General features: G+C 64.4%; 113 protein-coding genes, 2 tRNA genes, 1 other RNA gene and 2 pseudogenes (2 of these 118 only partly in view). 56 read left to right on the plus strand and 62 right to left on the minus strand.

From position 1 onward, the window contains the following. Positions 1-554: the end of a phenylacetaldehyde dehydrogenase StyD gene (gene styD, locus RY1_RS06640; RefSeq protein ID WP_072802764.1), read on the plus strand. It extends 919 nt beyond the left edge of the window; 554 of the gene's 1,473 nt are visible here — the last part of the coding sequence; the start codon falls outside the window, past its left edge; the stop codon is at positions 552-554. A gap of 197 nt (positions 555-751) precedes the next feature. On the opposite strand, the gene RY1_RS06645 is transcribed toward styD, so the two are convergent. The 10 genes from RY1_RS06645 to RY1_RS06690 all read right to left on the minus strand — a co-directional run bounded on the left by RY1_RS06645 (position 752) and on the right by RY1_RS06690 (position 9,286). Beyond that, a complete protein-coding gene (locus RY1_RS06645) occupies positions 752-1,657 on the minus strand; it encodes an AraC-like ligand-binding domain-containing protein (protein WP_072802765.1) in 906 nt (301 codons plus the stop codon). A 10-nt stretch (positions 1,658-1,667) separates the two neighbouring features. Further along, positions 1,668-2,975 (minus strand): phenylacetate--CoA ligase PaaK, encoded by a 1,308-nt coding sequence (gene paaK / locus RY1_RS06650; protein WP_072802766.1) that lies wholly within the window; start codon positions 2,973-2,975, stop codon positions 1,668-1,670. 15 nt (positions 2,976-2,990) lie between these two features. Continuing rightward, complete coding sequence (gene paaE, locus RY1_RS06655) at positions 2,991-4,085, minus strand: 1,2-phenylacetyl-CoA epoxidase subunit PaaE (RefSeq protein ID WP_072802767.1); 1,095 nt, start codon at positions 4,083-4,085, stop codon at positions 2,991-2,993. Then, on the minus strand, positions 4,085-4,546 hold the full coding sequence (gene paaD, locus RY1_RS06660; RefSeq protein WP_072803050.1) for a 1,2-phenylacetyl-CoA epoxidase subunit PaaD: 462 nt from the start codon (positions 4,544-4,546) through the stop codon (positions 4,085-4,087). Before paaD ends, paaE begins: the two co-directional genes overlap by 1 nt. Positions 4,547-4,587: 41 nt before the next feature. After that, positions 4,588-5,520 (minus strand): 1,2-phenylacetyl-CoA epoxidase subunit PaaC, encoded by a 933-nt coding sequence (paaC, locus tag RY1_RS06665; protein ID WP_072802768.1) that lies wholly within the window; start codon positions 5,518-5,520, stop codon positions 4,588-4,590. An 8-nt stretch (positions 5,521-5,528) separates the two neighbouring features. After that, positions 5,529-5,891: a 1,2-phenylacetyl-CoA epoxidase subunit PaaB gene (paaB, locus tag RY1_RS06670; protein ID WP_072802769.1), complete on the minus strand. Its 363-nt coding sequence runs from the start codon at positions 5,889-5,891 to the stop codon at positions 5,529-5,531. Continuing rightward, the gene (paaA, locus tag RY1_RS06675) at positions 5,888-6,847 is read right to left on the minus strand and encodes a 1,2-phenylacetyl-CoA epoxidase subunit PaaA (protein ID WP_072802770.1); all 960 of its coding nucleotides are present in this window, start codon (positions 6,845-6,847) and stop codon (positions 5,888-5,890) included. Before paaA ends, paaB begins: the two co-directional genes overlap by 4 nt. Before the next feature lie 77 nt (positions 6,848-6,924). Beyond that, on the minus strand, positions 6,925-7,701 hold the full coding sequence (locus tag RY1_RS06680; RefSeq protein ID WP_072802771.1) for an enoyl-CoA hydratase-related protein: 777 nt from the start codon (positions 7,699-7,701) through the stop codon (positions 6,925-6,927). Then, positions 7,698-8,549, minus strand: a complete 852-nt coding sequence (locus RY1_RS06685; protein ID WP_139279760.1) for a 3-hydroxyacyl-CoA dehydrogenase family protein — start codon at positions 8,547-8,549, stop codon at positions 7,698-7,700. The genes RY1_RS06680 and RY1_RS06685 overlap by 4 nt, the downstream gene beginning before the upstream one ends. A gap of 17 nt (positions 8,550-8,566) precedes the next feature. Beyond that, the gene (locus RY1_RS06690; RefSeq protein WP_072802772.1) at positions 8,567-9,286 is read right to left on the minus strand and encodes an enoyl-CoA hydratase/isomerase family protein; all 720 of its coding nucleotides are present in this window, start codon (positions 9,284-9,286) and stop codon (positions 8,567-8,569) included. Between the two features lie 200 nt (positions 9,287-9,486). Here RY1_RS06690 and RY1_RS06695 point away from each other — a divergent pair, with 200 nt between their 5' ends. From RY1_RS06695 to paaI, 4 genes are all read left to right on the plus strand, one after another. Then, a complete protein-coding gene (locus RY1_RS06695; protein WP_072803052.1) occupies positions 9,487-10,095 on the plus strand; it encodes a TetR/AcrR family transcriptional regulator in 609 nt (202 codons plus the stop codon). A gap of 76 nt (positions 10,096-10,171) precedes the next feature. Beyond that, positions 10,172-12,199, plus strand: a complete 2,028-nt coding sequence (gene paaZ, locus RY1_RS06700) for a phenylacetic acid degradation bifunctional protein PaaZ (protein WP_072802773.1) — start codon at positions 10,172-10,174, stop codon at positions 12,197-12,199. Continuing rightward, entirely contained in the window at positions 12,196-12,525 is a 330-nt protein-coding gene (locus RY1_RS06705; protein WP_072802774.1) for an EthD family reductase, read from the plus strand. The genes paaZ and RY1_RS06705 overlap by 4 nt, the downstream gene beginning before the upstream one ends. Position 12,526: 1 nt before the next feature. Then, a complete protein-coding gene (paaI, locus tag RY1_RS06710; RefSeq protein WP_072802775.1) occupies positions 12,527-12,895 on the plus strand; it encodes a hydroxyphenylacetyl-CoA thioesterase PaaI in 369 nt (122 codons plus the stop codon). 9 nt (positions 12,896-12,904) lie between these two features. Here paaI and lpdA read toward each other — a convergent pair whose 3' ends face one another. Genes lpdA through RY1_RS06730 form a run of 4 tightly spaced genes read right to left on the minus strand, consistent with a single transcriptional unit; the run spans position 12,905 to position 17,736 of the window. Further along, complete coding sequence (gene lpdA / locus RY1_RS06715) at positions 12,905-14,272, minus strand: dihydrolipoyl dehydrogenase (RefSeq protein ID WP_072802776.1); 1,368 nt, start codon at positions 14,270-14,272, stop codon at positions 12,905-12,907. Beyond that, complete coding sequence (locus RY1_RS06720) at positions 14,269-15,609, minus strand: dihydrolipoamide acetyltransferase family protein (RefSeq protein ID WP_072802777.1); 1,341 nt, start codon at positions 15,607-15,609, stop codon at positions 14,269-14,271. Before RY1_RS06720 ends, lpdA begins: the two co-directional genes overlap by 4 nt. Then, a complete protein-coding gene (locus RY1_RS06725; protein WP_072802778.1) occupies positions 15,606-16,610 on the minus strand; it encodes an alpha-ketoacid dehydrogenase subunit beta in 1,005 nt (334 codons plus the stop codon). The genes RY1_RS06720 and RY1_RS06725 overlap by 4 nt, the downstream gene beginning before the upstream one ends. 1 nt (position 16,611) lies before the next feature. After that, complete coding sequence (locus RY1_RS06730; RefSeq protein WP_072802779.1) at positions 16,612-17,736, minus strand: thiamine pyrophosphate-dependent enzyme; 1,125 nt, start codon at positions 17,734-17,736, stop codon at positions 16,612-16,614. A gap of 158 nt (positions 17,737-17,894) precedes the next feature. Here RY1_RS06730 and RY1_RS06735 point away from each other — a divergent pair, with 158 nt between their 5' ends. Beyond that, positions 17,895-18,380 (plus strand): Lrp/AsnC family transcriptional regulator, encoded by a 486-nt coding sequence (locus tag RY1_RS06735; RefSeq protein ID WP_072802780.1) that lies wholly within the window; start codon positions 17,895-17,897, stop codon positions 18,378-18,380. A 22-nt stretch (positions 18,381-18,402) separates the two neighbouring features. Here RY1_RS06735 and hppD read toward each other — a convergent pair. Beyond that, positions 18,403-19,595, minus strand: a pseudogene (gene hppD, locus RY1_RS06740) (4-hydroxyphenylpyruvate dioxygenase). 163 nt (positions 19,596-19,758) lie between these two features. Between hppD and RY1_RS06745 the strand changes: the two are divergent. Continuing rightward, positions 19,759-20,286, plus strand: a complete 528-nt coding sequence (locus tag RY1_RS06745) for an Lrp/AsnC family transcriptional regulator (RefSeq protein WP_072803053.1) — start codon at positions 19,759-19,761, stop codon at positions 20,284-20,286. 271 nt (positions 20,287-20,557) lie between these two features. After that, on the plus strand, positions 20,558-21,112 hold the full coding sequence (locus RY1_RS06750; protein WP_072802781.1) for a gamma carbonic anhydrase family protein: 555 nt from the start codon (positions 20,558-20,560) through the stop codon (positions 21,110-21,112). Between the two features lie 10 nt (positions 21,113-21,122). Here the strand turns inward: RY1_RS06750 and RY1_RS30830 are convergent, their stop codons facing one another. From RY1_RS30830 to RY1_RS06770, 5 genes are all read right to left on the minus strand, one after another. Then, on the minus strand, positions 21,123-21,254 hold the full coding sequence (locus RY1_RS30830) for a hypothetical protein (protein ID WP_281249957.1): 132 nt from the start codon (positions 21,252-21,254) through the stop codon (positions 21,123-21,125). Positions 21,255-21,319: 65 nt separating this feature from the next. Next, on the minus strand, positions 21,320-22,726 hold the full coding sequence (locus RY1_RS06755) for an amino acid permease (protein WP_072802782.1): 1,407 nt from the start codon (positions 22,724-22,726) through the stop codon (positions 21,320-21,322). Beyond that, positions 22,723-23,658, minus strand: a complete 936-nt coding sequence (locus RY1_RS06760; RefSeq protein ID WP_072802783.1) for a universal stress protein — start codon at positions 23,656-23,658, stop codon at positions 22,723-22,725. Before RY1_RS06760 ends, RY1_RS06755 begins: the two co-directional genes overlap by 4 nt. A 70-nt stretch (positions 23,659-23,728) precedes the next feature. Further along, positions 23,729-24,415 carry a cutinase family protein gene (locus RY1_RS06765; RefSeq protein WP_072802784.1) on the minus strand — a complete coding sequence of 229 codons (687 nt, stop codon included), beginning with the start codon at positions 24,413-24,415 and terminating at the stop codon, positions 23,729-23,731. A 113-nt stretch (positions 24,416-24,528) separates the two neighbouring features. Next, positions 24,529-25,293 carry an IclR family transcriptional regulator gene (locus tag RY1_RS06770; protein ID WP_072802785.1) on the minus strand — a complete coding sequence of 255 codons (765 nt, stop codon included), beginning with the start codon at positions 25,291-25,293 and terminating at the stop codon, positions 24,529-24,531. A 165-nt stretch (positions 25,294-25,458) separates the two neighbouring features. Here RY1_RS06770 and RY1_RS06775 point away from each other — a divergent pair, with 165 nt between their 5' ends. From RY1_RS06775 to RY1_RS06790, 4 genes are read left to right on the plus strand one after another with little or no spacing between them, the layout of a single operon-like run. Next, a complete protein-coding gene (locus RY1_RS06775; protein ID WP_174565347.1) occupies positions 25,459-26,220 on the plus strand; it encodes a CoA transferase subunit A in 762 nt (253 codons plus the stop codon). Then, positions 26,217-26,846, plus strand: a complete 630-nt coding sequence (locus RY1_RS06780) for a 3-oxoacid CoA-transferase subunit B (RefSeq protein ID WP_072802787.1) — start codon at positions 26,217-26,219, stop codon at positions 26,844-26,846. Before RY1_RS06775 ends, RY1_RS06780 begins: the two co-directional genes overlap by 4 nt. Positions 26,847-26,891: 45 nt before the next feature. Then, positions 26,892-27,773, plus strand: a complete 882-nt coding sequence (locus RY1_RS06785) for a dioxygenase family protein (protein ID WP_072802788.1) — start codon at positions 26,892-26,894, stop codon at positions 27,771-27,773. Between the two features lie 13 nt (positions 27,774-27,786). Further along, the gene (locus tag RY1_RS06790; RefSeq protein ID WP_072802789.1) at positions 27,787-29,448 is read left to right on the plus strand and encodes a dihydroxyacetone kinase family protein; all 1,662 of its coding nucleotides are present in this window, start codon (positions 27,787-27,789) and stop codon (positions 29,446-29,448) included. 66 nt (positions 29,449-29,514) lie between these two features. On the opposite strand, the gene msrC is transcribed toward RY1_RS06790, so the two are convergent. The 6 genes from msrC to RY1_RS06820 form a co-directional block, all read right to left on the minus strand. Then, positions 29,515-30,003 (minus strand): free L-methionine (R)-S-oxide reductase MsrC, encoded by a 489-nt coding sequence (gene msrC, locus RY1_RS06795; protein WP_072802790.1) that lies wholly within the window; start codon positions 30,001-30,003, stop codon positions 29,515-29,517. A 10-nt stretch (positions 30,004-30,013) separates the two neighbouring features. Further along, entirely contained in the window at positions 30,014-30,238 is a 225-nt protein-coding gene (locus tag RY1_RS06800; RefSeq protein WP_072802791.1) for a hypothetical protein, read from the minus strand. Positions 30,239-30,249: 11 nt separating this feature from the next. Then, positions 30,250-30,915: a DUF998 domain-containing protein gene (locus tag RY1_RS06805; RefSeq protein ID WP_072802792.1), complete on the minus strand. Its 666-nt coding sequence runs from the start codon at positions 30,913-30,915 to the stop codon at positions 30,250-30,252. 454 nt (positions 30,916-31,369) lie between these two features. Beyond that, the gene (locus tag RY1_RS06810; protein WP_072802793.1) at positions 31,370-31,774 is read right to left on the minus strand and encodes a very short patch repair endonuclease; all 405 of its coding nucleotides are present in this window, start codon (positions 31,772-31,774) and stop codon (positions 31,370-31,372) included. Between the two features lie 81 nt (positions 31,775-31,855). Beyond that, the gene (locus RY1_RS06815) at positions 31,856-32,683 is read right to left on the minus strand and encodes a hypothetical protein (RefSeq protein ID WP_072802794.1); all 828 of its coding nucleotides are present in this window, start codon (positions 32,681-32,683) and stop codon (positions 31,856-31,858) included. Continuing rightward, positions 32,680-33,828 (minus strand): DNA cytosine methyltransferase, encoded by a 1,149-nt coding sequence (locus RY1_RS06820; RefSeq protein ID WP_072802795.1) that lies wholly within the window; start codon positions 33,826-33,828, stop codon positions 32,680-32,682. The genes RY1_RS06815 and RY1_RS06820 overlap by 4 nt, the downstream gene beginning before the upstream one ends. A gap of 237 nt (positions 33,829-34,065) precedes the next feature. On the opposite strand from RY1_RS06820, the gene RY1_RS06825 reads away from it, so the two are divergent. The 3 genes from RY1_RS06825 to RY1_RS06835 all read left to right on the plus strand — a co-directional run bounded on the left by RY1_RS06825 (position 34,066) and on the right by RY1_RS06835 (position 39,975). After that, positions 34,066-35,862: an ABC transporter ATP-binding protein gene (locus tag RY1_RS06825; RefSeq protein ID WP_072802796.1), complete on the plus strand. Its 1,797-nt coding sequence runs from the start codon at positions 34,066-34,068 to the stop codon at positions 35,860-35,862. Beyond that, positions 35,855-37,681, plus strand: coding sequence for an ABC transporter ATP-binding protein (locus RY1_RS06830; protein WP_072802797.1), 1,827 nt, complete (start codon positions 35,855-35,857; stop codon positions 37,679-37,681). The genes RY1_RS06825 and RY1_RS06830 overlap by 8 nt, the downstream gene beginning before the upstream one ends. 176 nt (positions 37,682-37,857) lie before the next feature. After that, positions 37,858-39,975: an MMPL family transporter gene (locus tag RY1_RS06835; RefSeq protein ID WP_245819524.1), complete on the plus strand. Its 2,118-nt coding sequence runs from the start codon at positions 37,858-37,860 to the stop codon at positions 39,973-39,975. An 18-nt stretch (positions 39,976-39,993) separates the two neighbouring features. Here RY1_RS06835 and RY1_RS06840 read toward each other — a convergent pair whose 3' ends face one another. Further along, a complete protein-coding gene (locus RY1_RS06840) occupies positions 39,994-40,365 on the minus strand; it encodes a hypothetical protein (RefSeq protein ID WP_072802799.1) in 372 nt (123 codons plus the stop codon). A gap of 246 nt (positions 40,366-40,611) precedes the next feature. On the opposite strand from RY1_RS06840, the gene RY1_RS06845 reads away from it, so the two are divergent. Then, a complete protein-coding gene (locus tag RY1_RS06845; protein WP_245819542.1) occupies positions 40,612-41,127 on the plus strand; it encodes a putative glycolipid-binding domain-containing protein in 516 nt (171 codons plus the stop codon). Here RY1_RS06845 and RY1_RS06850 read toward each other — a convergent pair. After that, the gene (locus RY1_RS06850; protein ID WP_072802801.1) at positions 41,100-42,071 is read right to left on the minus strand and encodes a prephenate dehydrogenase; all 972 of its coding nucleotides are present in this window, start codon (positions 42,069-42,071) and stop codon (positions 41,100-41,102) included. The genes RY1_RS06845 and RY1_RS06850 overlap by 28 nt on opposite strands. Before the next feature lie 64 nt (positions 42,072-42,135). Here RY1_RS06850 and RY1_RS06855 point away from each other — a divergent pair, with 64 nt between their 5' ends. The 4 genes from RY1_RS06855 (at position 42,136) to RY1_RS06870 (ending at position 43,586) form a co-directional block, all read left to right on the plus strand. Beyond that, positions 42,136-42,699 (plus strand): tRNA adenosine deaminase-associated protein, encoded by a 564-nt coding sequence (locus tag RY1_RS06855; RefSeq protein WP_072802802.1) that lies wholly within the window; start codon positions 42,136-42,138, stop codon positions 42,697-42,699. After that, positions 42,696-43,148, plus strand: a complete 453-nt coding sequence (locus tag RY1_RS06860) for a nucleoside deaminase (RefSeq protein ID WP_072802803.1) — start codon at positions 42,696-42,698, stop codon at positions 43,146-43,148. Before RY1_RS06855 ends, RY1_RS06860 begins: the two co-directional genes overlap by 4 nt. 90 nt (positions 43,149-43,238) lie before the next feature. Further along, the gene (locus tag RY1_RS06865; RefSeq protein ID WP_072802804.1) at positions 43,239-43,436 is read left to right on the plus strand and encodes a CsbD family protein; all 198 of its coding nucleotides are present in this window, start codon (positions 43,239-43,241) and stop codon (positions 43,434-43,436) included. Positions 43,437-43,495: 59 nt separating this feature from the next. Then, positions 43,496-43,586 (plus strand) — tRNA-Ser (locus RY1_RS06870). A 434-nt stretch (positions 43,587-44,020) separates the two neighbouring features. On the opposite strand, the gene RY1_RS06875 is transcribed toward RY1_RS06870, so the two are convergent. Beyond that, positions 44,021-44,701 (minus strand): alpha/beta fold hydrolase, encoded by a 681-nt coding sequence (locus RY1_RS06875; protein WP_139279748.1) that lies wholly within the window; start codon positions 44,699-44,701, stop codon positions 44,021-44,023. Positions 44,702-44,733: 32 nt separating this feature from the next. On the opposite strand from RY1_RS06875, the gene RY1_RS30340 reads away from it, so the two are divergent. Then, positions 44,734-45,051, plus strand: coding sequence for an HTH domain-containing protein (locus RY1_RS30340; protein ID WP_245819526.1), 318 nt, complete (start codon positions 44,734-44,736; stop codon positions 45,049-45,051). Then, the gene (locus tag RY1_RS06885; protein ID WP_072802806.1) at positions 44,963-45,394 is read left to right on the plus strand and encodes an ankyrin repeat domain-containing protein; all 432 of its coding nucleotides are present in this window, start codon (positions 44,963-44,965) and stop codon (positions 45,392-45,394) included. The genes RY1_RS30340 and RY1_RS06885 overlap by 89 nt, the downstream gene beginning before the upstream one ends. A 386-nt stretch (positions 45,395-45,780) precedes the next feature. Here the strand turns inward: RY1_RS06885 and RY1_RS06890 are convergent, their stop codons facing one another. Beyond that, positions 45,781-47,214, minus strand: coding sequence for an MFS transporter (locus tag RY1_RS06890; protein ID WP_072802807.1), 1,434 nt, complete (start codon positions 47,212-47,214; stop codon positions 45,781-45,783). Between the two features lie 194 nt (positions 47,215-47,408). On the opposite strand from RY1_RS06890, the gene RY1_RS06895 reads away from it, so the two are divergent. The 7 genes and pseudogenes from RY1_RS06895 to RY1_RS06920 all read left to right on the plus strand — a co-directional run bounded on the left by RY1_RS06895 (position 47,409) and on the right by RY1_RS06920 (position 50,784). Further along, positions 47,409-47,750 carry a winged helix-turn-helix transcriptional regulator gene (locus RY1_RS06895; protein ID WP_245819527.1) on the plus strand — a complete coding sequence of 114 codons (342 nt, stop codon included), beginning with the start codon at positions 47,409-47,411 and terminating at the stop codon, positions 47,748-47,750. A 148-nt stretch (positions 47,751-47,898) separates the two neighbouring features. After that, positions 47,899-48,072, plus strand: a complete 174-nt coding sequence (locus RY1_RS29905; protein ID WP_156376379.1) for a MerR family transcriptional regulator — start codon at positions 47,899-47,901, stop codon at positions 48,070-48,072. A gap of 73 nt (positions 48,073-48,145) precedes the next feature. Further along, positions 48,146-48,325 (plus strand): annotated as a pseudogene (locus RY1_RS06900) (helix-turn-helix domain-containing protein); the annotation flags it as partial. Positions 48,326-48,365: 40 nt separating this feature from the next. Beyond that, positions 48,366-48,815, plus strand: a complete 450-nt coding sequence (locus RY1_RS06905; protein ID WP_072802810.1) for a GNAT family N-acetyltransferase — start codon at positions 48,366-48,368, stop codon at positions 48,813-48,815. 14 nt (positions 48,816-48,829) lie between these two features. Next, positions 48,830-49,549, plus strand: coding sequence for a siderophore-interacting protein (locus tag RY1_RS06910; protein ID WP_072802811.1), 720 nt, complete (start codon positions 48,830-48,832; stop codon positions 49,547-49,549). A 156-nt stretch (positions 49,550-49,705) separates the two neighbouring features. After that, a complete protein-coding gene (locus RY1_RS06915; protein ID WP_072802812.1) occupies positions 49,706-50,284 on the plus strand; it encodes a TetR/AcrR family transcriptional regulator in 579 nt (192 codons plus the stop codon). An 11-nt stretch (positions 50,285-50,295) separates the two neighbouring features. Beyond that, positions 50,296-50,784 carry an FBP domain-containing protein gene (locus RY1_RS06920; RefSeq protein ID WP_072802813.1) on the plus strand — a complete coding sequence of 163 codons (489 nt, stop codon included), beginning with the start codon at positions 50,296-50,298 and terminating at the stop codon, positions 50,782-50,784. Positions 50,785-50,806: 22 nt separating this feature from the next. Here the strand turns inward: RY1_RS06920 and RY1_RS06925 are convergent, their stop codons facing one another. The 5 genes from RY1_RS06925 to RY1_RS06945 are packed head-to-tail and all read right to left on the minus strand — an operon-like array spanning position 50,807 to position 54,464. Beyond that, on the minus strand, positions 50,807-51,331 hold the full coding sequence (locus tag RY1_RS06925) for a hypothetical protein (RefSeq protein ID WP_072802814.1): 525 nt from the start codon (positions 51,329-51,331) through the stop codon (positions 50,807-50,809). A gap of 29 nt (positions 51,332-51,360) precedes the next feature. Continuing rightward, the gene (locus RY1_RS06930) at positions 51,361-52,296 is read right to left on the minus strand and encodes an alpha/beta hydrolase family protein (RefSeq protein WP_072802815.1); all 936 of its coding nucleotides are present in this window, start codon (positions 52,294-52,296) and stop codon (positions 51,361-51,363) included. Beyond that, positions 52,275-53,285: a PHP domain-containing protein gene (locus tag RY1_RS06935; protein ID WP_072802816.1), complete on the minus strand. Its 1,011-nt coding sequence runs from the start codon at positions 53,283-53,285 to the stop codon at positions 52,275-52,277. Before RY1_RS06935 ends, RY1_RS06930 begins: the two co-directional genes overlap by 22 nt. 4 nt (positions 53,286-53,289) lie before the next feature. After that, complete coding sequence (locus RY1_RS06940) at positions 53,290-53,772, minus strand: RDD family protein (RefSeq protein WP_072802817.1); 483 nt, start codon at positions 53,770-53,772, stop codon at positions 53,290-53,292. Beyond that, a complete protein-coding gene (locus RY1_RS06945; RefSeq protein ID WP_072802818.1) occupies positions 53,769-54,464 on the minus strand; it encodes a hypothetical protein in 696 nt (231 codons plus the stop codon). The genes RY1_RS06940 and RY1_RS06945 overlap by 4 nt, the downstream gene beginning before the upstream one ends. Positions 54,465-54,625: 161 nt before the next feature. Between RY1_RS06945 and RY1_RS06950 the strand changes: the two genes are divergently transcribed. Next, positions 54,626-55,318, plus strand: a complete 693-nt coding sequence (locus RY1_RS06950; protein ID WP_072802819.1) for a YceI family protein — start codon at positions 54,626-54,628, stop codon at positions 55,316-55,318. On the opposite strand, the gene RY1_RS06955 is transcribed toward RY1_RS06950, so the two are convergent. Next, positions 55,299-56,207, minus strand: coding sequence for a sterol desaturase family protein (locus RY1_RS06955; RefSeq protein WP_072802820.1), 909 nt, complete (start codon positions 56,205-56,207; stop codon positions 55,299-55,301). The genes RY1_RS06950 and RY1_RS06955 overlap by 20 nt on opposite strands. Before the next feature lie 159 nt (positions 56,208-56,366). On the opposite strand from RY1_RS06955, the gene RY1_RS06960 reads away from it, so the two are divergent. The 6 genes from RY1_RS06960 (at position 56,367) to tgt (ending at position 64,950) form a co-directional block, all read left to right on the plus strand. Continuing rightward, positions 56,367-56,822 (plus strand): RrF2 family transcriptional regulator, encoded by a 456-nt coding sequence (locus RY1_RS06960; protein WP_072802821.1) that lies wholly within the window; start codon positions 56,367-56,369, stop codon positions 56,820-56,822. 124 nt (positions 56,823-56,946) lie between these two features. Further along, the gene (locus RY1_RS06965) at positions 56,947-57,564 is read left to right on the plus strand and encodes a TetR/AcrR family transcriptional regulator (protein WP_072802822.1); all 618 of its coding nucleotides are present in this window, start codon (positions 56,947-56,949) and stop codon (positions 57,562-57,564) included. An 11-nt stretch (positions 57,565-57,575) separates the two neighbouring features. Next, positions 57,576-59,894, plus strand: a complete 2,319-nt coding sequence (locus tag RY1_RS06970) for an MMPL family transporter (RefSeq protein WP_072802823.1) — start codon at positions 57,576-57,578, stop codon at positions 59,892-59,894. 84 nt (positions 59,895-59,978) lie between these two features. Further along, a complete protein-coding gene (locus tag RY1_RS06975) occupies positions 59,979-61,709 on the plus strand; it encodes an ABC transporter ATP-binding protein (RefSeq protein ID WP_072802824.1) in 1,731 nt (576 codons plus the stop codon). A 74-nt stretch (positions 61,710-61,783) separates the two neighbouring features. Continuing rightward, complete coding sequence (locus RY1_RS06980; protein WP_072803054.1) at positions 61,784-63,685, plus strand: ABC transporter ATP-binding protein; 1,902 nt, start codon at positions 61,784-61,786, stop codon at positions 63,683-63,685. 23 nt (positions 63,686-63,708) lie between these two features. Further along, complete coding sequence (gene tgt, locus RY1_RS06985; protein ID WP_072802825.1) at positions 63,709-64,950, plus strand: tRNA guanosine(34) transglycosylase Tgt; 1,242 nt, start codon at positions 63,709-63,711, stop codon at positions 64,948-64,950. Here tgt and RY1_RS06990 read toward each other — a convergent pair. From RY1_RS06990 to RY1_RS07020, 7 genes are all read right to left on the minus strand, one after another. Further along, complete coding sequence (locus RY1_RS06990; protein ID WP_072803055.1) at positions 64,904-65,647, minus strand: MerR family transcriptional regulator; 744 nt, start codon at positions 65,645-65,647, stop codon at positions 64,904-64,906. The genes tgt and RY1_RS06990 overlap by 47 nt on opposite strands. 33 nt (positions 65,648-65,680) lie before the next feature. Further along, positions 65,681-67,171 (minus strand): flavin-containing monooxygenase, encoded by a 1,491-nt coding sequence (locus tag RY1_RS06995; protein ID WP_072802826.1) that lies wholly within the window; start codon positions 67,169-67,171, stop codon positions 65,681-65,683. Then, complete coding sequence (locus tag RY1_RS07000; RefSeq protein ID WP_072802827.1) at positions 67,168-68,088, minus strand: reductase; 921 nt, start codon at positions 68,086-68,088, stop codon at positions 67,168-67,170. Before RY1_RS07000 ends, RY1_RS06995 begins: the two co-directional genes overlap by 4 nt. 1 nt (position 68,089) lies before the next feature. Next, on the minus strand, positions 68,090-68,905 hold the full coding sequence (locus RY1_RS07005; RefSeq protein ID WP_072802828.1) for an SDR family NAD(P)-dependent oxidoreductase: 816 nt from the start codon (positions 68,903-68,905) through the stop codon (positions 68,090-68,092). 452 nt (positions 68,906-69,357) lie between these two features. Then, positions 69,358-70,098, minus strand: coding sequence for a queuosine precursor transporter (locus RY1_RS07010; protein ID WP_072802829.1), 741 nt, complete (start codon positions 70,096-70,098; stop codon positions 69,358-69,360). Between the two features lie 81 nt (positions 70,099-70,179). Further along, the gene (gene gluQRS / locus RY1_RS07015; protein ID WP_072802830.1) at positions 70,180-71,067 is read right to left on the minus strand and encodes a tRNA glutamyl-Q(34) synthetase GluQRS; all 888 of its coding nucleotides are present in this window, start codon (positions 71,065-71,067) and stop codon (positions 70,180-70,182) included. Positions 71,068-71,141: 74 nt separating this feature from the next. After that, positions 71,142-72,116: a LysR family transcriptional regulator gene (locus tag RY1_RS07020; protein WP_072802831.1), complete on the minus strand. Its 975-nt coding sequence runs from the start codon at positions 72,114-72,116 to the stop codon at positions 71,142-71,144. Positions 72,117-72,197: 81 nt separating this feature from the next. On the opposite strand from RY1_RS07020, the gene RY1_RS07025 reads away from it, so the two are divergent. Next, the gene (locus RY1_RS07025; RefSeq protein ID WP_072802832.1) at positions 72,198-73,610 is read left to right on the plus strand and encodes an MFS transporter; all 1,413 of its coding nucleotides are present in this window, start codon (positions 72,198-72,200) and stop codon (positions 73,608-73,610) included. Further along, on the plus strand, positions 73,607-74,353 hold the full coding sequence (locus RY1_RS07030) for a 3-hydroxybutyrate dehydrogenase (RefSeq protein WP_072802833.1): 747 nt from the start codon (positions 73,607-73,609) through the stop codon (positions 74,351-74,353). The genes RY1_RS07025 and RY1_RS07030 overlap by 4 nt, the downstream gene beginning before the upstream one ends. Positions 74,354-74,369: 16 nt before the next feature. Here the strand turns inward: RY1_RS07030 and RY1_RS07035 are convergent, their stop codons facing one another. Next, positions 74,370-74,945 carry a TIGR03086 family metal-binding protein gene (locus RY1_RS07035; protein WP_072802834.1) on the minus strand — a complete coding sequence of 192 codons (576 nt, stop codon included), beginning with the start codon at positions 74,943-74,945 and terminating at the stop codon, positions 74,370-74,372. A gap of 96 nt (positions 74,946-75,041) precedes the next feature. Between RY1_RS07035 and RY1_RS07040 the strand changes: the two genes are divergently transcribed. Beyond that, positions 75,042-76,808, plus strand: a complete 1,767-nt coding sequence (locus RY1_RS07040) for a hypothetical protein (RefSeq protein ID WP_072802835.1) — start codon at positions 75,042-75,044, stop codon at positions 76,806-76,808. Positions 76,809-76,928: 120 nt separating this feature from the next. Here the strand turns inward: RY1_RS07040 and RY1_RS07045 are convergent. Then, a tRNA-Ser gene (locus tag RY1_RS07045) sits at positions 76,929-77,016 on the minus strand. 200 nt (positions 77,017-77,216) lie between these two features. On the opposite strand from RY1_RS07045, the gene ffs reads away from it, so the two are divergent. Continuing rightward, positions 77,217-77,311: signal recognition particle sRNA small type (gene ffs, locus RY1_RS07050), an RNA gene on the plus strand. 34 nt (positions 77,312-77,345) lie between these two features. Then, positions 77,346-78,632, plus strand: coding sequence for an aspartate aminotransferase type Ic (locus tag RY1_RS07055; protein WP_072802836.1), 1,287 nt, complete (start codon positions 77,346-77,348; stop codon positions 78,630-78,632). 107 nt (positions 78,633-78,739) lie between these two features. Here RY1_RS07055 and RY1_RS07060 read toward each other — a convergent pair whose 3' ends face one another. Beyond that, a complete protein-coding gene (locus RY1_RS07060; RefSeq protein ID WP_072802837.1) occupies positions 78,740-80,263 on the minus strand; it encodes an MFS transporter in 1,524 nt (507 codons plus the stop codon). Positions 80,264-80,371: 108 nt separating this feature from the next. Between RY1_RS07060 and RY1_RS07065 the strand changes: the two genes are divergently transcribed. Together RY1_RS07065 and RY1_RS07070 are read left to right on the plus strand one after the other, a co-directional pair. Further along, complete coding sequence (locus RY1_RS07065) at positions 80,372-81,043, plus strand: TetR/AcrR family transcriptional regulator (protein WP_072802838.1); 672 nt, start codon at positions 80,372-80,374, stop codon at positions 81,041-81,043. 221 nt (positions 81,044-81,264) lie between these two features. Continuing rightward, positions 81,265-82,572, plus strand: coding sequence for a lipase family protein (locus tag RY1_RS07070; protein ID WP_245819528.1), 1,308 nt, complete (start codon positions 81,265-81,267; stop codon positions 82,570-82,572). Positions 82,573-82,603: 31 nt separating this feature from the next. On the opposite strand, the gene RY1_RS07075 is transcribed toward RY1_RS07070, so the two are convergent. After that, entirely contained in the window at positions 82,604-82,933 is a 330-nt protein-coding gene (locus RY1_RS07075) for a YnfA family protein (RefSeq protein ID WP_072802839.1), read from the minus strand. Between the two features lie 172 nt (positions 82,934-83,105). Here RY1_RS07075 and phoU point away from each other — a divergent pair, with 172 nt between their 5' ends. The 5 genes from phoU to RY1_RS07100 all read left to right on the plus strand — a co-directional run bounded on the left by phoU (position 83,106) and on the right by RY1_RS07100 (position 89,646). Beyond that, a complete protein-coding gene (gene phoU / locus RY1_RS07080) occupies positions 83,106-83,759 on the plus strand; it encodes a phosphate signaling complex protein PhoU (protein ID WP_072802840.1) in 654 nt (217 codons plus the stop codon). 54 nt (positions 83,760-83,813) lie between these two features. Next, the gene (locus RY1_RS07085) at positions 83,814-84,617 is read left to right on the plus strand and encodes a transglutaminase-like domain-containing protein (RefSeq protein WP_072802841.1); all 804 of its coding nucleotides are present in this window, start codon (positions 83,814-83,816) and stop codon (positions 84,615-84,617) included. A 23-nt stretch (positions 84,618-84,640) separates the two neighbouring features. Beyond that, on the plus strand, positions 84,641-85,216 hold the full coding sequence (locus RY1_RS07090; RefSeq protein ID WP_072802842.1) for an HhH-GPD-type base excision DNA repair protein: 576 nt from the start codon (positions 84,641-84,643) through the stop codon (positions 85,214-85,216). Continuing rightward, a complete protein-coding gene (locus RY1_RS07095; protein WP_072802843.1) occupies positions 85,213-87,234 on the plus strand; it encodes a helicase-associated domain-containing protein in 2,022 nt (673 codons plus the stop codon). The genes RY1_RS07090 and RY1_RS07095 overlap by 4 nt, the downstream gene beginning before the upstream one ends. Positions 87,235-87,312: 78 nt before the next feature. Next, positions 87,313-89,646, plus strand: coding sequence for a DNA polymerase III subunit gamma and tau (locus RY1_RS07100; protein ID WP_072803057.1), 2,334 nt, complete (start codon positions 87,313-87,315; stop codon positions 89,644-89,646). Between the two features lie 106 nt (positions 89,647-89,752). Here the strand turns inward: RY1_RS07100 and RY1_RS07105 are convergent, their stop codons facing one another. Next, a complete protein-coding gene (locus RY1_RS07105) occupies positions 89,753-89,992 on the minus strand; it encodes a hypothetical protein (protein ID WP_072802844.1) in 240 nt (79 codons plus the stop codon). 238 nt (positions 89,993-90,230) lie between these two features. Here RY1_RS07105 and RY1_RS07110 point away from each other — a divergent pair, with 238 nt between their 5' ends. Together RY1_RS07110 and RY1_RS07115 are read left to right on the plus strand one after the other, a co-directional pair. Beyond that, a complete protein-coding gene (locus RY1_RS07110) occupies positions 90,231-91,442 on the plus strand; it encodes an acetyl-CoA C-acetyltransferase (protein WP_072802845.1) in 1,212 nt (403 codons plus the stop codon). A gap of 10 nt (positions 91,443-91,452) precedes the next feature. Further along, a complete protein-coding gene (locus RY1_RS07115) occupies positions 91,453-93,603 on the plus strand; it encodes a 3-hydroxyacyl-CoA dehydrogenase NAD-binding domain-containing protein (RefSeq protein ID WP_072802846.1) in 2,151 nt (716 codons plus the stop codon). Between the two features lie 11 nt (positions 93,604-93,614). Here RY1_RS07115 and RY1_RS07120 read toward each other — a convergent pair whose 3' ends face one another. From RY1_RS07120 to RY1_RS07145, 7 genes are all read right to left on the minus strand, one after another. Further along, positions 93,615-94,304 carry a GntR family transcriptional regulator gene (locus tag RY1_RS07120; RefSeq protein ID WP_072802847.1) on the minus strand — a complete coding sequence of 230 codons (690 nt, stop codon included), beginning with the start codon at positions 94,302-94,304 and terminating at the stop codon, positions 93,615-93,617. Positions 94,305-94,318: 14 nt separating this feature from the next. After that, the gene (locus RY1_RS07125) at positions 94,319-95,491 is read right to left on the minus strand and encodes a cation:proton antiporter (RefSeq protein ID WP_072802848.1); all 1,173 of its coding nucleotides are present in this window, start codon (positions 95,489-95,491) and stop codon (positions 94,319-94,321) included. Positions 95,492-95,494: 3 nt separating this feature from the next. Further along, positions 95,495-95,977 carry a cation:proton antiporter regulatory subunit gene (locus RY1_RS07130; RefSeq protein WP_072802849.1) on the minus strand — a complete coding sequence of 161 codons (483 nt, stop codon included), beginning with the start codon at positions 95,975-95,977 and terminating at the stop codon, positions 95,495-95,497. Positions 95,978-96,027: 50 nt separating this feature from the next. Further along, positions 96,028-96,342, minus strand: a complete 315-nt coding sequence (gene mihF / locus RY1_RS07135; protein ID WP_026347388.1) for an integration host factor, actinobacterial type — start codon at positions 96,340-96,342, stop codon at positions 96,028-96,030. Positions 96,343-96,573: 231 nt separating this feature from the next. Beyond that, entirely contained in the window at positions 96,574-96,726 is a 153-nt protein-coding gene (locus RY1_RS29910) for a hypothetical protein (protein WP_156376380.1), read from the minus strand. Positions 96,727-97,034: 308 nt separating this feature from the next. After that, positions 97,035-98,615, minus strand: coding sequence for a fatty-acid--CoA ligase FadD5 (gene fadD5 / locus RY1_RS07140; protein WP_072802850.1), 1,581 nt, complete (start codon positions 98,613-98,615; stop codon positions 97,035-97,037). A 104-nt stretch (positions 98,616-98,719) separates the two neighbouring features. After that, positions 98,720-99,529 (minus strand): enoyl-CoA hydratase, encoded by an 810-nt coding sequence (locus RY1_RS07145; protein WP_072802851.1) that lies wholly within the window; start codon positions 99,527-99,529, stop codon positions 98,720-98,722. Positions 99,530-99,703: 174 nt separating this feature from the next. Here RY1_RS07145 and RY1_RS07150 point away from each other — a divergent pair, with 174 nt between their 5' ends. Further along, positions 99,704-100,957, plus strand: coding sequence for a TetR/AcrR family transcriptional regulator (locus tag RY1_RS07150; protein WP_072802852.1), 1,254 nt, complete (start codon positions 99,704-99,706; stop codon positions 100,955-100,957). Positions 100,958-101,133: 176 nt separating this feature from the next. On the opposite strand, the gene RY1_RS07155 is transcribed toward RY1_RS07150, so the two are convergent. Then, entirely contained in the window at positions 101,134-102,105 is a 972-nt protein-coding gene (locus RY1_RS07155) for a DUF808 domain-containing protein (RefSeq protein WP_072802853.1), read from the minus strand. 111 nt (positions 102,106-102,216) lie between these two features. Between RY1_RS07155 and RY1_RS07160 the strand changes: the two genes are divergently transcribed. Then, positions 102,217-103,260: an alpha/beta hydrolase gene (locus tag RY1_RS07160; protein ID WP_084727233.1), complete on the plus strand. Its 1,044-nt coding sequence runs from the start codon at positions 102,217-102,219 to the stop codon at positions 103,258-103,260. On the opposite strand, the gene RY1_RS07165 is transcribed toward RY1_RS07160, so the two are convergent. Together RY1_RS07165 and RY1_RS07170 are read right to left on the minus strand one after the other, a co-directional pair. Continuing rightward, complete coding sequence (locus RY1_RS07165) at positions 103,210-104,151, minus strand: oxygenase MpaB family protein (protein WP_072802854.1); 942 nt, start codon at positions 104,149-104,151, stop codon at positions 103,210-103,212. The two genes, RY1_RS07160 and RY1_RS07165, sit on opposite strands and share 51 nt — an antisense overlap. Positions 104,152-104,155: 4 nt before the next feature. Next, entirely contained in the window at positions 104,156-105,652 is a 1,497-nt protein-coding gene (locus RY1_RS07170) for an aldehyde dehydrogenase family protein (protein WP_072802855.1), read from the minus strand. A gap of 143 nt (positions 105,653-105,795) precedes the next feature. Between RY1_RS07170 and RY1_RS07175 the strand changes: the two genes are divergently transcribed. After that, on the plus strand, positions 105,796-106,938 hold the full coding sequence (locus RY1_RS07175; protein ID WP_072802856.1) for an acyl-CoA dehydrogenase family protein: 1,143 nt from the start codon (positions 105,796-105,798) through the stop codon (positions 106,936-106,938). Beyond that, positions 106,938-107,606: a GntR family transcriptional regulator gene (locus RY1_RS07180; RefSeq protein WP_072802857.1), complete on the plus strand. Its 669-nt coding sequence runs from the start codon at positions 106,938-106,940 to the stop codon at positions 107,604-107,606. Before RY1_RS07175 ends, RY1_RS07180 begins: the two co-directional genes overlap by 1 nt. A gap of 24 nt (positions 107,607-107,630) precedes the next feature. Here RY1_RS07180 and RY1_RS07185 read toward each other — a convergent pair whose 3' ends face one another. The 3 genes from RY1_RS07185 to RY1_RS07195 are packed head-to-tail and all read right to left on the minus strand — an operon-like array spanning position 107,631 to position 110,914. Beyond that, a complete protein-coding gene (locus RY1_RS07185; protein WP_072803059.1) occupies positions 107,631-109,991 on the minus strand; it encodes an FdhF/YdeP family oxidoreductase in 2,361 nt (786 codons plus the stop codon). A 42-nt stretch (positions 109,992-110,033) separates the two neighbouring features. Further along, positions 110,034-110,294 carry an acyl-CoA-binding protein gene (locus tag RY1_RS07190; RefSeq protein ID WP_072802858.1) on the minus strand — a complete coding sequence of 87 codons (261 nt, stop codon included), beginning with the start codon at positions 110,292-110,294 and terminating at the stop codon, positions 110,034-110,036. Between the two features lie 38 nt (positions 110,295-110,332). Continuing rightward, a complete protein-coding gene (locus tag RY1_RS07195; RefSeq protein WP_072802859.1) occupies positions 110,333-110,914 on the minus strand; it encodes a TetR/AcrR family transcriptional regulator in 582 nt (193 codons plus the stop codon). A gap of 65 nt (positions 110,915-110,979) precedes the next feature. Here RY1_RS07195 and RY1_RS07200 point away from each other — a divergent pair, with 65 nt between their 5' ends. Both RY1_RS07200 and RY1_RS07205 read left to right on the plus strand, forming a co-directional pair. Further along, entirely contained in the window at positions 110,980-111,909 is a 930-nt protein-coding gene (locus RY1_RS07200; protein ID WP_072802860.1) for an oxygenase MpaB family protein, read from the plus strand. 46 nt (positions 111,910-111,955) lie between these two features. Then, the gene (locus tag RY1_RS07205; RefSeq protein ID WP_072802861.1) at positions 111,956-112,741 is read left to right on the plus strand and encodes an alpha/beta fold hydrolase; all 786 of its coding nucleotides are present in this window, start codon (positions 111,956-111,958) and stop codon (positions 112,739-112,741) included. A gap of 64 nt (positions 112,742-112,805) precedes the next feature. On the opposite strand, the gene RY1_RS07210 is transcribed toward RY1_RS07205, so the two are convergent. After that, a protein-coding gene (locus RY1_RS07210; protein WP_072802862.1) for a class I SAM-dependent methyltransferase crosses the window boundary here: on the minus strand, positions 112,806-114,016 show its 3' portion. 106 nt of this gene lie beyond the right edge of the window; only the last 1,211 of its 1,317 coding nucleotides appear in the window; the start codon falls outside the window, past its right edge — the gene reads right to left on this strand; it ends in the stop codon at positions 112,806-112,808.

Genomic DNA, 114,016 nt, shown 5'->3' on the forward strand with positions numbered 1-114,016 from the left:
GTTCGCTCTACTCGCAGGTGGTCGACGGCCTGTCCGCTGCAGCGTCGGCGCAGGTGCTCGGAGATCCGTTCGATCCGGCGACCACTATGGGTGCGCTGGTCAACGCCAAGCAGCGCGACTCGGTTCTGGGATACATCCAGGCGGGCCGTGACGGAGGTGCACGTGTCGCTGCGGGCGGCGGAGCTCCGGATCGTGACGGATTCTTCGTGGAGCCTACCATCTTCGCCGATGCGCACAACGACATGAAGATAGCTCAGGAAGAGATCTTCGGTCCCGTCGGGACGGTCATTCCGTTCGATACTCCCGAAGAGGCGATCAGTATCGCCAACGCCACGGATTACGGTCTGGCTGCATCGATCTGGACGCGCGATGTGTCCAGGGCGCACTCACTTGCGGCGCAGGTCCGCTCCGGTGCCGTGTGGGTCAATGGTTGGGCCGCAATCGATCCCGCGCTCCCGTGGGGCGGCATGAAGACAAGCGGTACGGGTCGCGAACTCGGCTGGGCCGGCATCGAGGCCAACACCGAGGAGAAGGTCGTCACGATCGTTCTGTAGTCCCCGCCGCTCCCCGACGCCCCCTCGTTACGCAAACGCACGTGCGTTTGCGTCGCGGGGGGCGGAGATGGCTGGTCGGGCCCCGTTCATACGCAAATGCACGTGCGTTTGCGTGGCGGGGGGCGGAGATGGCTGGTCGGGCCCAGTTCCTACGCAAATGCACGTGCGTTTGCGTGGCGGGGGGTAGGCGGGGGTACTCAGGAAGCGGCGAGTCGGGCACTTCGAGGCGACATTCCGTACGCCTCCTTGAACGCCCGCGAGAAATGGGCCGAGTCGACGAGACCGTAACGAGCACAGATGGTCCCGATGCTCTCGCGTGCCAAGCGTGGATCCTCCAGGTCACGCCGGCAACACTCGAGCCGGCGGGACCTGATCCATGCCGCAACCCCGACGCCCTCGACTTCGAACAACTTCTGCAGGTAAATAGGCGAAATATGCTGTGCTGCAGCGACCATCGAGGTGTTGAGGCCCGGATCGTGCAGAGTGTTCTCGATGAACGACTGCGCCCCTGCCAGAATCACCGCACCGGGGGAGTGGTTCTCGTGCGGTGCGCGCTCGTCCAATGCCGCACTGACGAGATCGAGGACTGCATCCTCGAACATCGGTGATGACGACGACAAGCCGTCGGACAGGCCCTTGCGCAGCCCGGACAGGAATGGGGAGACGAGCGCACCGACCCCGTCGTCGCCCTTGATGCGCAGTGCGGACACCTGCGCCAGGTCGTTCGGCCGGAGCTTGAGCGCCGCACGCGGAAACATGAGGACGAACATGGCGAACTCGCCGTCGAAATGCAGGGCGTACGGTTCGCTGGTGTCGTAAACGGCGAAATCGCCCGGCTCGAGCACCGCCTCGCGTTCACGCTGTACGACGACGCCGCGCCCGCGGAGCTGCACACCGACCTTCACCAGTCCCGGGTCGCTCCGACGGATCACCGCAGGGGTCCTACGGACATCGACGCAATGGCCGGACACCTCGCTGATGTGCAAGGACCCCACCGAGCCGGATCTCAACCCGCCGTCGAAGAAGCTGTCGGGCGCCGAAGAGGAGGCGTCGAGCGGCACGAATGCCGCGGACACCTCCTCACGCCACCGTTCGAACTGCAATCAGCTCACCTCAGGCCTGCGGGCGATTGTCGATCAGGCGTCGAGCTTTGCCGATGGAACGCTCCAGGGCAGCGGGTGCAACGACGTCGACCTGGACACTCACACCGATGCGGTCCTTGACCAGCTTCTTCAGCGTCGCGGCCGCCACCGGATGGACCTCGGAACCAGCGTCCGGACGAGCTTCGACGAGGACCGTCAGCGAATCCATGCGGCCCGCTCGGGCGAGCACGCACTGGAACTGCGGGGCGAGGGCAGGAACCGTCAGGATCAGCTCCTCGATCTGTGTCGGGAACAGGTTGACCCCGCGCAGGATGATCATGTCGTCGGTGCGGCCGGTGACCTTCTGCATTCGGCGCATCGTGCGGGCGGTGCCCGGCAGCAGGCGCGTGAGGTCGCGGGTGCGGTAGCGGATGATCGGCATCGCCTCTTTGGACAGCGACGTGAAGACCAACTCACCCTCCTCACCGTCGGGAAGTACCTCGCCGGTCACCGGGTCGATGACCTCCGGGTAGAAATGATCCTCCCAGATGTGCAGCCCGTCCTTGGTTTCGACGCATTCCATCGCGACGCCCGGTCCCATGACCTCCGACAGCCCGTAGATGTCGACGGCATCCATGTCGAGAGTCTTCTCGATCTCCTTGCGCATCTGCTCGGTCCACGGCTCGGCACCGAAGACTCCGGTCTTCAAAGATGTCTTCGCGGGATCGATGCCCTTCTTGATCATCGCGTCGACAATCGTGAGCATGTACGACGGTGTGACCATGATCGCGTCCGGCTCGAAGTCCTCGATGAGCTGGATCTGACGGTCGGTCATTCCCCCGGACATCGGAATAACTGTGCAGCCCAAACGTTCTGCGCCGTAGTGCGCGCCGAGACCGCCGGTGAACAGGCCGTAGCCGTAGGCGACATGCACCTTGTCCGACGACTTCACGCCGCCGGCGCGCAGGCTACGGGCGATCAGGTCGGCCCAGTTGCTGATGTCGTTCGCCGTGTAGCCGACGACGGTCGGCCTTCCCGTGGTTCCCGACGACGCATGGATGCGCGAGACCTTGTCCTGCGGCACCGCGAACATCCCGAACGGGTAGTTCTCGCGTAGGTCCTTCTTCGCGGTGAACGGGAACTTCGCGAGATCCGACAGATCTGTGAGGTCGGAGGGGTGAACTCCGGCGTCGTCGAACGCTTTTCGGTAGTGCGGCACGTTGTCGTAGGCGTGCTGCAGCGACCACTGGAGCCGTTCGAGCTGGAGCGTGGAGATGCGATCGCGTGAGGCGAATTCGATGTCGGGTGTGTCGGTGGGAGCCGATAGCGTAGTGGTCACGTCTTTCTCCAGGTCTTAGGCGTCGAAGTCGACGGTCACGGTGTCGCTGAGGGGGAATGTCTGGCACGTCAGCACGAAGCCCGCGGCGACCTCGTTGTCCTCGAGTGCGTAGTTGCGACGCATGTCCACATCGCCGCAGGTCACCTTGGCGCGGCAGGTGCCGCACACGCCGCCCTTGCACGCAAAGGGCAGGTCCGAGCGCAGCAGCTCGGCGGAGTCGAGAATCGACTCGTCCTGGGGGAGTGTGCCGGTGACACTGCGGCCGTCGAGGGTGATGGTGACCTCGCTGCTGGGACCGGTGACACCGGGTTCGCGGTGTTTCTCCTGCGGCGGTGGCACGTCGTCGACGTAGAAGAGTTCGGCATGCACGCTGGCTTTGTCGACGCCCAGGTCACCGAGAACTCTTTGCGCATCGGTCACCATTCCGAACGGCCCGCACAGCCAGAAGTGATCGATGTCGGGCGTCGCGACGACGGAGTCGAGTATGTCCCGCAGCCTGGCGGCGTCGAGTCTGCCGCTGAACAGCTCGACCTCACGCGGCTCGCGTGAGAGCACATGGATGACGTCGAATCGGCTGCCGTACTGGTCCTTGAGGTCGGCTATCTCCTCGGCGAACATCACCGTCCGTGTGCGCCGATTGCCGTACAGAAGAACGACTTCCGCGTCAGGGTTGGCGAGGACGGAGGACGCGATCGACAGCATCGGCGTGATACCGGACCCGGCTGCGATCAGGACGTGCCGTCCGCCTGCGTCGGGATCGGCGTGGAAGGTTCCCGACGGCCCCTGGACGTCGATCGTGTCGCCGGCCTTGACATCGTGGACGAGCCACGACGAGAACAGGCCGTCGGTCACCTCGCGGACGCCCACCCGTGGGCGCGTCCCCGCGGGTGCGCAGATGGAGTACGAACGACGATGCTCGACGCCATCCACGGTCCGGCTGAGCATCAGCGATTGTCCTGGGCGGAAGTCGAATTCGCCCCGGAGATCCTCGGGTACGTCGAAGGTGACGGCGACGGCGTCGTCGCAGAGGGATTCGACGTCGGCGACGGTCAGGGTGTGGAAGGGCTTGTTTCTGACGTTGGGCGTCACCGGTTCGGCCGTGACAGTCATCAGATCTCCTTCACATGGTCGAAGGGTTCGAGGCAGTCGTCGCACCGGTACTGCGCCTTGCACAGTGTGGCGCCGAACTCGGACGTCAATCGTGTCTTGGCAGAACCACACTGGGGGCATGTGAGCTGCCTGGGCTTGACCGTCAAAGTCAACGGCACCGGCCCGGCGATACGTGCGGGAGCGGGACCAGGCGTCGAGTAGCCGGTGTCGCGGAGTTTGCGGAGACCTTCCTCGGAGATCCAGTCGGTGCTCCATGCGGGGCTGAGGCTGGTGACGATGTCGATATCGGTGTAGCCGTGATCGCGTAGCGTGTGTTCGATGTCGTCGCGCATCGTCGCCATCGCCGGGCAACCGGAGTACGTCGGGGTGATGGTGACGAGAACGCTGCCGTCTTCGCGGACCACGACCTCCCGCAGCACACCGAGGTCGTCGAGCGTGAGCAGAGGCATCTCGGGGTCCATCACCGACGCGGCGATCTCACGGGCGGACAGTTCGAGTGTTGTCACCAGACTCCCTCCGGATGCGCACGAGCGACGACCTGCATCTCGGCTATCAGTGGGCCGAACAATTCAGTGTGGATGCCGCGCCTGCCGCCACGGCCACCGATGGTGCCGACGGACTTTCCTTCCGGCGCGTGCAATTCTGCCGCGTGCAGGACCTGGGTGAGAACCGAATCGAATTCCTCGCGCACATCTCGTGGATCGACGGCGACGCCGACGCCGGCCAGCGCGATCTCCTCGTCGGTGGGCACGAAGAGTTCGGCGACGTACGGCCAGATCCGGGCAACGGCATCGCTGACCCGACGCGTCGATTCGTCTGTTCCACAGCCGAGCGTCACCACCCATCGTGCCGCGTAGTCGCGGTGGTAGGTCAGTTCTTTGACGCCCTTGTCGGCGACGGCGGCGAGAACGGGGTCGCGTGAGGTTCGCAGGCGCGAGAAGATCGCCAACCGCCAGGTCGAGAAGACCAGCAGGCGCACTTGAGATTTCGCGAAGTCGCCGTTGTCGAGTTCGGTCAAGCGGACGTTGCGGAACTCGGCATCGGATCGGAAGAAGGCAAGGGCGTCGTCGGACGGGACCGGTGACGTATCGGAAATGTACGGAACCACCTGGGAATCGGCTGCTGCCGCCCGCGCCAGCAGTAGCCGCGCTTGACCCAGCAGGTCCAGTCCGATGTTGGCGAGCGCGACTTCTTCTTCGAGTTCCGGTGCGCGCGTGCTCCACTGGGCGAGTCGCTGCGAGCTGATCAGCGCATCGTCGCCGAGCATGAGGCAGTATGCGGCAAGAGCGTGTCCGTCGACGTCATCGGGAACAGTGGTGTCGACGCCTGCAAGTGGGTCGTCGAAACTGGTGCCGAACGCCCACTGCCCGTCGGGAACCAGCCCGTGTGCATCCTCGTCGACCAGGCCATCGTAGGCGTTGTCGTGATCTGTCATAGCAGGCCTCACATGTGGGGAACGTTGTCGGGGATCTCGTAGAACGTCGGGTGCCGGTACACCTTGTCGCCGCTCGGTGCGAAGAACGGATCCTTCTCCGAAGGAGACGACGCGACGATCGAGTTGGACCGCACGACCCAGATGCTGACGCCCTCGTTGCGGCGTGTGTACACATCGCGTGCATGACGAAGAGCCATGTGGTCGTCGGCTGCGTGCAGCGACCCGACGTGCACGTGGTTGAGCCCGCGCTTGCCACGCAGGAACACCTCGTACAGCGGCCAATCCGCCTTGACCTGTGCAGCTTTCGGCTCCACGGGTACGGTGTCGACAGGCACGGCTCCGTGGCCGCCCTCGGCTGTGTATTCCGTCATGACGCGTTCCCTTCCGATGTCCGGCGAGCTGCGAACGCGGTTGCCGCGTCACGGACCCAGGCGCCGTCCTCGTGGGCTGCACGACGGTTCGCGATGCGCTCGATGTTCGAGGCCCCGTTGCCCTTGACCACCTGGATGAACTCGGCCCAGTCGGGCTCTCCGAAATCATGTGAGCCCCGCTCGTCGTTCCACTGCAGATCCGGATCGGGGAACGTCACTCCCAGTGCCTTCGCCTGCGGGATCGACATGTCGACGAAGCGTTGCCGTAATTCGTCGTTGCTGTGGCGCTTGATGCCCCACTTCATGGACTGTTCGCTGTTGGGGGACTCGTCGTCGGGCGGGCCGAACATCATCAAAGCCGGCCACCACCAACGGTTCACGGATTCCTGGACCATCTCGCGTTGCGCGTCGGTGCCGCGCATCATCGTCGCGAGCAACTCGTATCCTTGGCGTTGGTGGAAGGACTCCTCCTTGCACACCCGGATCATCGCGCGTGCATACGGTCCGAACGAGACTCGGCACAGCGGTACCTGATTGCAGATGGCGGCGCCGTCGACGAGCCATCCGATGGTTCCGACGTCCGCATACGTCAACGTCGGGTAGTTGAAGATCGAGGAGTACTTCTGCTTGCCTTCGATGAGCTTGTTCGTCAGGTCGGCGCGATCGGCACCGAGCGTTTCCGCAGCCGAGTACAGGTACAGCCCGTGCCCGGCCTCGTCCTGCACCTTGGCCATCAGGATCGCCTTGCGGCGCAGCGACGGAGCGCGCGTGAGCCAGTTGCCCTCCGGCTGCATACCGATGATCTCCGAGTGTGCGTGCTGGGCGATCTGGCGAATGAGGGTCTTGCGGTAGCCGTCGGGCATCCAGTCGCGGGGTTCGACGCGTTGCTCGTGGGCGATGGTCGCGTCGAAATCTTCCTGTAGTGCGTCGACTTCCAGGGTATTTGACGTGGTCATGAGTCCTACTTTCATTACCGAATGATCGGTCGAAAACTAGTATGCACCGAACCGAAACCCGGCACAAGAGGGGTTCGTCAGCGACCAGTGAAAACAGGCTTGCGTTTCGCGAGGAACGCGTCGACGGCAGCCTTGTGATCCGCGGTCGATCCCAGCGCGGTCTGAGCCTTCGCCTCGCGGTCCAACGCGTCGAACAAACCCGCAGCCGACGCCCCGACCAGCGATTTCACCTGCAGGAATGCCTGAGTTGGTCCGGCGGCGAGCGTTCGCGCGATGGTGAGGGCGGTCTGCTGTATCTCGTCGTCGCCGACCACTCGGTGCACCAGACCCCAATCGAGAGCCTGATCCGCCGTGACTTTGTCACCGAGCAGCATGAGCCCGGTGGCTCTGCTGCTTCCCAAGGCTTCGACCAGGGCGTAGCTCAGCCCGGAGTCGCTCGCCAGACCGATGCCGGTGAACGCCGTCGCGAAGGACGTGGAGGTGCCTGCAACCCTGATGTCTCCTGCCAGCGCGATGCCGAGGCCAGCGCCCACACAGGCTCCGGGGATTGCGACGACGACCGGTGCCTCGAGAGACGCTATCGCCCGAATCAGCGGGTTGTAGTGGGTGCCGACGGTGTCCATGGCAGTCGACGGATCGGCCTCCAGCGCCGCGACGTGCTCACCGAGGTCCTGTCCGACGCAGAAGTTCTTGCCCTCGGCGGTGATCAGTACCGCCCGAACATCCTTCTGCGCAGCCGATTCGACGGCGCTTCGAAACGCCACCTTGGTTGCCACGTCCAGTGCGTTATGTGCCTGCGGACGTGCCAGAGTGATCGTCGCGAGGCCGTCGGATATCTCGAATCGTACCGTCATGTGCTCTCCCAGTCGTGAAATCCCTTGCCTGACTTGCGTCCCAACTCGCCCCGAGCGACCTTGTCGCGCAACAACTGCGGCGGGGTGAAACGATCACCCAGAGTCGACGCGAGATGTTCGGCGATGGCCAATCGGACATCGAGGCCGACGAGATCGGTCGATCGCAGCGGACCCATCGGGTGCTTGTAGCCGAGTTCCATTGCTCGGTCGATGGATTCGGCGTCGGCGACGCCTTCCTCCAGCATCCGGATGGCCTCCAGGCCGAGCATGACGCCGAGACGGCTGGTTGCGAAGCCGGGGGAGTCGTTGACGAGCACCTCGGTCTTGCCCAGTAGACGGACCCAGTTCCGGACCTGCGAGGTGACGGCAGGCGAGGTGGCGGGAGCGCGCACGATCTCCACGAGAGTCGACGCAGGCACCGGGTTGAAGAAGTGCATGCCGATGAAGCGCGACGGATCGCTCAGCGCCGCACCGAGTTCGGCGATCGAGATGGAGCTGGTGTTGGACGCGATCACCGTCGACGCGGACACCGCTGTGTCGATCAGCGCCAGCACCTCGATCTTCAGCGACGGTATCTCCGGCACCGCTTCTACGACGAGATCGAGCCCGGCCGGCAGATCGGCGGGCCCCGCGACGGTGGACACGCGGGCGAGGATCTCAGCCGGTGGTGCAGTCAGCTTGCCGCGTTCGTGTGCTCGATCGAGGCCCGTCGACACGCGAGCGAGGGCTGCTTCCTGGTCTGCGGCTTCGGCAATGACGACGGACGAGCCGAGGGCTGCGAACACCTGCGCGATGCCTGCGCCCATTCGGCCGCCGCCGACGACGCCGACCGTGGACGGAATGCCAATCGTTTCTCGTAGAAATGTCACAGTTTCTCCAGAAATGCCGTCATGCGGCGTTGTTTGTCCTCGGTCTCGAAGAGGACGGCTTGGGCGATGTCGTCGGCCCACGGGTGCGAGCCCGGTGCGTCGAGGATCTTCTTGGTCAGCTTCAACGCGAGGGGTGCCTGGCGGGCGATGCGGTCGGCGAGAGCGTGCGCCGAGGCCAGGGGATCATCGACGACCTCCATGACGAGTCCGGTGCGCAGCGCGGTCTCCGCGTCGAGCGTGCGGCCGCCGAGAAGAACCTGCTTGGCGACGGACACCCCGACCAACTCCGGCAGCCGGTAGCTCGCGCCCGCAGCGGCCATGATTCCGAGCCCGGGCTCGGGGTTACCGAACACGGCAGTCGACGAGCCGATTCGGATATCGCACGCGTACGACAGCTCGGCACCTCCGCCGAGCGCGTATCCCTTGATGGCGGCGATGGTCGGCAACGGCAGAGCCGCGATGCGGTCGAAGAGGTTGCGGTTGATGCCGCGCAGTGCGTCGTCACGGGTTCGCACGCGGAGCTGGTTGATGTCGGCGCCGCCGGCGAAATGCTCGCCCTTGCCGGTGAGTATCAGCAACCGAGGATCCGCTTCGACGATCCCGCACACCTGGTGCAGTTCGGCGATCATCTCCGCGTCGATGGCGTTGCGTTGCGCCTCCCGATCGAGGGTGACGACCACACGGCCGGAGAGTTCCTCTACGGCGATGGTCTTCACAGTGCCTCGATCGACATCGACACGCCCTGCCCGACGCCCACGCACAGCGTCGCCAGTCCGCGTGACACCAGAAGAAATTCGCCCACTGTTTGCTCCTTCGCCGGGTAACCCCTTTCATTAATAACCGAACATTCGGTCGTTGCGCAAGCGTGAGTGCCCACCGTGCTGTGGAATTGCGTCGCGCCTGGGAAGATGAGCGCATGACAACCGCACGTGCCCCACGCAGAACCGGTCTGCCTGGACGGCCGGGATACGACCTCGACTCGTTGCTTGCCGTTGCCGTGAAGGTGTTCAACGACAAGGGTTACGACGGCACGTCGATGGAGGTGCTGGCCAAGCGTCTCGGCATCACGAAGTCCTCGATCTATCACCATGTGGCAGGTAAGTCCGAACTGCTGGAGCTGGCGCTCGCGCGCGCACTCAACGCGCTGTTCGCGGTCACCACCGAGGAGAAGACCACCGAGGGTCGGTACATCGATCGGCTCGAATATCTGGTCCGTCGCAGCGTGGAGATCCTCGTCGCCGAGCTGCCCTACGTCACGCTGTTGCTGCGGGTGCGCGGTAACACCGACGTCGAGCGGCGAGCGCTGACCCGGCGCCGAGAGTTCGACGCGTTCGTCTCCGATCTGGTCGTCGCCGCTGCCGACGAGGGCGATCTGCGCGCCGACATCGATCCGGCGCTGGTCTCGAGGTTGCTGTTCGGCACCGTCAACTCGCTGATCGAGTGGTACCGGCCCCGAACCGGTGGTTCGGCTGTCGACCTCGCCGACGCCGTGGTGGCGCTGACCTTCGACGGTCTGCGGCGGTAGAACCGACTTCCTTGACATCCCGAGGCAACCGCGCGATGGTAATTACCGACCGAACGTACGGTGAGATGGAGATGCTGTGAGCAGACTGTTGGAAAGCTACGCCCAAGGACGATGGCTCGCCGCGAACGACGAGGGAACCCCGTTGCTCAGCGCGATCGACGGCAGCGAAGTCGCCCGGATCTCGTCGACCGGTCTCGACGTCGCAGGCATGATCGACTACGCCCGCACCGTCGGCGGACCAGCACTCGCCGCATCGACGTTCCACGAGCGCGCCGGGCTCCTCAAGCAACTCGGACTGACACTCATGGCGGGCAAGGACGAGTTCTACGAGGTCTCCACGCTGACCGGCGCGACGAAGCGCGATTCGGGCGTCGACATCGACGGCGGGTTCGGCACCGTGCTCAGCTACGCGAGCAAGGCCAGACGCGAACTCCCCAACGACACGGTGTATCTCGACGGCGCGATCGAACAGCTCGGCAAGAGGGGCACCTTCCTCGGCCAGCACATCTACACCTCGCGGCGCGGGGTCGCCGTTCAGATCAACGCGTTCAACTTTCCGGTGTGGGGCTTCCTCGAGAAGCTCGCTCCCGCATTCATCGCGGGCGTCCCGTCGATCGTCAAGCCGGCGAGCCAGTCTGCGTACCTCACGGAACTGGTCTTCCGCCGGATCATCGAAAGCGGCATACTCCCCGAAGGATCGGTCCAACTGCTCTGCGGCAGCGCCCGCGGCATCATCGACCATCTCGGTGGACAGGATTCGGTGGCCTTCACCGGCTCTGCCGATACCGCGGCATCCCTGCGTTCACACCCGAACGTGACCGGAGAAGGTGTGCACTTCACCGCCGAGGCAGATTCGCTCAATGCATCCATCCTCGGTTCCGACGTGACGCGCGAGGATCCCGAGTTCGATCTCTTCGTCAAGGGCGTCTTCACCGAGATGACGGTCAAGGCAGGCCAGAAGTGCACGGCCATCCGACGAGTGCTGGTGCCGGAGTCATCGGTGGACGACGTCGTCGAGGCCTTGACGGCTCGGCTGGAGAAGGTCGTCGTCGGAGATCCCCGCGACGAGGGTGTCACGATGGGCGCGCTCGCCAGCATCGATCAGCGCGACGAGGTTTTCAAATCCATTCGTGGACTGACGAAGTCCGCGTCGGTCGTGTTCGGCGATCCCGACGCCGTCGACCCGCGCCCGGGCGCATTCATGGCTCCGGTGCTGCTGAAAGCGGGAGACAAGACCGCGCCCGAACCGCACGAGATCGAAGCGTTCGGACCCGTCTCGACGGTGATCGGCTACGACGACACCGCCGATCTGCTCGCCCTCGTCGCACGGGGCAAGGGTTCGCTCGTGGCATCGCTGGTGACCAAGGATTCCGCGATCGCACGCGAGATCGTGCTCGGATCGGCGCCGTACCACGGACGCATCCTGGTATTGAACAGCGAAGACGCCCGCGAATCCACCGGCCACGGTTCTCCGCTTCCCGTTCTGGTGCATGGTGGCCCGGGCCGCGCAGGTGGCGGCGAAGAGCTGGGTGGGATGCGCGGGGTACTGCATCACATGCAGCGCACCGCAATTCAGGGAACACCCGATGTCCTCACCGCGGTGGGCAACACATGGGTGACGGGTTCGGCCCGGATCACGGGCGAGAAGCACCCGTTCCGCAAGGACCTGGGCGAGCTGAAGCTCGGCGACACCATCGTCGGCGGACCCCGTCAGGTCACCAGGACAGATATCGACCACTTCGCCGAGTTCACCGGTGACACGTTCTACGCACACACCGATCCGGAAGCGGCAGCAGCCAATCCGCTGTTCGGTGGCATCGTCGCGCACGGATACCTCGTCGTCTCGCTCGCGGCCGGGCTGTTCGTCGACCCCGCGCCGGGCCCGGTACTCGCGAACTTCGGTGTCGACGACCTTCGATTCCTGACACCGGTCAAGGCCGAGGATTCACTGACGGTGACGCTCACCGCCAAGCTCATCACTCCCCGGCAGAGCGCCGACTACGGCGAAGTGCGCTGGGACGCAGTCGTCGTCAACCAAGAAGGCGATCCCGTCGCCACCTACGACGTGCTGACGCTCGTCGCGAAGCCGGAGGAAGCGAAATGACGTTCCGAGTGGCCGTGTGTTACGGCAAGCCCGATGATCAGGCGGCATTCGACGAGTACTACACCTCGGTGCATGTTCCGTTGGCCGCGGTGGTGCCAGGTCTGACCGAGTTCACCTGGGGGAAAGTCACTTCCATGGACGGCTCCGAGCCGCCGTACTACGCAATCGCGAATCTGTACTTCGCCGACGAGGACTCGCTGAAGGCCGGTCTGTCCTCGCCCGAGATGAAGGCCGCGGGCAAGGATCTACGCAACTTCGCCACCGGCGGGGTCACGATGTTCACGCAGGAGGAAGTGCGCGTCGGGGGCAGCGTTGATCGCGCGTGAGATGTTCGAACGGGATGTGGCATCGAAGAATCTCGGGATCGAATTGATCGAGTTGGCCGAGGGATACGCCAAGATGTCGATGACGATCACCGACAGCATGGTCAACGGCCATGCGATCACGCACGGCGGTTACGTCTTCCTTCTCGCGGACACTGCCTTCGCCATGGCGTGCAACAGCGGTGCCGACGCGACCGTCGCTGCGCGCTGCGACATCAGGTTCCTGCGTCCGACCAAGGCAGGCGATGTACTCGTCGCCGAAGCAGTCGAGCGAGCTCGATTCGGCAGGAATGGGATCTACGACGTCTCGGTCGGCTGCGACGGCGCCGCGGTCGCCGAATTCCGCGGAGACAGTCGAACCATCGGTCGATAGCAGGACCAGTCACGAATGGCGATGCAGTGGACTCCCGGACAGCGCCATCATCGCCTCACCGAGAGCTTCGTTCTGGGTGGGGTGAGCGTGCACGAAGGCGCCGATCTCCGACGGTAACGCCTCCCACGCCACCGCGAGTTGCGCTTCACCTATCAGCTCACCGGCTCGATCGCCGACGATGTGAACTCCGACTATCGGGCCGTCGGTACCGGCCCTGATGACCTTGACACCCCCTGCAGTGCCGAGGATTCGGCTCTTTCCGTTCCCTCCCAGGTCGTAGACCAGCGACGTGACGGTTCCGTGTTTCTCCTCGGCGGCGTGCTCGGTGAGGCCGACCGACGCAACCTCGGGGTGCGAATAGGTGACTCGGGGGATCGCGGCCCCGTCGATTCTGATCGGTTGCCGCCCGGCGATGAGCTCGGCGACGAAGATGCCGTGCTGAAAACCTCTGTGTGCCAGCTGATATCCAGCGACGATGTCGCCGACTGCGTATACGCCGGGAACGGTGGTGGTCAGGTTGTCGTCGACTGCCACGAAGCCGCGGTCGGTCGCGACGCCGATCTCGCTCAATCCGAGACCCTCGGTACGAGGACCTCGGCCGGCGGCCACGAGCACGACGTCGGCGACGAGGGTGTCGCCGTTGGACAACGAGACGGTGACATCGGAATCCGACGGAGCGACCGCCTCCACCGTGGTACCGACCCGAATATCGATTCCACGCTTCTTCAGCGCGCGAGTGAGCTGCTTCGACGCCCATTCGTCCTCGCCGGGCACGATGCGATCGAGCGCTTCGACGACGGTGACCTTCGACCCGAACGAGGTCCAGATGCTGGCGAATTCGATTCCGATGACGCCACCACCGAGTACCACCACGGATTCGGGAACACGATCGAGCGTGAGGGCGGTATCGCTGGTGATCACACGATCGGCGATCTCGATGCCAGGGATAGTGCGCGAGTACGAGCCTGTCGCGAGCACGAGCGATCGTCCGGTGAGTGCTCGGCCGTCGACCTCCACCGTCTTCGGGCCCACGAGATGGCCTCGTCCGTGGACGATCTCGATCCCTGGCTGCTTCAGCAGACCCTGCAAGCCTGCGTAGAGCACGTCCACGACGCGTTGCTTGTAGGCCAGCGCCGCCGGGATGTCGACGCCGGAGAACGTTGCACCGACCCCGACGGCACCCGCGCCACGCACGGCGTCGGCGATCTCGGCGGTGTGCAGCAGAGCCTTCGTCGGAATGCAGCCGCGATGAAGGCATGTGCCGCCGAGTTTGTCCTCCTCGACGATCACCACCGACAGCCCCAGTTGCGCGGCCCTGATGGCGCAGGAGTACCCACCGGACCCGCCGCCCAGGATCACGACGTCGACCTCGCTCATCGATTGCCGCCCAGAGCGAGTACCGGGTTCTCGACGTAATCGGCTACGGTGCGCAGGAATCCGCCCGCGACACCGCCGTCGCACACGCGGTGGTCGAACGTAAGAGACAGCGAAGTGACCTTGCGGACCGCGAGTGCACCGCCGACGACCCATGGCCTGTCGATGATGCGGCCGATGCCGAGGATCGCCGCCTCGGGGTGGTTGATGATCGCTGCAGACCCGTCGACTCCGAAGACTCCGTAGTTGTTGAGCGTGAACGTTCCGCCGGTCAGCCGGGCAGGCGGCAGCGAACCGGCCCGGGCCAGTTCGGTGGTTTCGAGCAGTCGTTCCGAGAGCTCACGTAGATCTGCCTTGTTCGCCTGGGCGAGAACAGGAACCATCAGCCCGCGATCGGTCTGCGCCGCGATGCCGAGGTGAACGTCGGTGTAGCGCAGGATCTCGCCCGCTTCCGTGTCGACCGTGCTGTTGAGTTCGGGGAACTTCGCCAGCGCCGTCATGGTGAGGCTTGCCAGTACCGCCAGCAGCGAGACTGTCACCCCGTCGAGCGATGCGTCCAGGTCGCGACGCGCCTGCAGCAGTGCCGTCGCGTCGACGTCGACCCACGTCGTCGCCTCCGGGATCTCGGATCGGCTTCGAGACATCCTGTCGCCGATGAGCTGTCGAATTCCCGTGATCGGGATTCGGGTGACTCCCACTCGTGAGGGCGCCGGCGCGGACAGTGCGCGCTCGACGTCCGCGCGGGTGACGACACCATCGATGCCCTCGGTGGCGATGTCGTCGAGGTCGAGCCCGCCGTCCAGCGCGAGCCTGCGCACGATGGGAGACAACACCTTCGGTTGAGAGTTCTTCGACGGCGTCGATGCAACGGCAGGTGATTCGGGCACTGCAGCCCGACGACGCCTGCGCGTGGCAGGCCCGTGTCCGGTCCCGTAACCGATCAGCACATTTCCCGAACCGGCCTGATCGTCCTGGTCACTCCGCAGGCTCCGCTCCCGCTCTCCCTGGTCACTCCGCAGGCTCCGCTCCCGCTCTCCCTGGTCACTCCGCAGGCTCCGCTCCCGCTCTCCCTGTCGGTACTGCTCGTGGGCGGGGTCACTTCCGCCGTCGATGGTGATCAACGGCGTCCCGACGGCCATGGTCGTGCCCGCAGCGCCGTGCAGCTCGGCGACGACGCCTGCGAACGGACACGGCACCTCGACGGATGCTTTTGCGGTTTCCACCTCGACGACGACCTGGTCGATCGTCACGGTGTCTCCCGGTTTCACCTTCCACTCGACGATGTCGGCCTCGGTGAGTCCCTCGCCGAGGTCGGGAAGCATGAATACCTGCGCGCTCATGCGGACACCGCCTTCGCCGGTACAGGAGTGTCGTTCCACTGCAAGCGGTCGATGGCGTCGAGCACGCGGTCCGGGCTGGGTAGATGGAAGTGCTCGAGTTTCGGTGCGGGGTAGGGGATATCGAGCCCGCTGACGCGTAGTACCGGTGCATGCAGGTAGTGGAAGCAACGCTCCTGGATCCGCGAGGCGATCTCGGCGCCGACGCCGGCAAAGCCCTGCGCCTCCTGCACGACGACGCATCGGCCGGTCTTGCGTACCGACTGTGCCACGGTCTCCTCGTCGAACGGGTTGATCGAGCGCAGGTCGACCACCTCGACGTCTCGGCCGTCCTGGGCTGCGAATTCGGCAGCCTGCACGGCCACCGACACGGACGGGCCGTAGGCGAGCAGGGTGACGTCGGTGCCTGGACGTCGAACGACGGCGGTGCCGATGGGCTCGGTGCGGACCGGATCGATGTCGTCCTTGGAGAAGTAGAGCCGCTTCGGTTCGAGGAAGATCACCGGATCCGGGTCGGCGATGGCGTCGCGCAGCATCGAGTATGCGTCGGCGACCGTCGATGGCGAGATCACCTTCAGGCCAGGGGTGTGTGCGTAGTAGGCCTCGCTGGAATCGCAATGATGCTCCACGCCGCCGATTCCGCCCGCGTACGGAATGCGTATGACCATCGGGGCGCTGAGCGATCCCCGTGTGCGGTTCCGCAGCTTGGCGACGTGCGAGACGATCTGCTCGAATGCCGGGTATGCGAACGCGTCGAACTGCATCTCGACGACGGGCTTGAAGCCGGACATCGCCATGCCGACGGCGAAGCCGACGATCCCGGATTCGGCGAGCGGGGTGTCGAAGCATCGGTCTTCACCGAAGTCCCGCGTCAGACCGTCGGTGACGCGGAAGACTCCGCCGAGTGTCCCGACATCCTCGCCGAACACGACGACTTTGTCGTCGTCGGTGAGAGCGTCGCGCAGAGCGGCGTTGAGGGCCCCTGCCATGGTCAGAACTGTCATGTCAGTTGTCCTCTGTTTCGATAGCGGCAGCGATTTCGGCGGTGACCCGATCGCGTTGTTCGATCAAAGCTGCAGTGGGGGTTTCGTATACGAAACGGAAGAGATCCTGCGGGTCGACGCTCTGCTCGGCGTTCATTCCCGACCGCAGTGCTGCAGCGTCGGCGTCGGCAGCCTCGGTGATCTCGGCCCGCAGCGCATCGGTGACCACTTCGCGCGCGGCGAGGTAGGTGTCCAGGCGCGCGAGAGGATCACGCCCGAGCCACCCTTCGACCTCCGAGGCCTTGCGGTATCGAGTGGCGTCGTCGGCGTTGGTGTGTGCATCCATTCGGTAGGTGTGTGCTTCGACGACGACGGGTCCCTTGCCCGCTCGCACGTACGCGACGGCTTCGTCCATGACGGCCATCATCGCCACCGGGTCGTTGCCGTCGACCTGCTCACTGCCGATGCCGTAGCCGACTCCCTTGTGTGCCAGCGACGGAGCTGCGCTCTGGCGGGCGAGAGGAACGCTGATGGCGAATCCGTTGTTCTGCACGAGAAAGATGACCGGCGCGCGGAAGACGGCGGCGAAGTTCAATGCCTCGTGGAAATCGCCTTCACTCGTGGCGCCGTCGCCGCAGAATGCGAGGGCTATCGTGTTTCGGCCCTGCTTCGACTCGGCGTACGCGAACCCGGTTGCGTGCAGCAATTGTGTTGCCAGAGGGGTGCACTGGGGTGCGACGCGGTACTGCGTCGGGTCGTACCCGCAGTGCCAGTACCCGGCGAGCATGCCCAGCAGTTCGACCTGGTCGATGCCTCGCGCTGCCAGCGACATCGAGTCGCGGTACGTCGGGAACATCCAGTCCGTCTCGTCGAGGCACAGCGCCGCCGCGATCTGGCAGGCCTCCTGACCGCGAGCCGATGGATACACCGCCAGTCGTCCCTGCTTGGTCAATGCCGTTGCCTGCTGGTCGAATCGACGGCCGTGGACCATGGACCGATACATCTGCAACAGCCGCTCGTCGGACGGTTTGGCGTAGCGCGCTGCACTGTCGACGCCGGTGCCGTCGGGTGCGAGGTACTGGACCGGACGGTCGGCAGGCATGAACTGCTGATACTGCGCTGCCGGTGCACTCTCGACTGTCGTCATGGGGCATTCTCCTGAAATCGACTTGTATAGTGATTCTCTCCCTTGGGTGGCATTGTTTCGTCACAGATTTATGATTCGGAGACAGATGGTCGGATTCCTCTGCCATATGTCAGCTAGTGTCCAACGTGGCACGCGTTCGACGAGAGAGTGGTGGACATATGGCAGAGGGCCAGAGCCGGGTAGAACTGGACGACGTCGATCGCCGGATTCTGCGCGAGCTGTCGAGTGATGGACGACTGTCGATGCGGGTGCTCGCCGATCGCGTTCATCTCTCGCGAGCACATGCGTACACACGTGTCGAACGGCTTCGATCCACCGGCGTCATCGAGCGCTTCACCGTGCGGGTCGATCACGCCGCGTCCGGTCTGGGGACCTCGGCGTTCATTGCGCTCTCCATCCGGCAGGACTCGTGGCGGGCAGTGTCCGACGGCCTGAAATCCATGGCGTTCGTCGACCATTTCAGCTTGCTCGGTGGCGATTTCGACGTGTTGGTGCTCGTGCGAACGCCCGACAACGAAACGCTACGGCATGTCGTCCTGGAGGGGCTGCAGGCTGTCGATGGGGTTCGATCCACCCGGACCTGGCTGATCTTCGAGGAGGCGCGCGGCGGACTGGGCAGTGGCATCGCACCGGCCGAAACCTGACCGGCGCTGGAGGTTTCGTCGATCAGAAGTTGCCGCGTGCCGCCTGCTCACGTTCGATGGCTTCGAAGAGCGCCTTGAAGTTCCCGATACCGAATCCGAGGGAACCGTGTCGCTCGATCAGCTCGAAGAAAACCGTGGGCCGGTCGACCAGGGGCTTGGTGAATATCTGCAGTAGATAGCCGTCCTCGTCACGGTCCACCAGGATTCCTCGCTTCTGCAATTCTTCGATCGGTGCCCGAACGTTGCCGATACGCGCGCGCAGTTCCTGGTCCTCGTAATACGAGTCGGGAGTGGCAAGAAACTCGACACCGGCCGCGAGGAGCGCGTCGACAGAGGCGAGGATGTCGTTGGTCGCCAGGGCGAGGTGTTGGGCGCCGGGTCCTCGGTAGAAATCGAGATACTCGTCGATCTGCGAGCGCTTCTTCGCGGCGGCAGGTTCGTTGAGCGGGAACTTCACTCGGTGATTGCCGTTGGAGACCACCTTGCTCATCAGTGCGGAGTAGTCGGTCGCGATGTCGGCTCCGACGAACTCGGCCATGTTGGTGAAACCCATGACCCGCTTGTAGAAGTCGACCCACTCGTCCATCTTCCCGAGCTCGACATTGCCTACCACGTGATCGAGAGCCTGGAAGATCCGCTTCGACGGCGTTGCTCTGGTCGAGGTGCGGGGGATGTACCCGGGCAGATAGATGCCGGTGTAGTTCGACCGATCGACGAGCGTATGGCGTGTGTCGCCGTAGGTCGCGATCGAGGCGATGCGAACGGTGCCCGCCTCGTCGGTGAGATCGTGCGGCTCGACCAGAACGCGCGCGCCCTGTGCCCGCGCGTGTTCGATGCAGCGGTCGACGTCGGGTACCGACAGGGCGATGTCGGTGACGCCGTCGCCGTGGCGGGCATGGTGTGCGCCCAGATCGCTGTCGGGATCGACGGCGCCCTCGATGACGAAACGCACTGCACCGGAGATCAATACGTACGATGATCGCGCTGGCCCGTGGTCGGTCCCGCGTACGCGACCAGTTCCATACCGAACGCGGACTGGAAGAAGTGCGAGGTCTGCACCGCATTGCCGACCGCCCACACGATCGCGTCCCACCCGCTCACGGGAAACGGGTCGCGCCGGTCGTCGTATTCGACGAGGCCGACGAGTTGGCGGAGCTGGTCTGCATCGAGTTCGGCGAGCGTGTCGTCGTTGTTCGGAACGGTGTCGATGGTCATTGATTCACCTTCGCCTGCATGGAGTTGATGTACTGGCTGTACAAGAAGGCAACACCGGTGTGTCGAGGGTGTCAATTGGGTACTGTCGTGATGGAACTACTGACGTGTATTCGGCATGTTTGCGCTGATTTTCTATACATAGTGTTAGGTGGTGGCTGGTTCGATGGACGTTGTACTCGACGAGCTGGATCGAGCGATTCTGGCCGCGCTGCAGGAGAACTCGCGGACGGGGGTGTTGGGGTTGTCCCGGGATCTCGGGGTCGCGCGCGCCACTGTGGCCGCGCGCCTGCACCGTCTGGAAGAGCGCGGCATCGTCATCGGATACGAGGCCCGAATCGGTTTGACGGCTGCGGGATACGGAGTTCAAGCCTTCGTGACATTGGAAATCGCGCAAGGCGCCCTCGATGATGTCGCCGCCGTTCTGGAGGCCATACCGGGTGTACTCGAGGCGTTCGCGACCACCGGCTCGGGCGACGTGCTGTGCCGAGTCGCCGCCGCGTCGCACGACGACCTTCAGCAAACGCTGATAGCGCTCAATCAATCCCGCACGATCGCGCGGTCGACGAGCGTGATCGTGCTCTCGGAGATCGTCGGCTTCCGCACGATGCCCCTTCTCGACGCAGGCGAGTCCCCTCGCACGCCGAAGGCCCCGGCGTACCGAGGCGGCCGAAGCACGGTCGATCCTGGGTAGGCCGGGGCCCGAGCGCTGCCGAAGAGGTCAGGGGACCGAGGGCGCCAACTGGGTCAACAGTGTTCTGCTGCACGCGATCCGGTCCGAGTATCCAGCGCCCGTGTGTCCCCGGCCGGAAGTTCGGATTCATCAGGTGATTATCGCTATGTGATAATTGGATTCCCCTGAACAAGAATGTCGTTAGTGGCATGGATCACGTTCGGCAACCCATCGGGGCCGAAAATGATCGAATTGTCGAGTACCACCCGTATCGAGAAGAAACGAGACTCACGTGACCGAAAGTTCGAACGAGTCGGCGGCGCGACACCCAGGCGTCCTTGCACTGGACGCGGGAACTCCGCGGATCGACAGCGAGGCCTGGGTTGCATTCAACGCGACCGTCGTCGGCCGAGTGAACATCGGACCGTCCGCTGGAATCTGGTACAGCGCAGTGCTTCGCGCGGAATACGAGGACATCACCATCGGCTCGGGGTCGAACCTGCAAGACGGAGTTGTCGCGCACGTCGACCCCGGGTTCCCGTTGACTGTCGGGGAGAACGTCAGTGTCGGGCACAACGCCGTGCTGCACGGCTGCACCATCGGTGACGGATCGCTCGTCGGGATGGGCGCGGTGATCATGAACGGCGCCGTGGTCGGTGAAGGATCGCTCATCGCGGCCGGTGCATTGATCACCGAGAACGCTCAGATTCCTCCGCGATCGCTCGTAGCAGGCGTACCGGGGAAAGTCCGGCGCGAACTCACCGACGACGAGGTGGCACACAACGGCGCCAACGCGGCGGTCTACCGGGAGTTGGCCAAGGCGCACCGCACCGCTCGGCCTGCCTGACCCACCGCGTTCAGCCCGCCAGGGCGGCTTCGGTCTCTTCGGCGGAACTGCGAACGGCGGGACCCCACATCAGACCTGCCGACACCGGCACACGGTCGAGCGGTCCCGCCACGCAGACGGCGGCGAGCACACGCCCCTGCATCCGGACGTCCGCCCGACTCGGCGTCCCGAACCTTTTCCCGGGGTGAATCGATCCGTCGTCGCCGATCAGACCGCGGCGTTGAGCCGCGAATGATGCCGGGAGTAGGTGAAGTACAGAATTGTCGTCAGGACGAGCCACACGGCGAACAGCAACCACGTCTCCCAATGCAACGTCGAGATCAGATACAGGCACGCGAGAATCGACAGAACAGGCAGTACCGGGTACAACGGAACCCTGAACCCGCGTTCGAGATCCGGTTCCCGTCTGCGCAGAATGATCACGCCTGCGGACACGACCGTGAACGCCACGAGGGTGCCCATGCTCACCAGATCGGCGAGAAAGTCCAGCGGCAGCAACCCGGCCATCGTTGCGACGACGATCGCGACGATGATCGTGTTGGGGATGGGGCTCAACGTCTTCGGGCTGACGTCGGAGAAAACAGCGGGAATCATCCCGTCGCGGCTCATCGCGAACAGCACACGCGTCTGCCCGTACAACGTCACGAGAGTGACCGAGAAGATCGAGATCACCGCACCGGCGGACAACACGATCGACGGCCAATCCGCTCCGGTGACGTTCTGCAGAATCTCCGACAATCCCGCTTCCTGGCCTTCGAACTCGGTGTACTTCTGCGCCCCGACAGCGGCGAACGTGACGATCAGATAGATCACCGTGACGACGACGAGTGCGGTGATCAACGCAATGGGCAACGTGCGCTTGGGATTCTCCACTTCCTCGCCCGCGGTGGATACGGCGTCGAGCCCGATGAAGGTGAAGAAGATCATTCCGGAGGCGGCACCGATACCGGCCACACCGAACGGTGCGAACGGCTCGAGATTCGAGATGTCGAAACCGAAGAACGCGATGACCGCGAACATGGCAAGCACGGTGATCTTGGTGACGACCATGATCGCGTTGACGCGTGCCGACTCACTGGTACCCCGAATGAGTAGTAGCGCACAGAGTCCGACGAGAACGATTGCCGGAAGGTTGATTCCGAATCCGAGACCATCACCCGGAGCATGGCTGAGGACGTCGGGAATCTGGAAGCCGAACAGTCGATGCAGTAGGTCGTTGAGGTACTGACTCCACAGGACCGATACCGCTGCCGTCGAGACGCCGTACTCGAGGATCAGGCACGCGCCGACGAGCAACGCGACGAACTCACCCAGGATCGTGTATGCGTAGGTGTACGTCGAACCGGACGCCGGAATGCTCGATGCGAGTTCGGCGTAACACAGTGCCGTCAGGCCCGCGGTGATCGCGGCGATGACGAACGAGAAGATGACGGCCGGTCCGGCCAACGGTACGGCGTTGCTGAAGATGAAGAATATTCCGGTGCCGACGGTGGAGCCGACGCCGATACACGTCAGCTGGAACGTGTTCATGCTTCGCTTCAGTTGCGTTCCGCCATGGTCCGATTCGAGCGCGGCGATATCGCCGATGGGCTTGCGCCGCAGCAGAGTGCTCATTGATCCTCCGAGGTGGGGCCGTGTGGGTGGATGGAACTGCCCCGCGGGACGACGAGCAGCGGCACCTGCGTGTGCCTGATGATCTTCGACGCCGAAGAACCGAGAAACACTCGTGCGATCGGCCCGAGGCGGGAGGAACCGACGACGAGTAGGTCGTCGTCGGCGAGCTCGACGGCCTTCACGGCCTGCTCCCACCCGTTGCCCACCCCGAGGGCGGTGGAGACCGGGACTTCGGGGTGGGTGTCCGAAAGCGATGTTTCGGCGTCGGACAGCAGTTTTCGGGCCTGCTCCATCCAGTGCGCACTGACGACGTCCTCGGCGTCGTACCCGCCGAACGGGGGATACGAGGTGGATGCGCGCGGCGCGAATGCCACCAGGCGCAGCGGTAGCGACCAGTCCGCGGCGAGGGCGGCTGCGGTCGTCAGCGCGTCCTCGGATTGGGCGGTTCCGACGTATGCGCAGTTGATCCGTGCGATGGGTGAAGTCGACTCGCGAGTACCCGTAGGTGCCAGGGCAAGCGGAACGGTCGCGGAATGCAACAGCGAGTCCGTTGTGCTGCCCGGCCCGAAATGTCGGTGCGGGGCATGCTTCGATCCGAGGACGACGATGTCGGCACCGTGCTGCTTGGCGGCTTCGTCGAGGCCGGCGCTCTCGGCTGTGTTGCTGACGTAGAAGGCGTCAGGATCACCCGTCGGGATACCTAGTTTCGCCAGTTCCGTCCGTGCCGACTCGACTGCGGCCACACCACGCTCGGAGAGCCATCGTCGGTATTCGGCGTCGATCTTGGCCATCGACGGGGACGGCCACGACTGGGGAAGCACCGTGCACGCCTGCGTCGTCGTACTACCCGAGGCCGAGAACCTGGCGGCGAGTGCAACCGCGTCGCGGCCGGCGTCGTCGGGCAGCCATCCGACGAGTGCTCTGATCCCCATACAGCCTCCGGTCCCATACCAAGATCAGCTCAGTATGGGACCGGAGGGTCGATTCTGCAGAAGAAGCAAGCTAGTTCTTGGAGGCGAGAACCTTCGACGATGCGAAAGTCACGGCGTCGGGAATCGAGCTGTTGACCACGTAGGAGAGGTGGGCGAGAACGTTCACGCCCGCACCGCACACCGGATCTCCGTCGGTGCAGTACGTCTTGGCGCGGTCTCCGTACAGTGCGCTTTCCTGCTCGATGGTCTGCTTCCGCATACCGAGCGGGTCACCGAATGTGACCACCGCCGCGATCCGCGGTGCCAATGCTTCCGGAACGACCTCGCCGACGCCGAAGTCGGTCGGCACGCCGAGTGCGATGGCGGTTGCCGATGCGCCCTGCGAATACCCGCCGAGTACGAACGTGGTGTCCGAGCAGCGTGCCGAGATCTCGGTGACCACGCGGGTGATGTCGGTGGCGCCGTCCGGCGCGGTCTTCTGACTCCAATTGGCGTCGTAGTCCACCGCGTAGGTGTCGACGGTCTTGCTCGGGAGCGCTGCCTTCAGCTTGGTTGCCAGCGGGTCACCGACGATGCCGAGGCCGGGAACTTCCCCCGAGCCGCGCGCGAACACCAGCTGGACGTCGGGGCACGCTGCGGCGGTGTCCGCCGGGGCTGCTCCCGCGGCCGGCGCGGTCGAGATCAACGACGCTGCGGCAGCGACGAGGAGAGTCCCCCCGATGCCGATGCGTCGGGTGATATCGGTCGAACGTGGCATGGGATTTCCTTACTGTCGGTGGAGCTGCTCGTCCACGATATGGTTCGCCGCCGACGCCGACAATTGTTATCCGGCAGGATATTCGGAACGAAATTGGTGACTGTTACCAACGATCAGCGTTGTGGCCGAAGCAGTCCCGTCAATCGATGTGCCTGCGCCAACAGCAGCGTGCCGAGTTCGTGATGGCGTTCGGGTCGGAATCTGGTTTCGACGCCGGTGAGGCTGAGTGCCCACGCAGGCGCGCCGGATCGGTCGAAGACGGCGGCACCGATGCCCCAGCTGCCTTCGACGAGCAGCGCCGGGTTGACGGCGTATCCCGTTTCCCTGGTGGAGGTGACGCGTTGGGCGATGGCCTCGGGGCTGTGCTGAGGTCCCCAGTCCGGTTGCAGGTCGGTCCTGGCCAGATACTCGTCGATTTCCCGATCGGGTAGATGCGCGAGAATCGCCAGCCCCGCCGAGGCGACGCCGAGGGGAAGCCGAAGACCTTCGTGGAGAACATGCGATCGCAGCGGGAAACTGCCGTCCTCGCGGAGCAGGCACACGGTCTCGTCGCCGCGTCGCGTCGACAGGAACGCGCTCTCACCGCTCTCGCTCGCCAACGCGTGCACGACGCGTCGCGCATGGTCGGTGATGTCGTAACGGCTCGCGGCGGCCGAGCCGAGTAGGTACATCTCGGGTCCGAGTGCCCACCGGCCCGTCGCCGAATCTCGGTCGAGAAAGCCCTCGTCGGCCAGGGAGGTCAACAGCCGATGTGCAGTCGGACGTGCGAGGCCGGTTGCTCGGGCCAGGTCCGTCGTCGACGCTCCTGCCGGCTCTGCCGCTCCCACCGCACGCAGCAGTGCCGTCGACCGTGCGATGACATTGGGTGTGGCAGCCATGGTGGCAGCCTAGCGTTCATCCAGTGAACGCAGGTTCGAGACCTGTTCAATGAGTGACCGGTTTACTGCCGATTCTCGCTGTCCTCTTTTCAGGATCGCCAGCTCAGCGTTCACTGGTCGCAGACATCAGCGCGTCTGCTGAGTGAACACGTGAGGAGTTCTTCTGTGTCAGGAAAGGTGTACGAAACGGCGGCCGACGCCGTGGCCGACATCGGCGACGGAGCGAGCCTGGCGGTCGGCGGCTTCGGGCTGTGCGGCATCCCGGATGCGCTCATCGACGCCATCGCCGCGACGGACGCACGTGAATTGGAAGTGTTCTCCAACAACTGCGGCGTCGACGACCATGGTCTCGGAATCCTGCTGTCGATCGGCCGAATTCGGCGCGTCACGGCGTCGTACGTCGGCGAGAACAAGGAGTTCGCGCGGCAGTATCTGAGCGGCGAACTCGAGGTCGAACTGACCCCGCAGGGCACCCTCGCGGAGCGACTTCGCGCGGGCGGCACCGGAATCCCCGCCTTCTTCACCCCCGCAGGGGTCGGCAGCCCGATCGCCGACGGCGGTATGCCGTGGCGCTACAACACCGACGGCACCGTCGCACTCGAGTCACCGCCGAAGGAAACGCGCGTGTTCGGCAACAAGCGCTACGTCCTGGAGGAATCGATCAACGCGGATTACGCGCTCGTGCACGCCGAGATCGGTGACACCGAAGGCAACCTCGTGTTCGACAAGACGGCGATGAACTTCAACCCGCTCGCTGCGATGGCGGGCAAGATCACCATCGCCCAGGTCGAAAAGCTCGTCGAACCCGGTGAGATCGATCCCGGCAGTGTGCATCTGCCGGGCGTGTTCGTCCAGCGGATCGTCCACACCGGACCGCAGGACAAGAGAATCGAAAAGCGCACTGTCAGTGCAGGAGGTCGGGCATGAGCTGGACACGGGATCAGATGGCCGAGCGCACCGCCGCCGAGATGATCGACGGTGAGTATGTCAACCTCGGAATCGGTTTGCCCACACTGATTCCCGGCTACCTGAGCGCGGACATCAAGGTGGTCCTGCACTCGGAGAACGGCATCCTCGGCACCGGTCCGTACCCCACCGAGGACAAGGTCGACGCCAACCTGATCAATGCCGGAAAGGAGACCGTCACCGTCAATTCCGGTGCAGCGTACTTCGATTCGTCCCTGTCGTTCGGGATGATCCGCGGCGGTCACATCGACACCGCGGTGCTGGGCGGAATGCAGGTCTCGCGTACCGGCGACCTCGCCAACTGGATGGTCCCGGGGAAGATGGTCAAGGGCATGGGCGGGGCGATGGATCTGGTGCACGGAGCCGGGCGCGTCATCGTCGTCATGGAGCACACCGACCGCGACGGTAATCCGAAGATCCTCGACACCTGCACCCTGCCGCTGACCGGCCAAGGCGTCGTGAACCGGATCATCACCGATCTGGCAGTGATCGACGTCGTCGGCGACGGCACGCTTGCTCTCGTGGAACTGGCACCCGACGTCACCCGCGCGCAGGTCGAAGCATCGACAGGGGTGGCGCTGAGCTGAAACAGTGCTAAGGTTGAACCTTCAACTTAGGTAGAAGGATCAACCATGAGCTCTGTGATGAACCCACCGGCGGCCGGTGCCGCGTTCGACGCCTTCCTGCGTGACGTGGCGCCGGCAAGCCGGTCGCAGCGACGGTGGACGCCCGCGGACGGACCGCTGCCCGCGCTGTACATCAGCCACGGCGCACCACCGGTGTTCGACGACGCCCTGTGGATCGACGAGCTGTTCACCTGGTCGCAGACCATGCCGAAGCCCACCGCGATACTGATCGTCAGTGCGCACTGGGAAGAAGCGCCGCTGAGCCTGTCTGCCGCGGCGCCTGGCACGCCGCTCGTATACGACTTCGGCGGATTCGCGCCCCGCTACTTCTCGATGACCTACCCCACGCCCGACGCGCGCGATCTGGCGGCGAAGGTTGCGGCGGTCATGCCTGCGTCCGAGCATCTGCACGAGCACACCTCGCGCGGCCTCGACCACGGCGCATGGGTCCCGCTGAAGATCATGTACCCCTACGCCGACGTCCCGGTGCTGCAACTCAGTCTGCCGACGCACGCCCCCGATCGCCTCCTGGGGATCGGCGCCAGGCTGAAGCAACTGCGCGCCGAGGGTGTCCTCGTCATCGGATCCGGATTCATGACGCACGGGTTGCCGTACCTCTCGCGCGAGAATTTCCTGGCCAACACCGTGCCCACGTGGTCCCGCGATTTCGATCAGTGGTCGGCCGAGGCACTGGCGCGCGGCGATGTCGATGCACTCGCAGGTTTTCGCAGTGACGCGCCGGGAATGCCGTACGCACATCCGACGGTCGAGCACTTCACGCCGCTGTTCGTCACTCTCGGTGCCGCGGCGGATTCGGAACGACCGGTGGACACTGCCATCACGGGATTCCAGTTCGGTTTGGCGAAGAGGTCGTTCTCCGTCGTGTAGCTAGTGTGGGGTCATGTTCGTCAACTCCTCCACCACGTTCGTCGCCGACGCACTTCGCGGTCTCGTTGCCTCCACCGGTGACATTGCGTGGCATGCGGATCCAGGATTCCTGACGCGTCGCGACCCGCTGTCTCCTGGTCGTGTGGCAGTGCTGTCCGGTGGTGGATCGGGCCACGAACCGATGCACGCCGGTTTCATCGGGAAAGGCATGTTGGCCGCGGTCTGCCCGGGCCTGGTGTTCACCTCGCCCAACGCACTCCAGGTTCACGAAGCCTCCAAGGCAATCGGTGTGGGCGGGGGAGTGCTGCACATCGTCAAGAACTACACGGGCGACGTCATGAACTTCGGAATCGCCCGAGAACTGTTGCGAGAAGACGGCATCGAATCCGACTGCGTAGTCGTCGACGACGACGTGGCCACCGAGCGCGCCGATGGCGACGGCCCGGGCAGGCGCGGGACCGCGGCGACCGTCGTCGTGGAAAAGATCTGTGGCGCAGCCGCAGAACGCGGCGACTCACTTGCGGACGTTGCAACTCTCGGCAGGCGGGTCGCAGCGAACTCGCGAAGCATGGCTGTGGCACTACATCCCTGCACGCTCCCGGGATCCGACGAGCCGTCGTTCGACCTTCCGGAAGGTGAGATCGAACTCGGGATCGGTATACACGGCGAGCGCGGAACCTCGCGAGTACCCACGATGGCAGCCCAGGAGATCGTCGCGGCGTTGGCAGGGCCGGTGGTGGATTCGCTCGCGCTCGAACGCGGAGAGTCGGTCATCGCATTCGTCAACGGACTCGGTGCTACGCATCCGATGGAGCTACAGCTGCTGTACGGCGAGCTCGCGGAGTTCTTGTCCGACAAGGGTATCGAGATCGCTCGACCTCTCGTCGGATCGTTGGTGACGGCGCTGAACATGGGTGGCGCCTCCGTCACACTGGTTCGTGTCGACCGCGAGGTGCTGGAGCTGTGGGATGCGCCGACGGATGCACCGGCCTGGCCCAACACGCCGGCGACGAGTGCCGGGTATCTCGGCGCGCGACAAGGATTCGGCCCGGCCTATACCCCGAGCGGACTCGACGACGACAGAAGCGAATTCGTGTCCGCATGGGTCGGAAATTGGGTGCAGCGGGTGCTGGACGAGGAGTCGTCGCTCACCGATCTGGATCGGCGCGCAGGCGACGGCGATTTCGGAACCAACATGGCAGCCGCTCTGCATCAACTCGACCTCGGCAGTGTTCGCGAGAGATACTCGGCGACAACCATCTTCGAGGCCGTCTCCGAGGCCTATCTGGGTCACGCGGGCGGGACGTCCGGGGCTCTGTTCGGGATCTGGTTCCGGCAGTTCTACCGCAACCTCGGTACCGTCGACCTGGCGTCGATCACCGCGGCCGCGCGCAGCGGACTCGACACCATCACCGAACTCGGCGGAGCACGGACCGGAGACAAGACCATGGTCGACGCCATCGCCCCTGCCGTCGAGGCACTCGAAGCCGCGTCCGACCTGGCCGCCGGACTGCGCGCAGCAGCGCAGGCTGCACAGACCGGAGCCGAGTCGACGCAGGAACTGACTGCGAACCGAGGCCGAGCCTCCTATATCGGCGACGCAGCGCGAGGCGTCGTCGACCCGGGTGCGTTGGTGATCGCCTGGTTCTTCCAGGCGGCGTCAGACGCTCGGTGAACCCAGGCGGCGTCAGACGCTCGGAGAACCCAGGCGGCGTCAGACGCTCGGAGAACCCAGGCGGCGTCAGACGCTCGGAGAACCCAGGAAGACACGCGCAACGGCTTCGAGACCGGCCTGGTCGTCGGCGTCGAACCTGCTGGGGACCGGGCTGTCGAGATCGAAGACGCCGATGAGGGTGTCGCCGTCGTACAGGGGCACCACCACCTCCGAACGCGTCGCCGCATCGCAGGCGATGTGCCCCGGGAACTCGTGGACGTCGGCGACACGCTGGGTCTCGCGTGTTGTCGCGGCGGCTCCGCACACCCCCTTGTCCAACGCGATGCGGACGCAGGCCGGCTGTCCCTGGAACGGCCCGACGACCAACTCGGTGCCGTCGAACAGGTAGAAACCGACCCAATTGACCTCGGGCAGCGCGTGGTATACCAGCGCCGAGATATTCGCGGCGTTCGCGATGCGATCCGATTCGCCGTCGACGAGCGCTCTGGCCTGCTGGACCAGCTGCTCGTATTGCTCTGTCTTGGATCCGTCGAGTGCGGTAGCGGTGAACGACATGCGCTCGATTCTATTTCTTCGGCTGCTTTCGTCGACCATTGAGCCGCCCGGCTGCGAAACCGACAGCGAAGAGCACCAGCAGAATCAACCACAGCGGCGAGGTGATGTGCAGCCAGAACAGTTCGATGGTCGTCGAATATCTGTTCTCGGCGATGAAGACTGCCGCCAGGATCACCAGAAGAATGGAGATCCAGTGCGTCTTCAGCAAACCAATGGTTCTGCTACTTCCCGACATACATCGAGAAGCTACCTGCTCGGAGTGCCTTCTCGGCTCGGAAGCGCGAAGCCGAGGACCACCAGAAACAGCGACATCCCGGTCACCTGAATGCGTTGGGCGATGCCGAGCCCGTAGGAGCCGGGCAGGTTGTCCGCGATCATCAACCATGCCGTCGCCACGGACGTGATCACCAACACCACCGTTCCGGCCGTCCGAACCAACGGCAGTATCCCGTACCGGAAAGCCGCAACGGTGAAGGCGATCATCGCGGTGAACACAGCGAATACTGCGATCGTGCTGGTGAGCGCATGAATGTGGTGGAGTTGCGGAAACAGGCCACTCGGCTCGACCGGGCAGCTCGGATCGTTCTCGGCCACACACTCGATCGGCAGCTGCGAGTCCGCGATCGTCGCGGCGCCGAATATCCCGATCGCGATCCAGCCGACGGTCGTCAACGGGCGCCTGGCCAACACCCACAACCCGATCCCCGACGCCGCGATCAGAAGCAGTCCGGTGATCAGATCCGCGGTGCTGAAGAGGTGCTCGTACGGCTGATCGGCGGCATCGAGCTCGCTCAGAAACGAATGCGCCGGATCCAAACCGGTGTCGAGAAAGAACTCCGCCACCCACGCCGAGTACAGAACCCCTGCTACCACCAGTAACACCGTCAACACGGTGACCTTCCGTCGCATCACCTGAGCAACTGTAACGATCCTCGCCTGCGGGGTTCTCCCAGTCCCCGTGGGTGAGCGCGGGGGTGTGACCGAATGTCACCCTCGCTCACTCCGGGGTGACCGAATGTGACATTCGCTCACCCCGGGGTGACCGAATGTCGCCCTCGCTCACTGCAGGGTGACTGAATGTCGCCCTCGCTCACTGCAGGGTGACTGAATGTCGCCCTCGCGCACTGCAGGGTGACTGAATGTCGCCCTCGCTCACTGCAGGGTGACTGAATGTCACCCTCGCGCACTCCGGGGTGACCGAATGTCGCCCTCGCTCACTCTGAGTGACTGAATGTCGCCCTCGCTCACGCCAGGGTGACCGGATGTGACATTCGCTCGCGCCGGGTGGACGAAGGAGGCCCTCGCTCACTCTGAGTGACCGGATGTGACATTCGCTCACGCCAAGGTGACCAAATGTGACATTCGCTCACCCCAGGACCCGGACCACCAGCTCGGCGGCGGCCACGGGATCCTCGTGTTCCCAGATGCGGAGGACGGTCCACCCCTCGGCGGCTAGGAGCCGGTCGGTGTCGCGGTCACGGGCGACGTTGGCGGCCAATTTGTCCGCCCACCACTGGGCGTTGTTGCGGGGCTTGGTGGCGTGGATGGGGCAGCTGTGCCAGAAGCACCCGTCGACGTAGACGGCGACCCGGCGGCGAGGGAACACGACATCTGCCCGACGCCTCATGCCCTTCAGCGGTGCGCGGTCGACGAAATACCGCAATCCGCGGCGGTGGAGTTCGCGTCGCAGCGCGATCTCGGGTTTGGTGTCACGCCGACGCTGCTTGCTCAGCCGCGCCGACGTTGCGGCGTCGGTCAGCGGACGGTTCACACCATCGACAGTAGCCACCGCTTGGATGTCACACCGAAGCTATCTGATCGTATGAATGCACCATTCAAGCGATGAGAACCGCTACCCGTCCTCACTGTCCTCCGGCTCGGACCAGGTGGGAGCAAATTTGTTCCGTCGCTCGACCTCTCCGTGGACGACGCCGACAAAGTCGTCGAACGAGAGTGTCTGCGATTCGGTCGGGCGGCCATTACGAGGGGGCGACTCGTCGACGTCGAAGAAGCGTACTTCGCCGTCCGGGTCGTACAAGCCGATGAAGACCTTCTCGAACAGGTCGTAGCGGGTGTCCTCGGCGCCGAGGTCGACCCACATCTTGCTCGGCCCGCCGACGACGGCCCGTTTCCCGCGGCCCGATCGCTTGGACAGCGTCGTCACGTGATGGGCGAACGAGGACTTGCCGATGTCGCTTGCCTTCGAGGCGTCGCCGTCGTCGCACGTAGAGAACGGCTCGAACATGACGGCGATGAGCACGCTGTAGGGCTGACGTTGGTGCAGCACCATCGCTTCGCCGCGGAGTTCGTGGTCGTTGCGCACGATGTTCTTGGTCCAGCGGCCGTACTTGCCCGTCCTCGGGCTGAAGTCTCGGAAGCTGTAGGTCTTGATGGAGACGCACAGGATCAGCCCGAGCGTCGGATCGAGGGCTTTGACGTCGAGGCGCTTGCGGCCCTTCGCGACGTCGACCTGCGCTTCCTGCCCGACGCCCATCGCGTCGGGCGTGATGTTCGGGTAGTGCGGCCGTAGTGCGTCGGCGACGGTCTGCGCGAGGTGGTTGGACAGGCGCTGGGCGTAGTTCTTCTTGTCGCTGCGATCGGCGTCCGGTGCAGGCTTGTCACCCGCAAGGGTCAGTGGCCGCGCCAGAGCGGGCGGGTCGGGGAACAGGTGCTCGCTCATGCGGCACGCGGATGGGGATGGCCGCCCATCCGGTCGAGGTGGGATTCGACGTCGTCGAGGAAGCCGGGAAGGAAACGCAGGTTGCCCATTCGGGCGCGTTTGAGGAATCCGGCGGTTGCCCGGGCCGACAGCAGCTGCGAATCGTCGAGGAAATCGCTGAGGTTCTCGTAGGGCTCGTGCACCGGCCACGTCGAGCGCTGGACACGGTAGGCCGCGCCGCCGCGCCCCCACGCCGCGGTCGGCCAGGCCTGACCGGCGAGGATCGGGGTGTCCTCGGAGTCGTCGTGCACGTGTGGCCGTTCGATCTGCGACGCGACCCATGACGCCATGCGGACACTGACGGCGTTGCCGACGAGCTTCCACCGGTGGCCTGCGCGCACTCCAGGCAGTGTCAGCGCGGGTGCGGTCCAATCGGGATCGAACCCCTGCAACCGCTCGGCGCCGACGATGCCGGGCGTGACGATCTCACCGGAGGGCAGCCGAACCGCGGGTGGGCTCGCGATGCCGAGAGACGAGCCGCCCTTGAGCGTCGGAACGGCGTTGACCGCCCATCCCAGTCCCCGTGTGCCCTCGGTCCAGTAGAAGCCGCACGGTTGCTCGCCGGGATCTCCGTCGGGCACGGGCCCTTCGTCCTGAGTGAACAGCACCTCGCGCGGATCCTCGGTGCGAGAGGCCAGCATGATGACGCGCTGGCGACGCTGCGGCAGCCCGAACGAGCGAGCATCGACGACGCGGTATGCCCACATGTATCCCAGATCCGACAAGGCATCGGTGATGTGACGCATCGCCGCGCCCCGACCGAGCTGAAGCATGAAGGGCACGTTCTCGATGAGCAGCCAGCGTGGTCCGTTGCGTCGCTTGACGAGCCGAAACACCTCGTCGACGAGGCCGGATCGGGCACCGGTGATGCCCGCCGTGCGACCTGCCTGCGACAGGTCCTGACACGGGAAGCCTGCTGCGACGAGCTCGGTGCCCGACGGAAGCGCGCGCAACTTGGTGACGTCGGTGTGCAACGGCACGTCCGGAAAATGTGCACCGAGCACCGCACCCGCACCCGGGTCGATCTCGCACAGCAACTCCGTCGACCAGCCTTGCTCCGAGAGCCCCAATTCGAGCCCGCCGATCCCGGCGAACAGCCCGACCATCGATCGCGAACTCACGGGCACCCTTCTGTCGAGAACGAACCAAGAACCGAAAACTTCAGAGGGAACGTTACTCGAGAACTCCGACAGGTTCCTCCCACCACACCGCACGCCGCTGTAGTGCCCTCTTGACCTCGAGGTATGTCGAGGTTTCAGGATGGAATTCGTCCGGCGGAAAATGGGTTGGTTCAGGGGCTGTCGGAGTGAAACCATCACTGGACGGCAAGAAGGAGAAAAGAAGTGTCGACGGGTGTGCTCGAATCGCAGGCGACAACGGTGGATCCGGCATCCCCGCAGAGGATCGAGCGCAGTTCGCTTGCCCGGTTCCTGCCGTTCGTGGCGCCGTACCGTTGGTACTTCATCGCCTCGATCGTCGTGTCGTTGATCGCAACGATGACCGGTCTCGTGATTCCGCTTGTCATTCAAGGCGTCATCGACGGCCCCATCACCGACGGCGATGTGGCAGGCGTCTGGTGGCCTGCCGCACTGGTTCTGCTGCTCGGCACGATCGACGCGGCGGGCATCTGGGTTCGCCGCTACCTGGTGTCGGCGCCCTCGAGCCAGTTCGAGATCACGGCCCGCGCACACGTGTTCCAGAAGTTGCAGCGGTTGTCCGTCTCGGCGCACGAGGGATGGGACTCGGGGCAGCTGCTGTCGCGGGCCATCGCCGACCTGTCGTCGCTACGGAGGTTCGTCGCGTTCGTCGGCCCGTTCATCATCATCAACACCGTCACTCTGGTTGTGGGCCTTGGAGTTCTGTTCGTCCAGTCGTGGCAACTCGGGCTGATCATGGCGGTGACGGCGATACCGCTGGTCATCGTCTGCACCCGATTCGAAGGGCTCTATCGCGTCGTCGCGCGTGATGCCCAGGATCAGGCGGGCGATGTCACGACCACCGTGGAGGAGTCGATTCAAGGCATCCGCGTACTGAAGGCTTTCGGCCGCAGTGCGCACCTGGGCAGGCGGTTCGTCCGCGAGGCCGCGCGGCTTCGCGGCACCGAACTCGCCAAGGTGCGCTACCTCGCGATCCTGTGGGCACTCATCGTGGGAATCCCGCCCATCGGTATCGGTTCGATGCTCGCGTTCGGAACCTATTCGATCGTGCAGGGGACCATGACGACGGGCATGCTCGTCGCGGCCATGGCCATCGTGGCGTTCCTGCTGTGGCCGATCGAGTCGTTCGGATTCCTTCTGGCCGAGCTCAACAATGCGCGCACCGCGGCGGATCGTTACTGGGAGATCATGGACACCGCCGAGACGATCCGCGAACCCGTTGCACCCGTGCCGCTTCCGAAGAACGTACGCGGGGTACTCGAATTCCGCGGCGTCGGATTCTCGTTCCCGGACACCGATGCGTCGTCGGCACTGTTGACCGGCGTCGACTTCCGGATCGAACCAGGGGAGACGGTCGCTCTCGTCGGTGTCACGGGTAGCGGTAAGACGGCGCTGACCAATTTGGTCCCGCGGCTGTTCGACGTCACGGAAGGCTCGGTGACGATCGACGGTATCGACGTCAGAACTCTGTCGCTGCTCGATCTGAGATCGATTGTCTCCGTTGCCTTCGAGGATCCGGTGCTGTTCTCGGCCAGTGTGCGCGAGAACATTTCGCTCGGCAGGCCCGACGCGTCCGAGGCCGATGTCGAGGAAGCCCTGGCGATCGCACACGCCCGGGAGTTCGTCGACACGCTCCCGTGGGGCCTCGACACCCGGATCGGGGAGCAGGGTATGAGCCTGTCGGGTGGGCAGCGTCAGCGGCTCGCGCTGGCACGCGCGGTCCTCGGCAAGCCGAGGATTCTGGTGCTCGACGACCCGCTGTCGGCGCTGGACGTCGGCACCGAAGCTCTGGTGCAAGAAGATCTACGACGCGTACTGACGCGGTCGACGACGTTGCTCGTCGCGCATCGACCGTCGACGGCCGCGCTCGCGGATCGAGTGCTTCGTCTCGAGAACGGAAGAATTGTGGAACAGGGGACGCACGAACGACTGCTGGCGACCTCGGCCGAGTACCGCCACGTGATGGGATCGATCGATGGCTGACAACAGCACCGAGCAGAAGAACTGGCGCGGTGTCGGCAACGAGGATTCCGACATCGACTCCGCAGGCAACCTGATCCTGGCCGGTCGATCGAGGCGTCTGTTGATGTCGCTGGTGCGGCCGTACAAGAAGCAGGCGCTACTGGCGCTCGCGATCATCGTCCTCGACAACATCGCGTTCGTGGCCGGACCGTTGTTCATCGCGTACGCGCTCGACGACGGAATATCGGCGGCGACCAACGGTGATTGGGGTCCGCTGGCGTGGACTGTGCTGGGCTACATCGGGTTCGGTGTTCTCGGGGCGATCACCACTTATACGTTCCTGATCGTTTCGGGCAGGTTGAGCCAGGATATTCTGTTCGACCTACGCAGGCGTGTGTTCACGCACGCGCAGCAGTTGAGCTTGTCGTTCCACGAGAAGTACACCTCCGGACGGCTGATATCCCGGCTCACCAGCGACGTCGAGTCGTTGCAGACATTGCTCGAAAGCGCATTGAACGACGCGTTGTCGGCTGTGCTGTCGATCGTGACGATCGCCGTGATCCTGGTGTACCTCGATGTGCCGCTCGCGTTGATCGTTCTGGCGGGATTCGTCCCCCTTGTCCTGGTCACACGGTGGTCGCAGAGGGCGCAACGAACCGGGTACCGACGCACGCGGGTGGCCATCGCGAAGGTCGTCGTCCACTTCGTGGAATCGATGGGCGGAATTCGGGCGGTCCAGGTCTTCCGTCGTGAGAAGAGAAACGATGCGATCCTCGAACTGGAGGACACCGAGTACCGCGATGCGACCACTGCGGCGCTGCGCGGCATGGCGAGCTACACCGGCATCGTTCGGTGGATCGGCAATGTCACGCTGGTGATCATCGTCGTGTTCGGAAGCTACCGGGTGATCAACGGCCACATGGACATCGGTGTTCTGGCGGCGTACGTGCTGTACCTGCGCCGGTTCTACGGACCGCTCGACGAACTGGCGATGGTGTTCAACGCCTACCAGTCGGCGGCTGCCGCGCTCGAGAAGATTTCGGGTGTGCTCGAGGAGGACCCGTCGGTCGAAGCGCCGGAGCATCCGGTCGCGCTGGCAACGGCGCGTGGCGTCGTCGATTTCGACGCCGTGCATTTCGCGTACAACGCCGACCGCGTGGTACTGCCCGAGTTCTCGCTGCACATTCCGGCGGGTCAGATCGTCGCGATGGTCGGCGCTACGGGTGCCGGGAAGTCCACGCTGGCAAAGCTTCTCGCGCGGTTCTACGATCCGACCGAGGGCAGTGTCAGTCTCGACGGCGTCGACTTGCGCAAAATAGGCGACGAGAACATGCGCGAGCACATCGTGATGGTGACACAGGAGTCGTTCCTGTTCTCGGGATCGATCGCGGACAACATCCGCCTCGGCCGTCCTGCGGCGACCGATGACGAGGTCGCCGCGGCAGCAGAAGCCGTCGGACTGACGGAGTTCATCGCGACGCTGCCGGACGGCATCGACACCGATGTGCGCAAGCGCGGTGGACGGCTGAGTTCGGGGCAGCGGCAACTCGTCGCGTTCGCCAGGGTGTTCCTGGCAGCGCCTGCGGTGATCGTGCTCGACGAGGCCACGTCCAGTCTCGACATCCCGAGTGAGCGGCTGGTGCAGCGTGCGCTGGAGACGATCCTGCGAGGCAGGACCGCGCTGATCATCGCGCACCGACTCTCGACGGTCGGGATCGCGGACCGTGTCCTGGTGATGGAGAACGGATCGATCGTGGAGGACGGCACACCGGCCGATCTCATCGCCGGACACGGCCAGTTCGCGGACCTGCACGAGGCGTGGGAAGACAGCCTCGTATAGCGGTGGCTCCCCCCGATTCTGCAGACACGACCGGCTGAGCCGCATTACAGTGGTTTCCGTCGTATGCCACGTTTGTCGGTGCAGGCCAGGGTCTGCGCGCACGAGTCGGCGGCGGTAGTGGGCCGGGGGCCGCCGCGACGCGAGGAACCGGCCGAGTTCTCCAGAAGCGGGGAATCATGTTCGCCTTTCTCGCCCGGACGGTCATCGCCAATCCGTGGAAGGTCATCGTCGCGTGGCTCGTGCTCGCGATCGCGGCGATCCTGCTCTCGCCCAGCCTGAGCAACTACACGACAGGTAATCAGCAGACGTTCCTGCCGAGTTCGTTCGAGTCCTCGCAGGCGCAGGCGGCGGGCAACGAGTACTTTCCGACGCTCGCCGGTGCGACCGGCAGCCTCGTCGTCACGCGTGCGGACGGGACCGCGTTGTCACCGACCGACCAGCAGACCGCGACGACGTTGGCGACGACACTGCAGAACGAGAACATTCCCGGCGTCGTCAGTGTGTCCGCGACACCGCAGTCGCTCTCGCAGGACGGCAAAGCGGTTGCGCTGCAGGTCTCGTTCGCCGGCCAACCCGGTGACGACATCGTGGACTCGGCGATCCCGATCGTCCGGGACGACGCCGAGAGTGCGTTGCAGGGAACCGGTTTGGTCAGTGGGTTGACCGGCAACGCTGCCATCGGCGTCGATACCACCGCCGCGTACGACAGGGCAGACCTGATCATCACGATCGCCACCGTCATCGTGATCCTTGCGCTGCTCGGGCTGATCTTTCGCAGCCCCATCATCGCCGTCATACCGGTTGTGGTCATCGGCGTCGTGTTACTCGTGGTCACCGCGTTGACCGCTGATGTCGCGGCGCTGTTCGGTTTCGAGGTCAGCACCACTCTGGGGTCGATCCTCGTCGTCGTGCTCTTCGGTATCGGCACCGACTACGTGGTGTTCCTGCTGTTTCGGTATCGAGAACGTCTGCGGCACGGTGAATCACCTACCGACGCACTCCATTTCGCGGTGACCGTCGTCGGGAAGGTCGTCGCGTCGTCGGCGTTGACGGTGATCGGTGCCTTCGCCGCGCTGCTCCTCGCCAAACTGGGTTCGCTCAGCACGCTGGCGCCTGGGTTGATCATCGCGGTGGCCGTCATGTTGCTGACCGCGCTGACGCTCGTGCCCGCGCTCTTCACCGTGCTCGGACGCCACCTGTTCTGGCCACTCGGGCCCGGACACGACAGCACGAGAACACCATTCGTCTCCATCGGCCGCGTCATCGCACGACGACCGGGTGTCGTCGCAGGTGTGGTCGGGGTGATTCTCGTCGTACTCGCAGTGTTCTCCTCCGGGTACACCTCGACGTACAACACCCTCGACGAACTACCGGCCAGCACGTCCTCGCAGCAGGCATTCAACACGCTCAACCAATCCTTCCCGGCGGGCGCGCTGAGTCCGACGCAGATCTACGTGACCGGCGAAGGGCCGGTGAACCAGCAGGTGCTCGGCGCCGTGGCCACCGATGTCTCGCAGGTCGACGGGGTGTCCTCGGTGGCGCCGCCGCGTATCAGTCAGGACGGTACCGCCGCCGTCATCACCGTTGTGCTACAGGATGATCCGTACTCCAACGATGCACTCGACCTCGTCGGTGGACCGGTTCGCGACGCGGCCCACAGTGCCGCCGTTCCGGGGACCGAGGTGTTGGTGGGCGGCCAGACCTCGACATTCGTGGACGTCCGTGAACAACTGCGCGCGGACACCAGGCTCGTGTTCCCGGTCGCAGCCGTGATCATCGCGGTGATACTCGCGCTGCTGCTGACCGCGGTCCTTGCCCCGCTGAATCTACTTGTGTGCGTTGCACTCACATTCGCTGCGACGCTCGGCGCCGTGGTACTGGTGTTCCTCCGGCTGCTCGATTACGACGGCATCGACTTCACGATCCCGATCGTGCTGTACCTGTTCGTGGTCGCCATCGGCACCGACTACAACATTCTCATCGCGTCCCGGCTGCGCGAGGAATTCCACAACGGACATCCGCCGCGCAGGGCGGCCGAGGAGGCCGTCGCGAACGACGCTCCCACGGTGGCCGCGTCGGGCGTGATTCTTGCGCTGACGTTCGCGTCGTTGATGCTGACCGGGTTGGCGAACCTCGCCGAACTGGGCTTCGGCGTCGCGATCGGCGTGGCGATAGCGGCCCTGCTGATGGCGCCGCTGCTGGTGCCGAGCCTGTCCGCGCTCGAGGGCCGGGCGTTCTGGTGGCCCATGCGAGCGCGGGCCCCGGTACCCACCGAATCCGTGAGCGCGGAGTAACCGTGCTGTGTCAGCCGCTCACCACGGCGCGATCGGCGGTTTGACCCACATGATCTTCTCCTCGCCGTGCATGGGCGTCGCGGACGGGTGTGCCGGGTTGTTGCGTGCCCACAGATTCTTGACGTCGAGCAGTTCCGCCGTGATGTTCCAGGTCTCCATGGTGCTCGGTGGGGAGATGTCAGCGGCGCGGGCGAGCTTGCGCCGGACGGCGTCGCTCAGGGCGAGCAGTTCGGCGCCGTCGATGCCGCGGTCCCAGACGTAGCGAGCAAGCGCCGTCGCCTTGTCCCGGCGACTCTTCGCGGCCTGATCGGAGTGTGCGAAGTCGAAGTCGCCTGAAGTCACGGTGCCCAACACTAGTAACAGTGAGGAGTGTGGAACAGAGGTGAACATGTAATCGCGGCCACGCCGTCGGCACCCGAAACGCGACGTTTCCACCGATTGCGACGGCCTCGAGCGGCCGGGCGCCCGAGATGCCGAGGCAGAAAAGTCACCACCGCTTGATCTGGCGGGTGCCTCGTCGCTTACCGTAGTCGAGTGACCACTCCAACATCGGGTGTAGAACGCGCTTCCGCCCCAGCGCCGTCGACGCAAGCCTGGCCGGCAATCCTGACGTGGCGATCGCAGGAGGCACCCCGGATGGAATCGGTCCGCGTGCAGCTCAGCGGTAACCGCATCAAGGCGGCAGGCCGGATCATCGGCGGCGCATGCTCGGAACATCCGGCGTTCAGCGCGTCGTACGACCTGGTCACCGACGAGACCGGCGTCACTCGCAGGTTGTCGCTGCGAACCTCGGTCGCCGGCGGCGAAAAGCAAGCTTCCGTCAGCCGCGACGACGAGGGCTACTGGATGATCGAGAACTCCAGCAGTCACCAGCGCTCCACCTACAACGGTGCCCTCGACGTCGATGTGGTGCTCAGCCCGTTCTTCAATACTCTTCCGATCCGCAGGCTCGGGCTCCACACCGATTCCGTGGACCTGCAGGTACCGGTCGTCTACGTCAATCTGCTCGACCTGAGCATCCAAGAAGCGAGCCTGACCTACAGCAGCGGGTCCGACGGCATCCACGTGCTCTCGCCCGTGTCGAGCTCCTCGGTGACGGTCGACTCCGACGGCTTCGTACTCGACTACCCGGGGCTTGCCGAGCGGATCTGACGGACCACGCCACCGAGCCTGCCGGCGGATCGGAACTTCTCCAGCCAGCCGTCGTCTCCTGGTTCGACCCCCGAGATGTCGAACCGCTCGTGCTCCTCGTAGAGGAGTCGCGCGCGGTGACCGGCCGTGACCAGCGTGCGCGTCGACCGCTCGTGGACGAGCTCCTCCCTGGCCCGGGTCAGCACAGCCAAGGCCTCGTCGAGTGCTTCGGTCAGCGCATCCGCATTCCCCTCGCACATCGCGCGCACGAGATCGGGCGACGACGACGCCACCCGTGTGCCGTCTCGGAACGAGCCCGCAGCAAGGCCGAGGGCGAGCGGACTGACCGCGCCGACGCCGGCGAGCGCCTCGGCCAGCAGGTGGGGTAGATGGGAGATGCGGGCAACCGCGCGATCGTGCTCGCCGCTCTCCACCGGTACGACGACGGATCCGCAGTCCAGAGCCAGTGAGGCGACCTGACGCCACACGTCCGGGTCGGCGTCGTCGTCGACACCGACGACCCATACCGCGTCCTGGAAGAGGTCGGGGTCGGCCGAGGACCAACCGGACTGATTCGTCCCTGCCATCGGATGCCCGCCGACGTAGGTCGCCGACAGCCCGTGCCGGGCCACCGCCGCGGCGACCTCCGCCTTCACGCTGACGACGTCGGTGAGTGGATTGTTCGGTGCATGTTCGGCGATGGCGTCCAGGATCGGATCGACGGCGGGCATCGGAACACCGATGACGATGAGGGCGCCCGTTTCCGCGGCGCGGTGGAGTGCGGCGATCAGATCGGTGCCGGTGTCGTACCCGGCCTCGCGCGAGCCGGCGATGGCGTCGGCCGACCTGTTGTATCCCCAGGCGGTCCGACCAGCACGAACAGCCGCGCGGAGCACCGATCCGCCGATCAATCCCAAGCCGAGCACACACACGGGAGCAGTAGTCACGTGACCAGGTTGACACACGAGTAACCGGGCCCGGGCACGGTGGACTTCATTTTGAGGGCTGACGGCGACTACCGTTGCGCGCATGGCTGCACAGCGCGGGAGCAACAACTCCGCACAGGCGAAGAAGTTCGACGCTCCCGATACGAGCGCATTCGACGACCTGGAGGGTTTCGGCGTCGCGGTCGTCCACGAGGACGGCAAGTGGAAGGTGACATCGCTCTCTCCCGAGTCGCTGGGGTCTCTGTCGGCCGCGGAGACCGAACTGCGTGAGATGCGGAGCTCGGGGGCAATTTTCGGGCTGCTCGACGTCGACGACGAGTTCTTCGTGATCCTGAGGCCTGCACCGTCGGGAACCCGGTTGCTCATCTCCGACGCCACCGCCGCGATCGACTACGACATCGCTGCCGAGGTTCTCGAGGCGTTGAACATCGAGATCCCCGATATCGATCCCGACGAGCTCGACGACATCGAACCTTGGGAGGAAGGCGATCTGTCGCTGCTGGCCGATCTGGGACTGCCTGAGCCCGTGCTGGGCATCATCGTCGCCGAGACGGATCTCTACCCCGACGAGCAGCTCGGATCCATCGCGCAACGGCTGGGGTTCCCCGACGAGCTATCGGCCGTTCTGGACAAGCTGCCTCGGTGACCGACGAGGACCTCGTTCGTGCGGCCCTCGCGGCGGCGGGTGAGGCGTCCGAACTCGATGTTCCGGTGGGTGCGGTGGTCTTCGACGCCGACGGCCGAGAGCTGGCACGCGCGGCGAACGCCCGCGAGGCGACCGGCGATCCGACGGCACACGCCGAGGTACTCGCACTGCGTGCCGCCGCTGGCGTCCACGGGGACGGGTGGCGTCTCGAGGGGTGCACGGTTGCGGTGACGCTCGAGCCCTGCACGATGTGCGCGGGTGCCCTGGTGCTGGCGCGGGTGGATCGCATCGTGTTCGGGGCGTGGGAGCCCAAGACGGGTGCGGTGGGTTCACTGTGGGACGTGGTGCGCGATCGTCGGCTGACGCATCGGCCGCACGTGCGCGGCGGGGTCCTCGAAGACGAGTGCGGGGCGGTGCTGCGCGAATATTTCGGTTCGAAACGCTCATGAAATTCTCATGTTTGGTGCCGTTACCCAGGGGTAAACATCGAATCAGGGGCGCGGCAATTGTGCTTCGAACACACTCTCAGGAGGCATTTCATGGGACTCGACGACAAGATCTCGAACAAGGCCGAGGATCTGGGCGGCAAGGCCAAGGAAGCAACCGGGGCCGCGACCGGCAACCGTGACCTCGAAGCCGAAGGCAAGGGTGATCAGGCCTCGTCCGCAGTCAAGGACGCGGGCGAGAAGATCAAGGATGCAGCTTCGACCGTCAAGGACAAGCTCACCGGACACTGATTTTTCTGCTCTGAACAGGCGATTTAGTCTCGCGCCGCCACTGCGGTACAGTTTTCCGCGGTGGCGTGTCCGAGCGGCCTAAGGAGCACGCCTCGAAAGCGTGTGACGGGTAACCCCCGTCCGAGGGTTCAAATCCCTCCGCCACCGCCAAAGCTCCCCACCTGCTCAATGCAGGTGGGGAGCTTTTTTTGCGACGTCTGCGTCGGCCCGCTACCGGGCCGACACAACCTACAACTGGTTCCACAGCAATGCGTCCCCCTTCTGCTCATCCCTCGATTCATCAGTCATCGCGGCCCTGTCGGGGTGCGAGGATGCAGCGTGGGCGATCGGGTGCGAGGCCCCGGCTTTGGTCGAGCAGCGAACCGACACCGACCCGACTGACACAACAGCCAGGGCGGCCCTACCCGCGCGAAGGCTGCCCCGGCGCCGCTGGCTCAGACCTGCTCACCACCTGAAAGGAGTGCACCCACGCCGACAACCGCGCCCAATCCTGGCTTCACTTGTCCGTCGGTCAGATGTCCGGAGTATCCCTCGGGAAGAGCTGAGTTGGGCGTTCGCAAGTGCGCTTGTCGGCGTTGGTGCTCTCACGTCGTCACGAACTCACCGATCGCGCTGGCGGTTGCCTTCGGGTCTTGGAGCATTGGCAGGTGTCCCGTCGTGATCTCTCGAGTCCACTGCGCGCCGAGTCGTTGAACAAAGCGGCGCTGGCTTCCGAGCGGAAGCTCCTTGTCATCGGTCGTCAGCAAGAAACCGCGGAGACCAGACCACTCGTGTTGGCCCGTCTGGTCCATGTAGAGGCCACGGGACTCGGGGACGAATTCGGTGACGATGCGTTCCACGTCGTCGATGTGCAAGCCTCGACCCAGCCCGCGCCTTATAGCTCTGGCCGGTGGGCGTGTGCCTGCAAGACGCATCAACGTCGGCAGCACCCATCGATTCGGAGCGGGCATCGCGGATACGAAGGAATCGGTGCCGGTGGGGATCACGGCGGAGATCGCGAGGAACGAACTCACGCGCTCTCCAAGAAGACGCGCCACTTCTGCGCCGACAACGCCGCCCGAAGAATGCGCCACGATAGCGAATCTTCCTGGTGGGGTGGCGTCTACGGCAGCTTCTACGTAGGCGTTCAAGGGAGCATCTGAGTGTGCGGAGGGCCGCGGGGCAACTGCCGATTCTGCGCCTACTCGACTGCGTACCTCGTCCCATATCCAGGTGGGAAGGCCGGCGCCGCTGAGGAACAAGATTGGGGAATGCGTGTCAGTCATGATTCCAATCGTCGGCCGGACGAGTGACACCTATGTGTCACCATTTGCCAGTGAACCGAAGTGACAGGCTGTACTCCGTCCGTGAGGAGCTGCGACGGGCGGGGCGATCGGGTCGGACAGCCGAGCGCCTCGCGGAGGTGTTCGAAGTCAGCGTCCGCACCATCAAGCGGGATATCAGCGCACTCCAACAAGCGGGATTTCCAATTTGGGCGCAGCCAGGGCATGACCGGCAACCGCAACCACTCGAGAGAGGCGAAATCGATGCCAGACATCGACGAATTCGGCCGCACCGCGCTGCATTACGCCGCAGCCGAAAACAGAATAAACGACGTGCGACAACTGCTCGCTGACGGCGCGGACGTCAACAGTCGTGACCATCAGCAGTGGACGCCCCTGATCTTCGCTGCACAGTTGGGATTCGTCGATGTTGTCACCGTCCTCCTGAACCACGGTGCCGACGTCAACGCCATCAACTCGACAGGCAGATCCGCACTCGAACGCGCCATCATGGCCCCCAAGAACGACGGGGCCAGCAACGCCATCGCTACCATCCGGGTTCTGCGCGACCGCGGTGCTGACGCCACCAGCAAGACAATCACGAGCGACTACTTCGACCCGATCAGTCCCCTGGACATTGTCCGTGACCATATCCGGAACTCAGAGGTCGCAGCAGAGTTCGCTGACCTACCGTGAGCAACTACCCAGATGTCGACGCCGAACTGGCCGAGATCAGATCCAAGGCACACAAGATTGCGCGTTCGATCGACCCGTGGAAGGTATGGGTCGTTCCGATGACCAGACGGTTACCGTTACTACCGACTCAAATCAACCCGGCGGCAATGAGTGTCCCTTCGCGCGAGAGCCTCTGTTTTCCTTCTACTTCGCAGGAGAAGCAACGCGCGGCAACGTCTGCAATTGGGCAGCCAAGCAGTTCCTCGAACCGCTCTGGGTCGTGAATGGTCAGGACGTTGTCGTTGCGTTTGGCACATTCCGTCCTCTCCCCGCGTCACGCTCCGTTCGACGACCGCGCCAGCTCGTGTCTATGTGCCCTTCTGCCACATGCACCGCGACCCGAGCCATCAGGCAGCGACCTCCTCCGGCTGAGTTCGCTGTCGAACCGACAGAAGCAGCCCGATCAGAAGGGCTAGACCGGCGGCGACAGCGGGAACGACCAACGCTCGCTGATAGTCGTGGGGTTGGGCAACGTCATGATCGCTTCCAACGAGAAGGATGGTCGCCGCTGATACCCCCAGAGCGGCACCGAATTGAAAGCCCGTGTACACGATTCCGCCGGCGACGCCGTGCTTGTTCTCGTCGACACCCTCCACGGCCGCGGCTGTAAGAGGACCGTAGATGAACGCGAACGCCACCCCCAGCAAGAGCAGCGATGGCAGCAGGTCGAGAAACCCCGAATCCGAGTCGAGTCGGAGCGTGAGAACGAACCCGACTGTGACTGCGGCCAGCCCGGTCACGACCACGGTGACGTTGCCGAATCGTTCGACTAATTTCGGTGTCAGGAACGGGGCGATGACCAACTCGATTCCCATCGCGGTGAACGCGAACCCTGTCTGGAGGGGTGTCCAATCGAGCAATTCTTGAAGGTAGAGCGTCAGCACGAACTGCCACGCAAAGAACGCACCGATGAACAGTAGTCCGATCGAGCTCGCCCACGGCAGCAGGCCTGTCGTCAGGACCCCGGTCGGAATCAGGGGGTTGGATGCTCGTTTCTCGATGACCACAAAAGTGACTGTCAAGACGGTCGCCAGACCGAAAGCTATCGGTCCCAAAGGGTTTGTGACGCTTTCGCCGAGTGTGACGATCCCGAAGACCAGGCTGACCATCGCAGCGGTGAGTGTCAGGCCACCTGCAATATCCAACTGCCTGTGTTCATGTGCCGCTTCCGCCGACCTCGGCTGATCGGGGTTGATGGACGCCCAGCCTGCGACGAAGAATGCGACGCCGAACAGCGCTGGTGCGAAGAACACCAAGCGCCAGTCCAAGGACGTGAGGAGACCTCCTGCCACCACACCGAGAAGAAACCCCGATGCGCCGATCGCTCCGTAAATCGCGAGGGCTTTGTTGCGGAGAGCACCCTCAGAGAATGTGGTCGTCAACAGACTGAACCCGGCGGGAGTCATGAAACCGGCAGTGGCGCCGGTGATGAAGCGGACCACAATCAACACCCACGAGTCCTGCGCGATGCCCCCGAGCGCCGAGAATGCTGCGAAGACGACGAGAGCTGTCAAGAAGATGCGTCGCCGTCCGAGTACGTCGGCCGCGCGTCCCCCAAGGATCATGAATCCGGCGTACGCAAGCACGTAGGTGCTGATCACCCAGTGCGCGGAGCCTGTGTCGAGGCCTATGTCGGCGGCAATGCTGGGAACTGCGACGTTGAGCATTGCGATGTCGATGCCTTCGAGGAACAGGGCACCGGTCACGACAGCAAGGACTGCCCACGCCCGTCGCGGTCGGGATAGCTTGTCGCTGACGACGGTAGCTTCGGATTCGGTCACAGCAGTCTCCTCAGTGACGAAACATGTCTTGGTTACTTCTTGTAACCGTGTTCAGGGTGGGTCATCATGAACAGATGGCACAAGAAGGCACTTCGGAGTCAGTCGGTTACACCGCAGGAAGTGACCAGGTCACAGATGAATGCTGTCGAGATGGGCGCGAGGCATTCCAGTGGGATACGCGTGAAGACTGCGAAGTGCGCCAAATCCTCGATCGAGTCGCTGACAAGTGGTCTCTTCTCGTCATAGCCCTCCTCGCCGAACGCACGTTGCGATTCGGCGAACTGGGCCGTGAGATCGACGGGATCAGCACGAGGATGTTGACTGTCACACTCCGCAACCTCGAGCGTGATGGGCTGATCGACCGCCGCGTGTATCCGGAGATCCCACCTCGCGTGGAATATCGGTTGACCGACCTCGGCCGCACGCTGCTGGGAACCATTCAGGCTCTCGTCGGCTGGACCGAGAAGCATCAGGTCCAGATCGCCCGCGCGCGTCAGTCTTTCGACAACGCGGCGACCGCATCACAGCTCATCTGACCTCGTTCGTGGTCATGCAACGACAACTTTCCGGCCGGTGTCCGACTTGCAGACCCCGGAGGATGTTCACATCGCCTCGGCGACCCACATCTACGACGTCAGCGATGTCGAGTAGCTACAACTGTGCACGCGACTCAGTGCGTCGGGCATGTCGATCGCCACGCCGCGGCGCTTCGCCGAACTCGTGAGGACCGGCCCGGGAAATGAACGCCAACGTCCAAGCCTGCTGCAAGAACATGAAGGCGTGGTTCGCGCCGATATTGCTGCGCTGCAGGAGAATCTGACGACTATTCAAGAAAATCTGACGACTATTCAAGAATAGGTGGCGGCAGACAGGTGAGGACCTCCGGTACTGGTGTGGTCACCACAACTGCACCGACAGTCAAGAGGCCCTCATGTCCCACGCTAATGCCTTCCTCACCCCGAAGGGGCGAGCGAAACTGCAAGAGTCGATCGTCGACCACGGCTGGTCCATCCGCCGCGCCGCCGAACGCTCCCGAGTTTCGCCGACCACGGCCAAGAAATGGGCCGACCGATACCGCACCGGCGGGCAGGCAGCGATGGCCGACCGCTCGGGGTGGGGATTTCTGTTTCGGGGAGGTACCGTCCGGACCAGTGAACCTCCGACTGAGAGATCCGGCTGACTTACCCGAGTGCGTGGCGGCGTTGCGGGAAGTCCACGACGCGGACGGCTACCCGAATGTGTGGCCGAACGACGCAGAGGATTGGTTACAACCGCCAGGAACGGCGCACGCAATCGTGGCGGAATTCGACGGGCGGATCGTCGGTCATGCTGTGGTGGTCGAACGCGACCACGTGCGGTGGGTGTCGAGGTTGTTCGTCCTGCCCGGCGCCCGCGGACTGCGGGTCGGCGAGGCACTGCTCGCCGAGGCTCGACGCATAGGCGCGAACATGCTCGACGTCGTCGAACAGTCCGATGCTGCCATTGCACTGTATGAACGCACTGGTTGGACGCTGGTGTACGCAAGGCAGGCAGACTGGGTCATGGCCGACGGTTCCCGCCCGATCGAGCGGATCTATGCATGGGATCCCGCCGATAATTAGGATACCCTGCCCTCATGAGCAAAGGTGTTGATGGCATCATCATGAAGGCGTGGCGGGCGGAGAACTACACCCTGACCGTCACATCTACCGAACCCGTCACCGACAAGTACGTCCGCATCGGATTCACCGGCGACGGCTTGCTGGCTGAACATCCGGTGCACCCGACGCAGTGGATACGGCTGTGGTTCGACGACGGCACGGGCCGCGAGCGTCAACGCGGCTATTCGCTCGTCCACCAGGACCCGGCGGACGATACTTTCGCCATCGAATTCGCACTCCACTATGGGCCTGCGTCGAAGTGGGCGGAGAATGCCAAGCCCGGCGATGTCATCGAGGCCAGTCTGATGGCCAAGGGCGTCGGCTCGTCCAATTTCGCCATCCCCGAACCGACGCCGTCCGAGCTGCTGATCTTCGGTGACACGGCTTCGCTTCCGGCGATCAACTCGATTCTGGACGCCATCGGGGGCACTCCGGCGAAGGTGTGGCTCGAGTGGCAGTACGAGTCCGACAGGACGCTGCCGGTGCATGCCGGTGCCGCAACGGAGGTGACGTGGCTGCAGCGCGTCGACGACGGTCGCCTCATGCGGGAGCAGGCCGAGAAGCTCACTCCCGCATCCGGGGCCTTCGCGTGGGTCGCGTGCGACGGGCGAACCACGCGCGCGATTGTCAAAACCCTCAGGGCAACTCACGGTTTGGACAAGGGGTCGATCAAATCCCAGGCGTACTGGAAGTGATCCCTACCGCTTGAATGGTTCATTCATGTTGTCTGACAACATGAATGAACCATTCAAGCGATGCAATCGGAAAATCGGGTGGCGTCGAGGCTCGCAGAGAGCTACTCTGCCTAGAGTGGCTAGGAAATAGCCTACTAACCCTAGCCAGGAGAAGAGATGGCACGCGCCGGGCTGAATGTCGCCCGCCTGACCGAGGCGGCGGCAGACATGGCCGACGAGATCGGCTTCGAGAACGTGACCGTGCTGGCGCTTGCCCGCTCGTTCGGCGTCAAGGATGCGAGTCTGTATTCGCACATCAAGAACCTGCGGGATCTTCGGCAGAAGGTTGCCGTTGCGTCACTGTCCGAACTCGCCGACCGGGTTTCCGACGCGTTGGCCGGGCGTGCGGGCAAGGATGCGCTCGTGGCGTTCGCGGGCGCGTACCGCGACTATGCACGCGAGCACCCTGGCCGGTACCGGTCGACGCAGTTCGAGCTCGACGTCGACGCCGAGGCGCTGACTGCGGGTCGACGCCACTCGGCGATGTCGCGAGCGATTCTGCGCGCGTACGGGCTCACCGAACCCGACGAAACCGATGCAGTTCGATTGCTGGGCAGCACGTTTCACGGGTTCATCGCATTGGAGGCGTCCGGAGGGTTCGGGCACAGCAGTCCACCGCGGGAGACGGAGGAATCCTGGGTGCGCGTGCTCGATGTGCTGCACCATGCCCTCACGAACTGGCCTGGCACGAGCTGAGGAGAAGAAGAATGGAACCGATAACGGAGAACGAGATCAGAGCGTCGTTCGTCAACTGCTCCAAGGGGGATGCGAAGCGACTGAACGTTCCGCGCACCCTTGCCGACACGTCGTGGGACGAACTGGATTTCCTTGGATGGACCGACCCGTCGTACGCGGGCAGGGCATACCTCGTGGTGCCGCGACCGGACGGCCCTGTCGGAATCGCGGTGCGGTACGAGACCGGCGGATCGGATCGCGCCCAGATGTGTACGATCTGCATGACGATGCATTCACGCGGGAACGTGTCGCTGATGACGGCGCGCAAGGTCGGTGAATCCGGACGGAAGGGCAACACCGTCGGCACGTACATGTGCACCGATCTCGCGTGCCCGCTCTACGCGCGCGGGAAGAAGACGCCTGCGCTCGGGAACCGCTACCGGGAGAGTCTCACGCCGGACGAGCGCGTCGAGCGACTGCAGAAGAATGTCGACGCGTTCGTCGACCGGCTCTACACCTGATCGTCGCTGCGTCTTTCGAGGATCAGCAGCTTCCGCCACCTGCAGCGTCGAGTCCTCGCAGAATGGTCTGCTGGTCCTCGGTGGACAGGGTCGGCCAACTTGCATTCGCCTGCATCTGGGCGGCCATCCCGGCGACCGACTCCTGACGCGTCGCTGCTCCCGACGCTGCCAAGGCATCGATGACGGCAACGAACCGGTTGCAGGTCTCGGCGTAGAGTTCCTCGCCGTGCGGCATGTCCGCCCCCGGCTCCGGTAGACCGAGTTCTGCTCCTGGCTCGGTCGGCAGCTCGGGAACCACCAACGGCGGAGTCCGCGCTGCCGCCGATTCGGCCGTGTTCGACGCGGAGGCAGGCTCGGGAGGCCGGGCCGCGGTGGCCACCGACTGCGGCGTCGCCGGTGCCGGTGCCGCGGTGGGTGCAGTTGTCGCCGCGGACACGGCGGCCTCGGGCGTCTGCTGCGATGTCTCGCCTGCGGTGTTCGACGAGTCCGTGCCGCATCCGCCGAGGACCAGTACGGCGAACGCTGCTGCCAAGACGATCCGCTTCATGCGCCCTGTGTACCAGAGTGGGCGCCGGCTCAGTCGAGAGTTGCCGCATGTTCGGCGATCGTGTTCACGGTCGTCGACCAGGCAATGGACTCCGGATCGACGAAGTCGCCGTGCCCGACGCCCGGCAGAATGGTCAACTCGGCTTGGTCGCCTGCAGCTCGTGCCGCCTCGACGTACGCCGTGCTCTGGTTGACCGACACCGTCTTGTCGGCGTCCCCATGAATCGCGCTCACCTCGGTGCCGATCGGCAGATGGTCGATCGGTGACGCGATGCGATACCTGTCGGGAACCGCGTCGGGCATTCCACCGAGAAAGGCGGGTACGAGCTTGTCGCCGCCGATGTTCGCGGCACGGGCCATGTCGAACACGCCTGCCATGATGGTTGCGCTGCGCGGCACGATCTTCGGCTGAGCGCCCGGTGCGGACGCGGGCAGTGTGTGACGCCCGGCCAGCCATGCGGCGAGCTGGCCGCCGGCGGAATGCCCGGCGACGTGTACTCGGTCGAGGTCGAGGCGGCCTCCCGCGGCCTCCTGGACGGTCGTCGCCACTGCTTCGGTGGCGTTGTCGACGTCGGCGAGCGTGTCGATCCAGTTCCCTGTACCCCGCCGATATTCGATGTTCCACACCGCGATTCCGCGGTCCGCTACCGTCTGCGAGAGGCGGGCGAAATACGTCATGTCGTACTTCTGCTGCCATCCGCCGCCGTGGATCATCACCACGACCGGAATCGAATCGACCCCGTTGTCCGGTAGATAGAGGTCGCCGACGTTGTCACTGTTCGGGCCGTACTTCAGCCGGAGCGGTGATTCCGACGGTGCCGGGACCAACGCCGGTATCGATGCAGGCGACGACGTCGCGGACGGGGGAGCGCCGGTGTGCGTCGGCGCGGAACAGCCGGTGAGTAGAGCGACGGTGATCAGGGTGATCAAGGCCTGCCGCAGCGTCACCGATCGCCGCCTGTCCATGCGAGTAATCGATCGACGGGCCAGGTGTTGATCACTCGCTCGGCGGGCACGCCGCGGTCCTCGGCCCGAACACATCCGTAGCCCTGCCAGTCCAGCTGACCGGGTGCATGGGCGTCGGTGTCGATGGAGAACAGGCATCCACGCTCGAGCGCGATGTCGATGAGCCGTTCGGGTGGGTCCTGCCGTTCGGGGCGCGCGTTGATCTCGACGGCCGTGCCGTACTGCATGCAGCCTTCGAATACGACGTCGGCGTCGAACGTCGACTCGGGACGTGTGCCGCGTCCACCCTCGACGAGTCGGCCGGTGCAGTGGCCGAGGACGTCGACGTGGGGGTTGGCGATGGCGTTCACCATCCTCCGAGTCATGGTGTCCGAATCGGCGCGAAGGTGCGAATGAACGCTCGCGACAACGACATCCAGCTCCGCCAGCAAGCCTTCGTCCTGATCGAGGCTGCCGTCGTCGAGGATGTCGACCTCGATGCCCGTCAGAATCCGGAAGGGTGCGAGCTGCTCGTTGAGTTCGGCGACGACGTCGAGTTGGCTACGCAACCGGCTCGCGGTCAACCCGTTGGCGACGGTGAGCCGAGGGGAGTGGTCGGTGAGCGCGCAGTACTCGTGCCCGAGATTCTTGGCCGCCCGCATCATCTCGTCGATGGGACTGCCGCCGTCGGACCAGTTGGAGTGCGTGTGCAGGTCGCCTTTGAGAGCAGCGCGCAGTTCGTTCTCACCGATCGGCTGGGCCTCGGCTCGCTTCTCGGCGAGGTACTCGGGGACATCGCCTGCCGTCGCCTGCCGAATGATCAGAGACGTCTTCGCCCCGATGCCGGGAAGCGCCGCCCACGAATCCGTCCGTGCTCGCTCTGCACGTGCTGTGGCGCCGAGTGATTCGACGACGTCGGCGGCGCGTCTGTATGCCTTCACCCGATGTGTGTCGGCACGGGAACGCTCGAGCCAGTATGCGATCTCGCGGAGGGCTTCGATCGGGTCCATGTTTCTATTGTCCAGGAACGGGCTTCGGGTCGACCATTCCGGTGTTGGGCTGCCAGTCGTACACCACGTAGGTGCGTAGGAGGATGTCCTGCAATGATCGTCGGCGTCTGTCCACCGCCACCCACAGCAGCCCGAAACCGAACAGGACACACAGGAATGCGCGCAGCGCGGCCACCGGCCACCTGAGCAGTCCGTGCCGCGGCGTGACCAGCCGAACTCCCATCGTGATCGCACCGACCGTGCGTCCCGTCGTTGCCCAGCACAGCGTGAGATAACCGATCGAGATCGACACGAATGCCGTGATCGACAGAAATATCGCCGGGGACCGGAAGGTGAACGACTGTGGATCGAACAGCAGCTGCACGAAGATCGAACCGATGTAGACCGAACCCATCAGCAGCCCGACCACTCCGAGATCGATCACCGCAGCCGCTCCGCGAGTGACGATTCCTGCGGTGCGCATGTCCTCGACGCGCGGGTGGATCATGTGCTCGCCTGGTTCGCCGGCCCGGCATCGCGGCCGACCTCGCGGCCGAACAGCCTGCCGACGAACTGCGAGACAGCGGCGTCGGCCTGCATTCCCTGGCTGCGGACACCCCGGACCGCCTCCGCGGACAGCGATCCCGTCGACTCGCGGATGATGTCCGGTAGGTCGACGCCGTCGATGACGAAATTGGCCAGCGCGATCAAGTCGACTCGTGCAATTGCACCGTCGAGGTCGACTCGCGCGACGGCTCTGTCGAGGTCGACTCGCGCAACGGCTCTGTCGAGGTCCACGCGCGCGACCTGACGGTCGAGGTCGACGGTGTCGACGACGGCGTCGAGGTCGACGCGTCGGACTGCTGCATCCAGATCGACTCGTGCGACGGCCTTGTCGAGGTCGACTCCTTCGATGATGGAGTCGATGTCGACGTTCTCGCGGATCAGACGCGTCAGGTCGATCTCGTCGAGCGCTGCCGCCACGATCTTGACGATGGTCGCCCGCAACACGGCATCGGCCAACAGGGTGGCTGCGGCGATCGCGCGCTCGCCGCGACCGGACACGGTCCGAACGGTGTCTCCGATCATCGGCAGCCGAGTGAGTCCGCGAACGGCACCGCGAACGACGCTGCGTGCGGCACCTGTCGCGGTCACCGCGGTTCCCACGGCCAGCGGCACGAGATGTACTTCGTTCGACACCGTTGCTCACCGCCTCTCCGAGTCAGTAGATCATCCCAGTTCACGGGCGGGTGCGGGAACATTCTCACGCTGTAGCCACAGCCTATTCGGACAAATCTCTCAGGAAGTTGACAGGTCGAGAAACCCCATCGGGGTTGAAGGTGCAACTAGCATTGGCCGCTATGACAAAGAAATGGTGGATCGTAGGGGCAGTGGTCGTCGTGATCGTGGCACTCGGCCTGACGGTGGGTCCGTGGGCGTACGGAAAGTTCTTCGCCGAGGACGACGCACCCGCGGCGACGGTGTCGACGTCCGGTGCTGTGGCAGCGACGACGGACGACCTCGACGGAACCTGGACCATCGTCCCCGGCGACGCGTCGAACACGACTGCGGCCGGATACACCGTCGAGGAGGTCCTGAACGGAGCCGATGTCACCGTCGTCGGATCGACGACCGAGGTCAGTGGTGATGTGACCATCGCCGACAACTCGTTGACCGCGGGTGAGGTGACGGTCCAGACCGGATCGATCACCACCGACAGTGACCGGCGGGACAGCCAGTTCCGCGGCAACATCTTCGACACCGCCACTCATCCGACCGCGACGTTCACGTTCGATTCGCCCGTCGATCTGTCCTCGATCCCGAAGGACGGCACGACCACGACGGTCACCGTCGACGGAACGCTGACGTTGAAGGATCAGGCCAAGAAGGTCTCCGTCGAGATGGAGGTGCTGCAGTCCGGTGACGCGCTCATCGCGTCGGGAAGCATTCCGACGACGTGGACCGACTACGGAATCGAGCCACCGTCACTGGGATTCGTCACCGTCGAAGGTTCGGGATCGGTCGACTTCCTGATCAACCTGAACTCGAACTAGTTCGGATCGTTTTCGGCTCGCTCGGCGTCCACCCCGGCGGGCCGAGAACGAACCCCAATCGTTCACGCCACGACCGCGATGCCGCTACATCCCTTGCGATGGAGCGGTATTCGTGTGTCTGGAGTGTCCAGATGTTGTACGTGTCCACCGGCTTGGTCAAACCGTAGTGCGGCCGGGCGAGTTCGTCGGCGTAACTTCCGAAGAGGCGATCCCAGACGATGAAGATTCCGCCGTAGTTCTTGTCCAGGTATTCGGGGTCGCGGCCGTGGTGAACGCGATGGTGCGATGGAGTGTTGAACACGAATTCGATCGGACGCGGGAGCTTGTCGATGCGTTCGGTGTGTACCCAGAATTGGTAGACCAGATTGACCCCGAAGCCGGCGAACACCATCCACGGCGGAATTCCCAACAGGGGCAACGGAAGCCACATGACCACCTCGCCGCTGTTGTTCCATTTCTGGCGAAGTGCGGTACTGAAATTGAAGTACTCGCTGGAATGGTGAGCTTGGTGTGTCGCCCAGATGACCCGTGTTCGGTGGGCGATCCGATGGTAGGTGTAGAACAGCACGTCGACCCCGACGATCAGAATCACCCAGGTGTACCAGGCATCGGCAGGCAGGTGCCATGGCGCGACGTAGGCGTACAGCGCCGCGTAGCCGAAGAGGGCGAGCGTCTTCCATACCGTGGTCGTCGCGATGGAGACCAAGCCCATTCCCACGCTGGCACGGGCGTCGGCGCCCTGATAGCTGCCGCGTTCACCCTCTTCGAGTTTGGCTGCGGCGAACCATTCGATGGCCAGAAGGGCGACGAACGCGGGAATGGCGAGCGCCACGGGGTCGCGAAGAGGCTCGGGCAGTGAGTTCCAGGCAGAACCGACCCACTCGAACATCCGACCGCTCCTTTGCGTGACACTTTCATGCTCAGTGTAACGCAGAGGATGTGACAGTGGCCATAGCTGGGTACGCGTGGGTGCGACGAGAGATCAGGAGATTGGCCTATTTCCTATTCGAATGGTAGGAATTAGGGACGGCCACCGAAGGAGAACGCAGTGCACATTACCGCCAAGGCGGACTATGCCGTGCGTACTCTTCTCGAACTCGCGGCGTCGCACGGTGCACCGGGCAAGGCCGAGGCGCTTGCATCCGCGCAGAACATCCCGCACAAGTTCCTGGAATCGGTGTTGTCGGATCTGAGGCGCGCCGACCTGGTGCGCAGTCGACGCGGCCCCGATGGCGGATATTGGCTGGCACGACCCTCGGCCGAGATATCGATCGCGGATGTGGTCAGAGCCGTCGAGGGCCCGTTGGCTTCGGTTCGCGGCCAGCGCCCCGAGGATGTCGATTATCCGGGGCCTGCGCAACCACTGCGGTTGGTCTGGCTCGCGGTGCGCGCCAACATGCGAGCGGTGTTGGAGGAGGTGACGTTGGCGGACATCGTCGACGAGCATCTTCCGTCCGTCATCATGGATCTGACGGCCGACCCGGCGGCCTGGGCGCGGCGCTGACGGGCGGACGCTCGCATTCGGCAGTGTGGTACACCGCACACTCACCCGGTGATGTGAGCGATCGTACAACGATGCAGACCTGTGCAACATTGCAGAACTCTGCACATTCCGTAGGTTGGAGGGCATGCCCGAACAGCCCGGTTTGCGAGACCTGAAGAAGGCCGCAACGCGCGACGCTCTCGGGCTCGCCGCCGTGCGTCTGGCGAAGGTTCGGGGTCTGCATGCGGTGACAGCCGATGCAATTGCTGCCGAGGCAGGAGTGTCCACCCGGACATTCCACAATTACTTCGCCAACAAGGAAGAAGCAATCCTTCAGCACCTCGAGTCGTCTGCACTCGTATGGTTCGACATTCTCCGTGCACGTCCCGCAGGCGAGCCGATCTGGACTTCCCTACGTCACGTGGCCATCTCGGTCGTGACCGATCCCCAGCGGGACCTCGCCGAGACGTTCGCCGTGGCTCGACTCGTCGAGGCGCACCCGAACGTCGTGGCCCGCAAGCTCGAACTCCACCAGTCGATCAGCCGGGTGCTCGGCGAAGCGATAGCCGAACGTACCGGCACGGACCTCGACCGCGACATGTATCCCAACCTGCTGCAGATGGCAGTAGGAGGAGCAGTCGCGGCCGCACTCAACGTCTGGATCAACAACCCCACAGGAGCAACGCCGGAACAGCTCGTCGAGGACGCATTCGATCAACTGCAGGCCGGCATCCCGGACCCGCGCGAACCGAAAACAAACTGAGGAGCCGACCAGTGGCCACCTATCTGTATCGAATCGGGAAGTTCGCCTACCGGCGAAAAGGCATCGTCATCGCACTGTGGCTCGCACTTCTGGTGCTCGCAGGCGTCGGCGCAACCACGCTGTCCGGCCCGACGGCCAACTCGTTCAGCATTCCGGGCACGCCGGCTCAGTCGGCACTCGACCTGCAGAGCGAGCGATTCAGCAACACCAAGGATCCGTTCAGCGCAGTCGAGGCCGACTACGTGTTCGCCGCACCGGACGGGCAGAGCCTCGACACGCCCGCGTACACCGCGGCCATCGATGCCACCATCGCCGAGATCGACAAGATCGGTGACGTCGATCCATCGGTCAAACCAGGTGGCCAGCAGCCGCTCGCCAACCCGGTCGCAGGCAACACCGCGATCGTCGATCAGTACAACGAGGTGGCGGAGAAGGACGGCACCGCGCCGGACGTCGCAGCAGCCAATGCGGCAGCGCTGTCGCCGCTCAGCCCCAACGGCAACGTCGGCACACTGACCGTCCCGATCACGGCCGAACTCGCCGATGTCACCGACACACTGCGCACCGATCTCGACGAGGCCGCGCAGCCCGCCCGAGATGCAGGTCTGACCGTCGAACTCGGCGGAAGCGTCGCACAGTCGGCTGCTCCTCCGGGCGGCACGTCCGAGCTCGTCGGTCTGGCCGTCGCAGCGATCGTGCTTCTCATCATGTTCGGCTCCGCGGCTGCAGCCAGCCTGCCGCTCATCACCGCTATCGTCGGCATCGGCATCAGCAGCCTTGCCATCACCACGGCGTCCGGTTTCGCCGACCTGTCGTCGTTCACCCCGATCCTCGCGGTGATGATCGGGCTTGCCGTCGCGATCGACTACTCCCTGTTCATCCTGGCTCGATACCGCCACGAACTCACGCTCACCGACGACCGGGAAGAGGCCGTCGGGCGTTCGGTCGGCACGGCAGGCTCGGCCGTCGTGTTCGCCGGCGCAACGGTGTTGATCGCACTCCTCGCGCTGCGCGTGGTCGGCATTCCGTTCCTGTCTCAGATGGGTATGGCAGCGGCCTTCGCCGTGTTCATCGCAGTCCTGATCGCGTTGACATTCCTGCCGGCGATGCTCGGCCTCTATCGGGGCAAGGCCTTCGCGGGCAAGATCAAGTTCGTCAACACGACCGACCCGGAAGACCCGGACGCGAAGCCGACGAACGGGCTGCGATGGGCACGGTTCCTCGTCAAACGCCCGTTGCTCGGACTGATCGGCGGCGTTGTACTCCTCGGCGTCATCGCAGGCCCCACGACAGGGCTGTCACTGGCGTTGCCGTCCATCGCAACCTCCGACCCGTCGACGTCGGTGCGCAAAGCCTACGACCTGGAGGAGAAAGGATTCGGGCCGGGTAAGGCAGGACCTCTGCTGACCATCGTCGACGCGTCGGGCGTGGCGGACGCCGACCGTACTGCGGCCTTCCAGCAGGTCGTCGACGCGATCTACGAAGAGGACGACGTCACCAATGCGCAGGTCGTCGCGATCAACGAGGCAGGCGATACCGCTCAGATTCTCGTGACCCCGTCGAGCGGACCGAACAGTCAGGAGACCAAGGATCTCGTCGCCAATCTGCGTGCCGCGGAATCCGGCGTCGAGGAGAGCACCGGTGCCTCGTACGGCGTGACCGGGCAGACAGCGCTCGAGCTCGACGTCTCGGAGCGACTGCAGAACGCGCTCGTGCCGTATCTGGCCGTCGTCGTCGGACTCGCGTTCGTGCTGCTGATGGTGGTGTTCCGCTCGATTCTCGTGCCGTTGACCGCAACGATCGGCTTCTTGCTCAGTGTCCTGGCGACATTCGGCGCAACCGTGTTCATCTTCCAAGAAGGTGGCCTCGGACTGATCAGCAACCCGCAGCCCATCGTGAGCTTCATGCCGATCTTCCTGATCGGTGTCGTGTTCGGTCTCGCGATGGACTACCAGGTGTTCCTCGTGTCGAGAATGCGCGAGGAGTACGTGCACGGCACTCCCGCCAAGGACGCCGTCGTCAACGGATTCAAGTACGGCGCACGTGTGGTCACCTCGGCCGCGGTCATCATGATCTCCGTCTTCGCGGCGTTCATGGCCGAACCGGACTCGTTCATCAAGTCGATCGGCTTCGCGCTCGCCGCGGCCGTGTTCTTCGACGCGTTCGTCGTGCGCATGGTCGTCATCCCGTCGGTGATGGCGTTGCTGGGTGACAAGGCATGGTGGTTGCCGAAGTGGCTCGACAAGATCCTGCCGAACGTCGACATCGAAGGCGCCAAGCTCGCGAAGGTGCTACCGAAGCGTGACGAAGAGGAGCCCGTGCCTGCGTAAAGCGCATGGTGGCCGAGGATTTCCGTGTTCACTCGAAAAAATATGGAGACTGTTGGACGTGCACACGAGTAATCTTCGGCCATCATGCTGATTCCGCTACTGAAGACCTATCTGGCTCCGTACAAGCGCGCGATAACCGGGTTGATCGCACTGCAATTCGTGGCGACGGCGGCCGCGCTGTATCTGCCGAGTCTCAACGCCGACATCATCGACAACGGTGTGACGCGCGGAGACACGAGCTACATACTGAGTACCGGTGGCTGGATGCTGTTGGTCTCACTGGTGCAGATCGTCTGCTCGGTGTCGGCGGTTCTCATCGGCGCCAAAGCGGCAATGGGCGCAGGCCGCGATCTGCGCAAGGCGATTCTGCATCGCGTCGGGACGTTCTCGGCGCGTGAGGTCGGCCAGTTCGGTGCGCCGTCGCTGATCACACGCAACACCAACGACGTGCAGCAGGTGCAGCTGCTGATCGTCATGGGATTCACGATCGTCGTCATGGCGCCGATCATGTGTATCGGCGGCGTGATCATGGCGCTGCGCGAGGATCTCGGCCTGTCGTGGATCCTGCTCATCGCAGTACCGGGACTCGCGATCTCGATGGGCCTCATCGTTGTTCGCATGGTCCCCGGATTCCGATCCATGCAGGTCAGGATCGATGCCGTCAATCGGGTTCTGCGCGAGCAGATCACCGGCATTCGCGTCGTGCGGGCGTTCGTGCGTGAGCGCTTCGAGATCGAGCGATTCGGTGTGGCCAACGATTCGCTGACGGAAGCGGCGTTGCGCGTCGGCCGGCTCATGGCGCTGATGTTTCCGACCGTCATGCTCATCAGCAACGTGACCAGCGTGGCCGTCATCTGGTTCGGTGGTCATGCGATCAACGACGGCACGATGGAAATCGGGGCGCTGACCGCGCTTCTCAGTTACATCATGTTGATCCTGATGTCGGTCATGATGGCGTCGTTCATCGCGATGATGGTCCCGCGGGCTTCGGTCTGTGCCGACCGCATCAGTCAGGTGCTGGCCACCGAGTCCTCGGTGGTACTGCCGGTCGATCCGAAACCGTTTGCGACGACGCCCGGTGTCGTCGAGCTTCGCGACGCCGAATTCTCGTTCCCCGGAGCCGAGTTCCCGGTGCTGTGCGGGGTGAACTTCCGCGCCGAACCGGGCAAGGTCACCGCCATCATCGGCGGAACCGGTTCCGGTAAGTCCACGCTGATCAATCTGATTCCCCGCCTCATCGACGTCACCGCAGGCCAGGTGCTCGTCGGTGGGACCGACATCCGTGAGCTCGACATCGACGCGCTCCGCCGCGCGATCGGCCTCATTCCCCAGAAGCCGTATCTGTTCTCCGGCACCATCGCCAGCAACCTGCGGTACGGCAAGTCCGATGCGACCGACGACGAGCTGTGGGACGCACTGGAGATCGCACAGGGTGCGGATTTCGTGCGCAAGATGCCCGACGGCCTGGAGACCGCCGTCGCCCAGGGCGGTACGACGGTATCGGGTGGCCAACGCCAACGGCTCGCTATCGCCCGTGCACTGGTCAGACGCCCGAGTGTCTATCTCTTCGACGACTCGTTCTCCGCCCTCGACCTGACCACCGATGCCAATCTCCGTGCCGCATTGAAGCCGGTCATGAAGGATGCCTGCATGATCGTTGTCGCGCAACGTGTATCGACCATCGTCGATGCCGACCAGATACTCGTACTCGACGACGGCAGCCCCGTCGGCCTCGGTACACACGCCGAGTTGATCGCGACGTGCCCGACGTACGCCGAGATCGTCGACTCCCAGCACGCGGTGGCAGCGTCGTGACCAAGCCTGCTACCAAGCCTGCCGGCGACTCTTCCGACTCTTCCGACTCCGCCGACTCGCCTGCCGCGACACCCGTGGCTGCACCGGGGCCAGGCCCTGCCGCGGTTGTGCCCGGAACCAAGGCGCTGCACTTCAAGGCGTCGTTCGCCCGGTTGTTCAAGATGCTCGCTCCCGAAAGAGTGTTGCTGTCCGCCGTTCTTCTGTTCGCCGTGGCCAGTGTCGTACTCACTGTCGCGGCCCCGAACATTCTGGGGCACGCGACCAACCTGATCTTCAACGGTGTCGTCGGCGGCCGTCTGCCGCAGGGCGAATCGAAGCAGCAGGTAGTGGACGGCCTGCGCGCGGACGGTCAGAACCAGTTTGCGGACATGGTGTCCGGGATGGACGTGACTCCCGGTGTCGGCATCGACTTCTCGGCCGTCGGGAATGTACTGCTGTTCGTTCTCGTGTTGTATCTGCTGTCGTCGCTGCTGGCGTGGGCACAGGCGTACATCCTGAACATCGCTCTGCAGAGAACCATTCGAAATCTGCGCGGTGAGGTCGAGCGCAAAGTGCATCGCCTGCCGCTGAAGTACTTCGACTCCCGCACTCGCGGTGAACTTCTCAGCCGGGTCACCAACGACGTCGACAACGTCTCGACGAGTTTGCAACAGACGTTGTCGCAGTTGATCACCGGCGTGCTGACCGTACTCGGCATTCTCGGCATGATGATCTGGATCTCGCCGCTCCTGGCGCTGGTCGCAGTGCTCACGGTCCCGGCGTCGTTCGCCGTCACCGCCGTCATCGCCAAACGGTCGCAGCCGCATTTCGTCGACCAGTGGAAGCAGACCGGACGGCTGAACGGACAGATCGAGGAGACGTACACCGGACACGAGCTCGTCAAAGCGTTCGGTCGTCAGCAGGAGGTCGAGCGTGAGTTCGGCGAACGCAACGACCAGCTGTTCGAATCGAGCTATCGGGCGCAGTTCATCTCCGGAATGATCATGCCCGCCATCATGTTTCTCGGAAACATCAATTACGTCATCATCGCTGTCGTCGGTGGGTTGCGCGTGGCGTCGGGCACGCTGAGTCTCGGTGAAGTGCAAGCGTTCATCCAGTACTCCCGCCAGTTCACGCAGCCGCTGACTCAGGTCGGATCGATGGTGAACCTGCTGCAATCGGGAGTTGCCTCGGCAGAGAGAATCTTCGACCTGCTCGACGCCGACGACGAAGAGCCGGATCCGGTCGCACCCGCAGTTCCCGCGAAGAACAACGGACACGTGGAGTTCGAGAACGTCTCGTTCCGGTACCGCGAGGACCAGCCGCTGATCGAGGGCCTCTCCCTCGTCGCCGAGCCAGGACACCTCGTCGCGATCGTCGGACCCACGGGCGCAGGCAAGACGACACTGGTGAACCTGATCATGCGGTTCTACGACATCGACTCCGGACGCATCATGGTCGACGGCGTCGACACACGGGACATGACCCGCGACGAACTCCGCGAGCGAACGGGAATGGTGTTGCAGGACACCTGGCTGTTCGGTGGGTCGATCCGCGACAACATCGCCTACGGCGACCCGAGCGCGTCGGAGGAGGACATTCTCGAGGCCGCACGCGTCAGCTACGTCGACAAGTTCGTGCATTCACTGCCCGACGGGTACGACACGATCATCGACGAGGAGGGAAACAACGTCAGTGCCGGTGAGAAGCAGCTCATCACCATCGCACGTGCGTTCCTCGCCAAGCCCCTGATCCTGATTCTCGACGAGGCCACCAGTTCGGTGGACACCAGAACCGAGCTGCTGGTCCAGCAGGCGACGGCCGCACTGCGCAGCGATCGAACGAGTTTTGTCATCGCACACCGTCTCTCGACCATCCGCGACGCCGACCTCATCGTCGTCATGGAGGACGGCCACATCGTGGAACAGGGCGACCACGATTCACTCGTCCAGGCAGGCGGAGCGTACAACCGGTTGTACTCGTCGCAGTTCAGTTGAGCGGGGAGCATAAGGTTGGGCCGGTGAGCGCTCCGAACGACCCCTTCTTCAGCATCGACACCCGCATCGAGGACCGCCTGGGCCGGACCGGCACCATCCACACCCCGCACGGGGACATCGCGACACCTGCGTTCATTGCGGTCGGCACCAAGGCGACGGTCAAAGCGGTGTTGCCGGAGGCGATGAAGGAACTCGGTGCACAGGCCGTCCTCGCCAACGCGTACCACCTGTACCTGCAGCCGGGCTCGGACATCGTCGACGAAGCAGGCGGCCTCGGTGCATTCATGAACTGGGACGGCCCGACCTTCACCGACAGTGGTGGCTTCCAGGTCATGTCGCTGGGAGTCGGGTTCAAGAAAGTCATCTCGATGGACGCCAGCCGCGTCGAATCCGACGACGTCATCGCCGAAGGCAAGGAACGGCTCGCGCATGTCGACGACGACGGTGTCACCTTCAAATCGCATCTCGACGGCTCCCGCCACCGCTTCACCCCCGAGGTGTCGATGCAGATCCAGCATCGGCTCGGCGCCGACATCATGTTCGCCTTCGACGAGCTGACGACGCTGATGAATACCCGCGGCTACCAGGAGTCCTCGGTCGATCGCACTCAGGCATGGGCCGAAAGGTGCGTCCTCGAGCACGAGCGGCTGACGGCGCAGCGCGTCGGGAAGCCGTATCAGGCGCTGTTCGGGGTGGTGCAGGGCGCGCAGTACGAGGATCTTCGGCGCAAGGCCGCGCGCGACCTCGAGACCATCACCGGTGAGACGGGACGCGGATTCGACGGCTACGGCATCGGCGGTGCGCTCGAGAAGCAGAACCTCGGCACGATCACACGGTGGGTCAACGAGGAACTGCCCGAACACAAGCCGCGCCACATGCTCGGAATCAGCGAGCCCGACGATTTCTTCACCGCGATCGAGAACGGCGCCGACACCTTCGACTGCGTCAATCCCTCACGGGTGGCCCGCAATGCGGCGATCTACGTGCCTACGGGGCGATTCAACATCAACACCGCCAAGAACCGCCGCGACTTCACCCCCATCGACGAGAACTGCGACTGCTACACGTGCGCCCACTACACCAGGGCCTACATCCATCACCTGTTCAAGGCGAAGGAGATGCTGGCGTCGACGTTGTGCACCATCCACAACGAGCGGTTCACCGTGAAACTGGTCGACGACATTCGTGCCGCGATCGGCAGCGGGTCGTTCTACGAATTCAGGGACGAGTTCCTGGGTCGCTTCTATTCTGCACGGCAGTCGTGAGGTAGTCACCGAGCTCGCGCTGCAGATTCTCGTCGAGAGCGCGGGCGAGGGTGGCGTTCACCGAATGCACTGCCAGCTCACGCATGCGGACCAACATGTCCGTGGCCCCGGCGACCTCCTCGTCGCCGGGCAGCCAACCGTCACCGTGCTGATCGACGATATGGCTCTTGGCGGCGCCGATCATGTCCTTGGCTATTCCGTCCACCGCGGCGTGGATGCGTTCGTGGACGTCGATCAACTGGCCGATCGTGAAGCCGTACTCCGACAGCGAGGCAAAGCCTTCCACCAGTTCGGGATCGGTGAACACACAGGTATCGCCCTCCACGCGGGCGAGCCCCAAGGCTTGTAGCCGAGCCAATTGACCGGTGCCGCCGAGGAATTCGTCCACAACGGCCAACGGAACCTCCGCGGTCTCCTCCTTGGACCACTGTGCGGTCACCGCGGTCTGCAGGCCGAGCACCTCGGCGAGGTCCTTGCCGTTCTCCCATCCGGTGATGAAGTCGCCGATGTGCGACGTCGTGAAACCCCGCTGCAGCAGGATGTCGATGAGCCGCAGCCGCGCGAGATGCGAGTCGTCGTATATGCCGACGCGCCCGCGTTTCTCCGGCGGCGGGAGTAGACCACGCTCGCGGTACGCGCGGACGTTCCTGGTGGTGGTGCCGGCGGCATGGGCAAGATCGTCGATTCGATACTCCACCCCGTACATCCCTTCCGCCGGCACAACACGTGCCTACACGGTAGCTGTCACGGCCGCGTCCTTGTCCGACGGCCGGTACGCACTGGTGGTGTAGTCGTCGTAGTCCACCGATTTCAGCTGTCCCACGTATTGAGTCGCGAATCCGGGAAACATCGTGGCGTTGAAACCGTCCTCGGTGAGGTACCAGCTCGAACATCCCGAGTTCCACGTCGTCTTCTGCAGACGACGCTGGATGTTCTCGTTGTACGCACGCTGGCGATCCGCACGGACGTCGAGAACGACGTCGTGAGCCAATGCATGCGAGATGGCGTCGACGAGGTAGTCGATCTGCGCTTCCATGTACACGAGCGCGGAACTGTGTCCCGGGCCGGAGTTGGGACCGAACGTGAAGTACATGTTCGGGTAGCCGGAGACCGAGATGGACTTGTACGCCTTCGCGCCCGTGCTCCATTCGTCGGCGAGGACGCGGCCGCCACGTCCGGTGATCGGCACCGGCGTTCCCGTCTTGGAGACGTCGAACCCGGTGGCGAACACGATGACGTCGGCGTGGTGTTCGATGCCCTCGACTGTCCGAATTCCCCTGGGCGCCAGCCTCGCGATCGGCCACGTCACGAGCGTGCAGTTGTCCTTCTGCAAGGCGGGGTAGTAGTCGCTCGTCATCAGCAGGCGTTTGCAGCCGGCCCTGAAGCCAGGGGTCAGTTGGCGTCGTAGCCATGGGTCCTTGACCTGACGCCTGAGATGCAGCTTTCCGACGGCTTCCACGACGCGGGTCAGAGGTGAGTTCCACACGACGCCGAGCGCGACGGATTCGTGTCCCCAGAACCAGGCCTGGCGGGCGAGGGTCTGAGTCTGTGGAAAGCGGCGATAGATGTCCTTCGTTCTCTGACGCGTCGCGAAGTTGGTGCGGGGCAGCGCCCAACCCGGTGTCCGTTGGAAGACCTTGACCGACTTGGCCACTTTCACCAACTCGGGCACGATCTGTACCCCCGACGCTCCGGTGCCGATGACGGCGACCTTCTTGTCGGTGAAGTCGTAGTCGTGATCCCAACGCGCGCTGTGGATCTTGTGGCCCTCGTAGGTCTCCAGCCCGCGGATCGCCGGGAAGCTCACGTTGGCCAGGGGTCCCGACGCCATGACCACGGCCCGCGCGTGGACGGGCGGCTGGTTATCGAACGTGATCTCCCACAACGACGTCTGCTCGTTCCAGACCACGCCGTCGACGTTGTGGCCGAAGCGGAAGAACGGGCGCAGGCCGAAGTCGTCCACCATGCGCTCGATGTACCGGAGTATCTCCGCACTGCCCGAGTACGTGTGCGACCAGTCGGGATTGGGCGCGAAACTGTAGGAGTACAAGCGGGACGGGATATCGCACGCGGCACCGGGGTAGGTGTTGTCGCGCCACGTTCCCCCCGGTTCCGTACCGCGCTCGAAGAGAGCGAAATCATGAATTTGCTTCTGTTTCAGTCGTATTGCAGCGCCGATTCCCGCGAAGCCGCCGCCGATGATTGCGACATCGAGTGTCATGCGACTGGCTCGTAGGTGAGTTCCTTGGACCACGTGGGCTGTGGGCGGAGGAGCCGCTTGGGGTACTTGGCGGTGATCTTGACGAGCGAGTCGGCGAACTTGTGGTACGGGTGCGCGCGGTTGATGACGACTCCGGAGTGCCAGCTGATGAAGCGGTACATCGGCAGACGCTTCGGGAATTCGCTTCTCTCGCCGACCTTCTTGAACCGTCGCATCGCGGTGTAGAGACGCTCTTCGTCGACTCCCATCGCGACGATGTTGTCGCGCATCTTGTTCAGCAACGGAATGTAGCGCAGGGTCCCGATGATCAGCGACGGATTGAGCCACGCACCGACGGTCTCGACGAGGATCTTGCGCATCGTGGCATGCCCGAGGAGTTCGATGACCTGAAAATCGACTGCGAGATGGCGTGATTCGTCGGAGTTGATGCGCTTGAACACCTCCTGGCACACCGGGTCGTCGATCTCGTCGACGATGAACTTGACCAGCGCGCCGTCGAGTGCGACCTCGAGCATCGGGATGACAGTGCCGAGTACCGCGAGCGACGTCTGGTCCGAGTACTTGTCGAGCCAGTCGATGACGAGTTTGACGTTGACGTTCGGCTGTGGGATCTCGTCACCGTCGAGCATGCCCCACCGGCGCATCAGCGCGAGTTCGGCGTTGGCGTGCTTCTGCTCCTCTGCGTGGAAATAGGTGTAGATTTCCGCGAGCGTGTCGGTCGGTGCTTTTTTCGCCATCGCGGCGAAACCGCGGGCCCCGACGTTCTCGATCCACATCAGGTCCGACATGAACGGCTTGAGCTTGGCCCACAACTCGGGCCCGATCGTCTCGGCTCCCGGTGCATCCCAATCGATGTCGGCCAGTGCCCACTGCTTGTCCTTGATCTTGACGAGCATCTCGTCGAAGTCGAATGCCATGTCAGACTCCTGTCAGTTCGTGTGTTTCCTGGGGTGCGAGGCGGCCCAGCAGCCCGAGGGTGCGGGTATAGAGGGCGGGTGCGATGCGTTTGAGACGCCAGATGACCTTGGCGTCGATCTGCGGGACGACGTAGAGCCGGCCGCGGTCGTACTTGTTCAGCGTGTCGGCGGCGACCCTCTCCGGTGTGAATCCGGTGATGCGCATGAGGGTGTCGGCGATCGTGGTGGCCGACGCAGTGATTCGGCCGTCGACGGCGACATTGGTCTTGACGAACGTCGGGCACAGGACGGTGACTCGCACCCCTTCTGCTGCCATCGTTTCCGACAGCGATATCACCCCGGCCTTCCCGACGTTGTACGGCGCCATCAGTGGTGCCGCGCCGAACCCAGCGGCGGAGGCGACGTTGATGAATCCGCCCTCGCCGGCCGCTTTCATGGCGGGTGCAAAGGTTTCGCAACCGTGGACGACGCCCCACAGGTTGATGCCGAGCGCCCAGTTCCAGTCGTCGAAGCCGATGTTCCCGACGGGTTTGCCGCCGATGCCGACCCCTGCGTTGTTGATCACGAGCGTCGGAGGCCCTCCGAAGGTCAGTTCTGCGAACAGCGCCAGGTCCTCGACCTGTTCGCGGCGCGCGACGTCGCACACCACCGCATGGGCGTCGGTGCCGATCAGTGCCGCGGTCTCCTGGGCTCGAGAGAGCGAGATGTCGGCGCAGATCACCTCGCCGCCGCGTCGGGCAAGCTCGAGCGCGAAGGCGCGGCCGATGCCGCTGCCCGCGCCGGTCACGACGGCTCGGGAGTTGTAGGACGGTCTCATGTGATCAGACTCATCTGCATTGTGCCATTTGTCAATGGCTCAATGGGTCACGAAAGTATTGTGGAAGGGCGCGGGGTGTGAATGCGCAGGTTTCAGCCGTTGCGCGTGTTGCATCGTGCGCGTTGGCGGGAAGGTGCGCGGGGTGTGAATGCGCAGGCTTCAGCCGTTGCGCGTGTTGCAACGTGCGCGTTGGCTGGAAGGTGCGCGGAATGGGCTGGGTGGTGACCGAATGCGTCATTCGGTCACGAGCGGACGACAAAGCCCGGCCGACGCGGTCGGCCGGGCTTCGGGGTGTGAATGCGCAGGTTTCAGCTGTTGCGCGTGTTGCAACGTGCGCGTTGGCTGGAAGGTGCGCGGGGTGTGAATGCGCAGGTTTCAGCTGTTGCGCGTGTTGCAACGTGCGCGTTGGCTGGAAGGTGCGCGGGATGGGCTGGTGGTGACCGAGGATCGAACTACGCCGCGACGGACTCCTGGTAGCTGGGTTCACGCTTCTTGATGTAGGCGATCACCCGGTACGTGATGGGCATGACCAGGATCTCGACGAGTGTCTTCCAGATGAATCCGACGATGACGTAGTTGATGAAGTCTTCCCACGTGGTGATCCCGATGACCCCTGCTGCGATGGAGCAGAAGATCAGGGTGTCGAAGAATTCGCCGACGATCGTCGATCCGATCAGCCGCGCCCACAGGTGCTTCTCCTTGGTGCGTTCCTTGATCGCGACGAGGACGAGCGAGTTCAGCATCTGCCCGACGAAGTACCCGGCGAGTCCGGCGAGCACGAGGCGCGGCACCACGCCGACGACGGCTTCGAGTGATTCCTGATTCTCGTAGAAGCTCGCAGCAGGCAGTTCGATCGCGATCCAGAAGCAGAAGGCAGCGAGGATGATGGAGCCGAAGCCCAGGTAGATCGCGCGCCGGGTGGCCTTGAATCCGTAGACCTCACTGAGGACGTCGCCGAGGATGTATGCGAGCGGAAACAGGAAGAATGCGCCGTCGGTGTTGATCGGCAGCACCTGGAACGGGCCGAGGAAGACGTCGCTTCCACCGAAGAACGCGACGCCTTTGCTCGCGGTCACATTCGAGATGATCAGGGTTGCGGTGAAGAGGGCAACGATAGTCGGGTAATAACCGCGGCTCACGTGCGCGAATGTCGCACCGGCGTCGGAGTGGTCTTCGGATTTCGAGGTTGTCACGTACCCAATCCAAACATGGCAATCCCCAGGTCCGAACCGCTGGGGGAGCAGAGCCTACGGAAGCGACCGGATGGATGCCCGTTATGTCTCGAAGATCCACGGTCCGGCGGGAAGTGTCGACGGATCCCAGCGCGTCAACAGATCCGACGCGGTCACTGCCTCGCCCGGGCCGCACAGCTGCAGTGACTGCGCCAGCAGACTCAGCACATCCAGCGGGCCGAGGCCGAGGGCTGCCTGGTCGGCGAGGGTGACCGCACCGTCGCGCTTGGCCAACCGCGCCCCGTGGGCGTTCAGGGCCAGCGGAACATGAGCGTAGGTAGGGACAGGCACCCCGAGCAACGACGCGAGATATGCCTGACGAGGGGAGGACGTCAGCAGGTCGTCACCGCGTACGACTTGGTCGATGCCCTGCTCACCGTCGTCGACGACGACCGCAAGGTTGTAGGCGGGCACACCGTCGGCGCGTCTGAGGACGAGGTCGTCGACCTGGCCGTGGAACCGGCCGTGCACCTCGTCGTCGACGACAAAATCGGCTGCCTCGGCCCGAAGCCGCAGGGCCGGCGGGCGCGACTTCGACGACCGTTCCGCATCCGTCAGGTTCCGACAGGTACCCGGATAGGCGCCGTCCGGGGCGTGGGGAGCCGATGCGGCCTCGAGAATTTCCCGACGCGTGCAGAAGCATTCGTACGTCAGGCCGGCTCGCGTGAGTCGCGCGATGGCGTCGTCGTACAGGGTTGTTCGCTCCGACTGGCGGACGACCGGGCCGTCCCAGTCGATCCCGATTGCCCACAGGTCCGCCAACTGCAGGGCTTCCGCGCCTGCTCGAACGCGGTCGAGGTCCTCGATGCGCATCAGGAAGCGCCGACCGGTGGACCGTGCGAAAAGCCAGGCGAGAAGTGCCGTCCTCAGGTTCCCGAGATGCAGATCTCCCGACGGGCTCGGTGCGAATCGTCCGGCGCCTGTGCTCACGGGTCCACTCTCACGGGTCCACTCTCACGGGTCCACTGTAGATCCCTGTGCAGCCGACGAAGCCAGTCGGAACGTCAGCGCTTGCCGAGCAGAGCGTCCTGCTGCTCGGCGACGCAGGTTCGGATGGCATCGACGACGCGGGCGACTTCCGGGCGTCGGAGAGTCTCGGCGCGGGAGACGAGCCAGTAGTCGAGTCCGATGGACACGTCGCCGGGCAGTAGCCGGACCAGGTCGTTGTGGCGATCGGCCATGAAGCATGGGAGTAGTCCGATGCCCGCGGCGGCGCGGGTGGCCTCGACATGGACGAACACGTTGGTCGACGTCACCGATTCGCGCATCAGGGGCGCGAAGCCGGGTGCGATGTCGAGGTCGTCGACCTGCAGCATCGAATCGATGAAGTAGACGAGGGAGTGTGCGCGCAATTCGGCGACTGCCGTAGGTTCTCCGTGCTCGAGCAGGTAGTCCTTCGACGCGTACAGACCCAGGTGATAGTCGCTGAGCTTGATCGCCTCTGCGCGGTGAACCTGCGGTTCGCCGACGACGATTTCGACGTCCATGCCCGATCGCTGCTGCGACGCGCGCCGAGTCGTCGCGACGATTTCCACCGCGATCCCCGGGTGCCGACGCCTCACCTGGGCGACAGCGGGTGCGATGACGTAGGCGCTGAACCCGTCCGTCGCCGAGACGCGAACAACACCTTCGGCCTCGTCGCTCGGGCTGATCAGTGAGCGGACCGCAGCCTCGATGTTCTCGGCCGCAGCGAGGGCGTCCTTGCCGCGCGCCGTCAGCTCCCACCCGTTTCCCGACCTGGCCAGCACTCGGCCGCCGAGGCTTGCCTCCAACGCCGCGATCCGGCGCGAGATGGTGGTGTGATTGAGCCCGAGATCGTCGGCAGCGGTGTTGTACCTGCCGGTGCGCCCGACGGCGAGAAGAATGAGGAGGTCGTCGGCGCTGGGGACACGACCGTGATCGGGATGACCGGATGGCACATCTGCATTCTTGCAGAATGCTGGTGCGTTGTTGGCCATTGCGGGCCCACTGATCTGCATTGATACTCAGCGATACCAAGTATGTGTGTGGCTCGTCACAACCCGGGCTGCGCGTCATGCAGGATCACACGAGGAGATGCAATGAGCGTGGACGAACGCACACAATCGGGGGGTCCGGATCCGGACGCGACTCCGAGCGGCCTCAAGAAGGTCGTCGGAGCGTCGATGGCAGGCACGATCGTCGAGTGGTACGAGTTCTTCCTCTACGGAACCGCCGCCACCCTGGTGTTCTCGAAGATCTTCTTCGCAGCAGGAACCAGCGAGCTCGACGCCATCCTCGCCGCATTCGTCACCTATGCCGTCGGCTTCGTCGCACGGCCGCTCGGCGGCATCGTCTTCGGGCACTTCGGCGACAAGTACGGCCGAAAGAAGTTGCTGCAGTTCAGTCTTGTCCTCGTGGGCGGCGCAACGTTCCTGATGGGCTGCCTGCCGACGTTCAACCAGATCGGCTACTGGGCACCTGCGCTACTGGTCGCGCTGCGGTTCATTCAAGGCTTTGCTGTCGGCGGTGAGTGGGGCGGTGCGGTACTTCTCGTCGCGGAACACAGCCCGAACAGGAGCCGCGGATTCTGGGCCAGCTGGCCGCAGGCGGGTGTTCCCGCGGGAAACCTGCTCGCGACCGTCGTGCTGCTGGTTTTGACCACGACCCTGTCCGACGCTGCCTTCCTCAGCTGGGGTTGGCGCGTGGCGTTCTGGCTCTCCGCCGTCATCGTGTTCGTCGGCTACTACATCCGCACCAAGGTCACCGACGCCCCGATCTTCGTCGAGGCGCAGAAGCAGGCCGAGGTCATCAAGGCCGCGTCGTACGGTGTGTTCGAGGTTCTCAAGCGTTACCCGCGTGGAGTGTTCACCGCCATGGGCCTTCGTTTCGGTGAGAACGTCATGTACTACCTGGTGGTCACCTTCACGATCACGTACCTCAAGGTCGAGGTCGGCACGGACACGCAGACGATTCTGTGGTGGATGCTCGCCGCACACGCGGTGCACTTCTGTGTCATTCCGTTGGTGGGCAAGCTCGCCGACCGCGTCGGCCGTCGCCCGGTCTACATGTTCGGTGCCCTCTCCGCTGGTACGTGGGGATTCTTCGCGTTCCCGATGTTCAACAGCGGTCACAACGCCATCATCATGCTCGCCATCATCATCGGCCTGGTGTTCCACGCCTTCATGTATGCGACTCAGCCGGCGATCATGGCCGAGATGTTCCCGACGCGTATGCGCTACTCCGGTGTGTCACTCGGCTATCAGGTCACCTCGATCGTCGCCGGTTCGCTGGCTCCGATCATCGCGGTGTATCTGCTCGACAAGTTCGGCTCCTCGGTACCGATCGCCTGGTACCTGGCCGGTGCCTGCGTCGTCACCGTCATAGCCGTCGTGGCCGCTCGTGAGACGAAGGGGCTCGCGCTCGAAAGCATCGACATCGCCGACGCCAAGAATCTCGCGACCGAAGCGGAACTCGCCAAGGCAGGCCTGCTCGATCAGAACGCGAAGCGATGAGTGACCTGACCGGCCGCACGGCTCTGATCACCGGTGGGGCAAGCGGAATCGGCGCTGCGTGCGCCCGAACGCTTGCCGCAAGGGGAGCGGCGGTCACGATCGCCGACGTCGACGAGGTCGCCGCGAAGGAGTTGGCCGCCGAGTTGCACGGTGAGGCATGGTCGGTGGACCTGCTCGACACCGCAGGCTTGGAGAATCTGACGCTCGACGTCGACATCCTCGTCAACAACGCAGGCATCCAGACCGTCTCTCCGATAGTCGATTTCGACCCGGCGGCGTTTCGGCGTATTCAGACGTTGATGGTCGAGGCTCCGTTTCTGCTGATCCGGGCGGTGTTGCCTGCGATGTACTCCCGCGAGTTCGGCAGGATCGTCAACGTCTCGTCCGTGCACGGCCTGCGCGCTTCCGAGTTCAAGGTCGCCTACGTCACGGCCAAGCATGCTCTCGAGGGTCTGTCGAAGGTGACAGCCCTCGAAGGCGGCGCGCACGGCGTCACCAGCAACTGCGTCAACCCCGGGTATGTGCGTACCCCGCTCGTGGAGAAGCAGATCGCCGATCAGGCTGCAGCTCACGGCATCCCCGAGGACGAGGTGCTCGCGAAGGTCATGCTGACCGAGAGTGCTGTCAAGCGGCTCGTCGAGCCTTCCGAGGTCGCCTCCCTCGTCGGCTGGCTGACCTCGGCGGATGCGGCCATGGTCACCGGGGCGTCGTACACGATGGACGGCGGCTGGTCGGCTCGGTGAGCCCGTGCGCGCGCACTCACGTCCGGCGGAGACCGCCCGCATCCCTGCCGAGTTGCGCGAGCACCTTCGTCTGACGGTCCGCCGACTCGGGGACGTCGAGGGCGGGCCCGCAGACGCCGTCCATGCGGATGTTGTCTCCCAACTGCTCGATGAAGGCCTCGACGAAATCGAGGTCTTCATCGGCGATCGTGTCCGCGACACCGGCCGGGTGCGCGATGTCCCACGCGTGCACGATCAGATCCAAGCTGTAGAACGACCCGATCGACGACGCCAGGTCGGTGCGCCCGAAGTGGCCGTCGTACTCCAGGTTCGCCCGTGCCGGATCATCGAGGATGTCCTGCATCTGCTCGCGCGTGTGCGCCCATGCGCTCACCGGATCCTCGTCGACGGCAGGCCCGTCCGGGATGGACAGTCCCACGGGCGTCAGCGAGTTCTTCTCGGTCTCGATGATGTGCCGCACGACGTCGCGCACGGTCCACCCGTCGCACGTCGACGCGACGTCCCATTTGTCGCCGGGAACCGACTCGATTCGCTCGGTGAGGCGTGCGGCGAGTCGGCGATAGCGATCTGCTGTCGGTTCGGTGGAGGTCATGCCGTCGATTCTCCAACCTCTCGCACGCAGTGGATCGAAGAATCAGGAAATGAGCTACGGTCCACCGGGGCGGGTGATCCGAGCAGCGGGGGCGCAATGACGACGGGTACGAGGGCGGATGTGGCTGCCACCTGGCAAGTGCCTCGTCGGTGGTTCACCCCTCGTCGAGTGGTCCTCGTTGCCGCAGTGGCCGTTGTGGCGCAACTGACGGTCCGCGCATTCGTCCTCGCGTCGGGCAATTTCTACTGGGACGACCTGATTCTGATCGGCAGGGGAAGCGTCTACCCGCTGTTTTCCGGGGATCTGCTGCTGTACGACCACGACGGGCACTTCATGCCTGCCGCGTTCTTCGTCGCTGCGCTGACGACGAAAATCGCTCCGCTGCACTGGTTTCTACCGGCGTTGACCATTCTGGTGATGCAGGCTGCCGCGTCGTTGGCGGTGCTGCGGGTGTTGTTCAAGATTCTGGGCAGAACTCCGATGGTGCTGCTGCCCTTGGCCTTCTACCTGTTCTGTCCGCTCACCGTTCCCTCGTTCGCGTGGTGGGCCGCGGCATTGAACTCGCTGCCGTTGCAGTTCGGGCTTGCCTGGGTCGCGGGCGACGCGATCGAATCGGCACGGACGGGGCGTCGGCGCTACGCGGTCACGGGTGCGATCGTCACTGCTGCCTCGCTGCTGTTCTTCGAGAAGTCCGTTCTCGTACCGTTCTTCGCGTTCGGTGTCCTGCTGGTGATGTTCGGTGTCCGGCATGCGTGGAACCGTGCTGCGCCGTTGTGGATTTCGTGCATTTCGATCGTGGCCGTGTGGGGGATTGTCTTCGCCGTGGTCGGACAGGGGCGCTTCGCGTTTCACGGTTGGCGCACCAGCATCGAACTGGTGCACCACGGCCTGTCCTTCGGGCTGTTGCCGACGCTCCTCGGTGGGCCGTGGACCTGGGAGCGATGGCCGCCGTCAGGGCCGTGGGCCTCGCCGCCGACGGTGCTCGTGCTGGCGGCGTGGACGGCGCTCGCCGGTGTGGTGATCGTCTCGATACGACGCCGCCGCGGGGGAGCCGTCTGGGTCGGTGTCCTCGGCTACGTGGCAGCGTCATCGGTGGTGATGGTGTTGGCGCGCTCGGGCCCGGACACCGCGGACGAACTCGCGCAGACACTCAGACACGTTGCCGACAGTGCCGTCGTCATCACCGTCGGGTGGGCACTCGTCCTGCGACGCCGGACCGGGAACTATCCCGTGTGGGCAGCGGCGGTAGTGCTCTTCGTCGTCAGCAGTGTCATCTCGACCGTCGCATTCGTCGACAAGTGGCGCGACGACCCGGCACCGGCATTCCTCGCACAGGCACGGCAGTCTCTCGCGGACGGCCAGGGTGCCGCACTCCTCGACCAGCCGATCTCGTCGTGGATCCTGACTCCGATTGCGTACCCGAACAATTCGATCGCGCAGATCTTCGCTGCTGTGCCGGAGCGGCCGCAGTTCGCGGAGTCGACGCCAGACCTGCGCTACCTCGACGAATCGGGTCACCTGGTTCCGGCGGTGGTCGCTCCTGTCCGCGGCATCGAGCAGGGTCCCGAGTCCGGTTGCGGCTACCGCGTCGAACGTCGCACGCGCATTCCGCTCGACGGCCCACTGGCCGACTGGGCGTGGACGGTGCAGCTCAACTACTTCGCAACCGCGGACGGCGACATCCGACTCGAACTCGATACAGGCGATTCGGTGCCGGTGCCGGTGACGGAAGGTCTGCACACCGTGTACGTACGGCTCGTCGGATCCGGCGCAGCCGTGACCGTGACACCGGAGACGCCGGGAATGACGGTGTGCGTGGGCGCAGGCCCCGTGGGAACCGTCATGCTCGCTGATCTGAACTAGCCACAGCGACCCAGAGACCCCAGCGGCCCAGAGAACACAGCGGCCCAGAGAACCTACAGCGGCCCAGAGAACGAGGAAGCCCCTGTGAACAGTTCGGAAACCGTTCACAGGGGCTGTCCCTGGCGGAGGATAGGGGATTTGAACCCCTGAGGGCGTTAACCCAACCCGCGTTCCAGGCGAGCGCCATAGGCCACTAGGCGAATCCTCCGTGGGGAAGCATACAAGGTAGCCCCCTCGATCTCCCAAACGGGCCGGTCCGCCGGTCAGTTCACGCCGTCGGCGGGGCATGAATGACGCTTCCAAGCTATCTGTTCGTATGAATGGTCCATTCAAGCGATGGGGAGGGTACGGGCCGAACGATCGAAGGGGGCGCCGACGCACTACGACGGCGAGTGCGGTTACACTTTCCATGGATCCCGCGCGGCGCGCATCCTGTGAACTCCCCCAGGGCCGGAAGGCAGCAAGGGTCAACGGGCTCTGCCGGGTGCGCGGGGTCCCCTTTATTTCGAGGGACCAGACACCGAAAGGCCGCTCCACATGCCAGCGCAAACCCAAATGGGGTTGATGAGCCATGCGGAGCTCGTCTCCGAGCACGAGCGTCAGTCTGCGAACTACGAACAGCTGAAGTCCGAGAACCTCACGCTCGATCTCACTCGAGGTAAGCCGTCGCCCGAGCAGCTCGATCTCGCTGCAGGTCTGCTGACGCTACCGGGTGAGGACTTCCGGGACGGCAACGGAACCGACTGCAGAAACTACGGCGGGCTCGCGGGTCTCCCCGAGTTGCGGGCGATCTTCGGTGAGCTCCTCGGTATTCCGGTGAAGAACCTGGTTGCAGGCAACAATGCGAGTCTCGAGATCATGCAGGACCTCGTGGTGTGGGCGCTGTTGCACGGGCTGTCGGATTCACCGCGACCGTGGTCGGCCGAGCCGAACATCCGGTTCCTGTGCCCGGCCCCCGGTTACGACCGTCACTTCGCGATCACCGAGAGCTTCGGCATCGACATGATCCCGATTCCGATGCTTCCCGACGGTCCCGACATCGCCGAAATCACCAGGCTCGTCACGTCGGATCCGCAGATCAAGGGCATGTGGGCGGTGCCGAACTACGCAAATCCCACCGGCGCAGTGTACTCGGAGGAAATCACTCGCACGCTGGCGACGATGCCGACCGCTGCTCCCGACTTCCGTCTGTTCTGGGACAACGCATACGCGGTGCATCCGCTCGTGGAGGAATTCGCACCCGCATACGACGTGCTGGGCTGGGCTGCGGAGGCGGGTTACCCCAATCGTCCGTTCGTGTTCGCATCGACGTCGAAGATCACGTTCGCCGGCGCGGGCGTCAGCTTCTTCGGTGCCTCCGATGCCAACCTGGAGTGGTACCTGGCGCACCTCGGCAAGAAGAGCATCGGACCGGACAAGCTCAACCAGCTTCGGCACCTTCGCTTCTTCGGCGACGCCGACGGTGTGAAGGCACACATGGCCAAGCACCGGGACATTCTGGCGCCGAAGTTCGCGCTCGTTCGTCAGATACTCGACGACCGTCTCGGCGCATCCAAGATCGCATCGTGGACAGAGCCCAAGGGCGGGTACTTCATTTCGCTCGACGTACTCGAGGGCACGGCTGCACGGTCGATCGCGCTGGCGAAGGACGCCGGGATCGCGTTGACCGCCGCAGGCTCTGCGTTTCCGTACAAGAACGACCCGGAGGACCGCAACATTCGTCTCGCGCCGAGCTTTCCCTCGCTCGGTGAGCTCGACAAGTCGATGGACGGCGTTGCGACCTGTGTTCTGCTCGCCGCGACGGAAAAGCTGCTCGACCTCTGAATCGACTGCTCGTGTGAGTTCCGACCCGCATTACCGAAAGGCACGATCGTGCATCCGTGTGGATGCTCGATCGTGCCTTTCTCGTGTAACCAGTCGGTCGCGAGAAATCAGTGCCCGACGACGACGGCACCTTCCGGAGCCTCGGGGAGCAGGCCCGGCCGCATGAGGAAGGCCGACATCACTGCGCCGAGAGCGAAGATGCCAGTTGCCCACCAGAATGTGGTTGTGTAACTGGAGATTTCGGCGCTCGCCTGTAGTGCCGCCGCGTTGGTCGCGGTGGCGATGTTGTCGGTCACGTACGACGCGGCTGCGCTTGCTGCGACCGTACTGAGCAGGGCGGTGCCGATGGATCCGCCGACCTGCTGCATGGTGTTGACCGTCGCCGAGGCGACACCGGAATCATCGGGATTTACACCCGAGATCGCACCCTGCATGGCGGGAGCCATGGTGGCGCCGAGGCCGAGTCCCATCACGATGAGTCCGGGCATGATGTGCATCGCATAGGTGCTGTCCAACGAGATCTGGGTGAGCAGACCCATGCCGATGGCAGCGACGGTCATGCCGACGGTCATCAGTGTTCGAGGTCCGAAGCGGGGCAGGATGACTGCCGTGGACACGGTCGCAGTGAGGATCAGTGCCGCGATCATCGGCATGAAGGCGAAGCCGGTGGTGATCGGGGTGTATCCGAGCGTGCTCTGCAGGTAGTAGGTCAGGAACAGGAACACCGCGAACATGCCTGCACCGGTGATGAACACTGCGAGGAACGATCCTGCGCGAGTGCGATCGAGGATGATGCGCAACGGCAGAAGTGGGTGTGCGACGCGCTGCTGCAGTGCAGCGAACACGCCGAGCAGTGCGACACCGATGATGAGGAATGCGAGGGTGACGGTGTTGCCCCAGCCGTCGGACTCGGCGTGTGCGAATCCGTAGACGATGGCGAACAGTGCTGCCGAGACGGTGATGGTGCCGGGGATGTCGAGCTTCGGTCGGGTGGTCACCGTGTGCCTGGCGAGCAGTACGAAGCCGGCAACGAACGCGATACCTGCGAAGACGAGGTTGACGTAGAGCGCCCAGCGCCAGGTTGCCCACTCGGTGAGAACGCCGCCGAGCAGCAGGCCGAGTGCTCCGCCACCGCCGGCGATGGCGCCGAAGATGCCGAAGGCCTTGGCGCGTTCCTTCGGATCGGTGAAGGTCGTGGCGAGAAGCGAGAGGGCGGCGGGTGCGAGGAGGGCACCGAATACGCCCTGGCCTGCGCGAGCAGCGACGAGCATCCCGAAGTTGACGGCTGCGCCGCCGACCGCGGACATCACGGCGAAGCCGACGAGCCCGACGAGGAAGGTGTTACGGCGTCCGAACAGATCGCTCAGGCGTCCACCGAGCAGCAGAAGGCTGCCGAATGCGAGCGCGTAGGCGGTGACGATCCACGACCGGTTGCTGTTGTCGAACCCGAGATCGAGCTGAGCGGCAGGCAGGGCAATGTTCACGATGGTGGCGTCGAGCACCACCATGAGCTGGGCGAGACCCAGCGTGGCCAGGATCAGCCACCGATTCCGATGCGACTTGGCTTCGGTGCTTTCTTCCGTTGCCAGTCCTGACGACGATTCGACGTCGTCCGAAGACAATGCGGTCATGGGATTTCCTTCGATCGACTATCCGGAGGTGTACCCTCCGGTTATTGGACAAAGGTAGCAGCTAAGTGGAGGACTGTCCTCCACTTATCGGGTGAAACGGACAAAAGAATGAGTGTGAGAGCTGACACAGCGGCGCCGAAGCCGCTGCGCGCCGACGCCGAGCGGAACCGTCGACGCATCGTGGACGCAGCTCGTGAGCTGTTCGCATCCCGCGGAATCGACATCACACTCGACGATGTCGCGGCGCACGCCAAGGTCGGTGTCGGCACGGTCTACCGGCGATTTTCGTGCAAGGAAGAACTGATCGACGGCGTGTTCGAGCAGCGACTCGAAGACATGCTGATCACGGCGCAGGACGCTTTGAAGGTCGATGACGCGTGGGACGGACTGGTGCTGTTCCTGGAAGGGCTGTGCGAGTCGATCTCGGCGGACCGCGGGCTGAACGACGTCGTCATGGGCACCGATGAGGGCTGCAGCGGCATTGCGCGTGTCCGTGAAAGGCTCGACCCGTACATCGAGAAGATCGTTGCGCGGGCCCGTGACGCGGGAAAACTCAGACCGGACGTGGAGCTCAACGACTTCTTCCCCATCGTGGGAATGGTCGGGGCGGCGTCGGACTTCACGTGTTCCGTCGAGCCGTCCAACTGGCGGCGATACTTCACGATCCTTCTGGACGGGCTTCGTGCGGAGTCGCGAGGCGACAGCGTGTTACCGGGCCGTGCGTTCACCTCCGGCGAGATCGAGACGGCGAAGACTGCGATGCACCGGCGCCGTCGCTGATATGTGACCGAACATCAACAGTCTCGGGGTTTTCGACCGTGCTCACCCGACCGTCCTGTGATGTCTCACAGCCGCATCGGTCAGGCGCACCTGTGCGCTACCGCTCTGTGTCCTGCATCACGTATGGTCTCGTCTCGAGCGTTATTACCGCCCAGTAGAGAAGCGACGGTAAGAACCGAAGAGCGGGAACCGAAGAGTGGGAACTACGGGGGGTTTGTTCGATGCGAGTGTCACGAATGTTCGGAACGGTGATCGGCGCCGCGATCGTGGCTGCGACGGTGGTCACTCCACTCGCCTCTGCCCAGCCGTCGGCAGGCTCGTCGACGGGTTCGACCGGTGAATCGGACTTCTACCTCCCGCCGAACCCGCTTCCGGCCGGATCGCCCGGCGATGTGCTGCGTACCGAGCCGTCGCCCTTGGCCCTCTCGGTGCCGGGCATCGGTGGAACCTTACCGGGGAACGCCACGCGAATCATGTACCGCAGCACCGACTCCAACGATCAGCCGAATGCCGTGACCGGCACCTACATCGATCCGGCGGCCGAGTGGACCGGGCCAGGGCCGCGTCCACTCGTCGTCCTCGCGCCGGGCACGCAGGGTCAGGGTGATCAGTGCGCGCCGTCGAGGATGCTGAACCGCGTCATCACCTATACGCCGCCACTCGGATTCATGGTCGAGTACGAGGTACTGGCTGCGTATTCTCTTCTGTCGCAAGGCTACGGAGTGGTCATCACCGACTACGACGGACTCGGCACCCCGGGCGCGCATACCTACGTCAACCGGGCAGCAGAGGCGCACGCGGTACTCGATGCAGTGCGCGCAGCACAGCAGCTGCCGGGTACCAAGATCTCGGGCGATGGCCCTGTGGCCGCGTACGGTTACTCGCAGGGCGGCGGTGCCGCAGCCGCAGCGGCCGAGCTGGCCGAGGAGTATGCACCCGAGCTCGATCTCGTCGGCACGTACGCAGGTGCACCGCCTGCCGATCTGAAGCAGACTCTGGAGCAGGTCGATGGAACGATCCTCACCGGCGTCATCGGATACACCCTGAACGGCCTGTTGAAATCGGACCCCGATCTGCAGCTCATCGTCGACGAGAACATCAACGACGCCGGTAAGGCGATGCTCGGCCAAGTGGCGAATCAGTGTGTGGGAGAGACGATTCTGACCGTCGGATTGCACCGCACCCAGGAATACACCAAGACCGGTGAGCCGATGTCGGTGGTCCTCGATCGGATCCCGAGGGCGCAGGAGATTCTGGCGCAGAACAAGATCGGGGAGCGCACCCCGAACGCGCCGGTGTTGAGTCAGTCCGGAACCTCCGACGACATCGTGCCGCACGGCCAGGCAGTGCAGCTGGCGGGCGCGTGGTGCGGCAGGGGCGCGACGGTGCAGCTCAGTAGCGCGCAGGTTCCCGCTATCGTTCCCGGATCCGGTGCAGGACACCTGATTCCGGACATTCTGGGCCTCGGCGAAGCGCAGAACTGGATCAAGGATCGATTCTACGGAGTGCCCGCGCCGTCCAACTGCTGATCGATGTACGGTCCCCGCCGGTGTATCGCCGTCAGCGGGGACCGTACATGATCACGGCGACACCGAGCAGGCACAGCAGAGCGCCTGCCACGTCCCATCGGTCGGGCCGGAAACCGTCGGCGATCATCGCCCACGCCAGCGAACCGGCCACGAAGACGCCTCCGTACGCGGCGAGGATCCGCCCGAAATTCGCGTCGGGCTGCAGGGTTGCGACAAAACCGTAGGCGCCGAGCGCCACAACACCAGCGCCGACCCAGATCCATCCACGATGCTCGCGCACTCCCTGCCAGATCAGCCATGCACCGCCGATTTCGAAGAGCGCGGCCACACCGAACAGCAGAATCGACTTGATGACCGTCACGGGAGCACACGATCCCACATTTCGGTCGGAGTGTAGAAAGATTCAGTTGCGGGTAAAGCCCAACCGGGTCAGGCCCAGGTTTCCAGGCCCTGGTTTCCAGGCACGGGATCCATGCACGACGGTGAGGGGCAGTTCATGGGGTTTTCGGAGTTGCGGCACGTGGCGGTTCGCTGTGCGTGAAAACTACAACAATCAGCTCGACGCCCTGTCGGCCGATCTGGCTGAAATATGCCAGCTGGCCGAGGATGCGATGGCGTCGGGCACCAGGGCATTGCTCGACGCCGATCTCGGGCTCGCCGAGTCGACGATCAGCAGCCGGGAGCAGATCGACTCGCTGGCCGCCGAATGGGAGCACAAGGCGTTCTCGGTGCTCGCCTTGCAGTCGCCGGTGGCGCTCGACCTGCGCATCATGGTCAGCGGGATCCACATCGTGGCCGACCTGCAGCGCATGGGCGGATTGGCCATTCACATAGCCGAACTCGCGCGCAGACGGCACCCGGCCCACGTCATTCCCGTCGAGGTCGAATGCGTGTTCGCCGAGATGGGCCGCGTTGCGGTCGAGCAGGCCGACGCGACACGCAGGGTACTTCTCACTCGTGATGCCGAACTGGCGAGCGAGCTCCGCACCAAGGACGAGGCCATGGACGAGCTGCACCGCAGCTTGTTCACGCTCACGTCGTCGAGCGACTGGCCGCACGGCGTACCGACTGCCGTGGACATCACTCTGCTCGGCCGGTTCTACGAGCGGTTCTCCGATCACACCGTCGAGGTCGCCAAGCGCGTGATCTTTCTCGTCACCGGCGAATTTCGCACCGATGACGCGTGAGCCGAACGTGCGCACGGACTGCACGATCGACCGACTGATGGCAGGATCACCCCAATGAAACGTGACGTCTCGGCCTACCTCGACGTCGATGTCACCGAGGCCAGCACACTCGAATTCCAGATCGCTGTTGCGCCGCACCCCGGTGCCGATGTCTGGGAAGCGCTGTCGTTCACTCTCGACGGCCAACCCGTCGAGGCGCAGGAGATCAGCGGTGCGCACGGCACCCGGATCCACAAGCTGCATGCGGGAGTCGGAAAGCTGGAGGTCTCGTACTCGGCGACCATCTACGGCAACACCGAGCCCGCACCGGTATCCGATTACGACCTCTCGCTGTACCTGCGCCCCAGTCGGTACGCCGAGGCGGACAAGTTCTTCGGTTTCGCCGCAACCGAATTCGGCTCGTATGCACCGTCGGAGAAGCTGTTGGCCGAGGTCTCGTCCTGGGTCGGTGCTCGGCTCAGTTACGTTCCCGGTAGCAGTGATCCCATCGACGGTGCGGTCGACACACTCCTGGCCGGAGCCGGTGTCTGCCGCGACTACACGCACCTCGTCGTGGCATTGCTGCGCGCGGTCAACGTACCGGCCCGACTGGTCGCGGTGTACGCGCCCGGGTGCGACCCGATGGACTTCCATGCTGTCGCCGAGGCCTTCGTCGAAGGTCAGTGGCGAGTCGTCGACGCCACCTGTCTTGCGCCGAGGTCCACGCTGGTTCGAATCGCGACGGGCAGGGACGCCGCAGACACTGCATTCCTGGACAACCACGGCGGATCCATCACCTTGAACAACGCCGTCGTCGGTGCTGTGGTCGACGGACCTCTGCCGTTCGACGACATCACGCAGCTGGTGTCCATCACCTGACCCCGCGTGACAAGATCGACGCCATGTCTCCCACATTGCACCTGACCGGTGACGTAGAGGCCGATGCGCTACTCGCCGAGGATCCGTTCGCGCTGCTCATCGGGATGTTGCTCGATCAGCAGGTACCGATGGAATCCGCGTTCGCGGGTCCGAAGAAGCTCGTCGATCGGCTCGGTGATCTGAAGGTCGATACCATCGCGCACGCCGATCCCGAGGAGTTCGCGGCCGTCTGTGCCACGACGCCTGCGGTGCATCGCTTTCCAGGGTCGATGGCCAAACGTATCCAGGGTCTTGCCGAGTATCTCGTGGAGAACTACGACGGCAAGCCGGACCAGATCTGGCGCCGCGGCGACCCGAACGGCGCCGAGGTGCTGAAGCGGCTGAAGGCGCTGCCCGGGTACGGCGACCAGAAAGCTCGAATCTTTCTGGCGTTGCTCGGAAAGCAGATGGGCGTCACGCCGGACGGTTGGCGTAAGGCTGCCGGGGCATACGGCGACGATGGATCGCGCCGGTCGATCGCCGACGTCGTCGACGCGAAGTCTCTGCTCGAGGTCCGCGAATTCAAGAAAGCCGCAAAGGCTGCCGCGAAGAACAAGTGAGCACGTACGAGCAGTGGCTGCGGTCGCTCGACGAGTCGCAGCTGGCTGCTGTGCTCGGCAAACGGCCGGACGTCGCCCTCGATCCGCCGCCGCGGACGTATTCGGCTCTCGCGCACCTGCTGCAGACCGAGCGTTCGGTGGATGCCGCCGTGGCCGAGCTCGACCTGGGCGCGGTGAAAGTGTTGTCCGTTCTGAGCGAGCACGGCGGATCGATGCGCAGGCAGGCGCTGGCTGCGGCCGTCGGTGAGGGGCAGGTGAACACGGTCGACGATGTCGACCGAGCGCTCGCGGTGGTGGCCGAGAGCGGTCTGGCGTGGATGGACGGTGTCACCTGCCACTGCGTCGACCTGTACGACAGCTGCCCCGACCTGCCGGACCTGGACGGACTGGGTCCGCCGGATGGCCGATCGTCTTCGGTCGAGTATGCGGCTGCGACGATCACAGCCACTCAGCAATCGACGATCGCGCGGTTCGCGGACACCCTGGACGGGGTGTTGGCCGCCGTGGACGCGGGTGCGGTGAAGAGCGTGAAATCAGGTGGCGTCGGAGTTCGCGAGATACGTGCTCTGACGAAAACCGTTGTTGCAGAGCATGATGTCGTAGTCGAGATGGCGCTGGGTCTTGCCGGCGAACTGCGTCTGGTGGACGCGAGTTTTCCGTCGGTTCGAAGTACGACCGCCTACACCGAGTGGCTCGGGCATGACCGGGCGGCCCGGCTGACGAAAATCATTGCTGCATGGTGGTGTTCGGAGGTGTCGCCGACCAACAGGATACCGCCGACCCCGTCGAGCAAGAATGCACCGGTCCTCGGTGACCGTGCGTTCGATCCGCACACGGTTCCTCTTCGCCAGCGCATGATCACGGCAATGCACGGCAGCGGGTTCCCCGACGGCGAGGCGGCTGGACGGTTTCTCTTGTGGAAGTTTCCCCTGTACGCCGTTATGGCGAATTCCGGTGATCCGCTTGCGGTGTGGCGTGAGGCGAGTGCACTGGGAATCATCGTCGACGGGTGCGCCACGGACCTGTCGCGAGCGCTGGGTGAGCTCGTCGGCGCGGATGCGGCCGCGGTCGAATCGGCGATCGGTCAGGTGCTGGACGATATCGTCTCCACTTCCGAATGCACGCTCCGACTGTTGCCCGATCTCAGTGCGGTGGTCACGGGACCGGTGAACGAGCGGATGTCGACGGTGTTGAACTCTTCTGCGGCGACCGAGACGAAGGGATCGGCGTCGACGTGGAGATTCACCCCGCAGTCGGTGCGCGGTTTCCTCGATGCCGGTGGTTCGGCAGACGAGTTGATCGCGTCGCTGGACGAGCTCGCGATCACCGATGTGCCCCAGCCGCTCGACTACCTCATCCGGGACAGTGCTCGTCGGCACGGCGTGATCGGGGTGCACGCCGATTCGGGCCGAATCGACTCGGCGGACCCGACATTGATCGCCGAGATAGTCGCGCGCGGGATTCTCGAGGTTGTCCAGCACGAGGCGACGTGGTTGACGACCGAGATGCCCGGCACCGAGGTGCTGGCCAGATTGCGCGCGGCGGGTTACTCACCGGTCGGCCACAGGGTCGGAGGCGGCGGGGTTGGGGGCGGCGGGGTTGGGGCTGGAGTTGTCGGGGTTGGGGTTGTCGGGGGCACACCGCCGAGGACGCGGGTTGCTGCGCGGCCCGTACGTCCGGCTTTGTCGACCGGAATCCGTCCGCGTTCCGACGTCGGTGTGCTGGCGCATGCGCTCGTCGGTGGCGAGGACCTCGACATCGACGTCGAACGGGTGGCGGCGATGCTGGGACGGACGAGCAGGCTGCCTGCCCGTGACGTGCAGGCACTCGCACATGCCGTCGCGTTCGGAACCCCTGTTGTCGTGGACATCCTCACGCCGTCGCGGGGCATCGTCAAGGACGAGATCAGTGATGTCGCGCTCGACTCGTGGCTGCTGCACTTCTGGTCGAAGAAACAGCAGGCGCGGACGAGCATCGAGGTCACGCGACTGAAAATGGTGGCCAGGGGACTCGCCTGACCGAGGCGCCGGGGCATCCCTGACGGAGGCGCCGGGGCATCGATGCCGTTGTCGGTGCTCGCCGGTACCCTTCTCTGCGTGGCTCTCTACCGGAAGTATCGTCCTGCGACGTTCGCCGAGGTCGTCGGGCAGGAGCATGTCACCGAGCCGTTGAGCGTCGCGCTCGATGCTGGTCGCATCAACCACGCATACCTCTTCTCCGGCCCGCGCGGCTGTGGCAAGACGTCGTCGGCGCGTATTCTTGCTCGCTCGCTCAACTGCGTCGAGGGCCCGACGTCGACGCCGTGCGGAGTCTGCAACTCGTGCGTCGCACTCGCCGCTGGTGGACCGGGAAACTTGGACGTCGTCGAGATGGACGCCGCGAGTCACGGCGGCGTCGACGACGCCCGCGACCTGCGAGACAAGGCCGTGTACGCGCCGGCCGAATCGCGCTACGTCATCTTCATCATCGACGAGGCCCACATGGTCACCACGGCAGGCTTCAACGCGCTGCTCAAGGTCGTCGAGGAACCGCCGGAGCACCTGGTCTTCATCTTCGCCACCACCGAACCGGAGAAGGTGCTGCCGACCATTCGTTCCAGGACGCACCACTATCCGTTCCGGTTGCTGGCGCCGTCGACCATGCGCGGGTTGCTGGAGAAGATCACCGCTCAGGAGAGCGTCGCCGTCGAGGACCCTGTGTATCCGCTGGTCATTCGCGCCGGTGGAGGTTCGCCGCGTGATTCGCTCAGTGTGCTCGATCAGTTGCTCGCAGGTGCAAGGCCCGAGGGTGTCACCTATCCGCGCGCGCTGTCGTTGCTCGGTGTCACCGATGTGGCACTGATAGACGAGGCCGTCGATGCGCTCGCCGCAGGCGATGGAGGCTCGCTGTTCGGCACGATCGACAAGGTCGTCGACGCCGGGCACGATCCGCGACGCTTCGCCACCGATCTCCTCGAGCGGCTGCGTGACCTCATTCTGATGCGGGCTGTGCCGGACGCAGGTGAGCGCGGCCTTGTCGATGTCCCCGGTGACGTCCTCGAACGCCTCCGTGACGAGGCAGGGCGGATCGGTTCGGCGACGCTTGCACGGTACGCCGAGATCGTGCACTCCGGTCTCGGTGAGATGCGCGGTGCCACGGCGCCGCGATTGCTCCTCGAGGTCATGTGCGCTCGGATGCTGCTTCCGTCGGCGTCCGACGCGGAATCGGCTGTGCTGCAACGGCTGGAGCGTCTCGAGCGTAGGCTCGACGTCACCCTGCCGGCAGGGGAGCAAGCGGCTGTGGACCAGGCGTCCCAGCGCCGAGCAGTCGAGGCGCCGCCCCAGCCGCCCACAGCGGTTGGGAACTCTGCCGTTGGGAACTCTGCTGTTGGGGACCCTGCTGCTGGGGACCCTGCCTCACGTAGCTCTGCGGGTGAGGCGTCGCCGAAGTTCGTCCGGCCTTCGCAGCGAACCGAAACGCCAGCCCCTGAGGCACCTGTACCTCCAGTGCCTGTGCCCCCTGTGCCCGAGGCCCCTGTGCCTGTACCGGTCGCGACAGTGCCCCCCACACCCGAGCCGACGCCAGTTCCCGAGCCCGAGCCGACCCCAGTTCCCGAGCCCACGCCTGAGCCTGAGCCCACCCCTGAGCCCGAGCCGGTCTCCGAGCCTGTCCCGGAACCCCTTTCCGTGGCACCGCAGGCGTCTGTTCCCGAACCAGCTCCAGAACCCGAACCAGCTCCAGAACCCGAACCAGCTCCAGAACCGGACAAGCCGGTGTCGGCTCAGCCCGATGCGGCTGCGGTGCGCGCGGTCTGGTCCGAGGTGAGGGCCAAGGTGCGGGAGCGCAGTCGCACGGTCGAGGTCATGTTGTCCGGGGCGTCGGTGCGCGCGGTGGATGCGGAGTCGATCACGCTGGGACACGATTCGGCGCCGCTCGCGAAGCGGCTTCAGGAACCGCGGAACGCGGATGTAATCCGTGACGCTCTGCGTGATGTGTTCGGTGTCGACTGGGCGGTGACGTGTGTTGTCGGTGCGGCTGCGCCCGCCGAGGAACTAGCGGTCAACTCGGCCGTAACCGAGGCGCCGAAAGCTCCGCTGACCAAATTCTCCAGGCCGAGTCAGAGCAAGCCTGCACGGAGAACCGACGATGCTTTCGGCTCGGCCGGAGACGGATCGGGCGGTCGTTCGGCAGGTGGCAGCTCGTCCGGCAGCGGGGATTCGCCGGGGGGAAGCAGTGCGTCGTACGACGACATTCCGCCGCCGGAGGCGCCCGACTACCCGGATGATCCGGAACCGGCGGGCCCGCCGCCACCGGAGACGCCGGAGGACGAGGAAGAGCTGCTCAAGGCTGCAGCCGAGCCGGCCGACCCGTCGGTGCGCCGGGATCCCGAGACGGTGGCGTTGGAATTGTTGCAGTCGCAGTTGGGAGCGACGCCTCTCAAGGAGGTGTAGTCGCTCGCCGGAGGATATCTCCCTAGCCGAAGCATCTCTCCCGACGTGTGCATCGGCCATCGCCGCCGCACAGGGTTTACGTGATGCAGGGTCTACGTGACCAGCTCTAGGCGGGTTCGATGTCCGCGGGATCGATGAACACCAGGCGTCCGTCGTCGAGGGCCACGGCGTAACGATGTGCAAGGGCCCATGAACGCTCGGTGACGGCCGTGGTCTGGTCGCCGAAGTCTTCCTTGACGACGCCGGAATGCTTCGGCCACTGCTCACGCGCGAGTTCCGGGTCGGAGCTGTAGCGCACTTTGACGCGCGCGCCGACCGTGAACGGCTGTTGGGTGTCCATAGACATTCATCTCCTGGGTTCTTCAGTCCCCCCGGTTGTCGTGCCCCGAGGTTGATCGTAGTTCTACCCAGGGACGATTCTCACCAAACCGAACGCGACGGTCACGGAGAACGCTCGTTTCGGTCCTTCACGCCGCAATGAAACTGGTTCTAGTCTGAAGACAGCCGAGGTGTATTCCTCGAGTCCTGCGGCGCGCTGTACCGGCGCCGCCGCCGAATCGGTACGTGGAAGGAACAACCCCGCTGTGACTACAGAGGCGTTCATTTACGAGGCCATCAGAACCCCCCGCGGCAAGGGAAAAAATGGTTCACTGCACTCCGTCAAGCCGATCTCGCTGGTGACCGGTCTGATCGACGAGCTACGCCGCCGGTTTCCCGACCTCGACGAGAACCGCATTTCCGACCTGATCCTCGGTGTCGTGTCTCCCGTTGGAGATCAGGGCGCCGACATCGCGCGCACCGCGGTGCTCGCTGCCAAGATGCCGGACACAGTCGGTGGATTCCAGCTCAACCGGTTCTGCGCCTCGGGCCTGGAAGCGGTCAACCTGGCCGCGCAGAAAGTGCGCTCGGGCTGGGACGAGGTCGTCATCGCGGGCGGCGTCGAATCGATGTCGCGCGTCCCGATGGGCAGCGACGGCGGCGCATGGGCCATGGACCCCGCGACCAACTACGACACGTACTTCGCACCTCAGGGCATCGGTGCAGATCTCATCGCGACGATCGAGGGGTTCAGCCGCGAGGACGTCGACGCCTATGCCGTGCAGTCCCAGGAGCGCGCCGCGGCGGCGTGGTCGGGTGGCTACTTCACCAAGTCGGTCGTGCCGGTCACCGACCAGAACGGGCTGTTGATCCTCGATCACGACGAGCACATGCGTCCGGGCAGCACCGTCGAATCGCTCGGCAAGCTCAACCCCGCGTTCACCGGCGTCGCCGCGATGGGCGGGTTCGACGACGTGGCACTGCAGAAGTACCACTGGATCGAGAAGATCGATCACGTCCACACCGGCGGCAACAGCTCCGGCATCGTCGACGGCGCAGCTCTCGTGCTCGTCGGTAGCGAGCAGGCAGGCAAGGACCTGAACCTGGTGCCGCGTGCACGCATCGTCGCGACGGCCACCTCCGGTGCCGATACGACGATCATGCTGACCGGCCCGACGCCTGCGTCGAAGAAGGTTCTCGCGACGGCAGGGCTGACCGTCGACGACATCGATCTCTTCGAGCTCAACGAGGCATTCGCGTCCGTCGTCCTCCGCTTTCAGAAGGATCTGCAGATCCCGAACGAGAAGCTCAACGTCAACGGCGGGGCCATCGCGATGGGCCACCCACTGGGCGCGACGGGCGCCATGATCACCGGAACAGTGCTCGACGAGCTCGAGCGCCGCGGCGGCCGGTACGCACTCATCACCCTGTGCATCGGCGGCGGCATGGGCGTTGCCACCATCATCGAGCGAGTCTGAGGGCTGAGACATGACAAACACTGACACTGCCGGAAACATGATCACGTGGGAGCAGGACTCGGACGGCATCGTCGTACTCACGATGGACGATCCGGGCCAGGGCGCCAACACGATGAACCAGCTGTACAAGGACTCGATGGGTGCCACCGTCGACCGGTTGGAGAAGGAAGTCGACTCCATCACCGGCGTCGTCATCACCTCCGCCAAGAAGACCTTCTTCGCCGGTGGTGACCTCAACAACCTGATCAAGGCTCAGCCGGAGGACGCCCAGCAGGTGTTCGACGAGGTCCAGACCGTCAAGGCTCAGCTGCGCCGGCTCGAGAAGCTCGGCAAACCCGTCGTCTCCGCGATCAACGGCGCCGCACTCGGCGGCGGACTCGAAATCACCCTCGCGACGCATCACCGCATCGCGGCGAACGTCCCCGGCGTGCAGCTCGGTCTACCCGAGGTCTCGCTCGGCCTGCTGCCCGGCGGCGGCGGCGTCACCCGCATCACGCGTCTGCTCGGCATTCAGACCGGCTTCATGACCGTGCTTGCCCAGGGCACTCGGTTCCGTCCGGACAAGGCGCTCGAGATCGGGCTCGTGCACGAGCTCGTCGACAGCATCGACGAGCTGGTTCCCGCCGCGAAGGCGTGGATCAAGGCCAACCCCGAGGGCGGCGTCGCGCCGTGGGACGTGAAGGGCTACAAGATTCCCGGTGGCACGCCGTCGAATCCGAAGCTCGCGGCGATCCTGCCTGCGTTCCCGTCGAACCTGCGTAAGCAGATCAAGGGCGCGCCGATGCCGGCACCGCGCGCGATCCTCGCAGCCGCAGTCGAAGGCTCTCAGGTGGACTTCGACAACGCGTCGACCATCGAGTCCCGGTACTTCACCGAACTCGTCACCGGCCGCGTCTCGAAGAACATGATCCAGGCGTTCTTCTTCGATCTGCAGGCGATCAACTCGGGTAAATCGCGTCCCGACGGCATCGAGAAGACGACGTTCTCCAAGGTCGCCGTGCTCGGCGCGGGCATGATGGGCGCAGGCATCGCGTATGTGTGTGCGAAGGCGGGCATCGAGGTCGTGCTCAAGGATGTTGCGCTCGAATCGGCGCAGAAGGGCAAGGCCTACTCCGAGGCCATCGAAGCCAAGGCGCTCTCGCGCGGCAAGACAACGCAAGAGAAGTCCGATGCTCTGCTCGCGCGGATCCATCCGACCGCGGACGCGAAGGACGTCGACGGCGCCGACCTCGTCATCGAGGCCGTGTTCGAGTCCGAGGAACTCAAGCAGAAGGTGTTCCAGGAGATCGAGGACCTGGTGGATCCGACGGCACTGCTCGGCTCCAACACCTCGACGCTGCCCATCACGAGCTTGGCGAAGGGCGTGAAGCGGCAGGAGGACTTCATCGGAATCCACTTCTTCTCACCCGTCGACAAGATGCCGCTCGTGGAGATCATCCGCGGCGACAACACGTCGGACGCAGCGCTCGCGAAGGCGTTCGACCTGGTGCAGATCATCAAGAAGACTCCGATCGTTGTCAACGACAGTCGCGGGTTCTTCACCTCCCGCGTCATCGGCACCTTCATCAACGAGGCGATCGCGATGCTCGGTGAGGGCGTCGAGCCGTCGACCATCGAGCAGGCAGGTCTGCAGGCCGGTTACCCGGCAGCGCCGCTGCAGCTCTCCGACGAGCTGACGCTCAACCTGATGCAGAAGATCCGCAAGGAGACCTACGACGCGTTGATCGCCGCGGGTCAGACTCCTCCCGAGGATCCGGCAGGTGCCGTCATCGACAAGATGGTCGATGAGTTCGAGCGCCCGTCGAAGGCGAAGGGCGCGGGCTTCTACGAGTACGCCGACGGCAAGCGCACCGGCCTGTGGCCAGGTCTGCGTGACGCCTTCAAGTCGGGCACCTCGGAGGCGCCGTTCGAGGATCTCATCGAGCGGATGCTGTTCATCGAGGCCATCGAGACGCAGAAGTGCTTCGACGAGGGTGTTCTCAACACCACCGCCGACGCGAACATCGGCTCGATCTTCGGCATCGGCTACCCGGCCTGGACCGGTGGCGTGCACCAGTACGTCGTCGGCTACGAAGGTGGTCAGGCAGGCTTCGTGCAGCGCGCCGACGAGCTCGCAGCCAAGTACGGCGAGCGCTTCACCGCGCCGGATTCCCTGCGCTGATCACCTGATGTTCACGACTGGGCCGAGCGGTAGGCGATCAACCGCTCGGCACAGTCGGTGAACTGGCGCTGCATCAGCCGGCAGGCTTCGTCGACGTCGGAGGACTTCAGTGCGGCGATGAGCTGCTCGTGACTGCGGACGGCCTCGCGCCCCCATTCGGGATCGACCGCGTACAACCGGGTGGGGGTGTAGCGCGTCGCATTGTTGAGGAACCAGGCGAGTTTGCCGGCGTCGGCGAGCCGGTTGAGCACACGATGGAACTCGAACTCGCCGATCTCCACCTCGTGGGCCTGGCCTTGCTCGACCGCGGCCGAGAGCGATGCGTTGCTCCACTCGAGTTCGGCGATCACGTCGGCCGTGATCTTCGGTGCTGCCCGGCGCACCAGCTCGACGGCGATCTGGCCTTGCAGCCAGAAGATGTCCACGATGTCGTCGTCGCTCAGCGGCGAGACGACGTATCCGCGGTGGGGCACCAGTTCGACCATTCCTTCGCCCCGCAGCGTCAGCAGAGCTTCACGTACCGGAGTGACGCTGACGCCGAGGCGAGCGGCGGTTTCGTCCAACCTGATGAAGTCTCCTGGCCGCACTTCGCCGGACATGACCAGGTGCCGAACGTGATCGGCGACGTCTTCGGACAGTTGAGGGCGTCGGCGCAGCGCGGAAGAAACGCTGTCCGATACCGATCGACGTCTGGTAGCCATGACGATCTAGCAAATCACAGTGCGGGCTTGGTGCGCGTGACGGTGCGAGCCAGCGGTTCGATCACGCGCGCCGCTACCGGCCCGAGAACCGCCATGAGCAGCACGTACGCCGTGGCCAACGCCGCGAGTTCGCCTTCGACCGCGCCTGCAGCGACCGCGAGGCCTGCGATGACGATGGAGAACTCTCCGCGCGCGACGAGCGCCGCACCGGCGCGGAGGCGACCGGGCCGTCCGATGCCTTGACGCCCGGCGGCCCATGCACCGGTCATGACCTTGGTGACGGTGGTCGTGACGGCCAGGACGATCGCCCAGCCGAGGACCGGAGGAATTGTCGCCGGGTCGGTGCCGAGACCGAACACGACGAAGAACATGGCGGCGAACAGATCACGCAGAGGTTCGAGAACGCGGGTTGCGTTGTCGGCCGTCGAACCGGAGATCGCGATACCGAGCAGGAAGGCGCCGACGGCCGCGGACACCTGCAGCTCCGATGCGATCCCTGCGACCAGCAATGCAGATCCCAGCACCTTGAGCAGTACCACTTCGCGGTCGGGACTGTCGACGATCGTGGACACGAACTTGCCGTAGCGCAGCGCCACGACCAGCACGAAGGTGATGACGAACAATGAGATTCCGAGCGCTTCGAGTCCACCGAGAAAGCTGACCCCGCTGAGCACCGCGGTCAGAATCGGCAGATACACGGCCATCGCGAGGTCTTCGAACACCAGGATCGACAACACGACGGGTGTTTCACGGTTACCGAGCCTGCCGAGGTCGGTGAGGACCTTGGCGATGATGCCCGACGACGAAATGTAGGTGACGCCTCCCAGCACGAGGGCGCCGACACCGCCCCAGCCGAGCAGGAGCGCAACGACGGCCCCGGGGATGAAGTTGAGGACGATATCGACCACGCCGGCCAGCCAGGACTTCCGTAGTCCGGTGACGAGCTCGGTTGCGGTGTATTCGAGTCCCAGCAACAGGAGCAGCAGGATGACGCCGATCTCGCTGGCGAGTTCGCTGAACTCGTCGATCCCACCGAGATCGATGATGCCGCCGTTGCCGAAACACAGACCGCCGAGCAGATAGAACGGAATGGGGGAGACCCCGATTTTTCCTGCGAGTCGCGCGAGCAGACCGAGAACGAAGAACACCGCACCGAGCTCGGTCAGTGCCAGCGCGCTCTCGGCCATGCGCTAGCTGTTACCGAGCAGTTTGCTCGCAGCGTCGAGTCCGTCTGCTGTCCCCACGGCGACGAGAAGGTCGCCGGAGGTGAGAGTGAAGTCCGGAGTGGGCGACGGCTGCACTTGGCCCGCTCGCATGACTGCGACGATGGACACGCCGGTCTTGGTGCGCATCGTGGTGTCGCCGAGCGTTCGGCCGTCGAATCGCGAGTGTTCCCTGATCGGGAGCTGGCGAGTGTTGATTCCGGGGAGATCGCGATGATCTTCCCCGAGCTGAGCAATGAGTTGCGGGGTGCCGAGCAAATTGCCCAGCGCCGCCGCTTCCTCATTGCTCAGCGTGATGGACGCCTGTGTTGCGTCGGGGTCGTCTTTGCGCGAGACGATCAGCTCGTTCGCGCCGTCCTTACGGGTGATGACTCCGATGCGGCGTCCGGATGCGAGGGCGAAATCTTTACGCACCCCGATCCCGGGCAGCAGGGTCACTTCGACGTTCATGGGAAAATGCTAACCCCGCCGAGTGTGACCTGTATCGCTGGAGGAGTCGATCAGGATGCGACGGCAGCCAGCAGTGCTTCACGCTGGTTGGCGCCGAGGCCGCCGATGCGGCGGGTGTCTGCGATGGACAGCTGCTCGAGCAGCTGAGCGGCGCGCACCGAGCCGACACCCGGGAGTGCCTTGATCAGGGCGGACACCTTGGTCTTCTTCACGATTTCGTCGTTCTCGGCCTTTGCGAGAACGTCAGCAACGCTGAGCTCGCCGGACTTGACGGCGGCCAGCAGCTTGGACCGGGCGGTACGTGCCTCGGCCGCCTTGGCCAACGCCGCGGTGCGCTGTTCCGGAGTCAATACTGGTAAAGCCATGGCCTTATCTCCTCGATAGTGGTGACCCGTCGCTCGTTGACATGGTCGGGACCCTCTTGCATCGTGCCTGGTGGCTCCGACAATCTTCCCGAACGACACGCGTGTCATTCGCCTGGAGCCACCGTACCTTCCCAGTCAGGCTACGTGCTTATCGATTCGGGGTGTGCCCCGACCAGCAGTTCGGCGAGTTCGACGGGCCTGCGATGATGCAGCCGGGCTCGGACGGGAGCGTCACCGCGGCTCTGCCGACGCCAGCAGCCATCGGTCGTCCAGGCGGGTGAGACCGACCATCATCGGTGACGAATCGGTGCGGCCGTCGGGCACGGTGAGGCTGCGGACCTCCTGATCGAGAAACACTGCGACGACGGCGGAACCAGTGTCCAATCGTTGAATCCCTGCACCGCGTTCACGACGTGGGTGAGCTCGTCGACGCCGTCCTGCACGCGAGCGAGGATGTGCTGTCGATCAGGGATGCGATGTGATCGCGTTGTCGGACCACGAGTTCGATGGTCTGAGCGGCGTCCAGCACCCTGTCGAACTCGGCCTGCTGGGCGTCGGCCTTCGCGAGGTCGGTGGAGACGTTCAGGCGGATACGGGCGCGCCGATCGTGTTGCCGATGTTCTGCAACATGAGGGGGAACTCGGCGAACTGGGCCTCGTGTGTCGCGAAGTGCCAGGTCAGGGCCTCACCGGCTACGCATGAGTCGGTGAATAAGACTTGCGCAGAGCAACTTTGACGACCTTACCGCTGGCGTTGCGGGGGAGTGCGTCGACGACGACCAGCTCCTTCGGGTGTTTGAAGCGGGCGAGATGGTCGCCGAGCCACACGAGGAGTTCGTCGAGAGTCAGATCGGCGGAGGAATCGTTCAAGGCAACGATGGCGACGGGCACTTCGCCCCACTTGTCGTCGGCCCGCCCGATGACGGCGGCCTCGAGAATTCGAGGGTGCGAGTACAGCACGTTCTCGACCTCGGCGCAGTAGATGTTCTCACCGCCGGAGATGATCATGTCCTTCTTGCGGTCGACGACGAACACGAAACCCTCGTCGTCCTGCCGTACGAGATCGCCGGAATGAAACCATCCGCCGTGGAACGCGTCGGCAGTGGCGTCCGGGTTCTGCCAGTATCCCTGCATCAGACTCGGTCCGCGGTAGACGATTTCGCCGATCTCGCCCCGGGGGACGTCGTTCATCTCGTCGTCGACGACGCGCGCGGAGATGGTCGGGATGACGCGTCCGACCGACCCCAGCTTGCGCAGTGCATCCTCACCGTCGAGAACGCATGTGATGGGCGACATCTCGGTCTGGCCGAACACCGCCACGTTGAGGGCGTCGGGAAACGTCGCGGCCATGGCTTTCAAGATCGTGTCCGACGCGGGTGCCGCGCCCCACGAGATGACGCGCAGGTTCAGCTTTCTCGGAGCTCGGGACTGCTCGGCGCACATCGCCTGCCACTGCACCGGAACGAGAAACAGCGTGGTCACGCCCTCCTCGGAGAGGACGTCGAGCAGCGCGGCAGGATCGAAAGCACCGACCGGGTAGATGACGGTCGGAATGCCGAGCTGCAGGCTGGGAGCCAGGCTGCCGAGCGCAGCGATGTGGAACATGGGCGACGCACAGAAGCCGACCTCGTCGACACCGTGCATCTGCAGAGCGCGGATACACGTGAGCGCCTGTGCCTGCATGTTGGCGTGGGTCAGAACCGCGCCCTTGGGGCGGCCCGTCGTTCCTGAGGTGTACATGACGAGTGCAGGCGCGTCGTCGGGGATGTCCACGGGTTCGGCAACAGTGGCGTCGGCAAGTAGCTGCTCGTACGAGTCGCCGACCGTGATGATCTCGCCCAACGAATCCACTTGTGCAGCAACCGCTTGTGCGAGAGGGGCAAGTGCGTCGTCGGTGACGAGCACGGTCGAACCGCTGTTCTGCGCGAGGAAGGCCACCTCGGGCGGTGTCATCCGGAAGTTCACGGGAACGGCAAGTGCGCCGAGAGCATTGACGGCCAACACCGCTTCCAGATATTCGGGCCGGTTGAGCATCAGGATCAGCACACGGTCGCCGTAGCCGATGCCGCGTCGGCTCAGTACTGCCGCGAACCGGTCGACGCGGTCGGACAGTTCGCTCCAGGAGATCGATCGGCCGTGGAAGCGCAATGCAACCGCGTCGGGCTGCATGAGGGCGTGGCGTCGCACCTGGTTGTTCCAATTGTTGCGCGTCGATCGCCGGGGTTCTTCGAGCTGACGTTTGTCGAGCTGGGGTTCGTCGGTGTGAGCGGCCATGGTCGTGTCCTCCTCTAAGGCGGTGCGGAATGTGATGCAGCTTACAGTTCGCGGCGTCGTCATGTCTCGCAAATTTAGATGCATCTGCGCACGTCATCGCGCCTCTAAGTTTGTGAAGATTCGCTCGAGAACCGTGGTCGACGGTGCTGCAGCATCGCCTCGATTCCCTCCGTGAAGTCGGGCGACGTCAGCAGCTCGATCTGTCCCTCGGTCTCCCGCTGCAGCGCGTCGTCGAGAAGCGCGAGGGTCGACGCCGTCACGGCGCGTTTGGACAGTTCGAGCGCTCGCCGCGGTCCTCGGCACAGTCGACGGGCGACTGCGGCGACGTGCGCGTCCAGTTCACTCGACGGAAGGCAGGCAGTGATCAACCCCGAAGCCGCGGCATCGGCCGCGCTCATGGGTTGAGCGAGCAACGTCATCTCATTGGCCCTGGCGCGTCCGATCGCGGCGGGAACCAGCAGGCTGCTGCCGCCGTCGGGCATGAGTCCGACGGAGGTGAACGCGAGCAGGAACGATGCGTCCTCGGCGGCGTAGACGAGATCGGCGGCCAGGGCGATCGACACGCCGATTCCCGCGGCAATGCCGTTGACCTGCGCGATCACCGGAACCGGTACCTCGAACACGGATCGCACCAATTCGGCGGCGACACGCATCGTCTGCTCGGCGCCCTCCCTGAGTTCGTCCGGCGAATTCGGTTGCGCTGCAGCCATGTCGGCAATATCGGCGCCGGCGCTGAACGCACGTCCGGTGCCGGTGAGGATCACGACACGCACGGCAGGATCGTCCCCCGCCGTCGTGAGTGCGTCGATCAGTTCGGTGGCGGTGCGGCTGTCGAGGGCGTTCATCCGTTCGGTGCGGTCGATACGCAGCGTCAGGATCCCTGCCGCGATCTCCGAGTGCAGACCGGTTGTCATACGATCTCCTGTTCTGCGAATTGCCGCTAACTTAACTCTTCAAATCCAATGGCTGTCAAGGGTGGATCCATATCGGCATAGTGTGGGTCGTAGTTCGAGAAGCGGCTATCATGGGGCTCGGTCCTTCGGTCGTTGGGCTCACGGTACGAGGACAGGCAATGGTTTACACAGGCAATGGTTGACACAGGCACGACCGCTGACGGCGCGGCAGACGCGGACACCACCGCGCGGCGTCGACGCCCGAGAAACCGGAAGGCGCAGATCCTGACGGCGGCAGCGGAGGCGTTCAGTGACCGCGGCTATCACCCCGTCGGGATCGATGACATCGCGTCGACCGTCGGGATTTCCGGGCCTGCGCTGTATCGGCATTTCCCGACGAAGTACGCGTTGTTCGTTCACACCGTCTCGAGGCTGGCGGATCTGCTGCTGGCTGCGACGGATTCGAGTGCCATCGTCACCGAAGAGAACGCGGGAGAGCCCGAGGCCAGGCTCGATGCAGTGATCCGAGCGGTCATTCGCACGACCATCGACAACCGACGGACCGGTGGGCTGTACCGATGGGAGGGTCGCTATCTGGTCGGTGACGACAGGGCCGCGCTGCGCGATTCGATGAACCAGCTGCATGCCCGCGTCAGGACTCCTCTGCAGGAACTGCGCCCGGAACTGTCGTCTGCGGATGCCGCGCTACTCGCCACCGCGGCGATCAGCGTGGTCGCGAGTATTACTTCGCACCGATCTGCGTTGTCGTCCAAGCAGATCGAGGAGCTGATGCTGAACGGAGCATGGTCGGTTCTGCGGGTGGATCCGTCGGCCGAGGTAGGTCCGGTGCACCGCGCTGCGGCGGCAGAGGCAATGTTGTCCACCCGCGAAGTGCTTCTGCGCCAATCGATTCTGCTGTTCTACCGGCACGGATATCACGACGTCTCCATCGAGGACATCGGGGCGGCGGCAGGCATCACCGCGTCGAGTGTGTACCGGCACTTTCCGAGTAAGGCCGAACTACTCGCCGCCGCGTTCCACCGTGCCAACGAACGGTTGACCTCGACCCTCGCCGAAGCGATGGAACAGTCGCGATCGTCGGTGGAGACGGTGCACATGCTCGCCCGGTTGTACACGGAACTGACGTTCGAGCACGGTGAACTCGTGGCCGTCTACTTCGCCGAACTCGGCAACCTCCCCGCCGACCAACGGACGAACCTGCGAAACGTGCAGCGTCGCAACATCGACGAGTGGGCCCAGGTGCTCCGCGATGCCCGCCCCGGCCTCGGCGTCGTCACGTCGCGATTTCTCGTCCATGCGGCGCTGGGCCTGGTGTTCGATGTCGGGCGCTCGGTGCATTTCGACCGATCGAGTGCGGCCACCGCACGCGTGCAGCAATCCATGACGGCGGTCATGCTCGGGAGCGACGAGGCTGGGTTGCGCCCGTAATACTCCGCAAATGCGTGTGCGTTTGTGTGGGGGCTGGGGTTGCGGGCGTGGTGGTCCGCAAATGCGTGTGCGTTTGTGTGGGGGCTGGGGTTGCGGGCGTGGTGGTCCGCAAATGCATGTGCGTTTGTGTGGGTTGCGGGTGTGGGGGCTGGGGTTGCGGGTGGGGGTGGCTGTGGCTACTTGGGGTCGGAGGGGGCATGAGGGGCGTCGGGGGCGTGCCGGCGGGAGGCGAGGACCTTCGAGATCCCGAGCTGCGCGGCGACGATGACGAGGCCGACGATCAGGCCGAGTACCGCTGAGGCGAGTGTGTTGACGATCCACGCGAGCACGGGTCCGATTCCGGCGATGTCGTGGACGGCGTCCTTGCCGTGGTGGACGAGCTCGTACAGCGGATGGAAGCCGAGTTCGTCGATACCGACGAGCAGGATGTGTCCGCCGACCCAGAGCATGGCGGCAGTTCCGACGACGCCCAGGACCGACATGACCTTGGGCATGGCGTTGACGAGCGCCCGGCCGAACTTCTCGACGAAGCCCGTCGAGTTCTCGGCGAGCTTCAAGCCGATGTCGTCCATCTTGACGATCAGTCCGACGACGCCGTAGACGACGACGGTGATGACCACCGCGACGACGGCAAGGATGATCAGCCTGCTCCAGAAGCCTTCCGAGGCGATGGTGTCCAGTGCGATGACCATGATCTCGGCGGAGAGGATGAGGTCGGTACGCACGGCACCGGATACGACGCTGTCCTCGTCCTTGGGTTCGTCTGCAGCCTCGTCGTGGTGGGCGCCGTGTCCGAAGAGCGCACCCCAGATCTTGTGCACCGCTTCGTATGCGAGGTAACAACCGCCGAGCATCAGGATCGGCGTCAGCAACCACGGCAGGAACTGACTGAGCAGAAGTGCGATCGGAAGAATGATCAGCAGCTTGTTGCGCAGCGATCCGATGGCGATGCGTTTGATGATCGGCAACTCGCGCTCGGCGGCGAGGCCGCGAACGTACTGAGGTGTCACGGCCGCGTCGTCGATGACGACGCCCGCCGCCTTCGCTGTCGCCTTGCCTGTGGCTGCACCGACGTCGTCGAGCGATGCCGCGGCCAGACGTGCGAGAGCGGCAACATCGTCGAGCAGGGCAACGAGTCCACCCGCCATCACTGGCCTCCTGAATTTTTCGGTGCGCCAATTTTCGGTGCGCTGTCGAATCGAACGATACCGCTTGCGCAGGTAAAGCCTTGGTCAACAGAGATTGTTACCATGCCTCACATGATGCAGACCCGACGCGTTCTGGCTGGAATGTCCGCAGCAGTGCTGGTGCTCGTCGGTGGCGCTTCGGCGAACGCCGCGCCGATCAACGTTCCGTGGTCTCCGGACGATCGTCAGGACACCGAGGTCCAGTTCGAATCCGGCGGCACCACCTTCTACGGAAGCTTCCGCAGCCCGATCGGCGCCACACGCGGCGCTGCACTGCTGCTGCCGGGCAGTGGACCGACGGACCGAAACGGTAACCAGGCGGGCGGGATCACACCCAACACCCTCGCGTACATCGCCGACGCCCTTGCCGACACAGGGATCGCGACGCTCCGCTTCGACAAGACGGGCAGCGGACGCACCGGTCTTGGCGGATTCGATCCCGCAGATCTACCGGGGTTCGTGGATCAGGTCGACGCGGCCGAGGCGGCCCTGACTGTGCTGCAGGAGCGCACCGGCATCGACGGCCCGGCGGTTCTCGGCCACAGCGAAGGCGCGTTGACGACAATGTCGCTGATCGAACGGGGTGCGAGTACCGGACCCGTCGGCCTGCTCGAACCCCCGGCCATCCGTTACCTCGACTTGCTGTCAGCGCAAGTGAATGCCAGTTTCGATCGCGGAATCGAGTCCGGTCAGCTCACCGCCGAGGAGGCCGACGGCAACCGGGCCCGGCTGAGCGAGACCGTTGCGGCGCTTCGTGGTGGCCAGGCGCTGCCGTACCCGGAAGACCCCGTGTTGACGTCGATCGGACTCTCCGCCGTCAACGCGAAGTTCCTCGCCGAGGCGGACGCCGTGAACCCTGTCGCCTCGGCTGTCCGGTCCGACGTCCTGCTGACGTGCTCCGCGAAGGACCTCAACATCTCCTGCGCGCAGACCGACGGCCTGTTCGAGACTCTGGACGGGGCCGACGTCGACTACGTGCGGTTGGCCAACGCGTCGCACACCCTCGGTGAGCTCGGACCTCTGCCCGCAACCGGCCTCGACATCTACGTGCCGCTGCCGCTCTCGTCAGAGTTCCGCGGGGCGCTCGACGCGTGGACGGACCGTGTCTTCGGGTGAGACCGTGTCCTCGGGTGAGTAGGGGCAGTTGATCGCGCCGAGATCCTTGGGTCGGACGTTGCCCGGGTACCCCGGGTACGTCTTGTTCCGTGCGTCGTCGGTGGTCCGAGACTGCGTGCGCTTGGGCATGAATCGCTCGGCTCGCGCCTTGGCCCGCAGGCTCGCGACGGCGACGCGTCGTAGCGCCGGTGAGCCGGCCGGGAAACCGAACGCGTGTGCCATCCGGTCGTCCATCAGGGCGTAGACACCCTGCCGGACGGCGGGATGCAGTGGTGCCGGGAACCACGAGCAGAACAGATCGAGCGTGTACGTCCCGACCTTGTGATTGTCGTCGGTGTAGCGGAACTTGTCTTCCTCGTAGTCGAGTTTGAACTCCGCGAACTCGGTGTACGACTCGGGAATGTTCTTGATTCCCATTCGAATTCCGACCTGCCGGTAGAAATGGAATGTCGCGAGACGTTCCTTCGGGTGCAGCCTGCGCCATCCGTACGTGTCGATCCATTCGATCGGCTCGTAGACGAAGGTGCTCAGGACGTAGAGCATGTCATCGCCGGAGATCGCGTACTGGCCGTGCATCCGATTGACCTGGCGGAGCGACTCCCGGCCGCGTTCGGAATCGTAACCGTGCTCGAGCATCTCGGCCATGAGCAGCGAGGTGTCGTCGTACCGTTTCTGAGGCCGGTTCGCGAATTCACCCGTCTTCTCGAGCAGCTCCGAGATGCTCGGGACGCAATAGGTTCGGAACAGGGCGAATTCGAGTGCCCGCTGGTAGTCCCACGGAAACTCGTATCCTGCGGTGATCCGGTGGATGGCGTGGCAGTCGGCTACCGGGTCCATCTCCTCGATGCGACGAACCCAGCCGTAGCGACCCCGCTTCGGCGTGATCTCCATGTTCTCATCCCCGTCCGTGCCGCAGTTTCAACATCAGTGCCGAAATCTTGAGGTCGCGTGCTTTTCGCTGCATGGTCAGAAGATTGAGAGGTGCTGCGAATCTCTGCACGGCAAGGGATTTGACCGTGCTGAACTCACGAAGCCCGTCGGCGCCGTGGATGCGACCGAAGCCCGAGTCGCCGGTGCCGCCGAACGGTAGTGCCGGTATTCCGGCGAAGCCCAGGACCGAGTTCACCGTCACGACACCACAATCGAGCTTCTCGGCGGCCCGCCTACCCGCAGCGGTGTCCTTGGTGAACACCGAGGCACCCAGACCGTACGACGACGCGTTCGCCCGCTCGATGCCCTCGTCGAGGTCACGTACCTTGTTGACGACGACTGTCGGCCCGAACGTCTCTTCCGTTATCGCAGTGGAGTTCTCGGGTACGTCGGTGAGGACGACGGGGTCGATGTACGGGCCGTGGAGCGTTTCGAGACCGCCGACCACTGCGCGAGCACCCTTGGCGAGGGCGTCCTCGATCTGTGATCGGACGATGTCGCTCTGCTTGCCCAGCGTCATCGGACCGTACGACGACGTCGCAGCGCCTCCCGGTTTCAATGCTGTCACCGACGCTGCGAGTTTGTCGACGAACGCTTCGTACGCCGGTGCCGCGACGTAGATCCGTTCGACGCCTGCGCACGTCTGACCTGCGTTGCCCATCGCACCGAACGTTGCGAACTCCACTGCGGCATCGAGATTCGCGTCGGCGTCGACGAGCATCGCGTCCTTGCCGCCGCATTCGGCGACGAGCGGGGTGAGAGATTGCGCGCACGTCGCCATGACCTTCTTGGCGGTCGCGGTCGAACCGGTGAACGCGATCTTGTCGACGTTCGAGGTGCAGAGCGCCGTTCCGGTGCTTCCGTCGCCGGTGATCGTCTGGAACACCGGATGTGCGGGCGCGAGCGATTCCCACTTGTCGGCCAACCATTTTCCGACGCCAGGGGTGAGTTCGCTCGGCTTGAACACGACCGCGTTTCCCGCCGCGAGCGAGTACGCGATCGACCCCATCGGCGTGTACAGCGGGTAGTTCCAGGGTCCGATGACGCCGACGACTCCGAACGGGCGGTACCCGACGTAGGCCTGCTGGTTCGCGCTGATCAGCCCCGAGGAGACCTTGCGCTGCTTCAGCACCTTCTGTGCGTTGCGGGCGGCCCAGTCGATGTGTTCGACGCCCATCATGACCTCGAGCAGCGAGTCCTCGTCGGGTTTGCCGGTCTCGGCGGCGATGACGTCGGCGAGGCTCCGTGCATCCTTGGCGATGGCCGTCTTGAACTCGAGCAGCCAGCGTGCGCGGCCGGTGAAGCCCTGTATGTCCCACCACCGCGCGGCGGACCTGGCACGTGCGACGGCTGCCTCGACCTCGGTCTTCCCTGCGATCGGGTAGGTGGCGAGGATGGTGCCCGTCCTGGGATCGAGGCTGTCGAACGTGTCGGTTTTCTTCTCTACGGCCTGGTCCGTCATGGGCAGTCCCCTCCGATGCTGTGCTGCAATGATCACATCACATATATTTGATGTGATTTACTGTTGTGCAGCTCACACTATGCGTCGGATCCGACCGAAGACAACCCCGCCGTCCGGATCCCTCCGAACCCTTGGAGTACTTCATGAGCACGGATTTCACCCAGGAACAGCTGGCGTTCGCCCAGGCAGTGGCCGCTTTCGGCAGCAAGGAGGCCGGCACCCGCGAGCAACGGGACGCGCTCACCGAGAACGGGACGCACACCCACAACCAGGCCCTCTACGAGAAGATGGCCGCGCTCGGCTGGCTCGGAGTCACCGTTCCCGAGGAGTTCGGCGGCGCCGACGGCAGCACCGTCGACATGTGCATCCTGCTCGAGCAGTCGGCCAAGGCGATGGCGCCGATCGGAGGCATCGGCCCCACACTCATCACCGGAGCCGCCTACTCGAAGTTCGGTAGTCCGGCACAGAAGGAATCGGTGCTGGGCGGCATCGTCGCAGGTAGGAGCTATTCGATCTCGATGTCGGAACCCGAGGCCGGCTCCGACGTCGGAAATCTCAGTTGCCGCGCCGAGAAGACCGACGGCGGGTGGGTGATCAACGGTCAGAAGACGTGGTGTTCCAATGCCCATTTCGCGGATCGCATTCTGCTGGTCGCACGGACGGGCCGCGGCGGAGGCAAACACGAAGGTCTGACGATGTTCGACGTCCCCGCCGACGTCGACGGGCTCTCCATCGTCGGCATCGGCACGATGGGTGGCAAGGAGGTCAACGATCTCTACTTCACCGATTGTGTCCTCCCCGAGGATTCCGTCATCGGGGTGGAAGGGCAGGGGTGGTCGCAGTTGATGACGGGCCTCAACATCGAACGGCTGATCCTGGCCGCCATGATGCTCGGCACTGCGCAGCGGGCGTTCGACGACACCCTCGAATTCATCACGCAGCGAAAGCAGTTCGGTCGGCCGGTGGGTACGTTCCAGGCGTTGCGGCACCGGATCGCGGATCTGGCGACCGAGATCGAGTGCGGACGCCTGTTGGTCTACCACGTCGCACGTCTGGTCGACGAGAACCCGACCACGCTGTTCCCGCGCGAGGCGTCCATGGCAAAACTCAAGCTGACCGAGACGGCCAAGAAGGTTGCGCTCGAGGGAATGCAGATGATGGGTGGTTACGGGTACGCCACCGAGTTCGACATGGAGAAGCACGTGCGGACGACCCTGGTGTCGTCTATCTACGGTGGTACCAACGAGATTCAACGTGACATCATCGGTAAGACGTACGGGCTCTGATGGCAACACCTCTTCTGCGACGACGGCCGCAACTGTCCGAGGAAGTCGCCGGCCACATCAGACGTCAGATCATGTCGGGAGCGCTACGGCCGGGCTCGTTCGTCCGCATGGACGAGACGGCCGCCGAATTGGGCGTCAGCGCAACGCCCGTGCGCGAAGCGTTGGTCTCGTTGCGCGGGGAAGGGCTCGTCGAGCAGGTTCCCCATCGTGGGTACCGGGTCGGAGAGCTGGACCGCGGTGACATCGATGACATCTTCTGGCTGCAGGGCACGATCGCGAGCAAACTCGCGCGTCGGGCCGCCAGGATCATCACGTCGACGCAGATCGAGCATCTCGCGGGTTTGAACTCCTGCCTACGCGACGCTGTCGTACGAGCCGATCCCGAGGCGATCGAGTCCTGTGAGTTCGAATTCCACCGGTTCATCAACAAGATCGCAGGCGGGACGAAGCTGGCGTGGTTCCTCTTCGGTGCCATCCGGTACACGCCCGCCCGGTTGTACGCGTCGGATCCGACGTGGGGAGAGGAATCGGTGCGCAGTCACGACGTCCTCATCGCGGCGTTCGGGCGACGAGACCTAGATGCGGTCGGCGAGCAGATGCGTCGCCAATTCGTCGACGGCGCAGAGCGATTGATCGCCCACCTCGAACGAGTGGGACTGTGGTCCTAGAGGCGCCTGTCCGAGAACGCCGCGCTAGCTCAGATGATGCGGCTGCGGGTGCGTCTTGTGCGACCAGTCCGAACCGACCTCGTCCTGGTGGCCGTGCCCGTCCGGCGTGCAGGCGGTACCGGCCGGGACCATCGTGATCACAACTGATTTCGACGTCGGGCAATTGCTCTCGGTGGCGGTGGAATCCAGCGGTACCAGCGGATTGGTCTCCGGGTAGTACGCTGCGACGCATCCGCGAGGGGTGTCGTACTCGACTATTCTGAAATTCGGTGCGCATCGGTCGATGTCGTCGTCTTCCCATCGGGTCACGAGATCGACGAATTCGCCGTTTCGATAGCCGAGTGCCGCGATGTCGTCGCGGTGCACGAACACCACACGCCTGCCGCCTTCGATGCCGCGGTAACGATCGCTGAGACCGTAGATCGTCGTGTTGAACTGATCGTGGCTTCGGAGCGTCTGCAGGAGTACGTGGCCGTCGGGTACGTGCAGTACCTCGATCGGCGACGTCGTGAAGACGCCTCTCTTCGAATCGGTTTCGAAGGTTCTGGAGTCACGGGGTGGGTGCGGCAGCACGAACCCGCCCGGTCTGCGCACGTTGACCTCGTAGCCGCCGCATCCGGGCACGACGCGTGCGATGTGGGTTCTGATGTTGCGGTAGTCCTCGCGCATGTCCTTCCAGTCGATCCCGTGCCGGGCACCCAGGGTCGCCTCGGCGATACCGGTGAGGATGGCGACCTCCGAGCGAAGGTGTTCGCTTGCCGGTGTCAACGGGCCACGCGAGGAGTGCACCGAGCAGGTCGAGTCCTCGACCGAGATCCACTGTGGTCCAGACGATTGAACGTCCTTCTCGGTTCGGCCGAGGGTAGGCAGGATCAGCGCCGTTTCTCCGCAGACCAGGTGGGACCTGTTGATCTTGGTGGAGATCTGGACCGTCGTTCGCATTCCGCGTAACGCCTCGAACGTCACTCCGGTGTCCGGCGTCGCCTGAGCGAAGTTGCCACCGAGGCCGAGGAAGAAGTGTGCGTTGCCGTCGCGCATCGCTCGGATCGAATCCACGGTGTCGTGGCCGTGTTCGCGCGGTGGGTCGAAGCCGAACTCGCGCTGTATCGAGTCGAGGAAGTGGTCGGGGACGCGCTCCCAGATTCCCATGGTCCGATCGCCCTGGACGTTGGAGTGCCCGCGCACCGGCAGAAGGCCTGCGCCTCGCTTGCCGATGTTTCCTTGTGCGAGAGCGAGGTTGGTGACTTCCTTGATGGTGGCGACGGCGTTGCGATGCTGCGTCAGGCCCATCGCCCAGCAGAAGACGGTGGCTTTCGAATCGCGCAGCATCTTCGCGGCGTCGGTGATCTGTGCGCGGGTCAGACCGGTCGCCGACGTGACGACGTTCCAATCGACGGCTGCGACATGGGCCTTCCAACTGTCGAATCCCGTGGTGTAGGCGTCGACGAATTCATGGTCGATGCAGTCCCATTCGACGAGGAGCGAGCCGATGGCCTGGAACAGGGCGAGGTCGCCGTTCACCTTGACGGGCAGATGCAGATCCGACAGATCGGTGCCAGGACCGACCATGCCGCGCGGGGTCTGTGGGTTCTTGAAGTTGACGAGCCCGGCTTCCCGCAACGGGTTGATCGCGAGGATCTTGGCGCCGTTCTGCTTCGCTGTCTCCAGTGCGGACAGCATCCTGGGATGATTGGTCCCAGGATTCTGGCCTGCGAGGATGATCAGTTCTGCGTCGTACACATCGTCGAGGGTGACGCTTGCTTTGCCGATCCCGATGGTCTCCTGCAACGCGATGGACGTCGACTCGTGGCACATGTTGGAGCAGTCGGGAAGGTTGTTGGTCCCGAATGCGCGCGCGAAAAGCTGGTAGACGAATGCGGATTCGTTCGACGCCCGCCCGGAGGTATAGAAGATTGCTTCGTTCGGATCGGCGAGAGATCGTAGCTGCTCGCCGATGAGGCGGAAGGCGTCGTCCCACTCGATCGGTTCGTAGTACCGGCCACCGGGGAGCTTGACCATGGGGTGGGTGATGCGCCCCTGCTGGCCGAGCCAGTGTTCGCTACGGGAGTCCAGGTCGGCGATGGAATGCTTCGCGAAGAACTCGGGGGTGGCTCTGGCGGTCGTTGCTTCCTCGGCGACGGCCTTGGCGCCGTTCTCGCAGAATTCGGCGACGTGTCGGTGGCCGGGATCAGGGTCGGGCCAGGCGCAGCTCATGCAGTCGAAGCCCTCGGCCTGATTGAGTTCGAGGAGCGTCCTGGCAGTCCGAACCGGTCCCATGTGGCCGAGGGCTCGCTTCATCGAAACCGCGACTGCGACGGGTCCGGCCGCGTGAGTCTTGGGCTTCTCGACGCGCAGATCGGGCTCCTGCAGTTCTGAATCCTGCAGTTCTGATGTGCTGTGGTCGTGCAACGCGGTCCCTTTCGTAAACTACTGCCCCAGGAGGCGAGTCACGAGGTCGATGTACGACTGTTTCGCCGAATCCTGGGTCGTGCCTTCGAGCTTTGCCCATGCGTCGTATTTGGCGCGGTTCACCATGTCCAGTCTTCCAGGCCGCTTACCCTCGGCGTCGCCTTTCGAACCCTGTTTGAACAACGAGTAGAGGCTCAGCAGGTCGTCGTTGCTCGGCTTCGATGTGAGGGTCTTGACGTCGACCTGGGCTTGCTGGAACGACTGATCGAGATCTGACATGTGTGATACCTCCGCAGTCGGTGTTCGGGACCTGAGTGCTACTTCTGCACGATCATGACACGTATACCGGCCTGGGAGACCAACCGAATGCAATGGGCCAGAAATCTTTCGCGCGTGATGGTGATGGTTCCGTCGAGGAATCCCGCGAACAACGACGTCAATGCACCGACGACTCCGATGGCGACCAGCTGTCGCTCCTCGGAATCGAGTCCGGTCAGCTGAGCGTGCACCAGTTCGACGAAGGTGGGCACGAGAGCGGCGCCTCGTCCTCGGATCGCAGGCTCCGACAGCGGCGCTAGCAACAGCACGCGCCCGACGGCCGGATTGTCGAGGACCAGTTCGACGAACGCGCGAACCGGCGCCTCGGCCCTCTCGACCGGGCTGGTATCACTGACTGCTTCGGCGATGACTGCGCGGGCCATGTCGCCGACGTGTGCGTACACGGTGCGGACGTAGTCGTCGCGGTCGGTGAAGCTCTCGTAGAAGTACCGCTCGGTGAGACCGGCGGCTCGGCAGGCCCCACGAACGCTGGCGTCGGGACCGTCGGGAGCGCCGAGCATGTCGATCCCCACGGCGAGAAGGGTGTCGCGACGGTGGGCTCGCCGTTCCTCGATGGTCACCGCGCTCCGGATTCCGTGTCGGAAAAAGGTTGACTACGCATGTTGTCAAATTCTAGTCTGACAACATGCGTAGTCAGCCCAAGCCCGTTCCGCTGGGCCCCGATTCGCTCACCTGGAAGTACTTCGGGGACTGGCGGGGCATGCTGCAGGGCGTCTGGGCCGGTTCGATGCAGAACATGCATCCCGGCCTCGGCGCAGGCGTCGAGCAGCACTCGACGTTCTTCGACGAGCGGTGGCAGCGTCTGTATCGGTCGCTCTATCCCATCGGTGGTGTGGTGTTCGACGGCGATCGGGCCGAGGAGACGGCGCTGCAGGTACGCGGCTATCACGAGGGAATCAAGGGTGTCGACGCCCGTGGCCGTCGGTATCACGCGCTGGACCCCGACACGTTCTACTGGGCGCACGCCACGTTCTTCATGGGCACGATACTGACGGCGGATCACTTCATGGGCGGTGTCACCGAGGCCCAGAAACGGCAGCTGTTTCTCGAGCACATCCAGTGGTATCGGCTGTACGGCATGAGTATGCAGCCGGTGCCGGAGACCTGGGAGGACTTCCAGCTCTACTGGAAGCGCATGTGCTGCGAGGTTCTCGAGGACAACAAGGCGACCCGCGAGGTGCTCGATCTGTCGCGGCTCGGCCCGCCGCCGTATGCGTCGTGGATTCCCGACGCCCTGTGGTCGGTGCTGCGGATTCCGATCGCTCGCGGATTCGTCTGGCTCACGGTCGGGATGTACGACCAGCCGGTGCGAGATCTGTTGGGCTACACGTGGACTGCGCGAGACGCGCGTCTGCACAGGCTGGCAGGCAAGGCGGTGAAAGCGGCGTTCACGCTGGTTCCGCGGCGATATCGGATGCATCCCCGCGGGAGGGCAGGGTGGGATCGAGCACTGGGGCGCAGTTCGTCCGATGCGCCGCTGCCCCAGACGCCTGCTCGAAATCTGCCGCCCGTGAGCGAACGGAACGATCCCAAGCACTACAGCCCGCACGTGTAGTTCGGCGTCGGGTGTAGTTCAGGGTTCAACGGGTACTTGTCGAGGCATGAGCAACTCTCTCCTGCACAACGTCAGAACAGGCTCGGGCAAGCCGCTGGTCCTCGTCCACGGGCTCGGGTCCAGTTACCGCAACTGGGATCCGATCGTGCCAGCGTTGAGCGCGGAGCGGGAGGTCATCGCCGTCGACCTGCCCGGGTTCGGTCGAACGCCACCGCGTGCGAACGTCACGATCGCAACGCTCACCGATTCTCTCCGCGAGTTTCTCGACGCGGAGGGTCTGTCCGACGCCGATGTCGTCGGAAGTTCGATGGGTGCGCGCATGGTTCTCGAGCTTGCTCGACGCGGTCACCGCGGGACTGTGGTTTCTCTGGATCCTGGCGGATTCTGGAACGATGTCCAAGCCAAGGTGTTCGGGGCGTCGATCACGGCGTCGGTGGCGCTGGTCAGCAGGATTCAACCCCTGCTGCCCTTCGTCACGGGCAACCCGGTGACGAGAACGCTTGCGCTGGCTCAGTTCTCGGCGGCGCCGTGGAAGCTGCCGCAGGAACTCGTGCTGACAGAGCTTCGAGGGTTCGACCACGACGCGTCGCCGTCCCTGTCGGATGCGCTGAAAGCGCTCATTCATGGTCCGCGTCAGGAAGGGAGCTCGTCGACGAGCAAGGTGGTCATAGGCTGGGGTCGGCAGGACAAGGTGACGCTGCCGAGCGAGGCGAAGGTCGCGATGGCGAAATTCCCGGGCGCCGAACTCCGGTGGTTCGACAAGTGTGGGCACTTCCCGCACTGGGATCAGCCCGAGCAGACTGTCGACGTCATCCTCGAGGCCACCGGCTAGCCGAACGAGCACGGCCACGCACTCATCGAGTGTGCGTGGCCGCGTGCGGGTAGTGGTAGGTCCGCTATCCGTTCCACCAGGGGCGTAGTGGGACGTGAGCGTCGCCCTTGGGGTCGGGCTTGACGCCCAGAACCTGGTGCAGCTGAACGACGTTACGTTCGAAGCCGAGGCGTGAGCCTGCCATGTACAGGCCCCATACACGGGCCGTTCCGATTCCGGCTTCGGCTACGCAGGCGTCCCAGTTGTCGACGAGATTCTTGCACCAGGCCTTCAGCGTCAGCGCGTAGTGCTCGCGGAGGTTCTCCTCGTGCCGGACTTCGAGGCCCGCGTCCTGCATCTCGGTGATGATGCGACCGGAGCCGGTCAGTTCGCCGTCGGGAAAGACGTAGCGATCGATGAATGCACCTGCGCGCGCGTGACTTCGGTTGTCCGGCCGGGTGATGGAGTGGTTGAGGACTCGGCCACCGACGCGAAGCTTGGACTTGATCGATTCGAAGTACGACGGGTAGTTGTGCACACCGATGTGCTCGGTGAGGCCGATCGACGACACGGCGTCGAAATCGGTTTCGACGATGTCGCGGTAGTCGGAGAAGCGGACCTCGGCGAGGTCGGCCAATCCTTCCTCGGCGATCGCCTTCTGCGCCCAGGCTGCTTGCTCCTTGGAGAGCGTCGCGCCGATCGTCTTGACGCCGCGGCGGGCGGCGTATCGCACCATTCCGCCCCAGCCGCAACCGATGTCGAGGAGACGGTCACCCTCTTTGAGTCCCAGCTTCTCGAAGACGAGGCGATACTTGTTCTCCTGCGCGGCTTCGAGACTGTCGTCCTCGGAGGTGTACGCGGCGCACGTGTACGTCATCGAGGGTCCGAGAACGTACTCGTAGAACGTGTTCGAGACGTCGTAGTGGTGCGAGATCGAGTCGGCGTCGCGTGTCTTCGAGTGCCGCAGGCCCTCTGCGATACGACGCCACCGCGGTACCACCTCCTGCGGGGGAGGTGCGATGGGACGCAACAGGTCCCAGCCGAGCGAGCGTGTGATGGAGGCCAGCGTCAGGGCGTTGGGTCGCCGAAAGTGCAGTTCGTCGCCCATGACCCGGAGAATGTCGTACGGGTCGCCTGGATGGACGCCGACGGCTTCGAGGTCGCCCGAGATGTAGGCGCGTGCCATACCGAGATCGCCGGGCGCCGTGGCGAGATACGTCGTTCCCCGTGGGCTCTTGAGCTCGAGTCCGAGCGCCGCGTCCACCGGGCCGGCGGAGCTGCCGTCGTATGCGGTGA

It is taken from the genome of Rhodococcus yunnanensis NBRC 103083 (assembly GCF_001895005.1).
Taxonomy (GTDB): Bacteria; Actinomycetota; Actinomycetes; order Mycobacteriales; family Mycobacteriaceae; genus Rhodococcoides; species Rhodococcoides yunnanense.

Coding starts and splice junctions, on each gene's coding strand:
- paaE (WP_072802767.1), bottom strand. CDS start 4,085: ATGACTGTCACGGCCGAACCGGTGACGCCCAACGTCAGAAACAAGCCC.
- paaD (WP_072803050.1), bottom strand. CDS start 4,546: ATGGACCCCGAGATGCCTCTGCTCACGCTCGACGACCTCGGTGTGCTG.
- paaC (WP_072802768.1), bottom strand. CDS start 5,520: ATGACAGATCACGACAACGCCTACGATGGCCTGGTCGACGAGGATGCA.
- paaB (WP_072802769.1), bottom strand. CDS start 5,891: ATGACGGAATACACAGCCGAGGGCGGCCACGGAGCCGTGCCTGTCGAC.
- paaA (WP_072802770.1), bottom strand. CDS start 6,847: ATGACCACGTCAAATACCCTGGAAGTCGACGCACTACAGGAAGATTTC.
- RY1_RS06680 (WP_072802771.1), bottom strand. CDS start 7,701: ATGACGGTACGATTCGAGATATCCGACGGCCTCGCGACGATCACTCTG.
- RY1_RS06695 (WP_072803052.1), top strand. CDS start 9,487: ATGACAACCGCACGTGCCCCACGCAGAACCGGTCTGCCTGGACGGCCG.
- RY1_RS06705 (WP_072802774.1), top strand. CDS start 12,196: ATGACGTTCCGAGTGGCCGTGTGTTACGGCAAGCCCGATGATCAGGCG.
- paaI (WP_072802775.1), top strand. CDS start 12,527: ATGTTCGAACGGGATGTGGCATCGAAGAATCTCGGGATCGAATTGATC.
- lpdA (WP_072802776.1), bottom strand. CDS start 14,272: ATGAGCGAGGTCGACGTCGTGATCCTGGGCGGCGGGTCCGGTGGGTAC.
- RY1_RS06720 (WP_072802777.1), bottom strand. CDS start 15,609: ATGAGCGCGCAGGTATTCATGCTTCCCGACCTCGGCGAGGGACTCACC.
- RY1_RS06725 (WP_072802778.1), bottom strand. CDS start 16,610: ATGACAGTTCTGACCATGGCAGGGGCCCTCAACGCCGCTCTGCGCGAC.
- RY1_RS06730 (WP_072802779.1), bottom strand. CDS start 17,736: ATGACGACAGTCGAGAGTGCACCGGCAGCGCAGTATCAGCAGTTCATG.
- RY1_RS06735 (WP_072802780.1), top strand. CDS start 17,895: ATGGCAGAGGGCCAGAGCCGGGTAGAACTGGACGACGTCGATCGCCGG.
- RY1_RS06745 (WP_072803053.1), top strand. CDS start 19,759: ATGGACGTTGTACTCGACGAGCTGGATCGAGCGATTCTGGCCGCGCTG.
- RY1_RS30830 (WP_281249957.1), bottom strand. CDS start 21,254: ATGCAGGGGCGTGTGCTCGCCGCCGTCTGCGTGGCGGGACCGCTCGAC.
- RY1_RS06755 (WP_072802782.1), bottom strand. CDS start 22,726: ATGAGCACTCTGCTGCGGCGCAAGCCCATCGGCGATATCGCCGCGCTC.
- RY1_RS06760 (WP_072802783.1), bottom strand. CDS start 23,658: ATGGGGATCAGAGCACTCGTCGGATGGCTGCCCGACGACGCCGGCCGC.
- RY1_RS06765 (WP_072802784.1), bottom strand. CDS start 24,415: ATGCCACGTTCGACCGATATCACCCGACGCATCGGCATCGGGGGGACT.
- RY1_RS06770 (WP_072802785.1), bottom strand. CDS start 25,293: ATGGCTGCCACACCCAATGTCATCGCACGGTCGACGGCACTGCTGCGT.
- RY1_RS06780 (WP_072802787.1), top strand. CDS start 26,217: ATGAGCTGGACACGGGATCAGATGGCCGAGCGCACCGCCGCCGAGATG.
- RY1_RS06785 (WP_072802788.1), top strand. CDS start 26,892: ATGAGCTCTGTGATGAACCCACCGGCGGCCGGTGCCGCGTTCGACGCC.
- RY1_RS06790 (WP_072802789.1), top strand. CDS start 27,787: ATGTTCGTCAACTCCTCCACCACGTTCGTCGCCGACGCACTTCGCGGT.
- msrC (WP_072802790.1), bottom strand. CDS start 30,003: ATGTCGTTCACCGCTACCGCACTCGACGGATCCAAGACAGAGCAATAC.
- RY1_RS06800 (WP_072802791.1), bottom strand. CDS start 30,238: ATGTCGGGAAGTAGCAGAACCATTGGTTTGCTGAAGACGCACTGGATC.
- RY1_RS06815 (WP_072802794.1), bottom strand. CDS start 32,683: ATGAGCGAGCACCTGTTCCCCGACCCGCCCGCTCTGGCGCGGCCACTG.
- RY1_RS06820 (WP_072802795.1), bottom strand. CDS start 33,828: ATGGTCGGGCTGTTCGCCGGGATCGGCGGGCTCGAATTGGGGCTCTCG.
- RY1_RS06830 (WP_072802797.1), top strand. CDS start 35,855: ATGGCTGACAACAGCACCGAGCAGAAGAACTGGCGCGGTGTCGGCAAC.
- RY1_RS06835 (WP_245819524.1), top strand. CDS start 37,858: ATGTTCGCCTTTCTCGCCCGGACGGTCATCGCCAATCCGTGGAAGGTC.
- RY1_RS06840 (WP_072802799.1), bottom strand. CDS start 40,365: ATGTTCACCTCTGTTCCACACTCCTCACTGTTACTAGTGTTGGGCACC.
- RY1_RS06845 (WP_245819542.1), top strand. CDS start 40,612: ATGGAATCGGTCCGCGTGCAGCTCAGCGGTAACCGCATCAAGGCGGCA.
- RY1_RS06855 (WP_072802802.1), top strand. CDS start 42,136: ATGGCTGCACAGCGCGGGAGCAACAACTCCGCACAGGCGAAGAAGTTC.
- RY1_RS06865 (WP_072802804.1), top strand. CDS start 43,239: ATGGGACTCGACGACAAGATCTCGAACAAGGCCGAGGATCTGGGCGGC.
- RY1_RS06875 (WP_139279748.1), bottom strand. CDS start 44,701: ATGACTGACACGCATTCCCCAATCTTGTTCCTCAGCGGCGCCGGCCTT.
- RY1_RS30340 (WP_245819526.1), top strand. CDS start 44,734: ATGTGTCACCATTTGCCAGTGAACCGAAGTGACAGGCTGTACTCCGTC.
- RY1_RS06885 (WP_072802806.1), top strand. CDS start 44,963: ATGCCAGACATCGACGAATTCGGCCGCACCGCGCTGCATTACGCCGCA.
- RY1_RS29905 (WP_156376379.1), top strand. CDS start 47,899: ATGTCGATCGCCACGCCGCGGCGCTTCGCCGAACTCGTGAGGACCGGC.
- RY1_RS06910 (WP_072802811.1), top strand. CDS start 48,830: ATGAGCAAAGGTGTTGATGGCATCATCATGAAGGCGTGGCGGGCGGAG.
- RY1_RS06915 (WP_072802812.1), top strand. CDS start 49,706: ATGGCACGCGCCGGGCTGAATGTCGCCCGCCTGACCGAGGCGGCGGCA.
- RY1_RS06920 (WP_072802813.1), top strand. CDS start 50,296: ATGGAACCGATAACGGAGAACGAGATCAGAGCGTCGTTCGTCAACTGC.
- RY1_RS06925 (WP_072802814.1), bottom strand. CDS start 51,331: ATGAAGCGGATCGTCTTGGCAGCAGCGTTCGCCGTACTGGTCCTCGGC.
- RY1_RS06930 (WP_072802815.1), bottom strand. CDS start 52,296: ATGGACAGGCGGCGATCGGTGACGCTGCGGCAGGCCTTGATCACCCTG.
- RY1_RS06935 (WP_072802816.1), bottom strand. CDS start 53,285: ATGGACCCGATCGAAGCCCTCCGCGAGATCGCATACTGGCTCGAGCGT.
- RY1_RS06940 (WP_072802817.1), bottom strand. CDS start 53,772: ATGATCCACCCGCGCGTCGAGGACATGCGCACCGCAGGAATCGTCACT.
- RY1_RS06950 (WP_072802819.1), top strand. CDS start 54,626: ATGACAAAGAAATGGTGGATCGTAGGGGCAGTGGTCGTCGTGATCGTG.
- RY1_RS06955 (WP_072802820.1), bottom strand. CDS start 56,207: ATGTTCGAGTGGGTCGGTTCTGCCTGGAACTCACTGCCCGAGCCTCTT.
- RY1_RS06965 (WP_072802822.1), top strand. CDS start 56,947: ATGCCCGAACAGCCCGGTTTGCGAGACCTGAAGAAGGCCGCAACGCGC.
- RY1_RS06975 (WP_072802824.1), top strand. CDS start 59,979: ATGCTGATTCCGCTACTGAAGACCTATCTGGCTCCGTACAAGCGCGCG.
- RY1_RS06995 (WP_072802826.1), bottom strand. CDS start 67,171: ATGACACTCGATGTCGCAATCATCGGCGGCGGCTTCGCGGGAATCGGC.
- RY1_RS07000 (WP_072802827.1), bottom strand. CDS start 68,088: ATGGCATTCGACTTCGACGAGATGCTCGTCAAGATCAAGGACAAGCAG.
- RY1_RS07005 (WP_072802828.1), bottom strand. CDS start 68,905: ATGAGACCGTCCTACAACTCCCGAGCCGTCGTGACCGGCGCGGGCAGC.
- RY1_RS07020 (WP_072802831.1), bottom strand. CDS start 72,116: ATGCAGATCAGTGGGCCCGCAATGGCCAACAACGCACCAGCATTCTGC.
- RY1_RS07025 (WP_072802832.1), top strand. CDS start 72,198: ATGAGCGTGGACGAACGCACACAATCGGGGGGTCCGGATCCGGACGCG.
- RY1_RS07030 (WP_072802833.1), top strand. CDS start 73,607: ATGAGTGACCTGACCGGCCGCACGGCTCTGATCACCGGTGGGGCAAGC.
- RY1_RS07035 (WP_072802834.1), bottom strand. CDS start 74,945: ATGACCTCCACCGAACCGACAGCAGATCGCTATCGCCGACTCGCCGCA.
- RY1_RS07040 (WP_072802835.1), top strand. CDS start 75,042: ATGACGACGGGTACGAGGGCGGATGTGGCTGCCACCTGGCAAGTGCCT.
- RY1_RS07055 (WP_072802836.1), top strand. CDS start 77,346: ATGCCAGCGCAAACCCAAATGGGGTTGATGAGCCATGCGGAGCTCGTC.
- RY1_RS07060 (WP_072802837.1), bottom strand. CDS start 80,263: ATGACCGCATTGTCTTCGGACGACGTCGAATCGTCGTCAGGACTGGCA.
- RY1_RS07065 (WP_072802838.1), top strand. CDS start 80,372: ATGAGTGTGAGAGCTGACACAGCGGCGCCGAAGCCGCTGCGCGCCGAC.
- RY1_RS07070 (WP_245819528.1), top strand. CDS start 81,265: ATGCGAGTGTCACGAATGTTCGGAACGGTGATCGGCGCCGCGATCGTG.
- RY1_RS07085 (WP_072802841.1), top strand. CDS start 83,814: ATGAAACGTGACGTCTCGGCCTACCTCGACGTCGATGTCACCGAGGCC.
- RY1_RS07090 (WP_072802842.1), top strand. CDS start 84,641: ATGTCTCCCACATTGCACCTGACCGGTGACGTAGAGGCCGATGCGCTA.
- RY1_RS07105 (WP_072802844.1), bottom strand. CDS start 89,992: ATGTCTATGGACACCCAACAGCCGTTCACGGTCGGCGCGCGCGTCAAA.
- RY1_RS07115 (WP_072802846.1), top strand. CDS start 91,453: ATGACAAACACTGACACTGCCGGAAACATGATCACGTGGGAGCAGGAC.
- RY1_RS07120 (WP_072802847.1), bottom strand. CDS start 94,304: ATGGCTACCAGACGTCGATCGGTATCGGACAGCGTTTCTTCCGCGCTG.
- RY1_RS07125 (WP_072802848.1), bottom strand. CDS start 95,491: ATGGCCGAGAGCGCGCTGGCACTGACCGAGCTCGGTGCGGTGTTCTTC.
- RY1_RS07130 (WP_072802849.1), bottom strand. CDS start 95,977: ATGAACGTCGAAGTGACCCTGCTGCCCGGGATCGGGGTGCGTAAAGAT.
- mihF (WP_026347388.1), bottom strand. CDS start 96,342: ATGGCTTTACCAGTATTGACTCCGGAACAGCGCACCGCGGCGTTGGCC.
- fadD5 (WP_072802850.1), bottom strand. CDS start 98,615: ATGGCCGCTCACACCGACGAACCCCAGCTCGACAAACGTCAGCTCGAA.
- RY1_RS07145 (WP_072802851.1), bottom strand. CDS start 99,529: ATGACAACCGGTCTGCACTCGGAGATCGCGGCAGGGATCCTGACGCTG.
- RY1_RS07150 (WP_072802852.1), top strand. CDS start 99,704: ATGGTTGACACAGGCACGACCGCTGACGGCGCGGCAGACGCGGACACC.
- RY1_RS07155 (WP_072802853.1), bottom strand. CDS start 102,105: ATGGCGGGTGGACTCGTTGCCCTGCTCGACGATGTTGCCGCTCTCGCA.
- RY1_RS07160 (WP_084727233.1), top strand. CDS start 102,217: ATGATGCAGACCCGACGCGTTCTGGCTGGAATGTCCGCAGCAGTGCTG.
- RY1_RS07165 (WP_072802854.1), bottom strand. CDS start 104,151: ATGGAGATCACGCCGAAGCGGGGTCGCTACGGCTGGGTTCGTCGCATC.
- RY1_RS07170 (WP_072802855.1), bottom strand. CDS start 105,652: ATGACGGACCAGGCCGTAGAGAAGAAAACCGACACGTTCGACAGCCTC.
- RY1_RS07175 (WP_072802856.1), top strand. CDS start 105,796: ATGAGCACGGATTTCACCCAGGAACAGCTGGCGTTCGCCCAGGCAGTG.
- RY1_RS07180 (WP_072802857.1), top strand. CDS start 106,938: ATGGCAACACCTCTTCTGCGACGACGGCCGCAACTGTCCGAGGAAGTC.
- RY1_RS07190 (WP_072802858.1), bottom strand. CDS start 110,294: ATGTCAGATCTCGATCAGTCGTTCCAGCAAGCCCAGGTCGACGTCAAG.
- RY1_RS07200 (WP_072802860.1), top strand. CDS start 110,980: ATGCGTAGTCAGCCCAAGCCCGTTCCGCTGGGCCCCGATTCGCTCACC.
- RY1_RS07205 (WP_072802861.1), top strand. CDS start 111,956: ATGAGCAACTCTCTCCTGCACAACGTCAGAACAGGCTCGGGCAAGCCG.